Below are 115,343 nucleotides of genomic sequence, written 5' to 3' on the forward strand. Positions count from 1 at the left end.
GATTTGCAGGGCGTTCAGGCCAACAGCGATATCGGCGATGGTCGAATCTTCGGTTTCGCCCGAACGGTGCGAGATCACGGCGGTGTAGCCGGCGCGCTTGGCCATTTCGATCGCAGCGAAGGTTTCGGTCAGGGTGCCGATCTGGTTGATCTTGATCAGGATCGAGTTGGCGATGCCTTTCTGGATGCCTTCTTTCAGGATCTTGGTGTTGGTGACGTACAGGTCGTCGCCGACCAGCTGCACTTTCTTGCCCAGTTCCTTGGTCAGGATCGCCCAGCCGTCCCAGTCGCCTTCGTGCATCGCGTCTTCGATCGAGATGATCGGGTACTTGTCGCACCAGGTTGCCAGCAGGTTGGTGAATTCGGTCGCAGTCAGCGACAGGCCTTCGCCTTCCAGCTCGTACTTGCCGTCCTTGTAGAATTCCGAGGCAGCGCAGTCCAGGCCGATAGCGATCTGGGTGCCAGGCTCGTAGCCGGCTTCTTCGATTGCCTGGATGATCAGCTTGATCGCTTCTTCGTGGTTGGCCAGCGAAGGAGCAAAGCCGCCTTCATCGCCAACCGCGGTGTTCAGACCCTTCTTGTGCAGGATCTTTTTCAGGGTGTGGAACACTTCCGCGCCGTAGCGTACGGCTTCCTTGAACGACGGTGCGCCCACTGGAATGATCATGAATTCCTGGATGTCCAGGTTGTTGTCGGCGTGTGCGCCACCGTTGATCACGTTCATCATCGGCACTGGCAGCTGCATCGCGCCCGAACCGCCGAAGTAGCGGTACAGCGGCAGGCCGGCTTCTTCAGCAGCGGCCTTGGCGACCGCCATCGACACCGCCAGCATGGCGTTGGCGCCCAGGCGAGCCTTGTTTTCGGTGCCGTCCAGGTCGATCAGAGTGCGATCCAGGAAAGCTTGCTCATTGGCGTCCAGGCCCATGATGGCTTCCGAGATTTCGGTGTTGATGTTTTCGCAGGCTTTCAGTACGCCCTTGCCGAAGTAACGCTTCGGATCGCCGTCACGCAGTTCAATCGCTTCGCGCGAACCGGTCGAGGCGCCCGACGGTACGGCGGCGCGGCCCATCACGCCCGATTCCAGCAGCACGTCGCATTCGACGGTTGGATTGCCGCGCGAGTCGATTACTTCACGGCCGATAATATCAACGATAGCACTCATGTCATTCTCCAAAGTTAGGCGATACGGAGTCGCGCCGCGTCTTTACGCGCGTTGCGAACAAGGATAACGGGAATTGTAACCGGTGTAGGCAAGATTGCTAAACTTTCCACACCGGCTAGTTGGCTTTAGTTGAAGCTGTTCTCCAGGAAACCAGCTTTTTTAGTGACGCGATCCAGTTCGATCAGAACGGACAGCAAGTCCTTCATTTTGCCCAGCGGTACGGCGTTCGGGCCGTCCGACAGAGCCTCTGCAGGATTAGGGTGGGTTTCCATGAACAGGCCGTCGACGCCAACCGCTACCGCTGCGCGCGACAGCACCGGCACCATCTCGCGCATGCCGCCCGAGGAAGTACCGTTACCGCCCGGCAGCTGCACCGAGTGGGTCGCATCAAACACCACCGGCGCACCGGTTTCGCGCATGATGGACAGCGAGCGCATGTCGGATACCAAGTTGTTGTAGCCGAACGAAGCGCCGCGCTCGCACGCCATGAAGTTGTCCTCTGGCAGACCGGCTTCCTTGGCGGCAGCGCGGGCCTTGTCGATGACGTTCTTCATGTCGTGCGGGGCCAGGAACTGGCCCTTCTTGATATTGACCGGCAGGCCGGACTGCGCGCAGGCGACGATGAAGTCGGTCTGGCGGCACAGGAAGGCCGGGGTTTGCAGCACGTCCACCACTTTCGACGCCACTTCGATGTCTTCGATGGTGTGCACGTCGGTCAGCACCGGCACTTGCAGCTCGCGCTTGACGGCGGCCAGGATCTCCAGGCCCTGCTCGCGGCCCGGGCCACGGTAGGACTTGCCCGAGGAACGGTTGGCCTTGTCGAACGAAGCCTTGAAGATGAAAGGAATGCCCAGCTCGGTGGTCATCTCTTTCAGCGCGCCTGCCGTGTCGAAGGCCATCTGGCGCGATTCGACGACGCAGTTACCGGAAATCAGAAAGAACGGTTTGTCTAAGCCGACGTCGAATCCGCACAGTTTCATGCCGCTTCTCCTTGCAGTGCATTGGCGCCTGCTGCCTTGTGGGCCAGCGCCGCCTTGATGTAAGACGTGAACAGCGGGTGGCCGTCACGCGGGGTCGATTTGAATTCAGGGTGGTACTGCACGCCCATATACCATGGGTGCGAGTTGTCGCCGGTACGCGGCAGTTCCATGATTTCGCACAGGTCTTCGGTCGGCGTACGGGCCGCCACCACCAGGCCGGCCGCTTCCACGCGCGGCAGGTAGTGGTTGTTGGCTTCGTAGCGGTGGCGGTGACGCTCGGTCACCACCGCGCCGTAGATTTCCGATGCCAGCGTGCCCGGCTTGATGGCGCAGGTTTGCGCGCCCAGGCGCATGGTGCCGCCCAGGTCGGAGTTCTCGTCGCGCTTTTCAACCTTGCCGTCCTGGCCTTGCCATTCGTCGATCAGGGCGACCACTGGCTGCGGGGTGCCCAGGTCGAACTCGGTCGAGTTGGCTTCCGACAGGCCGGCCTTGTGGCGCGCGTATTCGATCAGCGCCACTTGCATGCCGAGGCAGATGCCGAGGTAAGGGATCTTGTTCTCGCGGGCGAATTGCGCCGCCAGGATCTTGCCTTCCACGCCGCGCTTGCCGAAGCCGCCCGGCACCAGGATGGCATCGTACTTGGCCAGCGAGGCGCAGCCGGTGGTTTCGATTTCTTCCGAATCGATGTACTCGATGTTCACTTTCGACTCGGTGTGGATGCCGGCGTGGCGCAGCGCTTCGGTCAGCGATTTGTACGACTCGGTCAGTTCCACGTACTTGCCGACCATGCCGATCGACACTTCGGTCTTCGGATGCTCTTGCGCGTAGATCAGCTTGGTCCAGACCGACAGATCGGCTGGCGCCGGGTTCAGATCCAGCGCCTCGCAGATGATGGTGTCCAGGCCTTGGTCGTGCAGCATTTGCGGCACTTTGTAGATGGTGTCCACGTCCCACACCGAGATCACGGCTTGCTCTTCGATGTTGGAGAACAGCGAGATTTTGGCGCGCTCGTCGTCCGGGATCGGACGGTCGGCACGGCACAGCAGCGCGTTCGGCGAGATGCCGATTTCGCGCAGTTTCTGCACCGAGTGCTGGGTCGGCTTGGTTTTCAGTTCGCCGGCGGAGGCGATGTACGGCACCAGGGTCAGATGCACGAAGGCCGAGTTCTTGCGGCCGGCGCGCAGGCTCAGCTGGCGAGCCGCTTCGAGGAACGGCAGCGATTCGATATCGCCCACGGTGCCGCCGATTTCGCACAGGGCCACGTCGTAACCTTCCGCGCCGCGACGGATGTAGTCTTGAATTTCGTTGGTGATGTGCGGGATCACCTGCACGGTCTTGCCCAGGTACTCGCCGCGGCGTTCCTTGCGGATCACGGAATCGTAAATCTGGCCGGTGGTGAAGTTGTTCACCTTCTTCATGCGGGTGGTGATGAAGCGCTCGTAGTGGCCCAGGTCGAGGTCGGTTTCAGCGCCGTCATCGGTGACGAACACTTCACCGTGTTGCATAGGAGACATGGTGCCCGGATCGACGTTGATGTACGGATCCAGCTTGAGCATGGTGACTTTGAGGCCGCGCGATTCGAGGATCGCAGCGAGAGAGGCAGCGGCGATCCCTTTACCAAGGGAAGACACGACGCCGCCAGTGACGAAGACAAATTTGGTCATTGCGGAAGGTGCCGAACGGCACATGCGGGAAATTGAAATTATACCCTAAAACGGCCAATTCTTCACCTTCCGTGTGCATCAGCGTACAGATCCGGCTTGCCGAAAAAGACAAAATGACAACTCAATAAACAAAGGAGATTCGTCATGAGCTACGAAGATCGTGATCAATATGGCATGTACGTGGACAACGGCCACAAAGGCCCGGGGCCGGAGCTAATGGGTGCCGACACCATCATCGGCGACCACGTCCACAACTTGAAAAATGAACACCTGGGCGAGATCAAGGAGATCATGCTGGACATGCGCACCGGCAAAATCGCCTACGCCGTGATGGCCTCGGGCGGCGTGCTGACCATCGGCGAAAAATTGTTCGCGGTGCCGTGGGAGGCATTGACGCTGGACACCGTCAACAAGCGCTTCACGCTGAATCTCGACAAGGAACGCATCGCGAACGCCCCCGGCTTCGACAAGGATCACTGGCCGGACATGGCCAACCAGACCTGGGCCAGCCAGGTGCATGATTATTACGGCGCCGGCGCCAATCTGCGCAGCGACCTCGGAGCACGCTAATGTTGGCCGCCATCCTCGTGCTGCTCGGCATTGCCGGTCTGGCTGCGGACTGGCTCTACCGTAATTTCCTGGCCCGTCCCAAGCGCCTCAGCAAGGACGCGCCGGTCATGCTCAGCGGCTGGACTGACGGGCAGGAATCGCCGGTGGCGGTGCATTTGCGCCACCGGTCGCGCTAACCGCTCAGGCCAGCGGCACCCTGGTGGCAAAAGGCGTGTAAGCGAAACCGGCGTCGGCCACGCCCACCAGCGCGGCGACGTTTTCGGCACTCTCGGAAAACTGCGCCAGCACGCTGGCCACCGAGTCGAGCTTGTTGTCAAGGATGTTGGTCCAGTAGGCCAGGCCGGCTGCCTCGCCGGCCCGGTGCAGCACGTTCTGGTAGAGCCGCGCGACAATCTCGCTGTTGGTCGGCGCCGCGCCGTAAAGCGCCTTGAACTCCGCCGAATCGACAAAGCCAGCCGCTACGTCAAGCAGGCTGACGCCGCGATCCATGTGGTACAACCAATAGCCGAGGCCGGCCAAGTCCGGCGTGCGGTTGAAGGCGGCCTGGTAGATGCGGTAGGCCTGCCCGCCGACGCCATTGAAATCCATCCCGACGCTGACGTCATCAAAGGCGAAACGCTCGATATTGCTCAGCGTATCGCTTCCTGCGCTGCCGGACAGCGCGGCGACCGTGTAGCCAGCGCCGCTCTTGGCCACGCTGAAGTTGGCGCGGTTACCGGCAAAAACCGCAGTGTCGATGCCGAGGCCGCCGTCGAGCATGTCGTTGTTTGCGCCGCCGGCCAGCGTGTCGTTGCCGCCGTTGCCGCGCAAGGTGTCGGTGCCGGCACCGCCCGCCAGCGTATCGTCGCCTGCCCCGCCATCGATGGTAAGCCCGAAGTAAGTGCTCAGGTCGATCTTGTCGGCAAGGCTGTCAAAGGCCAGCGTTTCGATGTTGTACAGCGTGGCGTGCAGCGCGGCGCTGGCGCCGGAGACGGTGTCAATCTGCACCGCCCCATCGTCCTTGCGGGTGATGACGTAGTTGCTGCGCAGCGAGGTGCCAAGGTCGAGCGTATCGACGCCGCCCAAGCCATCGAGCGTGAAAGACAGGGCGGCAACCACGCGCCAAGTGTCGTTGCCTGCCGTGCCTAAGATGGTTGCCATGCTGCTGATCCTCCAGTCACTGGTTCAATCGGGCTTGCCGAGATGGATCTCGCCACTGTAATCCATTGCCAGATAGCTTACGCCTGCTGCCTCCAGGAAGTCCAGCCCGTCCTGTTCCTTCAGCATGGCGATGGTGCTGCAATTGCCGGCCATCACCGCCAGCGGCGCGACCACGCTGACCGTGCGCCAGTAGGTGACCGGCTGGCCGCTATGCGGATTCAGCAGGTGGCAGTAGCGCCGGCCGTCCAATTCGAAAAACCGCGCGTAGTCGCCGCTGGTGGCTAAACCGCCGCGCTCGATGGGAATACTCGCGATAATGTCGCCGGCGCGGCGCGGATCCTGGATGCCGATCATCCATGGGCCGCCGTCCGGCTTGGGGCCGATGGCGCGCAGGTCGCCGCCGAGGCTGACGTAGCCGTGGCGGATGCCGGCCGCAGCCAGCACGGCGGCGGCGCGGTCGGCGGCGTACTCCTTGCCGAAGCCGCCGAAGTCGAGCTCCATTCCCACCTGCGGCAGGCGCACGCTGTTGGCATTGCGCTCTACCCTGCCCCAGCCGATCAGGGCGCATACGCGCGCCAGCGTCTCGTCGGAGGGCAGTTGCGGGCGCTTGAAATCCCATGCTTGCCGCAGCACGCCGGCGGTGATGTCGAACAGGCCGCCGCTGGCCTGGAACAGGGTGTCGGCGTAGGCCAGCAAGGAGGCGGTCTCTTCGTCGCAAACAAGCGCCGCACCGCCCGCTGCGGCGTTGATCCGCGAGATGACGCTGTCCGGCCGGTAGCGCGAGAACTTGGCTTCGATGCGCCGGACTTCGGCCACGGCCGCCGCTATCGGCGCGCGCGCCGCTGGCAGGTCGCCGGCCGCGATCACGATCTCGCAAGTGCAAGCCATGGCGCTGAACGGCTGCTTCAATAGTTGCATGGACACCTTCAGAATTGCCGCGACAAGCCGGCGAACCAGCTGCGCGCCTCAAAGCGCGGCAGGCCGGGACTGCCTGCGCCGAAACGCCGCCAGCCGGAACGCTGGTCGTAGCGTTCGTACTTGAAGTCGATCTGCCAGTCGGCGTTGATCTGCTTGGCTATTTTGAGGCCAAGCGTGACGGCGCCGAAGGCCGACAGGCGCTGGTCTTCCGAATAGTGTACCGCACCGGCAGGCGGCATCGGCACGAACGGCGACTCAGGGTCGGCGTCGACGTAGAAGCGCGCGGCGCTTTGGGTGTACAGGCGCACGGCCGGCGTCAGCGTCCAGCCGCCGGGCAATGGCTGCACGTATTCCGTTTCCAGCGTATGGGCGCGCACGTCCCATGAATCGCGGTAGTAGCGGTAACCCAGGCGCACCGTGCCTTTCACGCTGGGCAGGTGGTGATTCCAGCGCGCCATCAGCGTGGTGTTGCGGCGGCTGTCCGGGCGCTGGTCGAACACTTTGTACGGGTCGGAGAAGTAGCCAGTGCCAAGCGAGCGGCCGAGGTTGAGCTGCACGATGTCGTTGATGCCAAGCACGCGCGTCACGCTCAGCAAGGCGGCGCTGACGTGCTTGCTCTTGTTCCTGGCGACCTTGTTGTTGGAATTGATGTCGTCGTTGGTGACGGAAAGGCCGGCTGTCCATGTGGTGTTCTGGTCGTCGCTGGACAGGCTGCCTTGCAGCATGCCGCTGCGCGACAGGTAGTCCGACTCGCTGGAAACGCTGGCGCCGGCGGTGATGCTGGCGCGTTCGAAGTAGCGCGTGGCTTCGAGGTCGGCGGCGCGGCGGCTGTCGCGCATCCTGGTCAGCGCTGCCGTGTGATAGGCCGGCGAGGCACCGGAGATGGCGTCGTGCACCAGCGTTGCGCCCAGCGACCACTCGCCGGCTACCGGCGCGACGACGTTGAGCGCGGTGGCTTTGACGCGGATGCGGTCGGCATCTGGCTGGCTGTCCAGGTAATCGAGATGTTTGAGGCTGATGGTGGCGCGCTCGGGCGGCGTTTCGGCTTGCACGGTGAGCGGCAGGGCGAGTGCGGCAGCCAGCAAGCTTGAGCCGAGCTTGGTCTGTTCGCTCATCAATTGCACCCGCATCCGCCGCCGCCGACGCCGGCGCCGCCGGCCGCCGCTTCCTTGCTGCTGTAAATGTGCTCGGCGAATTTGCGATCGAGCCCGTCGCCATTGAAGGTCATTTCGGGGCGGGCCAGCGTGCCGCGCTCCCAGGGCTGCACGGTCGCGCAGCCGGACAGCATGACAGCAGCGGCCAGGAAAATTAGTCGCTTCATGGTTGCGCCTCCAGCGCGGATTGAATGTCGGCTTCCAGCTGCTGCTGGATCTTCGGATTGAAGCCTGCATGCTGCTTGCGCACGCGGCCGTCGCGGCCGATCAGGATGCTGCTCGGCATGCCCTTGATGGCGTACTGGCGCGGCAGCTTGCCCTCGGGATCGAAGGCCACCGGAAAGGCTGCGGGCGTGGCAAGCAGGAAGCGCTTGCCATCCTCGCTGTCGGTATCGAGGTTGACGGCAATGATCTGCAGGCCTTGCGCGGCATAGCGCGCCTGCATCGCCGCCATCCATGGGAACGATTGCTTGCACGGCCCGCACCACGAGGCCCAGAAATCCAGATACACCACCTTGCCGCGCAAGTCCGCCAGCCGCGCCGCGCCCGCTACCGCGCCGGCCGGGATGGCGAAGTCCGGCGCCGCCTGCCCCGGCTCGACCGCCTGAGCCGGCGCCAGCGCGGCCAGCGCCAGCATTGCCGCGCACATCCGCTTAACCAAACGGCACATAGGAAAAACCATTCCCGATCACACCAATCAAGGCACTTTGATTTTCCGCCGCCTCGCTAAACCCCATCAGCACGCCGGCTATATTGTCCGCCTTCTGGTCAAGAATGTTGACCCAGTAAGCGACACCGGCCGCCTCGCCGGCGCGGTGCAGCACATTCTGGTAGTACTGCTGCACCACCTGGTTATTGGTCGGGTTGCTGCCATACAGCGTTTTGAATTCAGCCGAGGCGACAAAGCTTTCCGCCACCTGCTTCAGCGTCGCGCCCTGATCCATCATGCCGATCCAGTAACCGAGACCGGCCACATCCGGCGAGCGGTTAAACGCCGCCTGATAAATGCGATACGCCATGCCCGCCACGCCATCCGTATCGAGCGCCACGCTGACATCGCTGAACTTGATGCGCTCCACGTTCACCAAGGTATCCGTGCCCTGCGCGCCGGTGTTGTCGGTCAGCGTAAAGCCCTTGGAGGTCTTGAGCACGGTAAAGTCGGCGCGCTTGCCGGCCACCACGAAAGTATCGAGACCGCCGCCGCCATCGACCTGGTCGTTGGCCGCAGAACCGTTGAGCACATCCTTCGCCTCGCTGCCGACTATGGGCGCGGAACCGGCAGCCGGCAGCACGTTGATGAAAGCGGTGTAGACATTGCTGCCGCCCGCCGAGTCGCTGAGAATGTAGCGGAAGCTGTCTTCGCCGCTGTAGCTGCTGCTGGGTGCGTAGGTGTAAGAACCGTCGGCATTCAAGGTCAGCGTGCCGTGCAAGGGCTTGACGTCGAGCTTGTAGCTGACCTTGCTGCGATCCTCGTCGCTAGGGTCGGGTAGCTTGCCTGCCACCTGCCCCGCCTGTTCCACATCAATGGTCGCATCCGCGCCCAAGGCCGACTTGCCCAGCGTGATGGTCTGATCCGAGAACTTGAGGATCTCCGTATTCAGCAGCGTATCGAAACCGCTGCTGCCGTCGCGCGCCGCCACAAAGATTTTGCCGAAGCCGGAACTCAGCAAGTAATCAGCGCGCGCGCCCTCGAACACCGCCGTGTCGCTGCCCTTGCCGCCGTCTATCCAGTCGTTGCCCTTGCCGCCCTTGAGCGCGTTGGCGGCGTCGTTGCCGACCAGGACGTCATCAAACGCCGAACCGATCACGTTCTCGATCAGGGTGCCGGTGCCGATCGACAGATTGTTGACCGAACTGACGCCGCCCGCCGTCACGCCCACGCTGCTCACCTGCCCCGGCGTCAAGTTGATCGACGCGCCGGTGACGGCCAGCGAGGCATCGATGGTGTCGGCGCCGCCATCGTCAATGATGCTGGTCTCGGCGCTGAATTGCAGGCCCTTGAGCTGGTAGACGGTATCGCCGCCGTTGAACGCCACCGTGCCGTACAGCATGCGCAGCGCCGTGATGTCGAGCGCGCCCCACGTTGCCGGGAACAAGCCATCCGGCGAGGCCTTGCCGGACATGACGGTCAAGCTGGTCATGTCGTAGGCGGCGTTGAACTGCTGCGTGTACTGATCGCCGGGATCGACATTGGTCGGATGGCGCAAGCCCAGCGCATGGCCGATTTCGTGCAGCAGCGCGGCATAGCCTTCGGCGCCGGGCGCCAGTTGCAGCATCGACTCCACGTCCATCCACACGTCGCCGGCGGCAGCGGTGGCGCCCGGCAAGGCGGTAACGCCCTTGGTCGCCCCCTGCTCGCTGACGCCGAAGCGCAGGTCGCCCACCGTGGCGCCGCTCTCGCTGACTTCCTTGAAGGTCAGCCCGGTCAGCTGGCTCAGCGACGACAGGATGGCGCGCACCGTTTCCTGCTCGGCCGCCGTGAAAGCGCGGAAGCCGGTGGCGCCGGCGCCGCTGGCTGGCGCCTGCGTGACAAAGCTGTACGACACCGTGACCGCCGTGCCCAGCGCAGCGGAGGCATTCCAGCGCGCGCTGCCGCCGGCCACCAGGCCCTGGGTGGCCACGTCCTCCGGCTTGATGAAGCCCGAGAGCGCAAATTTCTCATCCCAGTGGCCGGCAAGGCCCAGCGCCTCGACATTGCTGATGGTGATGGAGAACTCGCTGCGCAGCGATGCGGTAATCACCGCGCTCACGCCATCGATGCTGACCTTGATGGTAAAGTCGGCCCACGTGCCCTTGCCGTCGCGCAGATCGGGCAGCCACACCGTGTCGAAGCCGCCCCGGCCGTCGACCACGTTGCGCGCGCCGCCGAGGTAGAACTCGTTGTCGGCCACGCTGCCCTTGAAGTTGTTGTCGGTCCAGCCGCCGCTGATGCTGGTGACGCCGACCAGCGTGTCGCGCGTGCCCCAGCCGTCGTCGGCGTAGCCGGCCTCAAGGTCGGCGGTGACTGCGCCGGGGCTGTCCCAGTAGGCCGCGGTCAGGCCGCGCCACACCTCGGCCCCGGCCACCTTCTCGATGCGGTCATTGCCCGCACCGCCGATCACCTGGCCGTTGAACAATTGGATCAGGTCATTGCCGTCGCCACCGAAAATATCGTTCCACTCGTCCTTGTTGGCGGCCGATTGGGTGTAGGTGTCATTGCCTGCTGTTAAGCGAATATCCATGGGCGGCCCTTAGCTACGCAAGAAACCCAGTGTTTGCTGGGAGAAGTTGGCCAGGTGCGGGAAGGCGCTGGTGAGATCGCCGGACGGCAAGCCCAGCCACTGCATCACGCTTGCGCCAACCTGATCGGTGGAGGTGGTTGGCACCCAGCGGCCGGCCTTGTCCTTGTCCATATCGTCGACGCCGCCCGGCACCAGCGTCGGGAAGGTGCCCAGCACCTGCCCGCCCGCCACCGGCCCGCCCAGGGCGAACCAGTGATTGCCCCAAGCGTGGTCGGTGCCGCCGCCCGAGGCCTGGCGCAGCGTGCGGCCGAAATCGCTCATCATCAGCGTGACCACATTCTGATCCATGCCGGATGCCAGATTGGCTTGATCGAACGCTGCCATGGCCTTGGCCAGCACAGCAAGCTGCGCATCCTGCGTGGTGCCGCCGCTGCCGCGCTGCGAAGTGTGGGTATCGAATTCGCCCCACTGCACCATGAACACCTGGCGCTTGTAGCCGAGGCTCTTGAACACCGGCAGCAGCGAGGCCAGCTTCCTGAGATTGTCGGCGAGCTGGTTGCTGCCGAAGTCGGCGACAGGGGTTTTGGCCATCAGGGCGGCCTGCGTGAACAAGGTGGAGTCGGCCACACTGCGGCCAAAGGTGGCCGCGTACTCGGCCTCGTACTGATTGGCGAACTGCCACTTGGCCATGCGGTTCATGGCCTGCGTGGCGGCGATCTGCGGCTGCGCCAGGTCGGCCGCGCCCCAGTAGCGCGAGTCGCCGCCGCTCAGGAACGAGACTGGCGACTTGCGGCCCAGCACCAGCGTGCGGTCGTTGCTCATGGTGACGGCGTTGATGTTGTTGCGCAGCGAAGTCGGGAACGCCTCCAGCGCGCGTCCGGCCCAGCCGCTGCCGTCGGCGTCGCCGAGCCAGCCTTGCTGCCACATCACCTGGTCGCTGTGCGACAGCAGGAACGACGGCACTTGCACCGACTGCTCCAGCACTTGCCGCGCCGTGGCCGGCTTGACCAGCGGGCCGGCGTTGGCGATCCACGCCAGCCGGCCTTTGTTGTACAGCTCGGCCAATGGCGACAAGGCCGGGTGCAGGCCGAAGCTGTGGCCGGCGCTGTTGCCGTTCAATTTGACGAGGCTGTCCTTGGCCAGCGCCAGCTCCGGCCGCGCGGTGGCGTAGTCGCTGTAGGCGCCGTCCAGCGGCACCAGCGTGTTGTTGCCATCGTTGCCGCCGTTGAGGAACAGGCAGATCAGCGCGCGGTAGTCGCTGGTGGCGGCAAGGCCGCTGTTAATCGAGCCCAGCAGGCTGGCGCTGCCCAGCATGCCCAGGCGCAGAAAATGACGTCGATCCATCATCGCATGACTCCGTAGTAGGGACTGGACAGCGCATAGGCCAGCAGGTTCATGGCCTTCATATTGTTGTTCTCGCCCCAGATGGTGGGCGCGAGATCCATCAGGTTTTGCCGCAAAGTCGGCGCCATCGCGCCGCGGAAGAAGCGCTCGTTGACCATGTTCACGTACAGCAGCGGCGAGGCGGCCAGGGCTTCGCCAAACGGCTCGACCTTGCAGCCGGCCGCCGCCGCTGCGCTGGTACTGCCAAAATTGAAGCCGCCCATGCGCGCCGACAGCGTGTCGGCGTTGATCAGCTTTTGTTCCGGCGCCAGCAAGTTGCTGCCCGGCGCGCGGTCGGTCGGCGCGTAGAAGCTGAACACGCTGGTCGGGTTGTACGGCGTCTGCTGGTAGGGATGAACAAGGTCGTTGTTGTTGTCCCACCTTGGTGCTTGCTTGCAGCCGAGGCCGCGCAACACGCCGGTGAACCACAGTACCGGCTCGCGCAGCTTGCCGAACGAATTCGAATCGGCGCCGATCTGATCACCCTTGCGTGCTTCCGCATCGAGCAAGATGGCTTTGACCACCGCTTTCATATCGCCGGCCACGCCCTTGCCGTTGTTGCGGAACACGGCGGCCACACGGCCGATGTAGGCCGGCGACGGGTTGCTGGTGACCAGGTGCTGGATCATGCGCAGGCTGACAAACGGCGCGATGTTCTGGTGCGCCATCAGCAGGCTGACGATGGTTTCCAGTTCAGCGGCCGCGCCCTTGTTGGCCGGGAAGGTGGTGCCCAGCACTTTCTTTTCGCCGTAGTCGTGCGCCAGCTCCCACGGGTCGGGCGTCAGCACGCCGTCGCGGTTCGACCAGTCCCAGCGCGACGGCGGCTCGGCCATGCGCCAGCCGGTCAGCGCGCGCGCCAGCTGCGAGACGTCTTCCTGGCTATAGGTTTCGACCGGCACGCCCTTGGCGTCGCGCACCGTGCTGCCGTCCATATTGAGCTTGACCACGCCCAGCGTGAATAGCTGCATTAACTCGCGCGCGTAGTTTTCGTTGGGCGCGCAGCCGATGCATTGCGGCGAGAGCGGACGGTTCTGGATGTTGTCGAGGTAAAGCCCCATCGGCGGATTGGTGGTCAGCGCGCGGATGAAATCGCCGTAGTTGCCGAACGCTTGGTCTTGCAGGAAGTTGGCGTAGACCAGGGCCGGGTACGGCGTCAGCTTGTTCGAGGAGGTCGGCACGAATTGCGAGATCGACCAGCTGACCCGCCGCCGCAACTGATCCGGGCTGCTGATCAGCGCAGGGTAGATTTGGCTGATGAAGTACTCGTAAGCGCGTTGCCCCTCAGCCGGAATTTCACTGTTGTAGACGCGGATCGGCGAGGTATCAATCTTGGAGGCTGGCAAGGCGAACTGCTCATCGATCCATTGCGAGAAGCCCTTCTTCTCAAGCTCGGCAATCAGTTCCGGCGTGGGGCCGAAGGTGGCTTGCTCGGCAAAGCGCGCTGCGGCGTAGCGCGAGACCAGCGCCCCGCTTTTGGTGACCACCTGCCCGCTCGACGCCAGCAAGTCCGGCTCGCCGCTGCCGGACTGCTGGCCGCAAGCGCCCAGCGCCGCCAGGGTCAGCGCGGCCAATATTCGTGAAGGGATGTTCATTGCTCGAACCTTAAAGAAATGAAGACTGACCAGCGGACAATTATAATGTTGATAATTGTTGCGCCTGTCACCCAAATGGATGATGCTGTGCGTTTCTTGCAACAATAATCGCGCGCGCCTCAGCAGAAATCGCGGCTGAAGGTGGGCAGGCGGCCCAGCAGGTGCGACATGTCGACCAGCCGCTTGGCAACCAGGTGGCGCACCATGCCCTCCTGCTGCCACACGCCGTACACGCCCAGCAGCGGCGCGCTGAGCACCTCGCGCCGCTGCTGTTCCAGCAAGGCCGGCCAGATGATGACGTTGACGTTGCCGGTTTCATCCTCCAGGGTCATGAAGATGACACCATTGGCGGTGCCGGGCCGCTGGCGCACCGTCACCATGCCGCAGGCGCGCGCGACCATGCCGGAGGTGTAGGTGTTCAGCGTTTCGGCCGGCATGAAGCGGTGTTGCAGCAAGGTGGCGCGCAGCAGCGCCAGCGGATGGCGGCCCAAGGTCAGACCGTGCGAACGGTAGTCGCCGAGGATGTCTTCGCCTTCGCTGGGCGCGCGCAGGGCCGGCGCGGCTTCGTCCGGCATGGTCGGGCGCAGCAAATCCTTGTCGGGCACGGCGCCGACCGCTTGCCACAGGGCCTGGCGGCGGTGGCCGGCCAGCCGGTGCAAGGCATTGCCGCCGGCCAGCACGTGCAAGGCGCGACGATCGAGGTCGGCGCGGCGCGCGAGATCGGCCACGCTGGCGAACGGGCCTTGCGCGCGCGCCTGCTCGATGCGGGCGGCGGCCTCGGCGCCCATGCCCTTCAGCATGTGCAGCCCCAGCCGCACTGCCGGCTGGCCGTGCGGCCCGGCCGGCTCTTCCAGCGTGGTTTCCCAGCCGCTGATGGCAACATCGATCTCGCGCACCACCACGCCGTGGCGCTTGGCATCCTGCACCAGCTGCGAGGGGGCGTAGAAGCCCATCGGCTGGCTGTTCAGCAGCGCGCACAGGAAGGCGGCCGGCTCGTGGCACTTGATCCACGAGCTGGCGTAGCTCAGCAGCGCGAAGCTGGCGGAGTGCGACTCGGGGAAGCCGTACTCGCCGAAGCCCTGGATCTGCTTGCAAATCGCATCGGCAAACGCATCGTCGTAGCCGCGTTCACGCATGCCGTCCTTGATCTGCTGTTCGTACTTGTCGACGCCGCCCTTGCGCTTCCACGCGGCCATCGCGCGGCGTAGCTGGTCGGCCTGCCCCTCGGTGAAGCCGGCGGCGATCTGGGCGATCTGCATCACCTGCTCCTGGAAAATCGGCACGCCCAAGGTGCGGCCCAGCGCCTCCTCCAGGCGCGGCGGGAAGTCGACCTTTTCGATGCCCATGCGCCGCTTCAGGTAAGGATGCACCATGCCGCCCTCGATCGGCCCTGGCCGCACGATGGCGACTTCGATCACCAAGTCGTAAAAGGTTTTTGGACGCAGGCGCGGCAACATGCTCATCTGCGCGCGCGATTCGATCTGGAACACGCCGATGGTATCGGCTTCGCAAATCATGTCGAAAGTGGGACTGTCTTTGCGCGGGATGTCTTGCATGCGGAACGGCTGGCCGCGCTGCGCGCTCAGCAGATCGAAACAACGGCGCAGGGCCGACAACATGCCCAGCGCCAGCACGTCTACCTTCATCAAGCCCAGTTCTTCCAAGTCGTCCTTGTCCCACTGGATGACGTAGCGGTCTTCCATGGTGGCTTTTTCAACCGGCACCAGCCGCGTCAACTTTTCGTGCGAGATGACGAAGCCGCCCGGATGTTGCGACAAGTGGCGCGGGAAGCCCAGCAGCGCCACCGCCAGCGCCGCCCATTGTTGCGCCAGTTGCGAGTTGGGATCGAGGCCGCACTCGGCCAAGCGCTCGACCAGGTCATGCTTGCTGTCAAACCAGCGCTGCGACTTGCACACCTTTTCCACGATCGCCAAGTCGACACCTAGCGCCTTGCCGCTATCGCGCAGCGCGCTCTTGGGGCGATAGCTGATCACCACGGCGGCCAGCGCGGCGCGGTCGTGGCCATATTTTTGGTAGATGTACTGGATGACTTCTTCGCGCCGCTGGTGTTCGAAATCGACGTCGATATCGGGCGGCTCGTTGCGCTCCCTGGAAATGAAGCGGCCAGTCAGCATCTGGCTTTCTTCAGGATTGACCTCGGTCACGCCGAGGCAATAGCACACCACCGAGTTAGCGGCCGAGCCTCGGCCTTGGCACAGAATCTCTTGCGAACGCGCGAAACGGACGATGTCGTACACGGTGAGGAAGTATGGCTCGTACTTCAGGTCGGCGATGAGCAGCAGTTCCTTTTCAATCAGCGCGCGCACCTTGTCGGACACGCCTTGCGGCCAGCGTTTCAGCGTGCCTGCATACACTTCCTGCCGCAGATAACTGGCTGGCGTGTGACCTTGCGGGATCAGTTCGTGCGGATATTCGTAGCGCAGTTGTTCCAGGTTGAAGGTACACATCTCGGCGATGCGCAGCGTTTCGGCCAGCGCTGTCGGCGGATACAGGTTCGCCAAGCGCATGCGCGGACGCAGGTGCTGTTCGGCGTTTTGCGGCAAGGAGTAGCCGCACTCGCTGACGGGCTTGCCGAGGCGTACCGCCGTCAGCGTATCGTGCAGCGGCTTGCGCGAGCGCACGTGCATGCAGACGTGGCCCAGCGCCACCACCGCCATCTGGTGCTGCGCGGCCACCTCGGCAATGCTGAGCCGATGCGCATCATCGAACGCGCGCTGCAACAGGTTGAGGCCCATCCACGCGCGGCCGGGGAACGTGGCCTCCATCCATGCTGCCTGCGCGTGCAAGCGGTCTACGTCCTTGGGCAGGTGGGCCGGGTAATGCGGCAGCAGAATCAGCAAGCAGTCCGGCAAGCCTTTCAAGTGCTCAAAGGCCGGTGGCGGCGAAGCCAGATCGGCGGGCGTTAGCAAGTAACTGCCCTTGGCGACGCGGTTGCGCGCAATGGTGATGAGCTCACATAAATTGCCGTAGCCGTTCTTATTCTGCGCCAGCGCGACGAAGGACAAAGCCGGCGTGCCATCAGCGTTGGTCAGCCGGAAGTAGCTGCCGATGATCAGCGGCAGCTTGCCCTTGGCCTCGGCGTGCGCCCGCACCACCCCGGCCACCGAGCATTCATCCGTGATGGCCAGCGCCGAATAATCGAGCTGCACCGCGCGCGCAACCAACTCCTCCGCATGCGAAGCGCCATGCAGAAAAGAGAAGTTAGACAAGCAGAACAACTCGGCATAAGCCGGCAGTCCAAAAGCGGGCAGTGGCGTACTCATATCAAATACTGTGTTTTTATACAGTATTTTACACCTACCCAGCGGTTATACTCAAAAAATGGATATTCAAGAACTTCTTTGTTTTGGTGTTGCGCCGGGTGGTGGGAATGCGGCGTTGGTGGTACAGCGCGATCGGTCTGGCGTGGAGCAGCGGCAGGTGTTTGCGCGGGAGCAGAATCGGCCGGCTTGTGTGTTTGTCGATGTGGTGGACGATGGCGGCATTGTGCTTGATTATTTTTATCCGCATACTCGTAGCCCGCTTTGCTTGCACGCGACCTTGGCGGCGGCGCGGGTGTTGCTGTCGCCGCAGCGGCCGGAACTCGTCGTGCACACGGCCATGCGTGGTCAGCCGTTGACGCTGATTCTGCAAGACGGCGAGGTGTTCGTTCAATTGACCAGGCAAGCGGCGCCGGATGTCGTCATAACGCCTGAGTTGCCGGGCCTGCTGCTGGCTGCACCGGGCATCCAGCTGGCCTCGCCGCCGGTGATCGCCTCGGTCGGCAGCCCCAAGCTGCTGCTGGAGGTGGCTAATACCACCATCCTGCAAGCCCTCACACCGGACTTGCCGCTTATCAACGAATGGAGCACGCAGCACGGCGTCAGCGGCTGCTACGCCTGGAGCCGCCGCGACGACGGCGCACTCGAAGGCCGCAATCTGAATCACCTCGATCCAGCCGCCGAAGACGGCGCCACCGGCGTGGCGGCGGGCGCCCTCACCGTCCACCTGCAAACCGGCATCACCCTCTACCAGGGCGCCAATGTCGGCACCCCCTGCCTGCTGCGCACCGAGCGGCGCGGCGAAAGTATTTTAATTGGCGGAAAAACCGAGTTTGCGTAGCACTACGTAGAACGATCACCTAGGTGAAGCATGCATACAACACAAAATAATGTTTGATTGTCTTAATGCTACAAAATCACCTGTCTATATGACTAATTTGCATAAAATCAAATTTTTCATGGGAGACGACACGTGTTCGCTAATACCACCTTACGTAAAGCCGTCTTGCTCAGTCTGTACGGCGCCAGCACCCTGGCGCTGACCACTGAAACCTACGCACAATCGACCGATGCTTCGATGCAATCGGTCAGCATCGTCGGCTCGCGCCGCGCCACCAGTTCCGCCACCGACACCACGGTGCCGGTGGACGTGATTCCACTGAGCAAGACCGCCGAGAGCGGTGGCCAGTTCGACCTGGCGCAAACCCTGACCTACATCTCGCCATCGTTCAACTCGACCCGCCAGACCGGCTCCGACGGCGCCGACCTGGTCGACTCCGCCGCCCTGCGCGGCCTCGGCTCCGACCAGACCCTGGTGCTGGTGAACGGCAAGCGCCGCCACACCACCGCGCTGGTCAACCTGTTCGGCGCGCGCAACCGCGGCAACACCGGCACCGACATGAACGCCATCCCGATGCTGGCCATCAAGGACGTGCAAGTGCTGCGTGACGGCGCCGCCGCCCAGTACGGTTCGGACGCGATTGCCGGCGTGATGGACATCGGCCTGAAAAAATCCAAGGGCTGCGAAGCCGTGACCGGCTACAGCCAGTACAGCAAGCGCGACGGCAAGAACTGGCTGGCCTCGGCCTACTGCGGTTTTGAGATCGGCAATGGCGGCGTGCTCGGCATCACCGGCGAATACCTCGACCGTGGCCGCTCGAACCGCGCCGAAGCCGACAATCCACGCACCATCGGCGACAGCAAGACCAAGAACCAGACCGTCTACCTGAACGGCGAACTGCCTACCGTCGGCACCGGCCGCCTGTACTTCACCGCTGGCGCGCAAAGCCGCGACGCTTCGTCGGGCGCATGGGCGCGCGGCGGCATCGGCAGCGACGACATCCCATCGCGCAACTCGGCCGCCATGTACCCGAACGGCTTCGTGCCGTTCATCAACGCGCAGATCGACGACCAGTACGCCATCCTCGGCCACCGCAACCAGCTGGGCGAGTGGAATATGGACTTGTCGCAGACTTACGGCAAGAACAAGATGATCTACGACATCAGCAACACGCTGAATGCGTCGATCGCCAACAAGGACTTGCTGGCCGGCGGCAAAGGCATCAGTCCGACCAGCTTCAACGCCGGCGGCTTCCAGTTTGAACAGCTGACCACCAACCTCGACTTCAACCGCTACTTCGAAGGCCTGATCGGCCGCGGCCTGAACGTGGCGTTCGGCGGCGAGTACCGCCACGAGAACTACAAGATCTACGCCGGTGAAGCCGGTTCCTACATCGACGCCGACGGCGTGGGCATCGGCGGCAACGCCGGCAGCCAAGGTTTCCCAGGCTTCCAGCCAGCCGACCAAGTGGACGCCAACCGTCACAGCACGGCCGCCTACCTCGACCTGGAAGCGGACTTGACCGACACCGTCAAAGCCCAAGGCGCCGTGCGCTACGAGCGCTACAGCGACTTCGGCTCGACCACCACCGGCAAACTGGCCGGCAGCTGGCGCGTGGCCCCGGCGGTGCTGCTGCGCGGTTCGGCTTCGACCGGCTTCCGCGCACCGTCGCTGCAGCAGATGTACTTCTCGTCGACCTTCACCGACTTCATCGGCGGCGTGCCGACCGACGTGGTGCTGGCGCCGAACAACAGCGCGGTCACCAACCTGGCCGGCATTCCCAAGCTGAACAAGGAAAAATCGACCAGCTTCACGCTGGGCTCGACCTGGACGCCAACCCAGGCGGTCTCCGTCACCGCCGACCTGTACCAGATCAAGATCAAGGATCGCATCGTGCTGTCCGGCCGCTTTGACGACAGCAACTACCCTGCACTGGCCACCAAGCTGGCAACGCTGGGCGTAGGCCAGGCGCAGTTCTTCGTCAACTCGGTCGACACCAAGACCAAGGGCCTGGATCTGACCGCGTCGCACAAAGCCAGCTTTGGCGCCGACAAGCTGACCACCTTCCTGGCCATGAACGTCAGCAAGACCGAAGTGACCGGCATCCACGCCCCAGCTTCGCTGAAAGGCTATGAAGACGTGCTGCTGTCGGAGAAGGAACGCCTGTACATCGAGCAAGGCGCACCGCGTTCGAAGGCCACCCTCGGTTTCGACTACGTGACCGGCGCATGGGAAAGCGATCTGAAGATCATCCACTTCGGCCCGCAAACCCTCGGCACCTACAGCGGCACCGCCGGCGGCGTGGAGAACCAGCACTACAAGGCTAAGACCTCGGCTGACCTGGCCTTCACCTACACCATCAACAAGAACATGAAGTTCTCGTTTGGCGGCAACAACATCTTCAACGTGCACCCAAGCACCCAGAACCCGGACGAAACCGACAACGGCTTCAAGTACGAGTCGGTGCAGTTTGGCCTGAACGGCGCGTCCTACTTCGGCCGCCTGTACGTGAAGTTCTGATGTAACGATTGCTTACATTTGGCTAACGTAATCTAGCGCGCGGCCGTTCTACACTCCATTGTCTTAATTTTCGGCAATGGAGTGTTCTATGCGCCGCGCGTTCACCCTCATGTTGTTTCTGTCCCTGCTGCAAGGCGCACTTGCGTGGGCGGCACTCGGCAGTTCCCCTTCCAATTTCGGCACGCCGACCACGCAGACCAAGCTGGCTGCGCGCAGTCTTGCTGCCACAACGCAGGCCAGCGACGCCGTCTACACGGTCACCCAATCCACGCTCGACAGCGGCACCATCGTGCGCGAATACACCGACGCCAGCGGCGTGGTGTTTGCCGTCAGCTGGAAAGGCCCGACGCTGCCCGACCTGCGCACGCTGCTCGGCGATAAATTCACCGTCATGACCAGCAATGCGGCCAAGCGGCCCAAGGCCGGCCACTCGCAGCTGGCGGTGGATCAGTCCGACGTGGTGATCGTCTCCAACGGCCACATGCGCGCCTTTGCCGGCCAAGCATGGATCCCGGCTTCGCTGCCTGCGGGCTTCGACACCAGCACCATCGAATAAGGACGCGGCGCATGAAATATCCATCCTTGGCAGGCGTCCTGCTGTGCCTGATGCTGGCTGCGTGTGGTGGCGGCGGTTCGTCTTCCAGCACCAGCAGCAGCACCTCGAAAGAAGCGATGACGGTCGCCACACCCGTGATCAGCATCAGCGCCACACCGACCGCCACCACCACCGGCCAAGTCATCACGCTGACGTGGAGCGTGAGCGATGCGCCGGCCAGCGGCTGCACGGCCTCCGGCGCGTGGAGCGGCACGGTCGCCAGCAGCGGCACGCAGAGCGTGACGGCGGGCGCGGCCGGCACGTCCAACTACACGCTCACCTGCGGCACTGTCAGCAACACCGCCGTGGTAACGGTCAGCACGCCGCCGCCCTCGCCCACCGTCAGCCTGACGCTGGCCCCGGCCAACATCACCACCGCGCAGACCAGCACCTTGAGCTGGTCGTCGGCCAACGCCACCAATTGCAATGCCAGCGGTGCGTGGAGCGGCAGCAAAGCCACCTCCGGCTCGGTCACCATCACGCCAAGCGCAGCGGGCGCTTTCACCTACAGCCTCACGTGCAGCGGCGACGGCGGCAGCGCCACCGGCAGTACCGCGCTCAGCGTGACGGCTGCGCTCAGCAACAGCACCGCCATCATCGTCGATAGCGGCCCGAGCGGCGTCAGCGGCGTGATCAACGTGCCTTATGTCAGCGTGACGGTGTGCCGTCCCGGCACCAGCACTTGCCAGACCATCGACCATGTGCTGCTCGATACCGGCTCCTACGGCCTGCGCCTGCTGGCCAGCCAGCTGAGTTCGGCGCTGGCGCTGCCAGCCGTCACCACTGCCTCCGGCGACGATGCCGGCGAATGCGGCAAGTTCATCAGCGGCTACACTTGGGGCGCGGTGCGGCAGGCCGACGTCAAGATCGCCGACGAAGTGGCCTCCGGCATTTCGATCCAGGTGATCGGCGATACCGGCGCCAGCTACACCAGCACGCCGTCCACCTGCAGCAGCGCCGGCGCCAACCTCGGCACGCTGTCGGCGATTGGCGCGAAAGGCATCCTCGGCGTCGGCATGTTCAAGCAGGATTGCGGCACCGCGTGCGCCAACGCGGCCATCAGCGGCGTGTACTACGCTTGCGCCAGCGGCAGCTGCGCTGCCAGCGCCATGCCGCTGGCCAAGCAGATCAGCAACCCGGTAGCCTCGTTCGCCGTCAACAACAATGGCTTGCTGATTACCATGCCGAGCGTGGGCACCTCCGGCCTGACCTCGGTCAGCGGCACGCTGGTGTTCGGCGTCAACACGCAGAGCAACAACACCATCGCCAGCGAAACCATCTACAAGGCCAACAGCAGCGGCGACTTCAGCACCACCTACAAGGGCAAGACCTACAGCGCCAGCTTCATCGACAGCGGCTCCAACGGCTACTTCTTCACCGACAGCACGATACGCCAATGCTCGGGCGGCGACTTCTACTGCCCGGCCTCGACCTTGTCGCTAACCGCCACCAACGCCGCCTCGGACGGCAGCGCCTCCGGCACAGTCAGCTTCAACGTGGTGAACCTGGTCAGCCTGTCGTCCAGCATCACGGCGGCGCAGGTCGGCGGCACGGTGGGCAGCAGCACGTCGTCCGGTAACTACTTCGACTGGGGCATGCCCTTCTTCTACGGCCGCCGCGTGTTCGTGGTGATGGAAAACACCACCGTGGCCGGCAAGGCCGGGCCGTACTGGGCATATTGATTGCGCCATGTCATGGCGCTGTCACGATAAATAGCTAAAGTCGCAACCTTGAATTTTCCCCTTATTCGAGGTTGTGATGAAATTAAATCTGGTGATGCTGGCCGCCATGAGCGCTGCCGGTCTCGTAGCATGCGGCGGCGACAACGCTCCGTCCGCCCCAGCCGTTCCGGCGATCCCGGAAGGCACCACGGTCACCCTGGCCCTGTTGGAAACCACCGACATCCACGCCAACGTGATGAGCTACAACTACTACTCGCTGGCCGAGGACACCAGTCTCGGCCTGGAGCGCACCGCCGCGCTGGTCAAGGCCGCGCGTGCCGAGAACCCGAACAACCTGCTGCTGGACGACGGCGACACCATCCAGGGCACCTTGCTGGGCGACCTGCAAGCCGTCACCAAGCCGATTCCTTGCACCGACACGCTGGCCGTGCACAAGGTCATGAACGCCATGAAGTACGATGGCGGCGGCTTCGGCAACCACGAATTCAACTACGGCCTGCCGTACCTGAGCCAGATTACCAATACCGACTTCGGCATCCCGGGCGTAACCAAACCGAGCGGCACCTGCGGCGCGCCGGCCTTCCCGCTGGTGCTGACCAACGTGACCGGCGTCAGCAGCGGCAAGCCGATTGTGCAGCCGTACACCCTGCTGCCGCGCACCTTCTCGGCCACGCAGCCGGATGGCGCCAAGCTGGACGTCAAACTCAACGTCGGCATCATGAGCTTTGTGCCGCCGCAGATCCTGGAATGGGATCAGAAAAACCTGGCCGGCAAGGTTGCCGTGACCGGCGTGCAGGAAGCGGCCAAGCAGTACGTGCCTGAGATGCGCAGCAAGGGCGCGGACTTGGTAGTGGCGCTGTCGCACGGCGGCCTCGATCCAAGCACCTACAGCCCGAAGATGGAAAATGGCTCCTACCACCTGACCACCACCGGCATCGACGCGCTGCTGATCGGCCACTCGCACCTGATCTTCCCGAAAGGCAAAGAGACTGGCGCAGCGGCACTGGATCCATCGTTCGCGGCCTTCCCGGCCAGCGCCAAGATCGACGCCATCAACGGCTTCGTCAACGGCGTGCCGACGGTGATGGCGCAGAGCTGGGGCCGCCGCCTCGGCATCATTAAGCTGACCTTGGCCTACACCGGCGGCAAGTGGGTGGTGCAGCCTGCTAAAACCACCGTGGAATCGCGCGGCTTCAAATACACCGATGGCGCCACCAACATCGCCGCCGACAGCAGCGTCGCGCCGCTGATCGCCACCGAGCACGCAGCCACCATCGCTTACGCCAAGCAACCGCTGGGCGTGAGCACCGACTTTGAGATGTCGTCTTACTTCTCGCTGGCAGGCGACGTCAGCGCGATCCAGCTGGTGAATCAGGCCCAGCTGGCGTACGTGAAGAACTTCATCGCCACCAGCACCGATGCGACCATCGCCAGCTACAAGAACATCCCGGTGATCTCGTGCAGCGCGCCGTTCAAAGCCGGCCGCAACGGGCCTTCCGACTTTACCGACGTGGCGCCGGGTGCGAGCGCGGCAGCGCCAGTCGGCCTGCAAGTGCGCAACCCGGGCGACTTGTACCTGTACTCGAACAACAACCTGCAAGCGGTGAAAATCAAGGGTTCCGACCTAAAGGCGTGGCTGGAAACGGCGGCCAAGCAGTTCGGCCAGATCGATCCGGCCAAGACCACCGAGCAGGACTTGGTGCCATCGTACGGCACCATCTACAACTACGACGTGTTCTACGCCGAGAACAACGCCCTGACCTACCAGATCGACGTGACCAAGCCAGCCGGCAGCCGCATCGTCAACCTGACCTACCTGGGCAAGGCCGTGGCCGATGGCGATGATTTCATCGTCGCCACCAATGACTACCGCGCGGGCGGCGGTGGCGCGGTGCCGGGCATCGATGGCAGCAAGACCATCATCAAGTCGCCGGACGCCAACCAGACCGTGGTCAGCAACTACCTGTCGGCGCAAGGCACGGCGACCGGCAAGGTCACGCTGGCCGGCAACGGCAGCGCGCGCAGCTGGAGCTTTGTGAAAGTGGCGACGGCCGGCCCGGTGATTCTGCGTTCGGCGCCGGGCCACCTGGCGCTGGCCAAGAGCAGCGGCATCACCGCTGTCACGGCCGAGGGCGGCCTGGACGCCAGCGGCTTTGCCAAGTACACCATCGACCTGAGCAAATAACATGCGCATCCTGCTCCCGCTGCTGGCCTCGGCCGTTCTGTTTGGCTGCCAGATCCAACATGAGAAGCCGACCTCGGCGCAGATCGAAGTCATCGGCATGAAGGCCAAACAAGAGGCCGACGCCCACGCCGAGCGCAAGCTCATGGCGTGGGCCGAGCAAAACATGCCGGTGGCGCAGCGGGAGCTGGCTATCTTGTACCAGTCGCGTCCGAAGCAGCGTGCCGATGCGCTCAAGCTGTTTGAGCAAGCAGCGCGCGGCGGCGATACGGAAGCGGCGTTCCAACTGGGCGAGATGCTGCGCATCGGCGTGCTGGGTGTGCCTGCCGAGCCGGCTGCCGCGTCGGCGTGGTACACGGTGGCTGCGCAGCACCAGCACGCGAAAGCATCGCTGGTGCTGGGGCTGCTCTACAAGAACGGCGAAGGCGTGAAACAAGATGCGGTGCAAGCGGCGCACTGGCTATCGCAAGCGGCCGAACTTGGCAATGCGCACGCCATGTTCCTGCTCTCTAACATCTACAACGAAGGCGCGGGTGTGGCGCAAGACCGTGCCAAGGCCCGCCATTTCCTTGAAGAAGCGGCCGAGCACGAGTACCCGCCCGCCATCCAGGAACTCGCCATGACCGTCCAGCTAGGCGACGCGATCACTCCGCGCGACGAACTGCGCGCCAGCCACCTGATGAAGGAAGCGAGCGAACACCGCCGCAACAACTGGAATCGCTTCTAATACGGCACTCCTACGTGGGACGGCGCACAGACCCGGCCTGGAGCGGCTCCTAGACTGAATTGGTAGTCCCCGCCTGTTCATTAGCCATGCAAGGAGCCAACATGAGAACCACGTCAACATCGTCAGATAAAATTCCGAAACCTATTCCTACCGAAACCCAACCGCAAGACGCCATCGCCCTGCTGATCGAAGATCACGAAGAGGTGAAGGCGATGTTCGAGCAGTTTGAAGGGCTGAGCGATCGGGCAAATGTCAGCAAGCGTAAGCTGGCCCTGCAAATCTGCGAGGCGCTCACCAAGCACGCCATGATCGAGGAAGAGATTTTCTATCCCGCCGTGCGCGAAGTCATCAAGGATGAAGATCTGATGGACGAAGCCGTTGTTGAACACGCCTCGGCCAAGGATTTGATCGCCCAGATCCAAACCATGGAGCCAACGGACGATCTGTTCGACGCGAAAGTCAAGGTGCTGTCGGAAATGATCGAGCACCACGTTGAGGAAGAGGAAGGCGAGATGTTCCCGAAAGTGCGCAAGACCAAGCTCGACCTGGAAGAACTAGGCGAGGCCATGGCCGTCCGCAAGGAAAGCATCGAGCTGCCGCCTATTTAACGGCCAGGCGCTCCATCTCGCGCTGCATATTGTCGATGGCGCGTTCGTTGTACTGGTCGGCAAAATAAGCATCGCGGAATAGTTGTCCCGCCTGCGCTTTACGGCACAGGTGGGCCAGCGCCCCGCCGCGCTGCTCCCGATACCTGGCATCCGGCAGGTGGATGTATTCCTGCCGGATCGCGCGCGCATAGTTTTGGTAGACCTCGTCGTCCTGACCGAGGATCGCCAAGTCCACACACAGCAAAATGTCCTTGAGCCGGTGCGTGATCGATGCTTCCTGGAAGTGATCGGTAGCCCGGATCAACTCGGCCGCATCGGCCATTTCTTGTCCGAGATGGCTGCCCAGCCACAGTTGCGCGCTGGCTTCCTCGTTGCTGAGCGTGCCGGGCTCGCCGCTATGCCCGTACTCGGCGTCATGGAACCAGAAGGCTTGCTTGATGATGTCCACGTCGGCCTGGTCCGGCCGCGTATTGGCCGCCCACACGCGGATCTCGCACAGGCCGTGCACCAGGTGGTCGAGGTTGTGATAGTGGCGCGCCGTGCCGCCGTACGCAGTCGGGCCGGTCAGCTGCACGAACCACTGGTCGGCGTGGGCAATGGCAGTGGCGTCGCGGTGCGCGTAATCCCACAGCGTTTCCCACTCGCGGCGCAGCCAGCTCAGCACCCAGGCATGGTAGGCCGGGCCGGGCACGAATTTCTTCATGATCCAGTTCCAGCCGATCGGCCCTTCCAGCGCTTTGACGAAGGACGAGCTCACCGAGCCCAGGTCGCGCGGCGGCATGACGAACACCGTCTTGGCGCCTTGCAGCACGTCGACGTTGGTTTGCTGGATCAGGTTTTCGTAATCGAAATCGGCGGTGGTGCGGATGCCGCGGATCAGGCACTCGACGCCCTGCTTCTTGGCCGCGCGCGCCGTGTAGTCGCCGCGCACGATCACCACCGACACATTGTCCCAGCCCTGCTCGGCGCAGCTGAGCGCAATGATGCTCTTGCGCTCCTCGGCCGAGAACTTGGGCTTCTTGGCAGGATTCTCGGACAGGAACACCACCACCTCGTCCGCCAGCGAACGGGCTTCGTTGATCACCCACATATGACCGTTGGTGATCGGATCCAGGGTTCCCGAAAAGCCGATTTTCTTCATGCGCCACTCCAGCACCGTGTTAAAACGGCATTTTAAGCTGGAGTGGGCTTGCTAGTCTCGGGAAAATCGACGTTGACCTTCAGGCCGCCCAGCCGCTCGGACTGGTCGAGCGACAGCACGCCGCCGTGGCGCTCGGCAATCGACTGCACGATCGCCATGCCCAAGCCGCTGCCGCCAGCAGGGCTGCCCGGCACGCGGTAGAAGCGGCTGAACACGCGCTCGCGCTCTTCCGGCGGGATGCCGGGGCCGGAATCTTCCACGCTCAGCAGGATGCGCGGCTTGGCATTTTTTGTGGCGGGCACGCTACGGCGGATGTCGATATCGACCGTGCCGCCGGCCGGCGTGTACTTGATGGCGTTGTCGACCAGGTTGCGCAGCAGGATAAGCAGTGCGTCTTGCTGGCCCGCCACCATCACCTCGTCGGCATGATGCAGGCCGAGGTCGATCTGGCGCGCCTGCGCGAGGCCGTTCATGTCGCCGAGCACGCGCTTGACCAGTTCGCTCAAATTCACCGGCTCCAGCTTGATCTCCTCGATGCCCCCCTCCTGCCGTGCCAGCACCAGCAATTGCTCGACCAGCCGGGTGGCGCGCTCGATGCCGGCCGACACGCGCGACACCGCCACCTTGCGCGCCGCCTCGTCCGGCGCGCGCTCAAGGCTGAGCACCTGCAACTTCAGCGCCGCCAGCGGCGTGCGCAGCTCGTGCGCGGCATCGGCCACAAAGTGCTGCTGCGCCTCGAACGCCGTGCGCACCCGCACGAACAGCAGGTTCAACTCCTGCACCAGCGGCAGCACCTCATCCGGCAAATCGTTTTCCGACACCGGCGACAAGTCATCGGCCTGGCGCGCCGCCACCTGCCGCTTGACGCGCGACACCGGCGCCAGCGAGCCGGACACGACCCACCACACCACCAGCATCAGCACCGGCGCCATCACGGCAATCGGGCCGACCGTACGTAAGGCCAGCGTACCGGCCATGCGCTGGCGCACCGCCATATCCTGCGCCACTTGCACGGTCTGGTTGGAGGTCTGGACGGAGAAGATGCGGTAGGTGGTGTTCTTCACCTTGACGTTGGAAAAGCCCAGCACCGCCCGCTGCGGCAAGGCCGCGCGCGACAGCGAACGGAACACTTGCGCGCCGTCTGGCGTCCAGACTTGCACTACGAGGTCGTCGTTTTCGGGATCGGCTGCCGTGTCGGCCGCCTTGTTGGTCAGCGTGGCGCTGGAACGCAGCGACATCGCCATTTGCTGCATGTGATAGTCGAAGATCTGGTCGGCGTCGTTGAGCGCGCTGCGGTAGGCAATCATCGCCTGTGCGATGGCCGCCATGGTGATGGCGGCCAACAGGAACCACAGCAAGCGACCGCGCAGCGAGTGCGTTACCACTGGCACCCGTGGCAACGACGGCATCTTCACCTTCATAGTTTGGGAACCATGTAGCCCAAGCCGCGCACGTTCTGAATCAGCTCCGCGCCCAGTTTTTTACGCAGGCCGTGGATGTAGACTTCCACCGCGTTGCTGTTGACTTCATCCTTCCAGCTGTACAGTTTTTCTTCGAGCTGGTGCCGCGACAGCACGATGCCGGGCCGCGCAATCAGCGCTTCCAGCACCGCCCACTCGCGCGCCGACAGGCTGACCGGCTTGCCGTCGGCCATGACTTCGCGGGTTTGCGGATTGACCGTGACGTTGCCATGCTCGAACACCGGCTCGGCACGGCCGGCCGAACGGCGCAGCAAGGCGCGGATGCGGGCCAGCAGTTCGTCGAGGTCGTAGGGCTTGAGCACGTAATCATCGGCGCCGGCGTCGAGGCCGGCGATGCGCTGTTCCTTGGCATCGCGCGCGGTGGCGATCAGCACCGGGGTCAGCTCTTTGCGCAGGCGCATCGAGCGCAGCACTTCAAGGCCGTCCTTGCGCGGCAGGCCCAGATCCAGCAACACCAGGTCGTAGGTCTGGGTTTGTAGCGCGGTGTCGGCCATGTCGCCGTCCTTGACCCAATCGACGGCGTAGTGCTCGGCCCGCAGGAGGTCTAGCACTACTTCGCCGATCATGGTGTCGTCTTCTACCAGCAGAAGTCGCATATTTTTCCTTGTTATTTGCTTAGCCCAGTCGGACAGGTATGAAGATTTTATCGTCGCCGCGCTGGATCAGCAATGCCACCGACTTGCCGGCCTTGCCCACCACTTCGCGCACTTGATCAACGCTGTTGACCGGGCGGCCGTTCACGGACAGTAGCACGTCGCCCGGCTGCACCCCGGCACTGGCAGCCGCGCCGCCGGCATCCTGGATCAGCAAGCCGCTGGCGATGCCCGATTCACGGCGCTCCGATGGATCGAGCTGGCGCAGCGACAGGCCGAGGCGCAGCTTGGCAGTGGCCTGGTCGGCCGGGCCGTCGTCATCCTGCGCGGCCACCTTGTCCTTGGCGTTGCCCAGGGTGGCGGTCAGCTGCACCGGTTTGCCCTGGCGCCAGACGTCCAGCGTGACCTTCTCGCCAGGGCTCGACAGTCCAACCATCGACGGCAGATCCGCCGAGCTGATGATCTTCTGACCGTTCATGGCACGGATCACGTCGCCAGCTTTCAGGCCAGCCTTGTCGGCCGGGCCGCCGCGCTCGACATTCGAAATCAGCGCGCCTTCCGGCGTTGCCAAGTTGAAGGAATCGGCAAAGCCCTGGTTCACTTCCTGTACCGTCACGCCCAGCTTGCCGTGCACCACCTTGCCGGTAGCGACGATCTGGTTCTTGATCTTGTTAGCCACATCGATCGGGATGGCGAACGACAAGCCCTGATAGCCGCCGGTCTGGCTATAGATCTGCGAATTGATGCCGACCACCTCGCCGCGCGTGTTGAACAGCGGCCCGCCCGAGTTACCGGGGTTCACCGCCACGTCGGTCTGGATGAACGGCACGCTGGCGTCGCCGATCGCGCGGCCCTTGGCACTGACCACGCCGGCAGTCACGGTGTTGTCGAGGCCGTATGGCGAGCCGATCGCCAGCACCCACTCGCCCACTTTCAAATCGTTGGCTTTCGCCAGCGGCACCACCGGCAAATTCTTGGCGTCGATCTTCAGCACGGCGACGTCGCTTTGCGGATCGGAGCCCAGCACCTTGGCGCGGAATTCGCGGCGGTCGGTCAGCTTGACCACCACCTCGCTGGCGTCGCGCACCACGTGGGCATTGGTCAGGATGGTGCCGTCGGAACTAATAATGAAGCCGGAGCCGAGGCCATGCGTGGGCTGGGCGCGCTGGCCGCGCTGCGGGCCTTGCTGGAAGCGGCGGAAGAATTCATAGAAAGGATCGTCGGCAAACGGGTCGTCCCGCCCTTGCGGGCCGTTGTAAGCGGTCTTGGTGCTGCCGGTCACGCTGATGTTGACCACAGCCGGGCCATTGTGGGCCACGATCACGCTGAAGTCTGGCAAGGAGATGGATGGTGCCGCCACCGGAGCCGGGGTGGCGGCCGGCGCGACAGCGGCTACCGGCACGGTAGCGGCGGCAACCGCAGCATTTTGTTTGACGACGACGGCACCGCCCACGCCGACCACGCCCAGTATGGCGACGGCTGCAGCGGCACGCTTGAGAGTAGTGTTGGACATAACGGTTCTCCTATGACAATGAAGACTTTAGATGTATCCAATATGAGGGTAAAAACTTAGGCCCTACTTAACCTAAACAGCTGCTTACAACGCAAAACTGGCCGGATAACCGGCCAGTTGTAACTACGATATTAAAGCTGGATTAAGCAGCTGCGCGCTGCTCCAGCGCGGTCACGTTTTCGCCACCGTTGATGACGATTTTACGTGGCTTCAGCGCTTCGGGAATCTCGCGCACCAGTTCGATGGTGAGCATGCCGTTATCAAAGCTGGCGCCGGTCACTTTGACATGGTTGGCCAGTTGGAAGCGCTGCTCGAAATCGCGTGCGGCGATGCCACGGTGCAGGTAGGTACGCTCGGTGGCGTCTTTCTGCTTGCGGCCCACCACGGTCAGCGAGTCACGCTCGAAGGTGATGTCGATTTCTTCGCGGCTGAAGCCGGCCAGTGCCATGACGATGCGGTACTGGTCATCCGAGACCAGCTCGATGTTGTATGGGGGATAGCTAGGGGTGTCATTGCGCTGGGCGTCGTTCAGCAGTTGTGCCAGGCGATCGAAGCCGATGGCGGAACGGTACAGTGGGGCGAGGTCAAAAGTACGCATGGTAAATATCCTTTTCAAGTTAAGCGATATGGTGGGGAGGTTTCCCCTCTCGCGGCCCCTACAATCAGGCAACCGCTGATCCCCATATAAGTCGGCCCAAAATGCTTTCAAGAGGTTTTTTAAAAAAATTTTTCGTTTCCTGCGTGCTACACTCTTCCTCTTGTTAACCGTTTTATCAAAAAATTATGTCCTTCACCCGCGCCGTACTTGCCGCCGTGCTGGCTACCGCCTTCAGCGCCCAGGCCGCTTCCGACCAGCCTTATCCGGGCACCATCGTCCTGAAAGTGGATGCATCCAACACCGCCCAGAATATTTTCCGCGTGCGCGAAAGCATCCCGGCCAAGCCGGGCAAACTGACGCTGCTGTATCCGCAATGGATCCCCGGTAACCACGGCCCGAGCGGCGCGCTCAACCAGTTCGCCGGTTTGAAAGTCAGCGCCAACGGCCAGCCGCTGGAATGGAAGCGCGATCCGGTGAATGTGTACGCCTTCAGCTTCACCGTGCCGAAGGGCGCCAGCAGCGTGGACGTGGAGTTCCAGTACCTGTCGCCGGTCGAGCCGAATCAAGGCCGCACCACCATGACCAACGATATCCTCGGCGTGCAATGGCAATCGGTCACGCTGTACCCGGCCGGCTACAACAGCCGCAAGATCACCGTGCAGCCGAACCTGACCGTGCCGGCCGGCTGGCAGTTCGGCAGCGCGCTGGAGCAGCAGGAACGCAAAGGTGATGAAGTCGCCTTCAAGCCGCTGGATCTGGAAACCCTGATCGACTCGCCGCTGTTTGCCGGCCGCTACTTCCGCCAGATCGACCTCGATCCGGGCGCGAAAATCCCGGTGCGCCTGAACGTGGTGGCCGACTCGCCGGAACAGCTGGAAGCAACGCCTGAACAAATCGCGCCGCACCGCGAGATGGTGCAGCAGGCTTACAAGCTGTTCAACTCGCAGCACTACAAGCACTACGATTTCCTGTTCGCGATCAGCGATGAATTCGGCGGCATCGGCCGCGAGCACCACCAGTCGAGCGAGAACGGCGTCAAGCTCGGCTACTTCACCGAGTGGAACAAGTACGAAGCACGCCGCGAATTGCTGTCGCACGAATTCACCCACTCGTGGAACGGCAAGTTCCGCCGCCCTGCCGGCCAGAACGTCCCGGACTTCAACACCCCGCTGCAAAACGAACTGCTGTGGGTGTACGAAGGCCAGACCCAGTACTGGGGCGCGGTGCTGGCCGCGCGCTCGGGCCTGATCAAGGCCGAACACACGCGCGACCTGATCGCCGCCACCGCCGCCCGCTACGACAACGTCAAGGGCCGCGAATGGCGCGCCGTGCAAGACACCGTCAACGATCCTATCGTCAACGCGCGCCGTCCACAGGGCTGGAACAACTGGCAGCGTGCCGAGGATTACTACTCGGAAGGCGAACTGATCTGGCTGGATGCCGACACCAAGATCCGCGAACTGTCGGGCGAGAAAAAATCGCTCAACGATTTCGCGCGCAGCTTCTTCGGTGTCGATGACGGCGTCAATGTCGCCAAGCACTACACCTTTGAAGACGTGGTGAAAGCCCTCAATGCGGTGCAGCCTTACGACTGGGCACAATTCCTGCGCAGCCGCCTCGACGGCCACGGCCCGGGCGCACCGCTGGACGGCCTGGCGCGCGCCGGCTGGAAGCTGGTCTACACCGAAAAACCAACCGACTTCCTCAAGGCGCAGGAAGACCTGAGCAAGTCGGCCAACTTCCAATACTCGCTGGGCTTCTCGGTGGCAGCCGATGGCAAGCTGGAAGCCTTCCAGTGGGAGGGCGTGGGCTTCAAGGCCGGCCTGGCCGGCGGCAACGTGGTGGTGGCGGTGAACGGCCGCGCCTACAAGCCGGAACTGCTGCGCGCAGCGGTAACGGCGGCCAAGGGTTCGAAAGAACCCATCAACCTGCTGATCAAAAAAGGCGCGCTGTATCAAACCGTGGCGCTGGACTACCACGATGGCCTGAAGTATCCGCGCCTTGAGCGCATCGACGGTACGACCGACCGTCTTGAAGCGATTCTGCAACCGTTGCAGTAACTTTCGGCAACACCAGGGGGCCTTGCTGATCGTGGCGTTTGGTGTATGCTGCGTCCATGAACAATGACACCGACATCCAACTAAGCGGCCCCTTCAAGGCCACCGACGGCTCCGGCCGTGCCCACGACGCCAAGGCGATCCGCATCTTCGACGAAGGTTACGGCGCCATCGACGTCTACGTCGACTTCAAGGCGCCGATTAGCGGCTTGCACAAAGACAAGGCGCTGATCAGCGCGGTGGTGGCACAGCTGCGCACCGTCGGCTACAAGGGCCCGGAGCTGACCGCCGGCGATCCGGTGCTGCAGGAAGGCCGTTTGCTGGTGCTGGAAGCGCCGGACGAGTTCACCGCTTTTGCTGTCAGCAAGGGCTGGAAAGACTTGTCGGAAGACTTCTAAAACAGGTAGCGGTCGGCCCAGGCCGCAATCAGGTTGGCGACATAGGCAGCATCTTCACGCTGCGTCAGCAAATGGTCGGCGCTGTCGAGCGAAATAAAACTTTTCGGATGCTTGGCCGCCGTGAAAATTTCCATGGCGTTGGCCAGGCCGACCGTGTCGTCGCCCGGCGCGTGCATCACCAGCAGCGCGCGCCGCAGACCGGCGATCATCCCCTTCAAATTGTGCTCGCCCGCATCTTCCACGAACTGCTGCTTGATGCGGAACGGCCGTCCCGCCAGTTGCACTTCCGCTTCGCCTTCTCGCGCGATTTCATCCAGGTGCTGGCTGAACATGCCGGTGATGGAGATGGTGGTGCTGGGCGCGGCAATGGTGACCACGGCCTTCACTTCCGGCATCTGCGCGGCCGACGCCAGCGCGGCGGCACCGCCGAGGCTGTGGCCGATGAGCAGGCGCGGCGCCTGGTAGTTGGCGCGTAGAAAATCGGCGGCGGCGACCAAGTCGGCCACGTTGGAGGAAAAGTTAGTGTTGGCAAACTCCCCCTCACTATCGCCGAGGCCGGTAAAATCGAAGCGCAGCACGGCGATGCCGTGTTCGGTGAGCGCCTGCGCCACGCGGCGCGCGGCAAACACGTCCTTGCCGCAAGTGAAGCAGTGGGCGAACAGCGCGTAGGCCTTGACCTCGCCGTCCGGCGCGTCGAGGCGCGCTGCCAGCTTGTGGCCGTGCGCGCCAATAAATTCTTGTCGTTGTGATTTCATAGAGGAATAGTCAATGCGTTACCAACACTACAAAGGCGGAATCTACGAGCTGGTGTGCGAAGCCACGCTCGAATCCGACCTCTCGACCATGATTGTATATCGCGCCGCCAACGGCAGCATCTGGTGCCGCCCGCGCGAGGTGTTCTTCGAGATGATCGAGGTTGATGGCAAGCAGGTGCAGCGCTTCAAGCCGATCGATTAAGCGTTAAATTATCCGAAGAATCCTTGCAGATACCAGCGCGGCTCGGGTTCCTTGGCGCTGGTGTCGCGTTCCTTGAATAGCCAGTAGTGGGCGTGGTCTTCGCCTTGGGCCATGAAGTAGTCGCGGGTTTGCATATCGCTCCACCAGCCCGCTTCGATGCGCTCGCCGGTGGAGCGGATGCGTAGCGGCGAGCCGTAGTAGGGTCGGTGGTCGCGCATCAGCAGCGGGATGGGTTTCGCCAGTAGCCATGTTGGGCGCGGCAGACTGCTCATGTCCGGCGGCAGTTGCGCGCGCGCTTCGGCAGGACGCACTTTTTGCTGGATGCTGAGCCATGTGTTGGCTTGCTCGGGGCGGTAGTCGGCGCTGGGCACGGCTTGCAGTACGTTCTCCGGGCCTAGCCGCGCGGCCAGTAATTCCAGTAATCGCTGCCAGTCTTCCTTGCTGCCGCCCGGCTCGGGGAACAGTGAATCGCTGAGCGGCGCCATCGGCTGCACTTGCGGCGCTTCTAGCTGCAGGCCGATAACCGGCGCATCCAGTTCTTGCTTGGCAAGGCGTTCTTTCAGCAGGCGCACGAGGTGCGTGTCTTTCCACGTGGGCTCGGCCAATACGATATCGATGGCGGTGGGCGGGCCGGCAGTGCGGCCGCGCTCGTGGTCGAGCAGCAGGCGGATGCGTTCGACGGCCAACTGGTGCACGCTCAGCCATCCGGTCAGTTGCAGTAGCAGGCGATGCGCGCCGAACAGCAGGGCTTCGGCGTTTTCAACGCGATCGAATAATTCCAGCCTGGCGTGGAAGCTGGCTGGGGCCGCCATCCATTCGTGCAACTCGGGACGCGCGCCGTGGGCGTCGTCCAGCATGTCCAGCAAGGCACGGCCGCAGCGGCGCTGCAAGCCGGGACGCGGCAAGCGGGATAGCTCGCCTAGCGTCATGCAGCCTATGCCCTCCAGCCAGCTTAGGTAGGGGCGTGCCGGTGGCAGCAAGTCGACCGGCAGTGCATCAAGGCGGCGCTCCAGCGAGGCCATCTTCAAAGTGCGACCGCCATTGCTGCGCGCCAGCAACCATGCGCCGCGCGCAGTGGGAGCGCAACTGAGCGAGCCGGTAAAGCCCAGCGCGCGCACGCTGTGCGCCACCTTGCGGCACAAGGCGCCGATGCCGCCAAACAGGCGCAGGCTGGCGCCGACATCAAGCAGCAGCGTGGCCTCTTCCGCCTCTGCCAGTTGCGGCGTGAATTGCAGCAGCGCCAGCGCAACCGCTTGCAGTGCCTCCCTCTCCTTCTCCGGCGCGCGCTGCTGGAACTGCGCTTGCGGCGCCAGCATGATGGCGCCGCCGCGCCGCAAGCCCGGCCGCACGCCCGCTGCATACGCGGCATCGGACAGCGCCATCACCCGCTCCTGCTCCAGCACGACGGTGCAGTTATCCGCCGACCAGCGCGGGCAAAATACCTCGAGCGGGAGCCGGGGCAGGTGTAGAGCGATCCAGAGGCGCATGGCGTTGAAGCAAAGAAGGCGTTAAGGGTAAGAACAAGGGCGTGTCGCGCTGCGGCCCTCGTCGCTTCACAAAGCCGATGTCGAGGCCGCCCGCCGCCGGTTTCAGTGACAGCCGCAGCGGCGCGGGTGAAGCTTCCTGCGCCGCCGCCAACGGCCGCAGCATGTAGAACAAGGTCTCGCCGCTTTGCGCCGCCAGGTGCAGGCGGCGCAGCGTTTCACCGCGCGCATGCTGCTGCCACAGCAGCAGCGCACCACAACAGCCGCTGCGCAGGATTTGCTCGGCGGCCCACAGCGCATCGCTGGCCTTGGCGCCGCTGCGCACCCACAGCAGTTGCGACGGCTCGATGCCCAAGGCCGCCAGCGCCAGCGCTTGCGGTGCGTGCGGCGGTTGCAGCAGCACGATGGGCCGTTTTTCCAGCGCGGCCAAGGCCGGCTGCAACAGGCGCAACTCGCCGATGCCGTGCTGCTGCACCAGCAGGTCGATCAAGGTGCCCACCGGCCAGCCGCCACCGGGCAGCTGCGCGGACAAGGCGGCAAAGCCAGTGTCCATGCAACGCGTGGTGCTACGGGCGAGTTGATCTGCCCGCCACAGGGACGGGTGCACGGCTTCCGGGAGTGTCATGGCATTGTATCGCAAATACTGTATAAATACACAGTACTCTTTGAACTCTGATTTGGCAAGGTTTATTCACGTTTGCTGTACCATGCGGTCAAGCTCATTATCAAAGGAAGCACTTTGCAAACCATACAATTGGTCGGCGCCGTCCTGTTCGGCTTGGCGCTGCTGCACACTTTTGCCGCCAAATCGTTCGAGATGCTGTCGCATCGCTATCCGCGCCATGCCGGGCTGTTCCACTTGCTGGGCGAGGTGGAGGTGGTGTTCGGCTTCTGGGCCTTCATGCTGATGCTGGCCATGGCCTTGCTCAACGGCGGCCAGACCGCGATTGCTTACGCAGAATCGCGCCACTACACCGAGCCGCTATTCGTGTTCGTGGTGATGGTGGTGGCGGCCTCGCGGCCGGTGCTGGAGATTGTGCAGCGGGTGTTGCTGGGGATTGCCAAGCAGATGCCAGTGGCGACGGAACTGGCGCTGGTGTGGCTGGGTCTGGCGCTGGTGCCGCTGACCGGATCGCTGATCACCGAGCCAGCCGCGATGACCTTGGCCGCGCTGATGCTGGCGCCGCTGATCTTCCGCGACGGCATGCCGGAGTGGTTGAAGTACGCGGCGCTGGGCGTGCTGTTCGTGAACATCTCGATCGGCGGCTTGCTCACGGCGTATGCCGCGCCGCCGGTGCTGATGGTGGCCGGCACGTGGAATTGGGATAGCGCCTACATGGCGGCGCACTTCGGCTGGAAGGCGGCGGTGGCGGTCATCATCAACGCCACGGCGATGAGCTTTTTACTGCGCAAGCATTTGCACGGAGCAGCCGGCACCGGCGTTGGCGAGGCGGGAGATGCTAAGCTACCAGTGCCGCTGGCCGTGGCACTCATTCACCTCGGATTCTTGGCGGCGCTGGTGGTGCTGGGCCATCACCCAGTGCTATTCCTCGGCATCTTCATGCTATTCCTCGGCTTCACCAGCGCTTACCAGCGCTATCAAAATCCATTGATTATCAAAGAAGGGCTGCTGGTCGGCTTCTTCCTCGCCGGGCTGGTGGTGCTGGGCGGGATGCAGCAATGGTGGCTGCAACCGATCGTCGAAAGCCTGTCGCCGCTGGCCCTGTTCTTCGGCGCGATGAGCCTGACTGCGATTACCGACAACGCCGCCCTCACCTACCTCGGCTCGCTGATCAACGGCATTTCGGCGGACGCGCAATACATGCTGGTGGCCGGCGCAGTCACGGGCGGCGGCCTGACCGTCATCGCCAACGCCCCCAATCCAGCCGGCGCCTCGCTGCTACGCCGCGGTTTCCGCGACGAATCGATCGGCACCTTGGGCCTCCTGGCCGGTGCCCTCCTGCCAACCGCCGTCGCCGCGCTGGCTTTCCTGCTGCTTTAAGCTACTTGATATCGGGCGGGGCCAGATAAACAGCGTTGGCGGCGCTGAGGCTCGCCTTCACGGCCTTGGAGACATCATCGATGATAATCTCTTCAAGGCCGCCCTCGATACCGTCCAGCGCGGTATTCACCACCGACTCCGCGGTCAGCTTGGCCACTTGCAGATCCTTGGTGAGATCCGTGTCGATGAAGCCGACATGCATGCCGCTAACCAGGATATCGGTCTCCTTCAGCTCAACACGCAAGGCGTTGGTGAAGCTCCACTCGGCCGACTTCGAAGCGGCGTACGCTGCCAGCAGCGGCTTGGCGATCCACGACGCCACCGACAAGACGTTGAGAATCGCGCCTGCGCCGTTGCGCAGCAGCGCCGGCGCAAACGCTTGCGTCACGCGCACGGTGCCGAAGTAATTGGTATCGAACATGGCATGGGCGTCGTCCAAGCCCGCCGGATCAAGTACCGACTTTTCGTAGCGGGCAATGCCGGCATTGTTAAGCAAGAAGTTCACGTCGCCGCATTGTTCCGCCGCCGCTTTAATGCTTGCCGGATCATGCAGATCCACTTTGACCGCGATCATTCCCGGCTCGCTAAAACCGGCGGTGTCGCGCATGCCGGCATATACTTTTTTAGCGCCACGCGCGACCAAGGCGCGGGCAAACGCCAATCCCAGGCCGCGATTCGCTCCCGTTACCAGCACGATCGATTGTTCGATTTTCATGTTGAATACTCCTTGTGGTTTCAAAATTATTTCAAAGCGTGCAGCAGGGCTGACGTCGAGAGAATTGCGCTGGCATAGGTCGGGCCGTTGATGTGGTGCGCCGCATGCATCGCTTCCTTGCTGAAGGCCGCCGTGGCGTCAGTGATCAGCGTGACCTGGTAGCCCAGCTCCATGGCAAACTTCGCGGTGGTCTCAATGCAGGTATTGGCAAGCAGGCCGATGATGATCACCTTGCGGATGCCGTGCTGACGCAGCAGGATGTCGAGATCGGTATTTGCGAAGCCGCTGGACGCCCAGTGCTCCTTGGCGATGATGTCGCCGTCTTGCGGGACAAAATCCGGGTGCCACTCGCCGCCCCAGGTGTCCTTGCCGAACACTTGGATCTTGGCCGCGCTTTGCTGGTAGGGCGTGGCGCACTGCCAGTGATCCATGTCTCCCGGCTCGGCGCGATGATGGGGAACATAAAAAACCCGGATGCCCGCCGCGCGCACGGCGGCCACCACGGATTTCATATTCGGCACCAGGTTCTGTGCCTCCGCACTCTCCTTCACCGGCGGCCACAGCTTGCCGCCCTCGCTCAGAAAGTCGTTGTAGGGATCGACCAGCAGCAAGGCGGTGTCGGATGCTGCGTACTTGGCGCTGCTCATTGCATTCTCCTTTTGTTGCATGAGTGGTTCACAAGGTGCCCGGTGTGGTTCAAAGTTTAGTGAGGCAAAGGCCTACGGCGCGAGTAAATCTTTGCTAAGCCTTGCTAAGGAGAAGATTGGGCATGCCGCACGGCAAGACCATTTATAAGGATTTATTTCGTTTTACTAACACCTGGCGACGCGTCTCCCTATCATGGGATCTGTGCAGGATTCCCATGTAACCCACTACCATTATCAGGAGGCGCATCATGCTGGGATTAACGTCTTTAGGTGTCATCCATACCGCGATTAGCCTGGTCGCAGTCGGCGCAGGAGTGATCGGCCTGGCGCGCGACAAGCGCATCGACCTGAGCAACGGGGCCGGTAAAACCTACCTGGTCATGACGGTGCTGACCTGCCTGACCGGCTTCGGCATCTTCCAGCATGGCGGTTTCGGCAAGCCGCATGCGCTGGGGGTGCTTACGCTCATCGTGCTGGCCGCCGCGTGGGTGATCCGCGAGCGCGTCGCGCTGCAAGCCGTGCTGCTGTCGGTGACGTTCTTCTTCCACATGATCCCGGCGGTGACCGAGACGCTGACCCGCTTGCCGGCAGGCGCCCCGCTACTCGCAGACGCGGAAGCGCCCGAGCTGAAAGCCATTACCGGCGTGATGCTGATCCTGCTGGTGATCGGCGCAACGCTGCAAGTGCGCCGCCTCAATCATGGCCGCAAGTCGGCCAGCAAGGCTGCCGCCGCCTGAAGGTCGCGCGTGCCGTGGCCCTCATCAAACTGCTCATAAACCGGCTTGAGCAAGGCAAAGGCGGATTCGTCCCGCCCTTGCCCGTACCACAGGGCCGCGAGCGACATTGCCACCCGCAGCTCGAATCCCCTTGCGCCTTGGGCGCGGGCGATCTGCAACGCTGATTGCAGTTGCGATTCGGCGGCCGCCGCATCGCTGGTGGACAGCGCCTGGTGGCGGACGATCTCCGCGAGGCACCAGCCGGCGCGGCCATCCGCAGCGCGCTGGACTGCATGCTGCGTCAGCAACGCAGGATGCAAGCTGGCCATCACCTCCGCTTGCAGCGGCCCGAAGAACGGACTTTGCTCAAGCACGCTCAAGGGCTCGCGCGCGCCGTCATGCGGCGCGTATTCAAGCAGCCAGGCCGCCTGGAATAGCCGGCCCCAGTAATGCCAGTTCGGCAGCATGGCGCGGCTGGACAGGTCGAGCAGCATGGCCGTCCACCGCAGAAGCACGTCCTTGGCTCCGCTCCAAGAGGCGACAGAACAGCCGACCGTCAGCGCAAAGCACAGCGAGATGCTGTGCCCCACTTCCTGCCCTTCCTGGACGGCAGCGCTGGTCACCTTCATGGCCTGCTCCGGGAAGCCCTGCATCCACAGCACCAGTGACTGGATGGCCAGCGATGAGACGCGCTGATCGAACTGGAAGCCATTGTTTTGCGCCCGCGCCGCGTGCGTCAACGGGTGGGCCGCCACCAGGTCAGCATAGGTGCGGGCCTCGTCCTGCCTGCCGAGGTAGTGCAGCGCCAGCGACTTCAGGCGCGCGTGAATGACTTTTTCGGCTTCCCCGGCGTACTGGTTGGCGTAACTGCCGAATTGCTCCGCGAAGCCGAGGGCGTGCGCGTAGTCCCCGCGGAAGATGGCATCCGTAAAGGCGCCCCACAGGCCGCGCATGTAGCTGCCGATGTCGGCCAGTTGCTCGGCCAGCCGCAGCGTGGTGGCGAACGCCGTGGTGCACTCGGCGTCGCCGCCGTGCGTGTGCAGCAGCGTGTGCCCCAGTGCCAGGTTCAGCTGCATTTCCCAGCGGGTTTCGCCGGGATGGTCGCGCGCAACGGCCGCCAGCGCCGTTCCCAGCCGCTGGCGATATTCGCTCATCAGGGAGAGCTGGTACCAGAGCGGCGCCGACAGCATGGTCAGCGTGACGCCCACCACCGCATCACCGCCGGGGCCGAAGGCCCAGTCCAGGCCGGCGCGCACGTGATCAATGCTGCGGCCATACTGGGCCAGCCAGTCTTTGGTGGAGCGCGATTCCCAGTCCGGCTGGGCGTTGCCGAGCAGCCGGCAGCAGTAGTCGGCATAGCGGCGCGCCATCATATTCGTGCTGCCCGCATCGGCAAGTTTTTCGCCGGCATAGGCGCGCGTCGTGTCCAGCAAGCGGTACTGCATGGTGTCCTGGTCAGCCTCCGTGCTGAGCAATGACTTGGCGTGCAAGTTGGCCAATCCCTCCAGCGCCTTGGCCTTGGTGATGCCGTCGCAGGTGGCGATGTCGACGGCCGCCTCCAGCGTAAAACTTCCCCTGAAGATGGCGAAGCGCTGTAGCAGCAGCTGCTCATCGGCAGGCAGCCGGTCAAAGCTCCAATCCAGTGTCGCGCGCAAGGTTTGATGGCGCGGCAACGCCGTGCGGCGGCCGCGAACCAGCGTGTTGAAACAGTCCGCCAACTGCGCCGACAGCCCGGCAATGCCGAAGAAATCGGCCCGCCCGGCCGCCAGCTCGATTGCGAGGGGAATGCCATCGAGGCGCCGGCATATGTCGACGATGTGCCGTAGATTTTCAGCGGAAAGCTCAAGGCCATTCATGCTGGCCATGGCGCGCTCGGCGAACAGTTGTACCGAGGGATATAACAGCGCGTCGTCGCGCGAGACAGCCGCCGGCGGCACGGCCAGCGCCTCCAGCCGCAGCAGCCTCTCGCCGGCAGCGCGCAAGGGCTCGCGGCTGGTGGCCAGAATATGCAGCGGCGGGCTATCCGCCAGTAGTTGCTCGACCAGCCCGGCGACCGAGTCGAGGACGTGCTCGCAACTGTCAAAAATCAGGATGGCTTGCTTGTCCCGCAGGAAGGCCCGCAGCGACGGCAGCGGGTCGTCGCCCAGCACCGGCAGGCCCAGCGCCACCGCCACCGTACTGACCACCAGCCGGCCATCGGTCACCGGCGCCAGGTCGAGGAAATAGACGTGTTCAGCGAATATCGGCGCCAGCGTCTCCGCCACCGCCAGCGCCACCGTTGTCTTGCCGATGCCGCCGGGGCCTACGATGGTGACGCAGCGATGCTCCCCCACCAGGCCCGCCAGTTGCTCACAGACCTGGTCGCGGCCGATCAGGCGGGTTTGCAGCATGGGCAAACGCACGATGTCCTTGTGCAGGACGGTGGTACGGATATCATGAGAAATCCGGGTGACCGGCGCAACAAAGCTATAGCCGCGCCCGACAACGTTCTCCACGTAGCGCATGCCGTTGTCGTCTGGACACAGTACTTTCCTGAGCGTCCCTATGTGAACGCGCAGGTTGTTTTCTTCGACCACGGTACTCGGCCAGACGCGCGCAATGAGCTCTTCCTTGCTCACGACTTCGCCGGCCCGCTCGATCAGGGCCAGCAGCAAATCGAAGGCGCGCCCGCTCAGCTGTACCGGCCGCCCATCATTGAGCAACAGCCTGTGCGACGGGGCAAGGCGATACGGCCCAAAGGCTAGCTCAGGCTCAACGTGGGCGGCGCCAGCGTTTTCCATGATGTTTCCTGTGTCGTCAGTTTCCACCATTGTTACCTTCTGAGGGAAATACCGCAATTCCCTGTTATGGGTACGCCGGGGCAGTTAACACGAATTTATATCGCTTTAGTCACGCCTGCGATCAATTCTTTCTACAATAGTTTCCATGGACGCCCTACCCGCCACTCAGCCCAAGTTCTGCCCGGTCTTCATTTTGCCCGAGGCCTTGAACTCATGCGCCGAAGACGCTGCGCGCGCGATCGTGGATTTACTGCTGAATCCACCGATACCCGGCCTCGTGATTGGCCCTGTGTTCGTGCTCGACGGCACAGGCATCGTCGACCTGCGCGAGAGCTACACCGAGTGCATGCACGGCCGTTCTTTCGCCGGCGCATTTGCTGCCAGCAGTGCCTGCCAGGAAAGCGCCGTCCTCGCTGGCGGCGCGGTCATTGGCGAGGGGCTGCCGCTTGCCGACGGCATGGCAACGCCACTGATGATCGAAGTGGATGGCGATACCGCCTTGGATCCTGGACTGCCCACGACGGCAAGCACCGGCTTCATGGTCGCGTGCAGCGACGCCAGGATGATGCTTAGCCTGGCGGCCCGCCATGCCGGTGCGCCAGCTTGCTACGTGCAGGCACGCGAAGAGGACATGCCCCTCGCCCGCCTGCTCGGCGCCGTCTTGAGGGACAACGGCAGCCATCTCAAAATTTCTTCCACTGCGCCCGATTGCGCATGGCTGCTAGGCGCCGAGTTGGCCGATTCCTTGCCGTAGGTTTCAAGGACGCTGGTGACGCGCGAAAAACTCCAGCATCATCTTGCTGGCGTCGGGGGCTGCCTTGGCGGTGAAGGGTTGCGTTGCGTCGCCGCCGCTCCATGCGTGTTCCAGTTGTTCGATGCGGGCCACGCGCAGCATGAGCTTTCGGCCGGCGTAGAAGTCGTGCATGGTGCTGCGTGGCTTGCTGGTGATTTTCGCTGGGCCGGTGAGGCGGTTTAGCAGCAGGCTTTGGCGCGCTAATTGCGCTTGGTTGACGGGACGAACGACGGTGTCGCTTTCGCCTTGGAGCAGGATGGCGGGCATGCCGGGGAAGTCCGGTTGCCGGAGCAGGATTTCGTGGGCGGCGACGTCGGCGCGCGGGCCGGCGCCATGGTGCATGATGCCGATGCCGGTGAGTGCGTTGCGTCCTGCGCCAAACACGGGGCCGGAGTGAAGGCCGACGGCGGCGAATAGTCTTGGGTGGTTCAGTGCGAGGATGTTGGCCATGCCGGCGCCGGCCGAGATGCCTGCGACGTAGATGCGGCGGCGGTTGACGGCGTATTGCGTTGTCACCTTGTGGATCATGCTGATGATAGTGGGGGCGTCACCGCCACCGGCTTGCGTGGCGGGGTCATACCATTTCCAGCAGCGTTGGGCGTGGTGGCTGGTGAGTTGTTGCGGATAGAGGACTGCGTAGCCGTGTTTTTCGGCGCGCAGGTTCATGCGCGTGCCTTGGGCGAATTGAGTGGCGGTTTGCTGGCAGCCGTGCAGCATGACGATCAGACCTTCGGGCGGGGAAAGGCTGTTTGGCAGATAGAGCCAGTAGCGCATTTGCTGCCCGGCTGCGGTGAGGACGTGGGAGGAGAGCCATTTGCCCGGAGCGTGCGTGGTGACGCCGCCGCGCACTGTGGCCACAACGCGGGGCTTGGCGGCGGCGCGTTTGCGCTTTGGCTTAGGCGGCGTGGTTGCGGCGGCGGTGACGGTGGTGATTAGTTTGGCCGTGCGGGCGCCGGCGCGGAGTAGGCTTCGCAGCAGCTTGCCGGTGTTGACTTTCATCGCAACGTCCTCCTGTTGCAAATCAGTCTACCGGAAAGCTGCCGCGCGCAGCGTACGGCAGCGCGCTTAGCGCTGCATGGACTCCCACACTTTCTGCAAGCGCTTGGCCGATACCGGCATCGGCGTGCGCAGTTCTTGCGCGAATAGCGACACGCGCAATTCTTCCAGCATCCAGCGGAATTCCACCATTTTCGGATCGGTGTTTTTGCCGGCCGATTTGTCGCGGTTGGCGCGCTGCCAGGCGGCTGCGGCTTGCTGCCACTCGGCCATCAACTTGGTGTCGCGCGATGGATCGCCGCGCAGTTTTTCGATGCGGACGTTCATCGCTTTCAGGTAGCGTGGGAAGTGCGACAGTTGGCTGTACTCATTCTCTTGCAGGAAGCGCTTGTGCACGAGGCCTTGCAGTTGCTGTTGCATGTCTTGCGCCGCCTGCTGCGGCAAGCCTTGCAGGCGCTTCGGCAGGCCGTGGAACTCGGTCAGCACTTGCGACAGCAGGCGCGCGATCTCGTTCACCAGCAGCACCAGGCGCGATTTGCCTTCATCTTTGCGCTTGGCGAAGCTGGCGGCGTCGATCGGCAGCGGGTCTTGCAGGCACGCGATGTCCAGCGCCTTGTTGATGATTTGTTCGCGCAGTTCCTCCTGCGTGCCCATGCTCATGAATTGCATGCCCATTTGTTGCAGGTTCGGGATGCTTTTTTCAATGAACTTGATCTGGTCTTTCATTTGCAGCGCGAACAGGCGGCGCAGGCCGATGCGGTGGGTACGTGCCGCTACCGTTGGATCGTCGAAGACTTCGAGGTCGCAGTGCGTGCCCTTGTCTACCAGTGCTGGGAAACCGATCAGCGTGAGTTTGCCTTGGGCGATTTCCAGCAGTTCTGGAAGTTCGCCAAATGTCCACGAGGTCAGGTTCGTTAGCGTGATGTTGTTGGTCGTCGGCGCGGCGGCAGCGGCAGGAGCAGCTTTCGCAGGCACCACGGCGCGGGCGGCGACTGTCGATTGCGGGCCGGAGGCTTCGGCCATTTTTTGGAAGCTCTCGCGCGCCTGCGTGCCGTATTCCGCTTGCAGCGTGGCGAGGTTGCGGCCCATGTCCAACTGACGGCCATGCTCGTCGATCACTTTGAAATTCATGAAGTGGTGAGCAGGCAGCGTCTCCGGCTTGAAGTCGGTGGTCAGCGGCGTGATCGTGATCTGTTTGCGGATGTCGGCGATGATGGCGTCAATCAGCTCGCCACGGCCGAAGGCATGCGCCTCTTCCACGCGCTCGCAGAACTTGGCCGCGTAATCCGGCAGCGGTACGCAATGACGGCGCAGTTTCTGCGGCAGGGATTTCAGCAGCAGGTGCACCTTCTCCTTCAACATGCCCGGCACCAGCCATTCGCAACGCTCGCGCGACAGCTGGTTCAAGGCATACAGCGGCACGGCCAGCGTCACACCATCACGCACGCTGCCCGGCTCGAAGTGATACGTCAGCGCCAGCTCAAGGCCGGCTGCGTTCATCTTTTTCGGGAACAGGTCTGTAGTGACGCCTGCGGCCTCGTGGCGCATCAGTTCATCGCGGTTCAGGAACAGCAGTTTCGGTTCCTTGGCGGTTACGTCCTTGTGCCACTTCTCGAAGCCCGCGCCATTGACCACCTCCGCCGGAATCAGCTTGTCGTAGAAGGCAGCGATCAGTTCATCGTCCACCAGCACGTCCTGGCGACGCGACTTGTGTTCGAGGTTCTCGATCTCTTTTACCAGCTTGTGGTTGTGCGCGAAGAACGGCGCACGGGTGTCGTAGTCGCCGCCAACCAGCGCATCGCGAATGAAAATCTCGCGCGCTTCGGTTGGATTGAACAAACCGTAGTTGATGCGGCGCTGGCTGTAGACCACCAAACCGTAAAGCGTCGCGCGCTCCGATGCAGTCACCTGCGCCGAACGCTTTTCCCAGCGCGGCTCGCCCCATGATTTTTTCAGCAGGTGGCCGCCGACCTTCTCCAGCCATTCCGGCTGAATCTGCGCGATGCAGCGAGCGTACAGGCGAGTGGTGTCCACCAGTTCCGCCGCCATGATCCACTTACCCGGCTTTTTGCTCAGCGAAGAACCCGGCCAGATATTGAACTTGATGCCGCGCGCGCCGAGGAAGCCCGGATCGTCTTCCTGCTTGAAGCCGATATTACCCAGCAAACCAGTCAGCAGCGCGAGGTGCAGGTTCTCGTACGTGGCAGGCGTTTCGTTCAAGCGCCAGCCCTGCTCTTTGACGATGGTGAGCACTTGCGAGTGCACGTCGCGCCATTCGCGCAGGCGCAGTTGCGACAGGAAGTTGGTGCGGCAGTTGTCCTGCAATTGGCGATTGGTCTTCTTGTGCTCAATCGCGTTTTCGAACCAGTTCCAAATCTTGATGTAGCTGAGGAACTCGGACTTCTCGTCGGCGAACTTCTTATGCGCTTCGTCAGCGGCCTGCTGGTGCTCCAGCGGACGATCGCGCGGATCCTGCACCGACAAGGCGGAAGCAATGATCAGCACTTCCTTCAGACAGACGTTATCCAGCGCGGCCAGAATCATGCGGCCTACGCGCGGATCGAGCGGTAGCTTGGCCAGCTTCTTGCCGAGTGGCGTGATCTGGTTGTATTCATCGACAGCGCCCAGTTCTTGCAGCAGCTGGTAGCCGTCCGCAATCGCGCGCGCCAGCGGCGGTTCAATGAACGGGAAGGTCTCCACATCAGCCAGATGCAGGGTCTTCATGCGCAGAATGACAGAAGCCAGCGACGAACGCAGAATCTCCGGCTCGGTAAATTTAGGACGCTGCAGGAAGTCCTGCTCGTCGTACAGGCGGATACACACGCCATCGGCCACGCGGCCGCATCGGCCGGCGCGCTGGTTGGCGGCCGACTGCGCAATCGGCTCGATCTGCAGCTGCTCGACCTTGTTGCGATAGCTGTAGCGCTTCACGCGCGCCAGGCCCGCGTCCACCACGTAGCGGATGCCCGGCACGGTCAGCGAAGTCTCGGCCACGTTGGTGGAGAGGACGATACGGCGCGCGTTGGTCAGCTTGAACACGCGCTCCTGCTCCTCGGCCGACAAGCGGGCGAACAGCGGCAGGATTTCCACGTGCGGAGGATGGTGCTTGCGTAGCGCTTCGGCGGCGTCGCGGATTTCGCGTTCGCCCGGCAGGAACACGAGAATGTCGCCGGAGCCGATGCGGGCCAGTTCGTCGACGCCATCCACCACTGCATCCATCAGGTCGCGCTTCTCGCGGGCGGCGGCGGTGCGGGCGCCCTTGCCTTCGGCGTTGGCGATGGCGGCGGCATTGGCGCCAGCCGGCACGTCGCTCTCGATCGGACGATAGCGCACTTCCACCTTGTACAGGCGGCCCGACACCTCGATCACCGGCGCCGGCTTCTCCGGCGTGCCGAAATGGCGCGCGAAGCGGTCGGCATCGATGGTCGCCGAGGTGATGATGATCTTCAGGTCAGGACGGCGCGGCAGCAGCTGTTTCAGGTAGCCGAGCAGGAAGTCGATGTTCAGGCTACGTTCGTGCGCCTCGTCGATGATGATGGTGTCGTAGGCCTTGAGCAGCGGATCGCTTTGCGTCTCGGTCAGCAGGATACCGTCGGTCATCAGCTTGACCGAAGCGCCCTTTTGCAGCGTGTCGGCGAAGCGCACCTTGAAGCCCACGTGTTCGCCCAGCGGCGAGCCCAGTTCCACGGCGATGCGCTTGGCGGTCGACGAGGCGGCGATACGGCGCGGCTGGGTGTGGCCGATCAAGCCTTTTTGTCCGCGTCCCAGTTCCAGGCAAATCTTCGGCAGCTGGGTGGTTTTACCGGAGCCAGTTTCACCCGAAACGATGATGACTTGATTATTTTGCAGCGCTTCCGCAATCTCGTGGCGACGGCCGGACACCGGCAGGTCTTCCGGGAAGGTGATAGGCGGCAGCGGGTTGCGGAAGTTCCGTTCAGCCTCGCGCGCTGCCAGCTCCTCCGGCGTCAGACGTGGTCGCGGAGGACGAGAAGTAGCGTTTTGCGGACGGCTAGACGGATTTTTTGGCTTGTTACTGGCTTCTGACATTGTTTTTTACAAAGGTATTTGGCGCGGACGTCGCGCCCCGAATTATAATGCGGCTAATGGAAAACCCTACCCAATTCGTCCAATGGCTGCGCTCCGTCGCGCCCTACATCCACGCCTTCCGCGGCAAGACCTTCGTGGTCGCCTTCCCCGGTGAACTGGTGGCCGCCGGCGCCCTGCCGGTGCTGGCCCACGACCTGTCGCTGCTGCACGCGCTCGATATCAACGTCACCGTGATCTACGGCTCGCGCCCGCAGGTGGCGGAACAACTGGCTTTGCGTAACGTCGAAGGCCGCTTCCACAACGGCCTGCGCATCACCGACACCGCCGCCATGGAATGCGCCAAAGAAGCCGCCGGCGAGCTGCGCCTCGATATCGAGGCCGCGTTCAGTCAGGGCCTGCCGAACACGCCGATGTCCAACGCGGCGATCCGTATCATTTCCGGCAACTTCATCACCGCCAAGCCGATGGGCGTGATCGACGGCGTCGATCTGGAACTGACCGGCGTCACCCGCAAGGTGGACGCCGAGACCATCCACTCCATCCTCGGCTCCGACGGCCTGGTGCTGCTGTCGCCGCTGGGCTTCTCGCCGACCGGCGAGGCGTTCAACCTGACCATGGAAGACGTGGCCTGCTCCACCGCCATCGCGCTGCACGCCGATAAGCTGATCTTCATCACCGAAACGCCGCTGATGACCGACGCCGGCGGCGCCGAGATCCGCGAACTGTCCTCGCACCAGGCGGAAGCCGTGCTGCAGGCGGGCTTCCTGCCCGACGCCACCGCGTTCTACCTCAAGCACTGCATCAAGGCTTGCGACAACGGCGTGGAGCGCTCGCACATCGTCTCGTTCGACATGGATGGCTCGGCGCTGCTGGAATTGTTCACCCACGACGGCGTGGGCACCATGATCTCGCACGAGAACCTGGAATCGCTGCGCCCGGCCACCATTGAGGATGTCGGCGGCATCATCAAGCTGATCGAACCGCTGGAAGCGGACGGCACCCTGGTCAAGCGCGGCCGCGAGCTGATCGAGCGCGAAATCGAGATGTTCTCGGTCATCGAGCACGATGGCGTGATCTTCGGCTGCGCCGCGCTGTACCCGTTCCCGGAACAGAAAATGGCCGAAATGGCATGCCTGACCGTCAACCCGGAAGTGCAAGGCCAGGGTGACGGCGACCGCATCCTCAAGCACATGGAGAACCGGGCGCGCGCCATGGGCGTGCAAAAGCTGTTCGTGCTGACCACCCGCACCGCGCACTGGTTCATCAAGCGCGGCTTCGCGCCGGCCACCGTGGACGCCCTGCCGAAGGACCGCCAGCGCATGTATAACTGGCAGCGCAAATCCCAGGTTTTGATTAAAACCTTATAATCTCGTTTTTAGATTCGCTTTAGGAGCAACCCACATGGCCCGCACCGTTCAATGCATTAAACTCAACAAGGAAGCCGAGGGCTTGGACTTCCCGCCGTATCCGGGTGAACTGGGTAAGAAGATTTACGAGCAGGTTTCGAAAGAAGCGTGGGCGGCATGGCTCAAGCATCAGACCATGCTGGTCAACGAAAACCGCCTGAACCTGGCCGACCAGCGCGCCCGCAAATACCTGGCGACGCAGATGGAAAAACACTTCTTCGGCGACGGCGCCGATGCGGCACAGGGTTATGTGCCGCCAGCGGAGTAAGCTTCTACCCCACATCCTTAAGTGACAGATCAAGCTCCGTCGCTTAGGGGTCTGACCCCGCAGGGGTCAGACCCCGTGTGGCAGTGCGGGTTTAGAACTTCAGCGTCTTCACACCTTCCGCAGTACCCAGCAGGCACACATTAGCGCCGCGCGCAGCAAACAAGCCCACCGCAATCACACCCACGATCTGGTTGATCTTCTCTTCCAGCGCCTTCGGCTCGGTAATCGACAGACCCGCCACATCCAGCAAATAACCGCCGTTATCGGTCACAAACGCCTCATCCGTGCCCGGCTTCAAGCGCAGCTTAGGCGTGCCGCCCAGTTTCACCAGCTCACGCGCCACCGACGCACGCGCCATCGGAATCACTTCCACCGGCAGCGGGAACTTGCCCATCACGTCCACCAGCTTCGAACCATCGGCGATGCAGACAAACTGCTTGGCCACCGAAGCCACAATCTTCTCGCGGGTCAGCGCCGCACCGCCGCCCTTGATCATGGCGCCGCTGTTGTCGATTTCATCCGCGCCGTCGATGTACACCGCCATTTCCGTCACATCGTTCAGATCAAACACCTCGATGCCATGACCGCGCAGGCGCGCCGCAGTCGCTTCCGACGACGCCACGGTGCCCTTGATCTTGTCCTTGATCTTGGCCAGTTCGTCGATGAAGAAGTTGGCGGTCGAGCCGGTGCCGACGCCGATGATCTCGTTTTCCACCACGTAGGCAATGGCGGCGCGGGCTACGGCTTGTTTCAGTTCGTCTTGAGTCATGATTAAAAAGATAAGAGAGGGGAAATCGAATGGCGCTATTTTACCATCCCGGTTTTTGGCAAAAAGTTGCGCCAAGACAATGCCGTTAGATAAGCGTACAAAGCGTGCAACACCTGTGGTCAGCAAGGCCACCGGATATGCGAGAATGGTTCCACGGAAGCGTCCAAAGAGCCGGGGAAGAGACATGACAACCACTAAAACAGTCTTGATTGTCGATGACAGCCGCGTGTCGCGCATGATGGCGCGGCAGTACATCGCCGGCCTGCACGCCGACTGGATCGTCGAAGAGGCCGGCACCGGCGAGGAATCGCTGGTCAAGGCGCGCCACACGACGCCGGATCTGATCCTGATGGACGTCAACATGCCCGGCATGGGCGGCATCGCCGCCGCCGAACAGCTGCGCCAGGAATTCCCCACCATGCCGATCTCGCTGCTGACCGCCAACGTGCAGACCGCCACCCGCGAGCGCGCTACCGCCATGGGTATCGGCTTTGTCGAGAAACCGATTACCGAGGCGCGCATCGCCCAGTTGCTCGCCACGCTGGAAGCGGCGTAACCATGTTCAACCTCAGCGAACTGGAAAACGATGCGCTGATCGAGATTTTCAACATCGGCGTTGGGCAGGCGGCGGCCTCGATGAGCGCCATCGTCAACGAAGCGGTGCGGATGTCGGTGCCGTCGATTAGCTTCATTCCGCGCACCGAGGCGGCGCGGCTGCTCGGTAAATCGGACGGCGTGCCGGAGCGGATTTGCGGCGTGAGCCAGCACTACGCGGGCGCGTTCGAGACTGAGGCCATCCTCATGTTCCCGGAAGATAAAAGCCTGGAGATCGTGCGCCTGATGGTGGGCGAATCGGTGCCGCTCAAGGAGCTGACCGACATGGAACAGGAAGCCATGTGCGAGATCGGCAACATCATGCTCAACTCCTGCGTCGGCACGCTGGCGAATATCTTCCAGCGCGAGCTGCAAGGATCGCTGCCGCAGTACCATGTCGGTACCAGCGATGAAATCCTCACCGCCACCGGCAGCGCGGCCAATAGCGTGGTGCTGATGCTGCATATCGACTTCCTGCTGGAGAAGCACCAGATCCACGGCTACGTCGCCTTCGTGCTCGATATCTCGGCGCTGCACGACTTGAAAGAGCAGATCAATCTCTACATCGCGCGCGCGATGGGTCAGGCTTGAGGCGAACATGAATCCACAGCGCCTTCCCCTGCTGGAGAGTGTGTTCTGCGCGGTGAGCCTCGGCGCCATCGTGCTCGATGGCGAGCGCCGCGTCGTGCTGTGGAATTCGTGGATGGTCAAGCATTCCCGGCTGGCGCATGAGCAGGTGCTGGGGCGCGATTTCTTTGAAGTGTGTCCCGGCTTGCGCGGCGGCCGCGTCGACGCGGCGATTCAGCATGCGCTGTACAACAACTTCCCTTCCCTGCTGTCGCAGAGCTTGAACAAGGCGCCGTTTGAATTGTTCGCGCGCGGTGAGCGCATGCAGCAAGCCGTGGAGGTAACGCCGATTGCGGTCGAAAACGCGCCGCGCCATTGCCTGATCCAGGTGAGTGACGTCAGCTTCGCGGTGGCGCGCGAAAAGCTGCTGCGCGAGCAGGCCATGGTGCTGCGTTCGCAGACCTTCTCGGACGGCCTGACCGGCATTGCCAACCGCCGTCACTTCGACGTGGCGATGGAGAAGGAACACCGGCGCGCCAAGCGCAGCGGCACGCCCTTGTCGCTGCTGATGATCGACATCGATCACTTCAAGGCGTACAACGATCATTACGGCCACCAGAAAGGCGACCAGTGCCTGATTCAAGTAGCTGCGGCGCTGGCGGGCATGCTGAAGCGGCCGTGCGATTTGATGGCGCGCTATGGCGGCGAAGAGTTTGCGATGATTTTGCCGGAGACCGATCCCGAACAAGCGCGCTTGATGGCGGAGTCGATCCGCGCGCGGGCGCAGGAATTGGCGATACCGCACGAGCGCAACGCCGACGCTTCGCAGCTGGTCACGGTCAGCATCGGCATCGCCACGCAGCAGGCCCAAGCGCCGGTGGCGATCGATGCGCTCATCGGCGCGGCCGACCGTGCGCTATACCAGGCCAAGCGCAATGGCCGCAATCGCGTCGCAGCGATTTAATTCCAGATACGGTAAATCCAATAACGCTCGTCGGTGGAGGCCAGCACGCGCGCCAGTTCCAGCGGCGTGTGGCCAGTGATTTCGCGCGCCTCGCGGCAGAAGTGCGCTTGGTCGGAGTAGCCGCCGCGCGCGGCGATGTCCGACCACACGGCCTTGCCGGCCAGGTATTCATCGCGCGCGTCAAAGAAGGACAGTTCGGCGCGCTGCAAGCGCAGCAGCTTGCGCAGGGGCTGGCCGGCCCGCGCCTTGATGCGGCGCTCGATATTGCGCACACCGCGTCCCAGCGCGGTATCGGCGGCCTGCGCGGCCATGTGGCGTACCCAGTCGCCCGCCATCGCGCTTGCACCGCCGGGCCGCATGGCATGCCAGCGCGGTTCGAGGAAAGCTTCCACCTGCGCGATGCCATCACCCTGCGCAGCCAGCACCGCGTCGGATAGCGCCTGCCACTCCGGCCCGAGAACCTGCTCCACCGGCGCCCAGCGGTTCACCCACGCCGACACGTCAACGCCGCATAGCGCATGCAGCACCTGCGGGTAAAACATCACCACCAGTATCCGCACCGGGCCGGGATTGTAGGTGGTCATGGGCCGCGTTTGCGGGCCGCCGAAAATGGCGCGGGCCGTATGCTTGTCTGTATCTGGTGGATCAACCACCTCGCCCTCGCCTTCGAGGAAGTACGTAATCGAACAATGGGGCGTGGCGGGAAAACAGTTGTAGCGATCCTGCGCATCGGCCAGCGGCGCTTCGACCGTGCTGCGCACAATGTAGGCGCGCACGCAGGACGCCAGCGACTTGCGCGGGAAGGCCAAACGGGTGGGCGGCTGGGCAGGATTCATATCAAATAGTTTATACCATGTCGCAAACGTTCAATACTCGCATCGCTAGCGGGCGCACACTGGGCCATCATTCAATGAGGATGCCGATATGCAGAACGCCATTGCCGCCGAACTCCGTCACATGCACGCCCTGCCCGGCCCGCGTCCATGGCCGCTGGCCGGTAACCTGCCGCAGATGACCACTTTGCGCATCCATCAGGACGTGGAAGCGTGGAGCAAGCAGTATGGGCCGCTGTTCAAAATCAGCTTTGGCCGCACGCCGATACTGGTGGTGTCCAGCCATGAACTGGTGACGGCCGTGCTGCGCGACCGGCCCGATGGCTTCCGCCGCCCCGCTATCACCGCCATCATCTCGAACGAAATGGGCGGCCGCCCCGGCGTGTTTCTGGCCGAAGGTGCGGCATGGCGCGATCAGCGGCGCATGGTGATGGCGGCGCTGGCGCCGCATGCAGTGAAGGCTTACTTTCCATCGCTGGTGTCGGTAGTGCAGCGCTTGCAGAAACGCTGGCAGCAGGCCGCGCGCAATGGCAGCGTGATCGATCTGGCGGAGGACTTGAAGCGCTACAGCGTCGACATCATCGCTGGGCTGGCGTTCGGCACCGAGGTCAATACCATCGATGGCGGCGAGGATGTGATCCAGCGCCACATGGACGTGGTGCTGCCGGCCGTGGCGCGCCGCTCGATTGCGCTGTTCCCCTACTGGCGCTATTTCAAGCTGCCGCAAGATAAGCAGCCGGACGCCAGCCTCGCGGCACTGAACCGCTCTGTCGATGAATTGATCGCTGCCGCCCGCGCGCGGCTGGCGGCGGAGCCGGAGCGCCGGGCGCGTCCTGCCAATCTGCTGGAAGCGATGATCTGCGCGGCTGATGAAGGCGGCAGCGGCGTCGATGATGTGGCGGTGGCAGGGAATGTCACCACCATGCTGCTAGCCGGGGAAGACACCACCAGCAACACGCTGGCGTGGATGCTCTACCTGCTCCAGCAAAATCCCGCCGCCATGCGGCAAGCGCGCGAAGAAGTGCTGCGCGTGGCCCCCGATCCGCAGGCCTTCAGCATCGAACAAATGGATACGCTGGACTATCTCGACGCCTGCGCCCAGGAAGCCATGCGTCTCAAGCCGGTCGCGCCGTTCATTCCACTGGAAGCCTTGCGTGACAGCGTGGTCGGCGACGTGCAAGTGCCGAAGGGAGGCTTGCTGTGGTGCGTGATGCGCAACGACAGCGTCTCCGAATCGCACGTGCCGAATGCGGCGGACTTCAAGCCGGAGCGCTGGCTGCAACGCGGCGAACAGGCCATCGACAAGCACGTCTCCATGCCATTCGGCGCGGGCGTGCGCACTTGCCCCGGCAGATATCTCGCCCTGCTTGAAATCAAATTGGCCGCCGCGATGCTGCTCTCTCGTTGCCAGATCACTGCCATCGACACCGCAACCGGCGCACCGCCCGAAGAACTGATGGGCTTCACCATGTCGCCAATCGGCCTGCGGATGCAGTTGCAACACTCCTGAATTGCAAGCATATTTCGCGTGCGCGGCGGGCGTGCTACGCTCATCTTGTGTTCAGATGGAGGCGCGCGATGCGGTTTAAATTCGAGACCAAGCGGCATGGCCGCTGCTTTGCGGAGAGCGATCACGATGACGATGATGCGATCCGCGTCGAGATCTGGTACGACCGGAATACCGATCCGAAAAAGGTCGAATACCTGCTGCACATCAGGGACGAGCCACTGCCCAAGCAGATCACCGAGGCCGGCGCCTTGCAGGACGCCACCCGCATCGCCATCAATCACTTCCACGCCACCAAGACCAAGGACGGCGATGAATTTGAAATGCATTGCAGCCGCATCACCGCGCGCTGGGCCGGGATCTTGTATAACAAATTGGGAGGCTGACGGGGCACAGCATCTATAATGCCGCCTATCTTTTGCTATCAAGAAGGCAAGCGCCCGTTATGGTGTTCAGCTCCGTCACGTTTTTGTTTTACTTTTTACCCGCATTCCTGCTGCTCTACTACCTCCTGCCGTGGAAGAATGGCGTCCTGCTGATCGCCAGTCTGGTGTTCTATGCGTGGGGGGAACCGCGCTTCCTGCCCCTGCTGATGGCGTCCGCGCTGCTGAACTATGGTTTCGGCCTGGTGATCGCGCGCGCGGGGCAGCATCGCAAGCTGGCCCTCGGCGTGGGCGTGACCGCCAATCTGGCCATGCTGGGCTACTTCAAATACGCAGGCTTCTTCACCACGCTGGTCAATCAAGCGCTGGATCAGCATTTGGCGGTGCCGGCCATCGTGCTGCCTCTGGGGATTTCCTTCTTCGTGTTCCAGGGCCTGTCCTATCTCGTGGACGTGTATCGCGGCGACGTCGATCCGCAGAAAAGCTTCTGGACCTTCGCCACGTACAAGGCCATGTTCCCACAGCTGATTGCCGGCCCTATCGTGCGCTATCGCCAAGTGGCGGCCGATATGGTTGAACGCCATGTGACGGCCGACCGCATCTGGATCGGCTTCCGCTACTTCGTTATCGGCCTCGCGCAGAAGGTGCTGATTGCGAACACCGTCGGAGAAGCGGCCGACCACCTGTTCAACGCCGGTCCGGCGCAACTGAACACGGCTTCCGCGTGGCTGGCCGTGGCCTGCTACAGCATCCAGATTCTGTATGACTTTGCCGGCTACTCCAACATGGCCATCGGCATCGGCCATATGATCGGCTTTACCTATCCGCCTAACTTCAACCATCCCTACAGCGCGGTGTCGGTGACGGAGTTCTGGCGCCGCTGGCATATCAGCTTATCGAGCTGGTTCCGCGACTACCTCTACATCCCGCTGGGCGGCAATCGCCTCGGTGCCTTCCGCACCTACTTGAATCTGACCTTTGTGTTCCTGCTGTGCGGCTTGTGGCACGGTGCTGCACCGACCTTCATCGTGTGGGGCATGTGGCACGGCGTGCTGCTGGTGCTGGAGCGCGCGGGATTAGGCAACGTACTGGCGCGCCTGCCGCGCAGCGTCGCACAGTGCTACACGCTGCTGATGGTGATGCTGGGCTGGGTGTGGTTCCGTGCCGCCGACCTGCAGACTGCCTTGCAAATGCTGGAGACCATGTTCACGCCGTCCACCGGCGGCGCTGCGCCGCACGTGTGGCGAATCGATATCGGCCCGGCGCAATGGACCGCGCTGCTGATCGGCGCTGCACTGGCCTTGTGGCGCCGGCCAGCATCGCCGGCAGGCGTTGAACGCCGCGCGCTACCACTGCAAATGGCGCTTGCGCTGGCCGCCTTCGTGCTGTGCGGCGCCAGCCTCGCTGCCGGCACTTACAACCCATTCATCTATTTCCGCTTCTGATGACCAAGCCAACGTCCTCCCGCCGCACGATTGCGGCCAAGCTGCTGCTGGTCGCGCTGTTCGGCATCCCGGCCGTACTTTATCTGCCGCGCGCCTCCGACAAGGGGCCGAACGAGAACCGCCACCTGGCGCCGTGGCCCAAGCTGCCCGACAGCGTGGCCGCCCTGCCAGTGTTCAACGCGCAGATCGACGCATGGGTCAACGATCACTTCGGCCTGCGCGATCAACTGGTAGTGCTCAACACGCGCCTGCGCTACGCGCTGTTCCGCCAATTCCCTACGCACCAAATCATCGAAGGCAAGGAGGGTCGGCTGTTCCTGTCGACCTATCAGCCGCAGGAACCGCCGTACAGCGGCATCTTGTCGATCTGCGGCTATGGCAATTCCTATGCGCCGCTGCTGGAGCGCGACATTAACCGCCTGGTGGAAGTCACGCAGCGCGAAGGCATCAACGCGCGCCTGCTGGTGGTGCCTTCGTCGCCGGTGGTGAATACGCGTCAGCTGCCAAGCTGGGTGGCGCGGCTGTGCAACACCACCTCGCCGCTGATGCAGCAAGTGCTGGCGTCACCGACACTGTCGCCGCAAGCGCGCGACAAAATCTACTACCCGCTCAACGAAATGCGGCAAGCCGCCGCTGAAGAGGAACTGTTCCCGCGTACCTTCTTCCACTGGGCGGGACGCGGCCCGCGGCTGGTGTCGGATTGGACCGAGCAGCGTTTCTGGGGCATGCAGCCGCAGCAAGCCACGCCTTACGTGAGCGAGCGCCAAGTCAAGCCATCCGACGTGGGCCAGGTATTCCGCGGCCTTGAAAAGCCAAGCCAAGTGGAAGTCATGAACACCGGCGCTTCCGGCATCGAAATGTGCGAGAGCCCGGCCTGCTTCGGCGAAGCGCTGCAGCCGGCACTGTCCAAGGTCGGAGAAGTGAGCCGCTATCGCAACCCGAAAGCGCCGCGCGGCCGATTGGTGCTGATCTCCGACTCCTTCGGCCTGCCGGCAGCGATCTGGTTTGCGCGCTACTACAAGGAAGTCGCTCACATCGGCACCAACAGCATCGAACAACTGAATCCGGCAGAGCTGGAACAGCTGCGCCACCTGGTCTTCGACGGCCGCGCCACCGACGACGTGCTAGTGCTCTACCACGACGGCACCGCCCAGGCCCGCCGCATCAGCAAGGACTTCAAGGCCCTGCTACCGGGATTTTGAGATAAAAAAAACGACGCCCAGTGAACTGAAGTTCACCAGGCGTCGTTTTTTTGTTGGCGACGATTAAACCCGCAGGCTGGCTGCAGCGCGGGCGATCTCGGTGATCTTGTCCCATTCGCCGGCGGCCATCAGGTCTTTTGGCGTCAGCCACGAGCCGCCGACGCAGGCCACGTTCTTCAGCTTCAGGAACTGCGGCGCGGTCTCTTGCGAGATGCCGCCGGTTGGGCAGAAGGTGACGTCCGGCAGCGGGCCGCCGATGCCGTTCAACATGCCGACGCCGCCCGCAGGCACCGCCGGGAACAGTTTCAGCTGCTTGAAGCCGTGCTCGCGCGCGGCCATCACTTCCGACGGCGTCATCACGCCCGGCAGCAGCGGCAAGCCGCTGCTCTTGGCGGCGGCGATCAGCGCCGGGGTCAGGCCCGGCGACACGCCAAACACTGCGCCCGCATCGCGTGCAGCGGCAAATTCTTCCGGCTGCGTCAGCGTGCCGACGCCGACGATGGCGCCTTCCACTTCCGACATGGCCTTGATCGCGCCCAAGCCGTGCTGGGTGCGCAGGGTGACTTCCAGCACGCGAATGCCGCCGGCCACCAGCGCTTTCGCCAGCGGGACTGCATGTTCAGGGTCGTCAATCGCGATCACAGGGATCACGGCCGAAGTACGCATAATGTCGAGCAGAGACAGGGTCATATCAGGCTTCTTTCTTGGTCGAGAAATCTTCGTCGGAACCCGGCACGGTATTACCGACCGGATCTTTGTCATGCAGGCCTACCGTGGTGGCGATCGGCGACGGCAGCGGGAAGGTGGTGGCGCCCTTCTCTGCTTCGCATACGCTGTTGCGGAACATGGAGAACAGTTCGCGGCCCATGCCCACCTGGTTCACCGACATGTCGGCGCTGGCCATCGAGCGCGCGTGCCAGACAGCGGAATCGACCAGCGCCTCCAGCGTGCCGGTTTCGGCGCAGACTTTGATGATGTCGCCATCGCGCACCAGGCCCAGTGGGCCGCCGGCCAGAATCTCCGGCGATACGTGGATCGCCGCCGGCACTTTGCCCGATGCGCCCGACATACGGCCATCGGTCACCAGTGCCACTTTGCGGCCGGCGTCTTGCAGGTTGGCCAGCGCTGGGGTCAGCGCGTGCAGTTCCGGCATGCCGTTGGCGCGTGGGCCCTGGAAGCGGATCACGGCCACGAAGTCGCGATCCAGCTGGCCGGCTTTGTACGCATCCATGAAATCTTCCTGCGAATTGAATACCAGCGCCGGTGCTTCCACCGTGCGGTGCTGCGGCTTCACGGCCGACACCTTCATCACGGCGCGGCCCAGGTTACCCTGCACCAGCACCATGCCGCCGTCCGGCGAGAATGGATTGTCGTGCTTGCGCAGCACTTTCTCGTCGCCCGATTCAGCTGGCGATGGCTTGAACACCACGCCTTTGCCGTCTTCACCGAGGAACGGTTCGGCGCAGTGCTTGCTCAGGCCTTTGCCCAGGATGGTGGTGACGTCTTCGTGCAGCAGGCCAGCAGCCAGCAGTTCGCGGATCACGAAACCGGTGCTGCCGGCAGCGTGGAAGTGATTCACGTCCGCTTCGCCGTTTGGATAGATGCGGCACAGCAGCGGCACGACTTTCGACAGCTCGTCGAAGTCGTTCCAGTCGATGACGATACCGGCCGCCTTGGCGATGGCCGGCAGGTGCAGCGTGTGGTTGGTCGAACCGCCGGTCGCCAGCAGCGCGACGATGGCGTTGACGATGGCTTTCTCGTCGACGATATGGCCGACCGGGATGTATTCGCTGCCTTGATCGCTGATCACGGCGGCGCGCTGCGCCGAAGCCTTGGTCAGTTCATCGCGCAGCGGCGTATTCGGGGTGATGAAAGCGGCGCCTGGCAGGTGCAGGCCCATGACTTCCATCAGCATTTGATTCGAGTTGGCGGTGCCGTAGAAAGTACAGGTGCCGGCGCCGTGGTAGGACTGCGACTCGCCTTCCAGCAGTTCTGCGCGGCCGACTTTACCTTGCGCGTACAGCTGGCGGATCTTGGCTTTCTCGGAATTCGACAAACCGGTGGTCATCGGGCCGGCCGGCACGAACACCGCAGGCAAATGACCGAAGTGCAGCGCGCCGATCAGCAGGCCCGGAACGATCTTGTCGCAGACGCCGAGGTAGACGGCCGAGTCGAACATATTGTGCGACAGCGCCACCGCAGCCGACATCGCGATCGCGTCACGCGAGAACAGCGACAATTCCATGCCCGGCTGGCCCTGCGTGACGCCGTCACACATGGCCGGGGTGCCGCCGGCGAATTGCGCCACCGCGCCCACTTCGCGCACCGCTTGCTTGATCAGTTCAGGATAGCGCTCGAACGGCTGGTGAGCGGACAGCATGTCGTTGTAGGCCGAGACAATCGCCACCGACGGCTTTTTCACCTCTTTCAGCACCAGCTTATCGTTGGCCGGGAAAGCAGCAAAGCCGTGCGCCAGATTGGTACAGGCCAAGGTGCCGCGCTGCGGGCCGCCTTTAACGCGGGCCGCTTCGAGATGGGCCAAATACGCACCGCGCGATGGTTTGCTACGCTGAATAATGCGGTTGGTGACGGTTTCTAGGACAGGATGCAACGCCATGATCGTTCCTTATGAATGGATTCCGTGAAATTTTACTACAAAATCTCCAAACCGACTGGCTTTTCTTAGCTAAGGCTGGCTTGCGCTGGCACCAAGCAACACGGCTACACCCGCCATCGAAAGGCAGAATTTTTGCGGGAGAACCGGCCAGACCGTAGTGAATTTACCTGATTTTCCTGTATCATTCGGCCATCCCCTCCCTACCTACCAACATTATGCGCCAGCCTGCACTCACTACTACCGCGAGCTTCAAAGCCCTTGAATCCCACGCTGCCGAGGCCAAAAACTGGCAACTGCGCCAGCTGTTTGCCGCCGACGCCCAGCGCTTCCCGAAACTGACGGTCGATGCGGCCGGCCTGTTCCTCGATTACTCCAAGAACCGCCTGGACGCCACCACGGTCGGCCTGCTGCTGGATCTGGCCCGCGAACGCGGCGTGGAACGCCAGCGCGACGCCATGCTGAGCGGCGCGAAGATCAATCTTACCGAACAACGCGCCGTGTTGCACACCGCGCTGCGTATGCCGCGCGGCAAAGCGCTGGTGGTGGACGGCCAGGACGTCAACGCCGACGTGCACGCGGTGCTGGATCACGTGAAAGAATTCACCGACCGCGTACGCAGCGGCCAGTGGCTGGGCTACAGCGGCAAGCCGATTACCGACATCGTCAACGTCGGCATCGGCGGCTCGGATCTCGGCCCGAAAATGGCGGTGCTGGCACTGCGCTCGTACGCCCATCCACGCCTGAAGATGCACTTCGTGTCCAACGTGGACGGCCACGATATGGACGCCGCGCTGGCGCAGGTCGACCCTGAGACCACGCTGTTCATCATCGCCTCCAAGACCTTCACCACCGCCGAGACCATGCTGAATGCGGGCACCGCGCGCACCTGGTTCCTCGCAAACGGCGGCACTCAGGAAAATCTGGCCAAGCACTTCGTGGCCGTATCGACCAACACCAAGGCGGTGGCGGCATTCGGCATCGATACCGCCAATATGTTCCCGTTCTGGGACTGGGTCGGCGGCCGCTACTCGGTGTGGTCGGCGATTGGCTTGTCGGTGGCGCTGGCAGTGGGCTTCGGCTACTTCAGCGACTTCCTCGCCGGCGCGCACGCCATGGATGAACATTTCCGCGAAGCGCCGCTGGAGCAGAACATGCCGGTGCTGCTGGCCATGGTCGGCTTCTGGAATCGCCAATTCCTGAATGCTGGCTCGCTGTCGATCGCGCCGTATCACCAGGATTTGAACCGCTTCCCGGCCTACCTGCAACAGCTGGACATGGAGTCGAACGGCAAGCGCATCACCCGTAGCGGTGGCGAAGTCGATACCGTCACCTGCCCGGTGGTGTGGGGCGAATGCGGCACCAATGCGCAGCACGCGTACTTCCAGTTGCTGCACCAAGGTACGGACGTGACGCCAATTGATTTCATCGCCGCGCTGCGCGCGACCCACGATCTGGCAGGCCATCACGATGCACTGCTGGCGAACTGCTTCGCGCAATCGGAGGCTTTCATGACCGGCAAGACTGCCGATGAAGTGCGTGCTGATTTGGCAGGCTCGAATCTGAGCGCGGAGGAAATCGAAGCGCTGGTGCCGCACAAGACTTTCCCGGGCAACCGCCCTTCCAACACCATCCTGATGGATCAATTGACGCCGGGCGCGCTGGGCGCCTTGATCGCGCTGTACGAGCACAAGACCTTCGTGCAAGGCGTGATCTGGGACGTGAACAGCTTCGACCAGTGGGGCGTGGAGCTGGGCAAGGTGCTGGCCAAGAATATTCAATCGGAGCTGACCGGCGAAGTGAAGCCGGAGCGTCACGATAGCTCGACCAACGGCTTGATCTTCATGGCGAAAGCGGCGCAACACATATGAGCATCTACGAAACCAAAGTAGCTTACGACGCAGTGATGCAAACGGGCGAATGCCCGCTGTGGCACCCGCAGGAGCAGGTGCTGTACTGGGTGGATATTCCTGCCTTCACTGTGCATCGCCTGGATCCTGCAAGCGGCGCGCATCGTTCGTGGAAGCTGGCGAGCGAGCCGGCTACCTTGGCGATCAGCGACAAGGGCGGACTGGTGGTGGCGATGCGCAGCGGCTTTGCGCACTTGGACACCAGCAGCGATGAAGTGAAGCTGACCGAGATCGTGGCTGCGCCTTACGATCAATCGATCACGCGCTTTAACGATGGTCATGTTGATCCGGCGGGACGCTTCTGGGTAGGCACCATTTACGAGCCGCGCGATAAGCCGGCGGCGGAGATGTATGTGCTGGAACAGGGCAAGCTGCGCAAGGCCTGGTCGGGCGGCATGACCAATTCGAATGGTTCGGGTTTCAGCCCGGATCAGAAGTCGATGTATCACGCCGATACGGCGGCGCATCGCGTGACGAAGCTGGACTTTGATGCGGCGACTGGCGCGGTGGAGAATCAACGTTTGCTGCATCAGTTCTCGATGGACAAGGAGAACAACTACGGCGGCCGTCCAGACGGCGCTGCGGTGGACAGCGAGGGCAACTACTGGGTGGCGATGTTTGAAGGTGCGCGGATTGCGAAGCTGTCGCCGTCGGGGGAGCTGCTGGGCGAGATCAAGCTGCCGGTGCGCTGCCCGACCATGCCGGCGTTTGGCGGGCCGGATTTGAAGACCCTGTACGTCACCAGCGCCGGCGCGCGCCCGGCGCCGGAACTGGAGCAGTATCCGCTGAGCGGTAAGCTGCTGGCGATTCAGATGGATGTCGCCGGCCGCGAAGAGCCGGCGTACCGCAGCGCCTAACCCGCACTACGGTAAGAGGGGGCCACTCCGAAAGGAGTGGCGGGGCGCAGCCCCTCCCCTGCCCCTGGGTCAGACCCCGCGACTGATCGCCGTGCGGGTTATAGCGCTCCCGCCAGTCGGCGGCGCGACTGCTGCGGGGCGAGGCTTTGGGTTTCACCCCGCGCCACCCCCAGCTTGAACGCCGACACCAGCGTCGTCAAATGCTGCGCCTCCTGCGCCAGCGCATCGGCTGCCGCCGCATCTTCCTCCACCAGCGCCGCATTCTGCTGCGTGCTCTCGTCAAACTCCACGATGGCGCTGTTGATGCGCTCTATGCCCTCATTCTGCTCCTGATTGGCATTGCTCATCTCACCCATGATGGCCGTCACGCGCTGCACGCTGTCCACCACTTCCAGCATGGTGGCGCCGGCTTCGTCCACCAGCCTGCTGCCGCCTTCCACCGTCTGCACGGTATTGCTGATCAACTCCTTGATCTCCTTGGCCGCCGATGCCGAGCGATGCGCCAAACTCCGCACCTCCGACGCCACCACCGCAAAGCCCCGACCCTGCTCACCCGCGCGCGCCGCCTCCACCGCCGCATTCAGCGCCAGGATATTGGTCTGGAACGCAATCCCGTCAATCACGCTGATGATGTCCACGATCTGGCGCGAAGACGCATTAATCTCGCCCATGGTATCCACCACCTGCCGCACCGCTTCGCCGCCTTTCACCGCGATCTGCGATGCGCTCTGCGCCAGCTCATTAGCCTGGCGCGCACTCTCATTATTCTGCCGCACCGTCGCCGCAAGGCGCGACATCGACGATGCAGTCTGCTCAATGCTGCTGGCCTGGCGCTCGGTGCGGCGCGACAGCTCCGCATTGCCCTGGGCGATCTCGCCGGAAGCACCGGCAATCGTATGCGCGCCATCGCGCACCCCGGCGATGGTGTCGCGCATCGTCACCAACATCTCCACCAGCGAACGCGCCAGGCGGCTGCGCGGCTTGGCCTCGGTGGCCGACAAGTCGATGCGCCCCTCAATCGCCGCCAATGCAGAAACGATGCTTTCCAACTCGCTGGCCTGATTGGCAGCGCGGCGCAAAATGGTCGCAAGGAAGATCAGCACCGCCGACTCCACCACCACGTAGGCCGCGTGAATGAACACGGTCGACAGCTGCGGACGGGTAAAGCACATCACGCCATAATTCCACTCTTGCAGGTAGTGGAAGCTCAGGTGATGCACGGCGATCACCCCTGCTGCCACCACGATCGGCTTCCAATCGCGATACGCCAGCAAGAACGCCAGGTACACGAAAATCCCGAAGTGCAGTTCGGTCAGGCCCGCACCCTGGTGGATGTTCAGGGCCGCAAACACCATCACACTCACCGCCACAACACAGCGCGTCAGCACCGAGCCGGGCGCGCTGAAATGCAGCGCGGTCGGAATCCCGGCCGCCAGCAGGCCGACCACCAGCGCCAGCATCCACGTATCATTGAGGCCGGCCAGCGCCAGCGAGAACAGTTGCAGCGCCCACAGGACGCACAGCATCATCTTGTCCGCCTGGACGGCAATCGCCTGCAAGGGATCGTATTTATTTGTCATGAATAACTCCGAGGGCCGGACAGACAAACGCAATGCAACGCACGCGACGACGGGCCAGCTTATAATTTGTAACAGTGTGAGTGTCGGCGGGGAGAGGGCCGGTGCCTGGGAGTGCCGCAGAGTGGCGGCGCATGCGCTGCGTGATCCGGCGGAGACCGCGCAGTGTGGCGCGGAACGGCGAACAGGATCGCATGAGGAATGCCATCATTATAGCGTATTTTTCCAAGTGGAAACTCCCGTGCACCACAAAGCTCTCCCCATAGGAGAATGTAGTAAATTTTCTTGCCAACACCCCTAATAAGTAGTAAATTTACAGTGGCGGCCGCATGCTGCACGCGGCGATTCCTTCAGCACTTTTTTTGCGACGATTTTCATACTATGGCTCTTTCCGATTTTGACCTGGTTCTGTTTGGTGGCAGCGGCGATCTGGCGATGCGCAAATTGCTGCCCGCGATGTATGCGCGCGATGTCGCTAACGACTTGCCTCCAACCGCCCGCATCATTTGCGTCGGCCGCGCGGACGCCAGCCAGGAAGACTTCCTGCAAACCGTGGAGACCACCTCCAAGCCGCTGATCAAATCGCCGGCCGTGACGCCGGCCGCGTGGGCGCGCTTCACCGCGCGCATTGTCTACGTGTCGCTCAACGCGACCGACGCCGCCAGCTACAAATCGCTGGTGGAAGCGCTGCGCAAGGACGACGCCATCACCAAGGTCTACTACCTGGCCACGCCGCCGGCCATCTTCGCGCAGATTTGCGAGAACCTGAAATCGAATGGCCTGGTCACGCCGAATTCGCGCGTGGTGCTGGAAAAACCGCTGGGCCGCGACCTGGCCTCGGCCAAGCAAATCAACGCCGAAGTGGGCAAGGTCTTCGAAGAATCGCAGATCTACCGTATCGACCACTACCTCGGCAAAGAGACCGTGCAGAATCTGCTGGCCCTGCGCTTCGGTAACATCCTGTTCGAACCGCTGTGGCGCCGCGAGTGGATCTCCGACGTCCAGATCACCATCGCCGAAAAACTCGGCGTCGGCAACCGCCTCGGTTACTACGACACCTCGGGCGCGCTGCGCGACATGCTGCAAAACCACCTGCTGCAGTTGCTGTGTATCGTCGCCATGGAACCGCCGACTTCGATCGCGCCTGATGCGGTGCGCGACGCCAAGCTGCAAGTTCTGCGCTCGCTGAAAAAATTCACGCCAACCACGCTGGCGCAAAACATCGTGCGCGGCCAGTACCGCGCCGGCCACGTGGACGGCAAGGCCGTGCCAAGCTACCGCGACGAACCGGATGCACCGGCCCACTCGCGTACCGAAACTTTCGTCGCGATGAAAGCGGAAATCGATACCTGGCGCTGGGCCGGCGTGCCGTTCTACCTGCGCACCGGCAAGCGCATGGCCGACGGCCTGGCTGAAATCGTGGTGCGCTTCAAGCAGATCCCGCACTCGATCTTCGCGCAGCCGACCAACAGCTTCCAACCGAACTCGCTGGTGATCCGTCTGCAACCGGACGAAGGCCTGCGCATGAACCTGATGGCGAAAACGCCGGGCGACGGCATGCGCTTGAAACAAGCGGAGTTGGAACTGGACTTCCGCGAATCGTTCAAGGCGCCGCGCATGGAAGCGTACGAGCGCCTGCTGCTCGATGTGCTGCGCGGCCAACTGACCCTGTTCATGCGCGGCGACGAACTGGAAGCGGCGTGGGAATGGGTCGAGCCTATCCTCAACAGCTGGGAATCGGACGACAGCTTCCCGCTGCCATATGCGTCCGGCACCTGGGGCCCGGCTGCGGCATCGGCGCTGATCGGCCGCGATGGTCTGCAATGGCGCGAAGAAGTACTGCCAGAGGACTAAGTTTCGATGCTGTTAGATTCCATCCGTACCCAACTCGACTCGCTCTCCAAATCGGAGCGCAAGGTGGCGTTGGCCGTGCTCGAACACCCGACGCAGACGGTCAACCAAAACATCACTGCGCTGGCCAAAAGCGCGCAAGTGTCCGAACCGACCGTGGTACGTTTTTGCCGTACGCTGGGCTATGACGGCTGGCACGAGTTCAAACTCAAGCTGGCCCAGGGCCTGGCCTTGGCCCTGCCCGGCCTGAACGAACAGCCGACGCAGGACGATTTGGCGGCAGACCTGGTCAACAAGATTTGCAGCCGCTCGATCAACACCCTGCTCGACTTGCGCAACAACCTGGACCCGGAAGCGATACAGAAGGCGCTGGACATCCTGTCCAAGGCTAACAAGATCGAATTTTATGGTCAGGGCACGTCCGGCATAGTGGCGGCCGATGCGCAGCACAAATTCTTCCGCTCGGGCGTGCCGACCGTGGCGTATGCCGACCCGCACATCCACAGCATTGCAGCGGCCCTGCTGCGCACTGGCGATGCGCTGGTGGCGATTTCGCAGCGCGGCAATAGCCCGTCGCTGGTACGCTCGGTGAAGCTGGCGCGGCGCGGCGGTGCGGAAGTCATCGTGCTGGCGCCGTCGGGCACCCCGCTGGCGGACTTGGCGACCGTGCTGATTCCGATTGATCTGATCTTCAACATCGACCCCTACACGCCGATCTCGGCGCGTTTGGCCTATCTGGTCGTGATCGATGTACTGGCCGTCGGCCTGGCCCTGCAACGCGGCCCCGAATTCCGCAAAAAAATGCAGAACGCCCAAAAAGCCCTGCAAGAGTTTGACCTCCAATTCGATTCCTTCATCGGCTAAAGCGGGGTACGCAAGATGCGTCTGGTTAACGCTACCCTTCGCGCCTAAAAAAACACCCGAACGAAAGGGTCTGACCCCGTACGGGGTCAGACCCTGGCCGCAGCGGTGTGCGGGTTGGGTTAGTGCAGCGCGCTATTAGAGCGAGCTGCAACGTCAACCCCATCAAACGGTGTGTATGATGTCGAAATAGTTAACTATCATTCGACGACAAGACACGGCATGAGCGCTACATCGGGATATTCGGGCACACCATTGGCCAAGAAGCTGGGGATGGTGGCTGGCTGCGCGGTGTATGTGCGTAACGCGCCGGACGGCTACCACGGCTGGCTCGCGCCGTTGCCGGAGGGGGTGCAATTCCAGGGGCGGCTTTCCGCTAGCACCGATATCGTTCACTTGTTCTGCGACCTCAAGGCGGATCTGGCTAAGCAGTTGGAGACGGCGCGGGCGGTGCTTAAGCCAAACGGCGCGGTGTGGGTGTCCTGGCCCAAGAAAGCTTCCAAGGTGCCTACCGATATTACCGAAGACACGATCCGCGAACTGTGCCTCCCTATCGGCTTTGTCGATGTTAAGGTGTGCGCTGTCAGCGATGTTTGGTCTGGCCTCAAACTGGTAATCCGCAAGGAGCTGCGCTAATTGATGGATGGTTCTGTTGTCACCGTCGTGCTGTTCGCCGCGCTGCTGCACGCGACGTGGAATGCGCTGGTGAAAGCCGGCCCCGATAAATACCTGACTACCCTGCTGGTAGCCTGCGGCGCAGGCCTCGTGTCGCTGCCTTTCCTTCCCTTCACCGCCGCGCCGCACGCCGATAGCTGGCCGTGGCTGATCGCCTCCGCTTGCTGCCAAGTGATTTACTACCGCTTGCTGGCCGCCGCCTACCAGCACGGCGACATGAGCCAGGCCTACCCATTGATGCGCGGCGCCGCACCGCTGCTGGTCGCATTGGCCAGCGTGCCGCTGCTTGGCGAACGCCTGCACTGGCGGCAGGATATCGCGGTAATGCTGATCTGCGGCGGCGTCCTCACGCTCACCATCCTGCGCGGCGCCAGTGTTGGCGCAGATACCGCAGCCAACCGCGAAGCCCGCAAACGCGCCACTTTCTACGCCCTGCTCAACGCCGCCATCATCGCCGCCTACACCATGATCGACGGCGTCGGCGTGCGCAAATCCGGCGCGCCGGCCACTTACACCATGTGGCTATTCGTGCTCACCGCCGTAATGCTGCTGCTCTGCTCCACCAGCCGCTGGCGCGAACTGCCCGGCTACGCGCGCACGCACCTGCGCGTGATGCTGCTCGGCGGCTTCGGCACGCTGGCCTCTTACGGCCTCGCGCTATGGGCCATGACTTTGGCCCCGGTGGCCGCCGTCGCCGCGCTGCGCGAGACCTCGATCCTGTTCGCCGCCGCCATCGCCGCCCTGTTCCTGCGCGAGCGATTAGCCCCCGGCCGCATCCTCGCCGTCAGCCTGATCGCGTTGGGCGCAATTCTCATGCGCCTCGGCTAAGTCGGAGTAAAATAAGCGCGAATACAATTTTTCTTATCAAATTGGCAGCGCTCATGAACCAACTCGAACAACTCAAACAGTACACCACCGTCGTAGCGGATACCGGCGACTTCCAGGCCATCCAGCAGTACACCCCGCGCGACGCGACCACCAACCCATCGCTGATCCTGAAAGCGGTGCAAAAGGACGAGTACAAGCCGCTGCTGGAAAAGGCCGTGCGCGACAACATGGACGCCAGCACCGGCGAAGTGATCGACCACCTGCTGGTAGCCTTCGGCAAGCAAATCCTGCGCGTGATCCCCGGCCGCGTATCGACCGAAATCGACGCCGCCCTGTCGTTCAACACCGCCGCTTCCGTCGCCAAGGGCCGCGAGCTGATTAAGCTGTACGAAAAGAACGGCATCGACCGCGAGCGCGTGCTGATCAAGATGGCATCGACCTGGGAAGGCATCCGCGCTTCCGAGATCCTCGAAAAAGAAGGCATCCACACCAACATGACGCTACTGTTCTCGCTGCCACAAGCTATCGCTTGCGCCGAAGCGGGCGCCAAGCTGATTTCGCCATTCGTCGGCCGCATCTACGACTGGTACAAAAAATCCACCGGCATCGACTATCAGGGCGCCGAAGATCCGGGCGTGCAGTCGGTCAAGCGCATCTACAACTACTACCGCAAGTTCGGCTACAACACCGAAGTGATGGGCGCCAGCTTCCGCAACACCAGCCAGATTCTCGAACTGGCCGGCTGCGACCTGCTGACCATCAGCCCAGACCTGCTGCAAAAACTGGCCGACACCACCGGCCCGGTCGAGCGCAAACTGAGCCCGGACGGCAGCAGCAGCGCGCCGATCGGCAAAATCGCCATCGACGAGCCAACCTTCCGCTTCATGTTCAATGAAGACCAGATGGCGACCGAGAAGACCGCCGAAGGCATCCGCGCCTTCGTGGCCGATACCGCCAAACTGAAACAAATCATCTCCGGCATGCGTTAATTTATTTAACAATCTCGCTGGTAAAAAGCAGGAGCGTGGCCCTCGCCACCCTCCTGCTTTTTTTGCATTACAATCTTGCATCACTTGTAAAATGACCGCGAGACCATCCATGAGATACGTCCCACGTTGTACCGTTGTTGCAGTTGCCATCGCCACCTTGATGAGCGCCTGCGGCGACAAAGCCGCCACGCAGAGCGCACCGCCTCCCGCCACCGTTTCCATCATCACCGTTACTCCCGCCGCCGTCACCGTGAACAGTGAGCTGCCCGGCCGCACCGAGGCTTCGCGCATCGCGCAAGTGCGCGCGCGGACTGCCGGCATTGTGCTGCAGCGTGTGTACAAGGAAGGCGGCGATGTTAAAGCGGGCGAGGTCTTGTTCCGCATCGATCCGGCGCAGTTCCAGGCGTCGTTCGACAGCGCACAAGCGGCGGTCGCCAAGGCCGAGGCCAACCTGGCGCAGGCCGATTTAAAGGTAAAACGGTATAAACCATTAATCACGGCGCAGGCGGTCAGCCAGCAAGAGTACGACGACGCGGTCACCGCGCAGAAGCAGGCAGCCGCCGACCTGGCTACCACCAAGGCGGCCCGCACCAACGCGGGCCTGACGCTGGGCTACGCCACCGTCACCTCGCCGATCTCCGGCCGCGTAAGCCGTGCGCTGGTGACCGAGGGTGCGCTGGTCGGCCAAGGCGAAGCGACGCCGATGGCGACCGTGCAGCAGCTCGATCCGATCTACGTCACCATTACGCAGTCCTCCAGCGAAGTGCTGAAGCTACAGCGCGCGCTGGCCGACGGCAAGCTGACGCGCGCCGGCAAGGACCAGGCACGCGTCACGCTGGTGACGGAAGACGGCCAGCCCTACCCGCAAGCGGGCAAGCTGCTGTTCTCCGACGTGTCGGTGGACGAGAGCACCGGCTCCGTCTCCATGCGCGCTGAATTCCCGAATCCGAATCGCGTCCTGCTGCCCGGCATGTACGTGCGCGCGCGTCTTGAACAAGGTGTGAGCGATGCCGCCATCACGGTGCCGCAGCAAGCCATCGTGCGCACCAACGAAGGCTCGACGGTGCTGATCGTCGGCGCCGACAACAAGGTGATCTCGCAGCCGGTGACGGCCAATGCCAATGACGGCAACAACTGGGTGGTGAGCTCAGGCCTGAAAGGCGGTGAGCGCATTGTGGTCGAAGGCTTCCAGAAGGCCAAGCCCGGCGCCACGGTGAATCCGCAGCCGTGGAAAGGCCCGGTTGGTACAGCACCGGCCACGCCGGCCGCTGCGCCTGCACCGGCTGCCGCCAAATAACCGGGAGCTTCAATGGCCAAGTTCTTCATCGACCGCCCGGTGTTTGCATGGGTGATCGCCCTCTTCATCCTGCTTGGCGGGATGCTGGCGATTACCGTGCTGCCGGTGTCGCAATACCCGACCATCGCCCCGCCATCCATCGTGGTGACGGCCAACTATCCCGGCGCCACCGCGCAAGTGCTGGACGACGCCGTCACCAGCGTCATCGAGCAGGAGATGAACGGCGCCGACGGCCTGCAGTACGTCGAATCGCAAAGCGAGGCCAGTGGTGCGGTGACCATCACCGTCACCTTCGTCCCCGGCACCAATCCCGACCTGGCGGCGGTGGATGTACAGAACCGCATCAAGCGCGTGGAATCGCGCTTGCCGGCAGCTGTGACGCAGCAAGGCGTGCAAGTCAACAAGGCACGCTCCAATATCCTGATGTTCGTCGGCCTGACCTCGACCGATGGCCGCCTCGATCCGACCGGCTTGGGCGACTACATGGCGCGCAACGTGGTCAACGAAATCAAGCGTATTCCCGGCGTGGGCCAGGCGCAGTTGTTCGGCACCGAGCGCGCCATGCGCGTCTGGGTCGATCCGCAAAAGCTGATCGGCCTGAAAATGAATATGGCGGACGTGACGGCGGCGATCCGCGCGCAAAATACGCAAGTCACCTCCGGCACGCTGGGCGACTTGCCTAGCCCTGCTCAGCAAACCTTCTCCGCGCCGATTGTGGTGACGGGCCAGCTGTCGTCCACCACGGAGTTCGGCCAGATCGTGCTGCGCGCGAATCCCAACGGTTCGCTGGTGCGCTTGAAAGACGTGGCGCGCGTAGAGATGGGCGGCGCCAACTTCAACATCAACGCGCGCTTGAACGGCGCGCCGTTCTCCGCGATTGCAGTACAGCTTTCGCTGACCGGCAATGCGCTGCAAACCGCGACTGCCGTCAAAGAGAAAATGGAGCAGCTGGCAAAGTACTTCCCGCCCGGCGTGAAGTACACCATCCCTTACGACACCTCGCTGTTCGTCAAAATCTCGATCGAGGAAGTGGTGAAGACGCTGCTGGAAGCGGTGGTGCTGGTGTTCCTCGTGATGTATCTGTTCCTGCAAAATATCCGCTACACGCTGATCCCGACCATCGTGGTGCCGGTGGCGCTGATGGGTACTTTCGCGGCGATGCAGCTGTTCGGTTTCTCCATCAACGTGCTGACCATGTTCGGCATGGTGCTGGCAATCGGTATCCTGGTCGATGACGCCATCGTGGTGGTGGAAAACGTCGAGCGCATCATGAGCGAAGAAGGCTTGTCGCCGCGCGACGCCACGCGCAAAGCCATGGGCCAGATCACCGGCGCGATTATCGGCATTACGCTGGTGCTGGTGGCTGTGTTTATCCCGATGGCCTTCTTCGGCGGTGCGGTCGGCGCGATCTACCGCCAGTTCTCGCTGGCGATGGTGTCGGCCATGCTGTTCTCCGCGCTAATGGCGCTGACCTTAACACCGGCCTTGTGCGCTACCATGCTCAAGCCGGTGCAGGCCGGCCATCACCACGAGAAGAAAGGCTTCTTCGGCTGGTTCAACCGCAAGTTCGCGGTGACGGCGACCGGCTACCAAGGCGTGATTGCCAATATCCTCAAGCGCACCGGCCGCTATCTCGTGATCTTCGCGCTGCTGTGCGGCGTGGTGGGCTGGCTGTACGTGAAGCTGCCGTCGTCCTTCCTGCCGAATGAAGACCAGGGCTACTTGATCGCCAACGTGCAGCTGCCGGCGGGCGCCTCGACCAGCCGCACGCAAGCCGTGCTGGCGCAGGCCGACGCCTACTTCCGCAAGCAGCCGGGCGTGGCGCGCACCATCGCGGTGGCGGGCTTCTCGTTCTCCGGTAACGGCCAGAATGCGGGCCTGGTGTTTATTCCGCTGAAGGACTGGAAGGAACGCGGCCCGGATCAATCGGCGCAAGCGATTGCGCAGCGCGCGTTTGGCGCCTTGTCCAGCATCCCGGATGCGGTAATCTTCCCGCTAAGCCCTCCGCCGATCCGCGAGCTGGGTAACGCCACCGGCATCACGGCGCGCCTGCAAGACCGCAGCGCGCAGGGCCACAATGCGCTGGTCGCGGCGCGCAACCAGTTGCTGGGTCTTGCGGCCAAGAGCGAGGTTCTGAAAGGCGTGCGGCCGGAAGGTTTGGAGGACGCGCCGCAGCTGCAAGTCGATATCGACCGCGAGAAAGCCAATGCGCTGGGCGTGTCCTTCGCCGACATCAACGCCATGATGTCGACCGCGCTGGGTTCCTCGTACGTGAACGACTTCGCCAGCAGCGGGCGCCAGCAGCGTGTGATCGTGCAGGCCGACGCGCCGCGCCGCTTGCAGCCGCAGGACATCATGCAGCTTAACGTGCGCAGTTCCAGCGGAACCATGGTGCCGTTCTCCTCGTTCGCTTCGTCGCACTGGATACAGGGTGCGGTGCAGCTGGTGCGCTACAACGGCTATCCGGCCATCAAGCTGACCGGCGATGCGGCGCCGGGCCGTTCGACCGGCGAAGCGATGGCCGAACTGGAACGCCTGGCGGAGCAACTGCCGCCGGGCTTCGGCATCGAATGGACTGGCCAGTCGCTGGAGGAAAAGACCTCAGGCTCGCAAGCGCCGATGCTGTTTGCGCTGTCGCTGCTGGCCGCCTTCCTGGTGCTGGCGGCGCTATATGAAAGCGAATCGATCCCGATAGCGGTGCTGCTGGTGGTGCCGCTGGGCGTACTCGGTGCGCTGCTCGGTGCGCACCTGCGCGGTCTGCCGAATGACGTCTACTTCAAGGTCGGCCTGATTGCCATCATCGGCTTGTCGGCCAAGAACGCGATTCTGATTATCGAGTTCGCGAAGGACTTGCAGGCGCAGGGCAAGGGACTGATTGAGGCGACGCTGGAAGCGGTGCATTTGCGCTTCCGTCCTATCATCATGACGTCGCTGGCGTTTATCCTGGGCGTGCTGCCGCTGGTGATTGCGACCGGTGCGGGATCGGCCAGCCAGCGCGCCATCGGCACCGGCGTGATGGGCGGGATGATTACGGCGACCGTGCTGGCGGTGTTCCTCGTGCCGGTGTTCTTCGTGGTGGTGCGCCGCATCTTCAAGGGCAGCGAGCGTCAACGCAAACTGGCCGCACATGAACTGAATGATAAAAACCATGAAACCTATGACTAAGCCCGTTCCGCGCTCGGCAGCGCTGCTGGCCGTACCGCTGGCAGCAGCGCTGCTCTCCGCCTGCTCGATGGCGCCGACCTACGAGCGCCCTGCCGCGCCGGTGGCGAATGCTTACGCCTTCAACCCATCCGGCACCGCCGCCAAGACCGGCTTTGCCACCAACCTCGCCGGCCCCGGCCAGAAAGCCGCGGTGGATACCGGCTGGCGCGAGTTCTTCATCGACCCGCGCTTGCAGCAGTTGATCGCCGCCGCGCTGGAAAACAACCGCGACCTGCGCACCGCGGTGCTGCGCATCGAAGAGGCGCGCGCCCTGTACAACATCCAGTCCGCCGACCGCCTGCCGAACGTGAACCTCAGCGCGGCGGAGACGCGCGCCAAGACGCCGGCCTTCCTGTCCTCCAGCGGCCAGTCCACCATCGGCAAGCGTTACGACGTGGGCGCTTCGGTCTCCTCGTTTGAACTGGACTTCTTTGGCCGCGTTAAAAGCCTGAACGATGCAGCACTGGCGACCTATCTCGCCACCGAAGAAGCACGCCTCGCCGCGCAGATTGCGCTGGTGTCGCAAGTCGCGCAGGCCTACTACACCGAGCGCGCCTACGCCGAGCAATATGCACTGGCGCAGCAAACCTACGAAGCGCGCGCACGCACCTACAAGCTCACGCAACAGCGCGCCGAGGTGGGAGCATCATCGCGCCTCGACCTGCGCTCCAACGAAACGCTGATGGAAACCGCGCGTGCTTCCGCACTGGCGCTTGCCCGCCAGCGCGCACAGGCCGAGAACGCACTCACGCTGCTGGTCGGCCAAGCCCCAGCGGCGGCGGCATCCGGCGCCATGCCGAGCGACCTGCAACTCACCGCCATGCACGCGATCCCGGAAGGCCTGCCGTCCGACCTGCTAACCCGCCGTCCCGACATCCGCGCCGCCGAGCAGCGCCTGAAAGCCGCCAACGCCAACATCGGCGCGGCGCGCGCCGCCTTCTTCCCGCGTATCAGCCTGACGGCGGCGCTAGGCAGCAGTAGCCCGTCGCTGCACGGCCTATTCGACAGCGGCTCCGGTAGCTGGTCGTTCGCGCCGCAACTGACGCTGCCGATCTTTGACGCCGGCCGCAACAGCGCCAACCTGACGCTGGCCGAAGTCCGCAAAAACATCGCCATTGCCGACTACGAAAAAACCATCCAGACCGCCTTCCGCGAAGTCGCCGACGCCTTGGCTGCGCGCGACTACGTCGGCGAGCAGGAAGCCGCCCAGCGCGCCGTGCAAGAAGCCCAGGCCGACCGCCTCAAGCTGCTGCAACTGCGCTTCGACAACGGCGTCGCCAGTTCCCTGGACGTGCTGGACGCCCAGCGCGAACTATTCAGCGCCCAGCAAGCGCTGGTTCAAGCCCGCCTGCTGCGCACCACCAGCGCGATAGACCTGTACCGCACCCTCGGCGGCGGTGTAAAGTAAAATCGGGGTCAGTTCTGCCAATCGCACACGAGCTCAACTATGCGCGGTTGAGCTCGTGTGCGATTGGCAGAACTGACCCCAAATTTTTGGATGTTTTATGACTTCTCCTATTACCATCCGCCTCGGTCAGCGGGCGCGCCAGCGAATTGCCGCCGAGGGCGTGCAGGCTGCCGACATGGCGATTGTTCCTGCGGCCGCCGGCGGCCCGAAAGGCCTGATCCTGCATGGCCTGGATTGCTGGATGTTTGGCGAATTTTTCAAGGCCGCGCCGCGCCAGCGCAAGCTGATCGGCGCGTCGATCGGCGCGTGGCGCATGGCCGCTTCGGCGTTTCAGGATCCGGTGGCGGCCCACAAGCGCCTGGCGCGCCTGTACGCCGGCCAGCGCTATCCGAACAAGGTGACCGCCGCCTACGTGTCGCAAACCTGCCGCGCCCTGCTCGATGAGCTGCTGGACGGCCGCGCGCACGAGGCAATCAGCCACCCGGACCATCACGTCTCCATCATCACCATACGCGGCATCGGCGCGCTGGCCGGCACCAACGGCGCGCGCTGGCGCGAGATGGCCGGCTTCCTGCTGGCCGCAGCCGGTAACGCGGTTTCGCGCAAGCGCCTCGCCGCCTCGATGGAACGCGTGATCTTCCACGACCAGCGCGACGACGCCCGCTGGCTGCGCGACGACTTCGACGCTTTCGCCGGCCACTTCGTCGGCCTTAAAACCGAGAACCTGCGCGATGCGCTGCTTGCCTCCGGCTCCATCCCGCTGGTGCTGGAAGCGGTGACCAACATCGCCGGCGCTCCCGGCGGTGCTTATTGGGACGGGGGGCTGATCGACTACCACCTGCACCTGCCCTATCAGCGCGATCCCGGCCTGGTGCTCTACCCGCACTTCAACGACTACATCGTGCCGGGCTGGCTCGATAAGTCGATGCCGTGGCGGCGCGCGCGCGATCACGCGCTGGATAACATGATCCTGATTTCGCCGTCCGCCGATTTTGTGCGCAAGCTCCCCAACGCCAAGCTCCCGGATCGCAAGGACTTCAAGGTCTACGGCCAAAACCACGACCACCGCAACCGCGACTGGCTGCAAGCCATCGGCGAGAGCGAGCGCATGGCCGAAGCTTTCGCCCGCTGGTGCGAAAAGCCCGACCTGAAACAGGCCGCCAGCTTCTAACTGTTCCCAAAATGCGACAGAAGCGATGCAAGTAGCCGCTCTGTCACAGGACAGGCGCATACTTAACTCCCGCATGCTCGTTGGGAGTGAAGATCATGAACGTTCTGTCGCAGATGCGCATAGGTACTCGTCTCGCTTTCGGTTTCGCCGTGGTGCTGCTGCTAGCGATCCTTGCCACATCGGTCGCGCTGGTCAACGCCCGCGCCAACGCGCAAGCCACGCGCGCCATGATGGAGCAGCCGCTCGCCAAGGAGCGCCTGGTCTCCGACTGGTACGTGCTGATTTACTCGGCCATCGCCCGCACCGCGCTGATCGCCCGCAGCAGCGACGAAAAACTCTCCGACACCTTTGCCGATGTCATTGCCGGCAGCACCAAGCGCGGTGGCGAGTTACTCGGCCAGATCAAGGAACTGCTCTCCACTGATGAAGAGCGCAAGATTTACGAAGAGATAACGGAGCTGCGCAACAAGTACCAAAAGGGCAAGACCGAGGTAATGAACGCCCGCAAGGCCGGCGACGGCGCCAAGGCCGAGCAGCTATTCAAGGACGTGTTCACGCCCGCTGCCGATGCCTATCAAAACCGCGTCAAGAGCTTCCTCGGCATGCAGCGCAAGGCAATTGACGATACTGCGCACGCCATCGATGCCGCCAATGACCGCGCCAACGGTTTGCTGATGCTGCTGGCAGTGCTGATGGTCAGCATCGGCTCCGTCGCTGCCTGGATTATTTCGCGCTCGATCACGGTGCCGCTGAAGTCTGCCGTCGATATCGCCGCCACGGTGGCCAACGGCGACCTCACAACGCAATTCACCTCGCAGACCAACAAGGACGAAATCGGCGACTTGATGAAAGCCCTGCGCGGCATGAACGATTCGCTGCGCGAGGTGGTGAGCCAAGTGCAGATCGGCACCAACACCATCGCCACGGCATCCAACGAAATCGCGTCCGGGAATATGGATCTGTCGCAGCGCACCGAGGAGCAGGCTAGCTCGCTGGAAGAAACCGCATCGTCAATGGAGCAGCTTACCTCCACCGTGCGCCAGAACGCGGAGAACGCCAAGCAGGCCAACCAGCTGGCGCAAGCTGCGTCCGAGGTAGCAGAGAAAGGCGGCGCAATCGTCGGTCAAGTGGTGAGCACCATGGGATCGATCAACGATTCGTCGCGCAAGATTTTCGACATTATCAGCGTGATTGACGGTATCGCGTTCCAGACCAATATCCTCGCGCTGAATGCAGCGGTGGAAGCAGCGCGCGCGGGCGAGCAAGGGCGCGGCTTTGCGGTGGTGGCGTCCGAGGTGCGCAATCTGGCGCAGCGTTCGGCCGGTGCGGCCAAGGAGATCAAGGAGTTGATCGGTAACTCGGTCGAGCAAGTGGATATCGGCCAGAAGCTGGTGCAGCAAGCCGGCAGCACCATGGACGATGTAGTGACCAGCGTGCGCCGCGTTACCGACATCATGGGCGAGATTACGTCGGCCAGCAGCGAGCAGAGTATCGGCATCGATCAGGTCAACACCGCGATCGGCCAAATGGATAGCGTGACGCAGCAGAACGCCGCGCTGGTGGAGCAAGCCGCAGCAGCGGCGGCCAGCATGCAGGAACAAGCCACCAAGCTGGCCGACGTGGCGTCGTCGTTCAAGCTAGGGCACGATGGCCTGCGCGCCACCTTGGCCGCTCCGGCAAAACGCCTCAGCCCTTCAAGAATAGCTCTTGCAAGTCATTGAGGAAGCGCTGGCCTAACTCGGTCGGCTTGATGATCTTGTAATCGCGGTAGAGCAGTCCCTTGGCCTCTGCCGCGTTGAGCTGCTTCTCAATCGCGTTGATGCTCAAGCCAGTACGCTCGCTGAACAGATTCGGATCAAAGCCGCCATGCAGGCGCAAGGTGTTGAGCATGAACTCAAAGCCCATATCCTCGCGCTGGATTTCGTACTCTTCCTGCACCGGGGCACCAAGTTTGGTCTGCTCCATGTAAGCCTTGGGCTGCTTGTAGCGCGCCTGGCGCAGGATGCGATGCGGGAACGACAGCTTGGAATGCGCACCCGCGCCGATGCCGAGGTAATCGCCAAACTCCCAGTAGTTCAAGTTGTGGCGCGCGCGACGGCCTTCTTTTGCGTAGGCCGAAATCTCGTACTGGTTGTAGCCATTGGCCTTGGTCAGTTCCGCGATCATGTCCTGCATGTCGGCGCTGGTGTCGTCGTCCGGCAGCGATGGGGGATACTTGGCGAACAGCGTGTTCGGCTCCATCGTCAGGTGATACAGCGACAGGTGCGGCGGGTTGAATGCCATCGCCGTCTCCACGTCGTGACGCGCTTCTTCCAGCGTTTGCGACGGCAGTGCGTACATCAGATCCAGATTGAAGTTATCGAAGTTGGCCAGTGCGATTTCCACCGCGCGCTTGGCTTCGTTGTCATCATGGATGCGGCCGAGCGCTTTCAGGTGACGCTCGTTGAAACTCTGGATACCGATCGACAGGCGATTCACGCCGCTGGCGCGATACGACTTGAACTTCTCCGCCTCGAAGGTGCCGGGATTGGCCTCCATCGTGATCTCGCAGTCGCTATCGAGCGGCAGCAAGGTGCGCACGTCGGACAGCAAACGATCCAGCCCTGCGGCCGACATCAAACTAGGCGTGCCGCCGCCGATGAAGATGGTGTAAATCTTGCGGCCCCAGATCAGCGGCAGCGCCATTTCCAGGTCGGTGCGCACCGCGTCCAGGTATTCCTGCTCGGGGAACGCGCCGCCATCCTTGGCCTCGTGCGAATTGAAATCGCAATACGGGCACTTGCGCACGCACCAAGGGAAGTGGATGTACAGCGACAACGGTGGCAAAGCCGTCAGGTTCAGCGCACCGCCTTGCAGGTATTTCGCAGCGACGCCGGCAGCCTCGCTGATGTCGGCCGCTGGCTTGGTGGCTGGCGTATTAAGGCCGACGATTTTAATCGGGATCATTTCAGTTTCTCTACCAGTGCGCGCAGGGCCTGGCCGCGATGCGACAAAGCGTTCTTTTCATCGGCACTCAGCTCGGCAGCGCACTTGCCCAGCGAAGGAATGTAGAAATAAGGATCGTAGCCGAAGCCGCCATCGCCGCGAGGCGTATCGATCATCACGCCGTTCCAGCGGCCGTCGGCAATCACCGGCTGCGGATCGTCGGCGTGGCGCACGAACACCAGCACGCAGTAGTAATACGCGGACTTGTCTTCATGCCTGGCCAGTTCCGCGATCATCTTCTCGTTGTTGCGGGCGTCCGATTTCGGCTCGCCGGCAAAGCGCGCCGAATACACGCCGGGCGCACCGCCCAGCGCATTCACGCACACGCCGGAATCGTCGGCCAGCGCCGGCAGCCCGGTCAGGCGCGAAGCGTGGCGGGCTTTTTGCAGTGCATTTTCGACAAACGTGTGAAAAGGTTCATCCGCTTCGGGCACGTTGTATTCGCCCTGCGCGTGGACGGAAAAGCCCACGGTGGACAGGAGTTCGTTGAACTCCTTGAGTTTGCCCTTGTTGTTGGAGGCGAGGATAAGGCGTTGAGTCATGGCGCTATTTTACCCTGCGATGCCCAAGGCTTGCTTTTGCAGCTTGACCAGATCAGCGATGCCGGCTTGCGCGAGATCGAGCAGACGGTTCATGCCGGCGCGGTCAAACGCTGCGCCTTCGGCCGTACCTTGGACTTCGATGAAGTGGCCGGCGTCGGTCATCACCACGTTCATATCGGTGTCGCAGCCCGAGTCTTCGATGTAGTCGAGATCCAGCACCGGCACGCCTTGGTAGACACCGACCGAGATCGCGGCCACGAAGTGCTTGAGCGGGATCGCTGGAATCGCGCCGCGCGCGGCCAGCTTGGAGAAGGCGTCGTACGCCGCCACCATGGCGCCAGTGATCGATGCGGTGCGGGTGCCGCCGTCGGCCTGGATCACGTCGCAATCGAGGTGCAGCGTGCGCTCGCCGAAGGCTTCCAGGTCGAATGCGGCGCGCAGCGAGCGGCCGATCAGGCGCTGGATCTCTTGCGTGCGGCCCGACTGCTTGCCCTTGGCCGCCTCGCGGTCCATGCGGCTGTGCGTGGAGCGCGGCAGCATGCCATATTCGGCGGTCAGCCAGCCCTGCCCTTTGCCCTTCAAGAAGCCCGGCACTTTTTCTTCAATGCTGGCGGTGCAAATCACCTTGGTGTCGCCGCACTCGATCAGCACCGAGCCCTCGGCGTGCTTGGTGTAGTCGCGGGTCAGACGCAGCGTGCGCAGCGCATCAACGGCGCGGCCGCTTGGACGGGTTACATCGGTCATTGCATTTTCCTTATTTGAGAATTTGGGAGGATTTTTCGATTGCACCGCGGATCTCCGCGATGGCTTTTTCAATTTCGTCGTCATCGAAGGCATCGGCTTCCAGCGGCGCATCTGAGGCCAGCGGTGGCGCCGTGTCGCGGATGGTGGTGCTGTGCAGGTCTTCCGGCAGCGCCTCGGTCGAGATGATGGTAGACGCCAGCGGATCCATGCTGTCCACCACCGAGCTGCCCTGCCACATGATGGCCAGCGCGGTGACGTTGTCGCTGGCGTCGCCCGCTGCGCGCAGCGCGGCTTGCAGCATGTCCGGCACGGCGCGCACCACGGTTTGCGCGTGCAGCCGGCGCAGAATTTCATCGTCCGGCAGCATAGACCACAAACCGTCGGAACACAACAGCACCAGGTCTCCCGGCAGCATGCCCGCGCCGCCGGCGACTTCCACGCGCGGCGGCGTGTCGGCGCCGAGGCAGTTCCATAGCTTGTTGCGGTCTGGGTGGGTGGCGCGTTCGGACGGCAGTGCCAGTCCTTTGGCGATCAGGTTCTCAACGTGCGAATGGTCGCGCGTGCGGCCGAGAATTTGACCGCCGCGCATCCAGTACAGGCGCGAATCGCCGCAATGCGCCCACGTCGCCGTGTTGTGCTGAATGAGACAAGCGACGATGGTGGTACGCGGCGTTTCGGACAGCTGATGCGCGTGGCGGTAGGCGTGAATATCAAGGTGGGCGGCCTGCAAGGCATCTTCCAGAAAGCGCTGCGGCTTTTTCACGTAGGGCTGCGCCTGTTGCTGGAACATGGTGGAGATGGTTTGCAGCGCCACGCTGGCCGCAATCTCGCCGCGCAGGTGGCCGCCCATGCCGTCGGCCAGCACCAGTAGCAGCGCGTCGCGCGTGAAGCTGTAGCCCATGCGGTCTTGATTGACCTTGCGGCCGCCGATATGACTTTCCTGATACACGGAGAATTGCATGATTCAGTCCTTATCAAGTCAGACCTGTGTATCCGGCCCGGGCTTCGCGCGCGCTGTACCGCCGCCGCCCAAGCGGCCCACCAGTCCGCGCAGCTTGTCCAAGATAGATTGCGACTGCGGCGCCGACGGCGCGGCGGGCTTCGCGGCGCGGGCTTGCAGCACCTTCTGCAAGGCGAACAGGCTCTGCGGGCGATCGAGTGGATCGATCTGCAAGCACCAGCGCACCAGCTGCACCAGCTCCGGCGAATACTGGCCTTCCAGCTTTTCAAAGTGGCCGGCCATCTTGTCTTCAATCTTGCGCTGGTCGGCCGGTTGCGGCGGCGAGCCGACCATGCAGGCAAACATCGACGCGCCGATGCTGTAGATATCGGTCCACGGCCCCATGCCGGTTTTGGCGTACAGCTCCGGCGGCGCAAAGCCGGGCGTGTACATCGGCGTCAGCGTCGGCATATCGGTGTTGATGGTTTGACGCGCGGCGCCAAAGTCCAGCAGCATCGGCGTGCCGTCGGTGCGCAGGTAGATATTGGCCGGCTTCAGGTCGAGGTGCAGCAGCTTGTTGGCGTGGACTTCGCGCAGGCCTTTCACCGCTTGCGTAAAAATCGTGCGGATAAAAAGCTCGCCGACTTTCACGCCCTTGCCGCGCTGGCGCTGGATATGTTCTTGCAGCGAGTGGCCCGATTCATAGGCCATCACCATGTAGACGGTTTCGTGCGCGCGGAAGAAATTGAGCACGCTTACAACATTCGGGTGGGAGATGCGGGCCAGCGCCCGGCCCTCTTCGAAAAAGCACTTGAGACCGATGCGAAACACCGGCAGATTGGCCTTGGAGACGGCCGGCACCAGCTCGCCTTCCTGCCGCAGTGCCAAAGAACTAGGCAAATATTCCTTGATTGCGACAGCCACACCCTCGCTATCGTATGCAAGGTAAACAATACTGAACCCACCGGACGCAATTTTCTTTACAATGCGATATCCAGCAATTTCCAGACCATCTGGTAGGGGGGCGTTGTTTTGTGCAGCCATAAGGTTCCTCGCCTCGACAAACCGGATTGTGTGGATAAATCACTGTTTTGTAAAGATTAAATCGGGGATATCCATTGAGCATTTCCAGCATGACGGGCTACGCGGTCGCCACCAGTGAAAGTGCGGCGGGAACACTGACCATTGAAATCAAGAGTGTGAACTCACGGTTTTTGGACTTGCAGTTCCGAATAAACGACGATTTGCGTGCGCTTGAACCCGATTTACGCTCCGCCATCATGGCCGCCATCACGCGCGGCAAGGTGGAGCTGCGCCTGAGCTTTGGCCGCAAGGCCGCCACCGCCGGCACGCAGGCGCTGAACCTGCCTTTATTAACCGAATTGCAACGCCTGCAAAGCGAAGTCGGCGGCTTGTTCCCCGGCGTGCAAACGATGTCAGTAGCAGAACTACTGCGCTGGCCGGGCGTGATCGAGGAAGCGCAGATCGGCCAGGAGTCGCTGCAAGCCGACGTGGCCGCCCTGACCGCGCGCACGGTGGAAGCGTTTGTCCAGAGCCGCCAGCGCGAGGGCGCGGCGCTGGAAGCCATGCTGATTTCGCGGATTGAGGCCATGGAAGGCATCGTCAAGCGCATCACGCCGCTGATTCCGCAAGTGGTGGCGGCGTTCCAGCAAAAGGCTGTGGAGCGCATGCAGGATGCACTGGGCCTGGCTTGCCAGGGTTCGAATTCGGCCCTGTCGAAGCAAGATGCGCTGGAACGGATTCGCCAGGAAGTGATCTTGTACGGCATCCGTATCGACGTGGCGGAAGAACTGGGCCGCCTGTCCGCGCACCTGGCCGAGACCCGTCACATCCTGAAAAAAGGCGGCCAAGTCGGCAAGCGCCTGGACTTCATGATGCAAGAGCTGAACCGCGAAGCCAACACGCTGGGCGCGAAAGCCTCGGTCAAGGAACTGGCCGACGCCTCGATGGAGCTCAAGCTGCTGATCGAGCAGATGCGGGAACAGGTTCAAAACCTCGAATAAATCAAAGGAGCTTCGGCTCCTTTTTTTTTCGCCCCGATTATTCACGTACGTGCATAAAGCTTTCGCCATTAGCTGATTTATCCAACAATGATGTGGCGCTACAGTGGAGTCATTCCAACTTTTACTGAAAGCGAAACATCATGAAAAACGCTAGCCAATTACTGCATGCCTACCTGGACAATATTCAGGATCCAGCCGCCGCAGCAGCTTTGTTTGCCGAAGATGGCGTGCTGGAACTGCCTACGCTGGGCCCGGATGTTCGTGCGGTCGGCCCTGTCGCGATCGAAGCCTTCATCGGTGGACTGCTGAAGAAAGTGCCGGACTTCCGTTTCAAAGACGTCCAGCTGTTCATTGAAACCGGCGACCAGGCCTTCGGCGAATACAGCGTCGAAGTCGAAGTCCCCTCCACCGGCAAAATCTACAAGCAAACCTACGCCGGCCGTCTGGTCGCCAAGGACGGCAAAATCCAGCTCCTGCGCGAAGCCCTCGACACCCTGGCCGCCGCCAAGGCCTTCACGCCGGATTGATTAAACGAGCTGGTTTAGCTTGAGGATTTGGACGTCGGCTTTGCCGCCGACGGATTTGAGCAGTTCCTGGAAGTGCGGCGTGGCTTCGTGTTCGGCCAGTGCAGCTTCGTCGCGCCATGCTTCCAGCATGATGAAGCTGGCGTGGTTGCCGAGGTCGATGTGCAGGTCGTAGCGGATGCAGCCGGCTTCGGCCCGGCTGAGCGGTACGATGCGTTCCAGTGCTTCGCGCACCAGTACTTCGTGGCCTTCTTTGGCGGTGATGGTGGCGACGATGATCAGGTCTTTCATGCTATATCCTGTGTAGACTTAAACCTCGATACTATCAGGAGATGGAAGATGGCGCAGATCAGGGCCGGCATCGGCGGTTGGGACTTCGCACCTTGGCGCGACACGTTCTATCCCAAGGAGGTGCCGATCAAGAAGCAGCTCGAATACGCCAGCTCGCAAGTTACCAGCATCGAAATCAACGGCACCTTCTACCGTACCGCCAAGCCCGAACACTTCGCCAGTTGGGCCGCCAAGACGCCCGACGATTTCGTCTTCGCGGTGAAAGCCACGCGCTACGCCACCAACCGCAAGGTGCTGGCCGAAGCCGGCGAATCGATCGAGCGTTTCATGGACAGCGGTCTCACCGAGCTGGGCGACAAGCTCGGCCCGATCCTGTGGCAACTGGCCAACACCAAGCAGTTCGATCCCGACGACCTCGCGGCCTTCTTCAAGCTGCTACCGACAAAGCTTGGCGCGCGCAAGCTGCAGCACGTGCTGGACGCCCGCCATCCGAGCTTTTTATGCGAGGAATATCTGAAGCTGGCGCGCAAGCACAAGATCGCCACCGTCATCACCGATTCCCCCAAATATCCGAACTTTGAAGAGTCCACCGGCGAGTTCGTCTACGCCCGCCTGATGAACGCGCAAAGCGAGATCGAAACCGGCTACACCAAGCCGGCCCTGAAGAAATGGGCGGCGCAAGCACAGCAATGGCAGCAGCACAGCAAGTCGGGCAAGGTCTACGTCTACTTCATCAACGGCGCCAAGGAGCGCGCGCCCGCCGCAGCGCAGCATTTCCTCTCCTTGTTGTAAATTGAACTCCCGCCGTTGCTCTTGGTAAAATACGTCTTTGGGCGATGGAAAACGCCGCCCGCTGACGATTTTGAAAGATCAACCATGAGCTCAACCAACGCATTTTCGGGCAGCCTGTTCGTCGTGGCCGCGCCGTCGGGCGCCGGCAAGTCGACGCTGGTCAACGCGCTGCTGGCGCAGGAACCGACCATCAAGCTGTCGATTTCCACCACCACCCGCGCGCCGCGTCCGGGCGAAACCCACGGCAAGGAGTACTACTTCACCAGCGCCGAAGATTTCGTCGCCCGCACCAAGAACGGTGAGTTCCTCGAATGGGCCGAAGTGCACGGCAATTACTACGGCACCTCGCGCCTGATGGTGGAAGAACAGATGAAATCCGGCACCGACGTGCTGCTGGAAATCGACTGGCAAGGCGCGCGCCAGGTGAAGAAATTGTTCCCGCAAGCGGCCGGCATTTTCATCTTGCCGCCGTCGATTGCAGCGCTGGAAGAACGCCTGAATAAACGCGCCACCGACGAGCCGCACGTGATCACCAAGCGCCTGCTGGCGGCAGGCGGCGAAATCGCCCACGCCCCTGAGTTCGAGTATGCTATTATCAACGAAGAATTCGACGTAGCGCTGTCGGAATTGACGGCGATAGTCCGAGCGGCCCGTTGCCGGTTTGCGCAACAAGCGGCACGCAACGCCTCGCTCTTTGCCCAACTGGGCATCCACGCTGAATAAATAAATACACAAGATTTTAGGAGTTATAGATGGCCCGCATTACGATTGAAGATTGTCTGAAAAACGTACCTAACCGTTTCCAGCTGACCTTGGCCGCGACCTACCGCGCCCGCCAACTGCTGCAAGGCCACACCCCAAAGGTCGAAGCCAAGGACAAACCTACCGTCGTCGCCCTGCGTGAAATCGCTGCCGGCAAAGTCGGTCTGGAAATGTTGAAAAAAGTCCCAATGTAAGTTGGGACCGCGTTCCCGAACAATGTGAATGATGCGGTATAGTAGTACTAGACATTCTCATCGAGACGGAACGCGAACGTATGAATCTGATTCCTGCAGATCCTACTCTAAGTGACAAGCCCGCACGGGCAAAAAAGCCGGCCCAAAAGCCGGCCGTTGTCATGCCTGGAGCTGCAGCCAGCGATAGCACTGCCAACCTGTCCGCACCACCTGTTCCTCCCCCTGCCCCACCCGTGATTTCCTCGTCGCCCCTGGCCACGCCTCCTGCCTTGACGGCCGGTGTAGCGTCGGTGTCCCATTTGACCGAAAAACTTGCTGAATACATGAACGCCGCCGACCTGAAAAAGGTCAAGGAAGCGTATCGCTTTTCGGACGAAATGCACCTTGGGCAGTTGCGCAAGTCGGGCGAGCCTTACATCTCGCACCCGATCGCCGTAGCGGAAATTTGCGCCGACTGGAAGCTGGACGCGCAAGCCATCATGGCCGCGCTGCTGCACGACGTGATGGAAGACCAGGACGTCAAGAAGGAAGAGCTGATCGAGCGCTTCGGCGCGCCGGTGGCGAATCTGGTGGATGGCTTGTCCAAGCTGGAAAAAATCGAGTTCCAAAGCCAGATCGAGGCGCAGGCGGAAAACTTCCGCAAGATGCTGCTGGCCATGGCCTCGGACGTGCGCGTGATCCTGATCAAGCTGGCCGACCGCCTGCACAATATGCGCACCATGGATGTGATGAAGCCGGCCGCCAAGGCCCGCATCTCCAAGGAGACCATGGAAGTGTACGTGCCGATTGCGCACCGTCTCGGCCTGAACAATATCTACCGCGAATTGCAGGATCTGTCGTTTGCGCACCTGTTCCCGCTGCGTTATCGCACGCTGGGCAAGGCCGTGAAAGCGGCGCGCGGCAATCGCCGCGAAGTGGTCAAGAAGATCCTGGAATCGGTAAAGAATACGCTGGCCATGGCCAATATCGAGGCCGAGGTGTATGGCCGCGAGAAAACCCTGTACGGCATCTACAAGAAAATGCGCATCAAGCACCTGTCGTTCTCGCAGGTGCTGGACGTGTACGGCTTCCGCGTGGTGGTCGACAGCTTCCCGAATTGCTACGTGGCGCTGGGCACCCTGCACTCGCTGTACAAGCCGATGCCGGGCAAGTTCAAGGATTACATTGCGATCCGCAAGCTGAACGGCTACCAGTCGCTGCACACCACGCTGATTGGCCCGTACGGCACGCCGGTCGAATTCCAGATCCGCACGCAGGAAATGCATCGCACCGCCGAATCGGGCGTGGCGGCGCACTGGCTGTACAAAAACGGCGAAGCGAATATGTCGGACTTGCAGCAGCGTACCCACGCGTGGCTGCAATCGCTACTCGACATCCAGCAGCAGACCGGCGACTCGGCCGAGTTCCTCGAACACGTCAAGGTCGACTTGTTCCCGGATTCGGTCTACGTGTTCACGCCGAAATCGAAAATCATTGCGCTGCCGCGCGGCGCGACGCCGATCGACTTTGCGTACGCGATCCACACCGGCATTGGCGATCACACGGTGTCGGTCACCATCAATAATGAACCGGCCTCGCTGCGCACTGAGCTGCGCAATGGCGATATCGTGGAGATTGTGACGGATTCGACCTCGCGGCCTAGCCCAAGCTGGCTGTCGTTCGTGCGTACCGGCAAGGCGCGCTCGGCGATTCGCCATCACCTGCGCACGATCAATTTGCCGGAGTCGATTGCGCTGGGCCAGCAGCTGTTGTCACATGCGCTGACCTCGCTGGGCGTGAGCCCGGAACTGGAAGAGCACCTGGTCGAGCGGCTGTTGAAAGAGTCGAGCGCCAAGTCGCTGGATGAGCTGTATGCCGATATCGGCGTCGGCAAGCGCATGGCGGCGCTGGTGGCACGCCATATCTTTGGTCTGCGCGGTGGCGAGTCGGCCAGTGCGCCGATTGATCACAACAGCGCGGCTGAGCTGGATCCGGTTACCATCTGCGGTAGTGAAGGCGTGTCGGTGCAGTTGGCGCCGTGCTGCCTGCCGATTCCGGGCGATTCGATTATCGGGCAGTTGCGCCGCGATCAGGGCTTGCTGGTGCACACGGCGGACTGCATGCAGGCAAAGCGCCAGAAGGCCAAGGAGCCGGATCGCTGGATCGCGGTCAAGTGGGGCACCGAGTTGAATCGACGTTTCGACAGCCGCATCAAGCTGCTGATCAACAACGAGAAAGGCATTCTGGCGCGTGTGGCGGCGGAGATCGGCGAATCGGATGCCAACATCACTTACGTCGGCATGGACGAGGATAAAGAACACGTGCTGCACCAGTTGCGCTTCACCGTGCAGGTGAAGGATCGCGTGCACCTTGCGGGATTGCTGCGCAACGTGCGCCGCGTGGCCGGCGTCAACCGCATCCTGCGCGAGCGTAGCTGACCCCGCACTGCCACGCCAACCCGCACTGCCACGCGGGGTCTGACCCCGTACGGGGTCAGACCCCTAAGTGGTACGGCATGCGTATCGCTTAAGTTCGCGGGGTGGACGCGATGAAACCCTTATCCCCAAGAACCCCATTCCCATTCGCGGCAGCGCGAATTTCTGCAATCTGCATTGGGGTAAGGGTTTCCTGAAACAGCCTCATATACGCCTGCCGTCGCTCAGAGTCATTCATTCCCAAGCGCATATACACCGAATGCGGCGTCACTACCCCATCCCGCCTCCCCTCCGCATTCGAACGATAACTCGACCACTTGTAATTCCCCGGAAACCGCACCATCCCCGCCCTCACCGGGTTCATCTCGATATACCGCTGACACGTCAGCAAATACCCTTCCGTCTGTACCAGACAACTCTTATACCGCCCATCCCAAGGCGATCCCGTCGCCTGATGACGATGATTGAAATACTGCGCATACTTCTGCGTCACGCCCTTCATCATCCCAGCCAGCCGCTCAGCATCATCCACACTCACCAACAAATGCAGATGATTACTCATCAACACATACGCATGCACATCGCAGCCCGCGATCACCGCCTCCTCATGCAGCCACTGCCGAAACACGACAAAATCATCATCAATAAAAAAGCACTGCTGCCGGTCATATCCGCGCTGAATCACATGCAGCGGAACCGCCGGCAATACCAACCGTGAATGTCGAGGCATGATATCTCTCCCAAAGTGTCTCGCCAAACTAGCAAGCCTGGGAAGGCCACGCTCTGATACCGCTCAATAAGGCGTGTACCAGTACGCCTTGTTCGACAGCGGGGTTTGCGGGGAAAGCAGAGGGTTGTCGACACGGAAGATGCGGCGCTTGCGCAGGCCGGCTTTCTCGATCAAGCCGTCGTAGAATTCGTGGAAGAGGTGGTCGAAGCGGCCGTCCGCAATCAGCATCTGCATGCCGTACTCCAGCCGCTGCGCCAAGCGTTTCTGCCCGCCTCCCAGGAAGAAGTAGCGCGGCGATGGCACGTACAGCGCAAAGCTGCGCTCCACGATCAAGGTGGGGAAGTTGGGCTGATAGGCTTCCTGCTCGTAGATAGCCTCATCAATCGCGCGCGGAAAATATTGGAAGCGCCCCGCCGCCAGCATGCTGTGCAGCCCAGCCGAGGTGCTGCCCTCCACCACGTTGAAGCCCGCTTGCTTGTAGGTCGTGGTCAAGCTCCATTGCCGCCCGGCGCCCAGCGTGAGCGCTTTCAATTGATCCAGCGAGCGTACGGCGTTAAATAAATCCTGGTTGCGGCTGTCGATCAGCGAAATCCGATAGCACGAGATCCCTTTGTCGATGGGAATGCGGATCGGAAGCAGCTTTTGCTCCCACTCCTGCGACGTCACTTGCCCGCTCAGGTTGACCAGCTCACCCTTGATCATTTCTTGCAGTAGCCGGTCGCGCTCCATGCGCATCGGCGCGACGCGGAATGCGTACGGGCCGTATTTGGCGCTGGACGCATCCAGGGCCGCCGTCACCAGCCGCAGCACGTGGCTGTCGCTGAAGCTGGATTTGCTGGAGTTCATGTCGAGCGTGTAGATATCAACCGCCCACGCCACACCCTGCCAGCCCAGCAGCGCCAGCATACGCAACAGCTTAATCGGCAACCGGCGCAGGATAGCGCACCTCCAGAATATCCAGCTCTTCGACGCCGTGCGGCGCCTGGAAGGTGATGGTGTCGCCCTCGCGCGCCTTGGTCAGCGCGCGCGCCACCGGCGCAACCCAACTGATCTTGCCGTTCAGCGGATCCAGCTCATCAATGCCGACGATGGTGATGGTGCGCTCCTCGCCGTCCTGATTGCTGTAAGTGACGGTCGCGCCGAAGAACACCTGGTCGCTGCCATAATGGGCGCTCGGGTCAACAATGAAGGCCGAGTCCAAGCGCTTGGTGAGAAAACGGATGCGGCGGTCGATCTCGCGCAGGCGGCGCTTGCCGTAGATGTAGTCGCCGTTTTCCGAGCGGTCGCCGTTGGACGCGGCCCAGTGCACGATCTTTACAACCTCGGGACGCTCGACGTCGATCAGTTGCAACAGCTCGTCCTTGATGCGCTGATAGCCCTCGGGGCGGATGTAATTCTTGGAGCCAGCCGGAATCGCCAAGGCCAGCGCCGCGGCCTCGTCATCCTCGTCTCCGTCAGATTCTTTGACAAATGCTTTATTCATACGGATTATTGTAACGGCTTTCACGTATGATACATGCCGCAGCAATAACAGCAGGACATCACGCGTGCGATGCCCTGCCGGTGGCCGTCACAATTAATTTGTCGGCAGCGTTACCGTTACTGTCTTGACAGCACTCTTGATGCCATCTGCTTGTGCATCCAGGTCAAACACGCCACTGGTCAGTCCTGTCAGCGTGTAGCTCCAATTTCCCTGGGAATCAGCAACGATACTGGCGGAAGTCAGCCAGCCGGTATCGCGATTGACTGCGGTCAGCAGGACCGTAGCGCCCGGCGACGCAACGCCCGTCAATGGCAACTCGGGTTTATCCCAAGTAGCCTCTTGTGGCAACACTATCGTCGGCACGACCGCATCCGAGATTGCTGCACTCACGCTCATGGATGGAATCACCGAGTAGTAGACGTCAGCGCTGGTGACGGTATGCGTCAGATTCGCAGTGTGCAATCCTTCCGCTACGCCATCTTGTACAGCTTGAACGCTGATGACCTGCGGAGTACTCCAGTTCAGCGGCGTAAAGGTGAGTTCAGTACGCGCGAGAGCCAATTGGCTGCTCGTTGCCACTTTCACTTTCACATCGGAGGTAGGTGCCTGCGTCAGCACCGCTGTGTACGTGCCGGCGATCCCGCCTTCCGTGAGTGCCAACTGCTTGGTCGAAAGTTTCACATCTGGCGCAACGCCCATATCGACATACCCCATGCATTGGCCACCGCCAGCGGCAGCGGTGCGTGCACAGTTAAACACCACGTAGCGCCCGTCGGAACTCATGCGAGGATAAGTAGATGAGCTCACTCCTGGAGCTGGAATACTGCGAGTCATCTTAGTCCAACGGTCATAGACCTTCACTGTGATGTTTGCATAGGCCACATATCGCCCATTGCCACTGAGCGCATTCATGTAGAGATTCGTAGTCAAGTTACGGTCCATCAATTCAGTCACGCCGCTACGACGATTACGCACATAGATAGCTAATGCATTCGGACCAGCGGGGGTAACCAGTTGATTATCGTTCGATACAAAGGCAACTGTCATCCCATCATCACTAGCCGAAACGTCGCGTATGCCATATAAGCCGCGCCCTCCATTAGGCCGCAAACTCTGGATCTCTGTGATGCCAGTGGTTCTATCAAACACTAAAAGTTCTACAGGTGTCTGATTTACATCGAACCGGCCAGTGTAGGTAATCAAGCGCCCATCGTCACTGATATACATCCGCGACTCACCTGGAACGCCTGCATATTGAGCCGTCGTTGTCGTTGTCGTCTTATTGACTAAATCGCGTACGTGGATCTTCCAAGCGCGAGTCGTTGTATTCGCTGTCCTAAAAACAAGGTAGCGTCCATCTTTACTTAGCCCTGTAAAAGCAAGCACTAGTGGTATATCACTCCCGAGATCCGGAACAAGCTCAGTCCGATTAGCGATACGGTCATAGACGAAATACCCTACATTGGCGGTCGTCACAGCGCCCATCTCGGTGGCACGGCAACCAAATGCGACGTAGCGGCCATCGCCGCTCATGACAGGCGAATCACAGGCAGCATTTACCGGGCTACCGTCAGTGACACGTAGATTTGCCTGCACATCTTGACCAGTGACGGTATCGCGAACATAAATGTTAATGAAACCACCCACGCCAACGCGATAAGCGATATATCGGCCGTCGTTACTAACCGATGGATTCGCGGGGGTATTGCTATTCGGCAAAGGAATAATGTTGACGATAGGGTCGGGTACTGCTAACGCCGCCGAGCACGCGCCGAGCAGGGAGGCCACGAGAACGCCACGAGCTACCTTTTGAGTTTGCATGAATCTTCCTTATAAAAGTTCCAAAAAAAGAAATTTCCACAGAGAAATATAGCTGAAATTACATAAAAAGTAACTACTGCTCAGTGAAAAAAAATCACCGGGAGATCTAACGGCTTTGCCGTATCATTCATGCCATGAGTGCAACACCCCTCCCCCAAGGCGACTTACAGTCGCTACGCGCCGAACTGGAGCAAGTGCGCGCGCGCTTTGACGCCATCGTTTCCAATACGCCCGGACTGGTCTACCAGTTCGTGCTGCATGCCGACGGCACGGTCAATTTCCCCTATCTCAGCGACGGTTGCCAAGCCCTGCTCGGCTTGACCGCCGCCGAATTGCATGCCGCGCCGCAGCGCTTCGTAGAGCTGATTCTTGAAGACGACCGCCAGTCTTACCGCGAGGCCATGCACACCTCGGCCACTGCGCTGTGGAGCTGGAACTGGGAGGGCCGGATCTGGGTCGATGCGTGGAAGGACGTGAAGTGGATTAATCTGCGCTGCACCCCGCATACGCTGCCGGACGGCGCGGTGCGCTGGGACGGCATCATGACGAATATCACCGATAGCAAGCTGGAGCAGCTGGAAGTGCGCCACTCGCGCGCCCGCCTCGCCGAGCTGAGCGCCCACACCGACCGCGTCAAGGAACAGGAACGCACCCGCATCGCGCGCGAGATTCACGACGAACTGGGCGGCAATCTCACCGCCATCAAGATGGCCGTCGCCATGCTGGCGGCGCGGCTCGATGGCGCCGACCCAGCCCTGCAAGAGAAAACCGATTACGTTGATTCGCTGGTTGACCGCACCATCGAAGCCATCCACCGCATTTCGCTCGACCTGCGCCCGGCCCTGCTCGACCTCGGTCTGGTGGCGGCGCTGGAGTGGCAAGTGGGCGAGTTCGGCAAGCAAACCGGCATCCACAGCAGTTTCAGCACCAACCACCGCGACATCGGCCTCGACAACGACCAAGCCACTGCCCTGTTCCGCATCGCGCAGGAAGCGCTGACCAATATCGCCAAGCACGCCCACGCCAGCAAGGTCACGGTCAAGCTGGCGCGGCTGCGCCATCACGTCAGCCTGAAAATCGCCGACAACGGCAGCGGCATTCGCCAGGCCGACCGCGCCAAGCCTGACTCATTCGGCCTGCGCGGCATGGCCGAGCGCGCCCGCGCTTTGGGCGGGACGTTGACGCTAAGCCACGCCAATGGCGGCGGCACGGTGGTCGCCATCAAAATAAAGCGCGATACGGTACGCGATAGCCTCATCGCAGCCGCTGCTGGCGCTACAATAGCGGAAGAAAACATTTCCACGACGAAATAATGTGTAGGGATTCATGACAGAAAAAGCCATCATCAAGGTCTTCATCGCGGATGACCACGCCATTGTGCGAGAGGGCTTGAAGCAAATTCTGGCGGAGACGCGCGACATCGTGGTCGCGGGCGAAGCTGAAAACGGACTGGACGCCATCAAGCTGTTCCGCAAGTCCGAGTGCCAAGTGATGCTGCTCGACATCTCGCTGCCTGACCGCAACGGTATCGAGGTGCTGAAACAAATCAAGAAGGAAAAGCCGGAGCTGGCAGTGCTGATGCTGTCCATGCACCGCGAGGATCAGTACGCCATTCGCGCGCTGAAAGCCGGTGCGGCCGGCTATTTGACCAAGCAAAGCGCGCCGAAGGAGCTGGTGACGGCGATCCGCCAGGTGGCAAGCGGCCTCAAGTACATCAGCGCGGCGCTGGCGCAGGAGCTGGCCAACCACGTCAACGACGACCACGAAGCGCCGCTGCACGAGACCCTGTCCGACCGCGAGTATCAAACCCTGACCATGATCGCCTCCGGCAAGACGGTAGGCACCATCGCCAAGGAATTATCGCTGTCGGTCAAGACAGTGAGCGAGTACCGGGCCCGGCTTTTGGTTAAAATGAAGCTAAAAAACAGCGCTGAATTAACCCACTACGCAATCAAAAATCAGCTCATTGAATGAGCAAGGGTTAAGATAGGCATACGGAGATGAAAGCCACCTTCCCGCCCCTTATTGAAGTATTGCCGGCCGGACATCAAGCTTATCATTGGCGTAATTGGTAATCCCTGAAGAGGCCCGTGCGTCACCATGTCCAGCAAACCCAACACTCCCGAGCAAAATCCGGCCGAGATCGCGCGTGAAGCGTTCCGCCGCCTCGCCGTGCGCCGCATTGCGCCGACGCCGGAAGCTTACCGCGACATTTACAACGAAATTGCCGGTATAACGCCCGAGCCGGCGGCGACGCCCGCTCCGCTGGGCAGCAGCGACCCGGGGCCGGAATCGGTACTGAGCCAGTTTGCCACCCGCATGACCGAGAACACCGGCGACCTGGCCGAGTTTGGCCGCCGCTTCAACCGCGCCGTCAAAACCCGCGACTGGGACGGCTATGCGCGCGCGCTATCGCAGCTGGTCGAAAAGCACATGGTCGCGCCGAAAAAAGGCATCGAAGTGGCCGGCCTGCCGGGTGAAGAAAACGAGCAGACCCGCAGCCTGCGCGACCTGCTGAGCCGTACCCTGACTTTTGCCGTGGCCTCGCTGCTGGCCGGCGCGCCAGTACTGGCCGCCGAAGCCGAATCGCTGGGCGCGGCCACCAAGGTCGCCCACAGCGAGGAAGCGCTGGCCGAAATCGCCCTGCGCCTGAAACAGCTGTGCTACCAGATCGAACTGCGCGGCGGCGACAGCGGCGAGCAGCAAGAACTGCTGCTGCGCCTGTTCAAGCTGCTGCTGGAAAACGTCAGCGAGCTGCTCGACGACGATAGCTGGCTGCGCGGCCAGATCGAAGCGGTGCAGAACCTGATCGCCGGCCCGCTCGACGTGCGCGCGCTGGAAGAAGCCACGCGCAGCCTGAAGGAAGTGATATACAAGCAGGGCCAGCTCAAGCACAGCCTGTCGGACGTCAAGCTCACCGTCAAGAACATGATGATGACCTTTATCGACCGGCTCGGCCAAGTGGCGGCCTCGACCGGCGACTTCCACGAGAAGATCGGCGGCTACTCGGACAAGATCAGCAAGGCCGACAATATCTCCGAACTGAACAGCATCCTGGATGAAGTGCTGAAAGAAACCCGCATCGTCCAGAACGAGGCGCTCAAGGCGCGCGACAAGATGATGTTGGCCAAGCAGGAAGTGCAGGACGCCGAAGCCCGCATCCACACGCTGGAAGCCAAGCTCCAGCATTTGAGCGAGCTGGTGCGCGAAGACCAGCTGACCGGCAGCCTGAACCGCCGCGGCCTCGACGACGTGTTCGAGCGCGAAACCGCGCGCTCCGACCGCCGCGGCACGCCGCTGTGCATCGCCGTGCTGGATCTGGACGACTTTAAAAAGCTCAACGATACCTACGGCCACATTGCCGGCGACGCCGCACTGAAGCACCTGGTGAAAATCGTCAAAGACACGCTGCGCTCGATGGACGTGATCGCCCGCTTCGGCGGCGAAGAGTTCCTGATCCTGATGCCGGAAACCACGGTCGAAGCGGCCGCTTCCACCATGACCCGCCTGCAGCGCGAGCTGACCAAGCACTTCTTCCTGCACGACAACGAGAAAGTGCTGATCACCTTCTCGGCCGGTGTCGCTCTGCGCCGCCCAAACGAGGAGCAAACCGAGCTGGTCAAGCGCGCCGACAAGGCCATGTACACCGCCAAGCAAACCGGCAAAAACCGCGTGGTGGTGGCCGACTGAAGCGGCTTCCCTCTGCGAAATCCCCCGCCCGGCCCCGCGCCGGGCTTTTTTTGCCCAAAAACATTAGCGAAATAAATTTTTTTTCGCCCTAAAGTTTCTTTTTTTGGCGTCGTTTAGACGCTCATGTGTAGCGAACTTTAGCCCTGCAGGCAAAAATTTTCCGCCGTTTTCTCCCTAAACTTTCCACATGGGAACCCGTTACCAGCTTCAACAGCGGTTTGATTGTCTCGGAACGCGGAGGCAGACCAAAGTGAAATGAGCACCCAGCCCAACACGTAGTATCTTGGAGAATCATCATGGCACAAGTCATCAATACCAACATTGCATCGCTGAACTCGCAACGTAACCTGACCACCTCGCAAGCTAGTCTGTCGACCTCGCTGCAACGCCTGTCGTCCGGTCTGCGCATCAACAGCGCAAAAGACGACGCTGCAGGTCTGGCTATTTCCGAGCGTTTCACGTCGCAGATTCGCGGCAATACCACGGCTGCGCGTAACGCCAACGACGGTATCTCGCTGGCACAAACGGCCGAGGGTGGCTTGAGCACCGCCGGCGACCTGCTGCAGCGTATCCGCGAACTGGCCGTTCAGTCGGCCAACGGCACCAACTCCGATTCCGACCGCAAGTCGATCCAGAACGAGGTGTCGGCCCTGTCGAACGAACTGAACCGCGTGGCCAACACCACCCAGTTCAACGGCCAGAACGTGCTGGACGGCTCGCTGACCTCGTCGCAATTCCAGGTGGGCGCCAACTCCGGCCAGACCATCAACATCGGCGTGCAATCGGCCAAGGCGACCGATCTGGGTAACAACACCCTGAAATCGGCAACCGGCAACGTGCTGGCAACCACTCTGTCGCAAGCAGCGTCGAATGCCACCGGCAGCAACAACATTGCCGCCGACGAAACCCTGACCATCAAGTCCGGCAATGGCATCAGCACCACCCTGACCGTTAAAGGCCTCACCGGCACCACCCCGGGCGACAGTGCCGCGAAAATTGCTGCGAACGTCAATGGTCTGAGCGGCACCACCGGCGTCACCGCGCAAGCATCGACCACCGCCACCATCACCGGCATCGCCGATGGTGCAGTACAGTTCGACCTGCGCGGCGCCAACTCTGTGGCCAACGATGCAACCTCGAAAGCAGTCACCATCTCGGCCAAAGTAGTTGGCGGCGACTTGTCAGCTCTCGCGCAAGCAATCAATGCGCAAAGCGGCACCACCGCCGTGACCGCGTCGATCAAGAAAGACGGCGCTGGCGTGTCCTCGCTGGTTCTGAACAACAGCAACGGCGACGACATCAATATCAGCAACGACCTGACGGACGCGCTGACTGGCCTCGGCCCAGCATCCATCGCTGGCGCGGAAACCCCGGCCAACGGCAGCACCGCCTCGGTTCCGGCCGCTACCGTTCCTATCCCAGTATCGGGTGGCGGTAACTCGGTCACTGTGGGTGGCAAGCTGACCTTCTCTTCGGACTCCGGTTTCTCGATCAGCTCGACTGGCAACGCCGTGTTGGGCGGCACCGCTGGCGACTCCTTCGGTTCCGACCTGCAATCGGTTGCCAAGCTGGATGTGAGCACCGTGGACGGTTCGAACGCTGCGCTGAAAACCATCGACTCGGCACTGAACCAGATCAACAGCAACCGCGCTGCACTGGGTGCGATCCAGAACCGTTTCGCGTCGACGATTTCGAACCTGAACACCGCCACCGAGAACTTGTCTGCCTCGCGTAGCCGTATTCAAGATACCGACTTCGCTGCAGAAACCGCGAGCCTGACCCGCGGCCAGATCCTGCAACAAGCTGGTACTGCGATCTTGGCGCAAGCTAACTCGCTGCCGAACGGCGTGCTGTCGCTGCTGCGTGGCTAAAATCCGGGGATGAGACGGCGCCGCAAGCGCCGCCGTAACCAGGTTCCCCGGCTGATTTTGTCAGTCGGGGATTTTTCGTAAAGGAAGCATCATGACTATCGATACCATAGGCTCGGCCACCACGGCCCGCACCGCCACCGAGCGCGCGCCGGTCAGTTCAGACGCCGCCGCCGCGCAGGGTGCTGCACGGGCACCGGCCACTGCCGTCGAGACCGCCGCTGCCGTGAAGGCGCCGTCGGCTGCCCCGACGCTGGACCAAGTCAACGAAGCCGTGTCGCAACTGAACAAGTCGGCCCAGGCCAAGTCGCAAGGGCTGGAGTTTTCCGTGGATAGCGACACCAAGCGCACCGTGGTGAAAGTGATCGACCAAAGCACCAAGGAAGTGCTGCGCCAGATCCCGTCGCCGGAAGCGCTGGAAATTGCCAAATCGCTGGAGTCGAAATCCGGCACCGGTCTGCTGATCTCGCAAACCGCCTGAAGCGGCTGCGCCTTGCGCGCGCCGCTTTTTTCTCTTCTGTGGCATCCTGACTCCGGGAGCGCCGCCCCGCCCAGCTTTACCATAGACACTGCCTATTTTTTCAGCTTTGCCTGAAGTGGCGGGTTTTCTCCCCTCTCAAGTCCGGTTTGATTCTGCCGATATTGTCTTATATTATTGTTTTACACAGGAGTACAACGTGGGCATCTCTTCTCCCGGCATCGGCTCAGGCATCGACGTCAACACCATCGTCAGTAAGCTGATGGCGGTGGAGTCTGCGCCACTGGCAGATTTCGACAAGAAGTCGGCCAGCTACCTGGCGCAGGTCTCGGCTTTCGGCAACCTGTCGGGCGCGCTCGGCTCGTTCCAGTCCTCGCTGTCCAGCCTGACCTCACTGTCCGGCTTCCAGACCATGTCGGCCACGCCCGGCGATAACTCGATCCTTACTGCCACGGCCACCGGCACCGCGATTCCCGGCAGCTACCGCATCAACGTCACCCAGGTGGCGCAGGCGCAAACGCTGGCCTCGGGCGGCTACAAGACCACCACGGCCGCCATCGGCACCGGTGCCAAGACCACGATCAACTTCTCGCTGGGCACCGTCAGCGGCGGCACCTTCGGCATTACCGGCACCGCGCTGGGCGCCAGCCTCAGCACCGGCGGCCTGACGCCGGGCGCGCTGACCATCAATAACACCGCGATTGCCACCGACGGCACCACCCGCAGCGCCCGCTTGCTGGCCGACGCCATCAATGCCAAGAGCACCACCACCGGCGTCTCGGCCAAGGCCGCCGCCACCGTCACCAGCGCCACCCTGTTCGGCAGCGGCGGCGCCTCGACCTTTGGCGACATTGACACCAGCGGCGGCGGCACCTATTCGCTGTCGGTGGGCGGTGTGGAAATTGCCGTGCAAGCGGCTGGCGTGGCTGGCGGCAGCGGCATCACCGCCGCCTCGCTCGACGCCGCGCTGACCGGCAACACGGCTGTCGCCCGCGCACTGGCCGACGCCAACATCACCGTCACCGGCACTGCGGCCGATGGCACTTTGCAATTCACCAATGCCGACGGCTCCAACATCGCCATTGCCGAGGCGGTCTCGTCGACGGGCACCGTCACCGGCGGCATCGGCAACGCCGCCGGCGTCGCCAATATCGGCTCCAGCACCACCGCCGTCAGCTCGATCTCGCTGATCTCGGCCGACGGCAGCCCGATCTCGGTGGGCGGCACCAACCCGGCCGGCGCTGGTTTCACCGCCGGCGTGGGCGGCGCCTACCTCGGCGCCAGCTTCGCGGCCGACTCGACCCGCACCAGCGGCAACATCGTCATCGACAGCAGCAACAACACGCTGGCGGGCATTGTTGCGGCCATTAACAAGGGCAACTTCGGCGTTACCGCCAGCATCGTCTCGGACGGTTCGACCGGCACCAATGCCACGCCGAACCGCCTGATCCTGACCTCGAGCGCCACCGGCGCCAGCTCGACCATGAAGATCTCGCTCAGTGGCTCCGGCGGCAATCCGGCTGATCCGGCGCTGGAGGCGCTGCTGGGCTACGACCCGGCCGGCACGCAAAACCTGAGCCAGAAGGCGGCGGCGGCCGACACCAAGGCCACCGTCAACGGCATCGACGTCACCAGTTCCAGCGCCGGTATCTCGGGCGCGATTAGCGGCGTCACCCTGAGCACGCTGAAAACCGGCAGCACCACGCTGACCATCGCCAAGGATTCGTCCGCGCTGAACAGTTCGGTGAGCGGTTTCGTGAAGGCCTACAACGACCTCAATTCGCAGATCAACCAGCTGAGTGGCTACAACGCCGATACCAAGACCGGCGGCCCGCTGCTGGGCGACTCGACCATCCGCAACCTGAGCGCGTCGATCCGCCGCGAGATGTCGAGCTCGATTACCGGCCTGGAAGGCAGCAAGCTGACCAACTTGTCGCAGATCGGCATCTCGTTCCAGAAGGACGGCACGCTGACGCTCGACAACAGCAAGCTCGGCAAGGCGATCAACGACAACTACGGCGACATCGCCGGCTTGTTCGCGGCGGTCGGCCGCGGTACCGACCCCGACATCAAATTCGTCAGTTCGACCGGCAAGACGCAGGCTGGCGACTACCGCGTCGACATTACCCAGCTGGCTACCCAAGGCACGCTGCAAGGCACCGCCGTGCTGCCGGCCGAGACTACCATCGACGCCGACACCACCTGGACGGTCACGCTGAACGATACCGTTCCATCCAACGTCAACAACACCGCCACCATTACCCTGCCGGCCGGCACCTACAATCCGAGCCAGCTGGCAACCATGCTGCAGTCGAGCATCAACGGCGTGAGCGCCTTCTCGTCGGCCGGCGCCACCGTGACCGCCACCGTCGGCGACGACGGCACGCTCAAGCTCAATTCGACACGCTATGGTTCCAAGTCCAACATCCACATCAACACCGCCACCGGCACCTCGGTGGCCACCGTGTTCGGCACTGGCACCTCGGTCGATGGCAAGGACGTGGCCGGCACCATTGGCGGCTACACCGCCACCGGCGACGGCCAGACCCTGACCGGCGCGGCCGGCGCACCGATCGAGGGCTTGAAGCTGACCATTGCCGGCGACACCACCGGCTCGCGCGGCAGCTTCGGCTTCTCGCAGGGCTACGCTTACCAGCTCAACACACTGGCCTCCGGCTACCTCGGCAGCGACGGCGCCATCACCAGCCGCACTACCGGCTTGAACAAGACCGTCAAGGATATCGAAAAGCAGAAGACCGCGTTCAGCGATCGCCTGACCGATATCGAAAAGCGCTACCGCGATCAATACTCGACGCTTGACACGACGATCGCCAGCATGAACACCACCGCGTCATTCTTGACGCAGCAGTTTGCGGCCATGGCGAAAGCCTGACCGCCAACGATTAAACAGGAGATAAAGAATGTTCGGATCTCGACAAACTGGCGTGAGCGCCTATGCCAAGGTTGGCATGGAAACCGGCGTGGTCGCCGCCAGTCCGCACAAGCTGATCGTGATGCTGTTCGACGGCGCGCTGGTCGCGCTGAGCACGGCATTGAACGGCATGCGCAGTGGCAATATCGGCGAGAAGGGCAAATCCATCTCCAAGGCCATCATGATCATCGACAGCGGCTTGCGCGCCGCGCTCGACAAGAAGGCCGGCGGCGAGATTGCCGAGGGGCTGGACGCACTGTACGAGTACATGAGCGCGCGCTTGCTGACGGCCAATCTCAACAACGATCCCAGCATCATCGAAGAAGTGCAGCGCTTGCTGACCGAGTTGCGCGACGCCTGGAACGCGATCGCCGACACCCCTGCCGCCACCGGCATCCAACCGACCAATAACCTCGCGAGCGCCTGATTTATGATGACGATTCAAGATGTTTTATCCGTGTACGCCGCGATGGCCGACCTGACCGAGCAGATGGTGCAAGCCGCCACCCGCAGCGACTGGGACGCGCTGGTGTTGCTTGAACAGCGCTGCGCGGCCCACGTGCAAACGCTGCGCGACCAGGAAGCGCCGCTGCCCATGACGGGCGCCGAACGCGAACGGAAAATTGAACTGATCCGCCAGATGCTCAACGCCGACCGCCAAATCCGCGACCTGACCATGCCGTGGATGGCCCAGCTGTCCAAACTGATTAATGCCACCGGCACTGAACGGCGCGTCGTGACCGCCTACGGTAGCGTCTAAAGCAGGCGCGCGCCATGTTGCCGCGCCTGGACGCCGCCATCGTCACGCCGGTCAAGCCGGCGGACGGGGCCGGTGCCGGCGTCGCCATTGGCGATGGCCGCCAGGCGGCCTTCCAGCGCGCCATCCAAAGCCTGGTCGGCCAGACCGTGCCGGCCGAGGTACTCTCCAAGCTCAAGGATGGCAGCTACCTGGTCAAGGTAGCCGAGAATTCCGTGCGCCTGATGTTGCCGGGCGATACGCAGGTCGGCACCAGCGTGCCGCTGACCGTACTCAGCGCCCAGCCGCGCCCGACCTTCCAGCTTGGCAATAGCGCGCCGGGCAGCGCCCCTACCCTGCTGTACACCGATGCTGGAACCGCCGAGGGCGGCGAAGCGGCAAGCAGCTTGCCGTCGCAAGGCGCGGCAGTCTACGTGCCGGGCAGCGGCAAACCGGCCAGCGGCGCGGCCCAAGGCGCGCCCGGCCAACCCGGCGCCCCTGCAACAGGCGATGGCGCCGAGGCCGCCGCCGATGGCGATGGCATTCCCGGCCAGCTCAAACCTGGCGCACCCAATACACCTGCTACTGGCAACGCAGCTGGTACGCCCGGTGCTGCCGGCAATGCCGCCGCTGGCCGCCCCGGATTGCCGGCCGGCGCAGGTGCCGGAGCTGGCGCCGCCGCTGACGCCCCCGACACGCCGGCCAATGCCGCCGCCCAAGGCCGTCCAGCGGTCGCTGCGGGCAATGCCGCCATCCCGAATCCGGCCGCCGCCTTGGCTACGCCTGCAGGCGCAGCAGCAGCGCAGGCCGCCGCCACACTGGCCGCCGGGACTGCCGGCTCCGCAGTTCCTGCCGACGCCGTCAAACCGCAAAGCCTGGCCGCCACCCTGCTCGGCAAAGCGCCGCTGACGCCGGCCAGCGAACTGCCCGAGCTCAGTGCCAACACGCCGCAGCCGACGCTGAGCAGCGCCGCGCGCGTGCTGACCACCATCCTCAGCACCGCGCAAGCCGGACAAGCGGCGCAAGCAGCCCTGATCGGCAAAACTGCGCTATTCGGCAACGCCGCGCCCGACACCGACGCGCTGGCGCAAAAGCTGCACGACACCATTTCCAAAAGCGGCCTGTTCTACGAATCCCACGTGGCCGAATGGGCCAAGGGCGAGCGCCCAATCGCCGACCTGATGCGCGAGCCGCAAATGCAGCGCCTGCTGCAACAAGGCGGCGAAGCTGCGCGCGCCGCCAACAACGGCCCCGACCTCAGCGCCGCGCAAATGATCAACCAGCAATTGCACACGCAGGAACAGCACCGCGTGCTGTGGCACGGCCAGGCGTGGCCGGGGCAGGAAATGCAGTGGGACGTGCGGCGCGACCAGCGCGAAGGCGGCAAGGAAGGCGGCGAGACCGACGGCGAGCCGGAACAAATCTGGCGCAGCGGTGTGCGCTTCCGCCTGCCGATGCTGGGCGCGGTCTCGGCCGCAGTCACGCTGGTGGGCGACCAAGTCCACATCCAGGTGCAAACCGACAGCGACGGCAGCGCCGTCACCCTGCGCGCCTACGCAGGCGAGCTGGAAAGCGCGATGGCGGCAGCCGGTGCGCCGCTGTCCTCGCTGACCATCAGCCAGGAGGACGATCATGGCGGATGAAGCCCCGCGCAAGCCGCTGCAGCAAGCCGTGGCGCTGGCCTACGACACCGGCAAGCCTGCGCCGAAAGTGGTCGCGAAAGGCCGCGGGCTGGTGGCCGAGCAAATCATCCACGTGGCGCAGGAGGCCGGCGTGGCCATCCACGAGTCGAAAGAGCTTGTGTCCCTGCTCATGGAAGTTGATCTAGACCAACAGATCCCACCCATCCTTTATCGTACAATTGCGGAACTGTTGGCCTGGCTATATCATATTGAAGCAGCGCAAAAGTCTGGCTTGCCCCTGCCGCCCGCACCGGACACCAGCATCCCCTTGACCGAAATTTGACCGAAACGGCTTTAGATGTACCCTCACTTTCAGGATGCGGAATTGGAAAACTGGCACGATTTTGAAGTCGAATCACGACGGGAGATTTTCTCCCTGCTGCGCGGTATCGGCGAAAAAAACCAGTTAATTCGCATGCTGATCCATGGCGAATCGGATGTCTGCGTGACCTCCATCCTCGACGTCGACGACGCCAACAACACCGTCTACCTTGATTGCTCGATCGACCAGGAGCAGAACAAGCGCATCCTGGCCTCGCGCCGGCTGTCGTTTGAAACCACGCTGGACAAGGTGCGCATCCTGTTTGCGGCCGACCAGATCGAATCGACCACGTTTGAAGGCAACCCGGCGTTCAAAATCCCGTTCCCGGCAACGCTGATCCGCTTGCAGCGGCGCGAGTACTACCGCATCGCCACGCCGGTGACCAACCCGGTGCGAGTGCAGATCGTCTTACCGGCCGAGCTGGGCGGCCCGACCACCTTCCCGCTGGCCGACATCAGCTGCGGCGGAATTGCCATTCTCGACAACAAAATGATTCTGGGCGACGCCATCGGCAAAAACTACGCCGATTGCAAAATCGACCTGCCCGAGATCGGCCAAATCACCACCGCGCTACAGGTGCGCAATTCGCTCGATCTGACCCTGCTGAACAACAAAACCAACCGCCGCCTGGGCTGCGAGTTCGTCAACATCTCGCGCGGCGCGCTGTCCAGCGTCCAGCGCTACATCACCAAGCTGGAACGCGAACGCAACGCCCGCATCGCCGGCTTAAGTTAAAACTCCGGGGTCAGGTCCTCCATTTCTACACGAGCCCAGCCATAGTCTTTGCTACGGCTGGGCTCGTGTAGAAATGGAGGACCTGACCCCGGAGCTTATTTTTTTCGTCACACCTGCATATTCATGATGTCGTGGTAGGCTGACACCAGCTTGTTGCGCACCTGGATCGTGCCCTGGAAGTTGATGCTGGCTTTTTGTTGCGCGATCATCACGTCCGACAGGCTGACGGTGTCGTCGCCCATGGCGAATTTCTTGTTCAAGCCGTCCGCTTCCACCTGGCTGGCGTTGACCGCGTCCAGCGACTTTTTCAAGGCATCCTGAAAATCCGCCTTCGGCACCGCCGGCGGCTCGGTCGCAATCACCGGCGGCTTGAGGTCGGGCTTGGTCGCGTGCGCGTGTAGCTGCGCAATCATGGCTTGGATTCGACTACTGTCAATTCCACCTGTAATCATTGCTGACTCCTTTTTTATACGTGCTGACAGAATAACAAGGAGTCCGCAAGCCCCCACCTCCGAGCAGGACGGTAAACGGCCCCTTATTCCCCCTATTGAATTTCCCAAATACAAGCAATAATGGCGATATTCCTTATAGAACCCTCCACCGGGACTCAACGATCATGGCCGTAGCGGAAGAAATCGACAACGACACAGCAGCCGGCGCGCAAGACGACGGCGCCGAGAAGCTGCCCTTCATCCAGACGCCGATGGGCCGCAATTTCCTGCGCGCCGCCGGGGCTGCCGCCATCGTCGCCATCCTGTTCGGCCTGTACCTGTGGAACAAGCCGCCCGAATACGCGGTGCTGTTCTCCAACTTCACCGACCGTGACGGCGGCGCCATCACGGCCGAGCTGGACAAGCTGCAAATCAAGCACAAGTTCGCCGACAACGGCACCGCCATCCTGGTGCCGGTCGACCAGGTGCACGACATCCGCCTCAAGCTGGCGGCACAGGGCTTGCCGAAAGGCGGCACGGTCGGCTTCGAGCTGATGGAAAACCAGAAACTGGGCGTGTCCCAGTTCGCCGAACAAGTCAATTACCAGCGCGCACTCGAAGGCGAACTGGCCCGCTCCGTGATGTCGCTGGCGCCGGTGGAAAACGCCCGCGTCCACCTGGCGCTGCCGAAGCCGTCCGTGTTCGTGCGCGACCAGCAAAAACCAACCGCCTCGGTGATCGTGACCCTGCGCACCAACCGCATGCTGGACGCGCAGCAAACCGGCGCCATCATCCACCTGGTGGCGTCCAGCGTGGCCGAGCTGACGCCGGCCAACGTCACCGTAGTCGACCAGGCCGGCAACCTGATTTCTGAGCAGAATAAACCTGGCGCAGCCGCCAACGCCAAGCTCGACGAGCAGCAGCTTAAATACGTCAAGGACTTGCAGACGCAGGTGATCCGCCAGGTCGAGTCCATCGTCACCCCTATCGTTGGCGAAGGCAATGTGCGCGCCGAGGCAGTGGCCGACGTCGACTTCGCCAAGATCGAGCAAGCGTCCGAGAACTACAAGCCGAACTCGCCACCGGCCGCCTCGGCCATCCGCAGCCAGCAGACCAGCGAAACCAACGGCAACAACAATGCCCAGAATCCGGGCGGCATCCCGGGCGCGCTGTCGAACCAGCCGCCGGGCACGGCCACCGCCCCGCTCAACCAGACCGCCCAGGCCAACGGCCCCAACGCGCCGCCGCCGGGCACCGTGCCGGGCACCGTCAACCCCAACGCCGCCGCCGGCCCGAGCCACAAGGAATCGACTACCAATTACGAAGTCGACAAGACCGTGCGCTACGAGCAGCGCGGCATGGGCGGCCTGCGCCGCCTGACCGTGGCGGTGGCCGTCAATTACAAGCGCATCGTCGATAAGGACGGCAAAGTTACGGTAAAGGCCTATACTCCTGAGGAGATGGCCAAGATCAATGACCTGGTGCGCCAGGCCATGGGCTATAACCAGGACCGCGGCGACGCCGTCAGCGTGGCCAACTCGCCGTTCGATGGCGTCGACAAGCCGTACGAGCCGCCGCCGGAATGGTGGAAAGACCCGGCCAACTTGCCGATGGCCAAGGATTTCGCCAAGTTCCTGATCACCGCCCTGATCTTGCTGTACATCGTGCTGCGTATCGTCCGCCCGATGATGCGCCCGGTGTTCAAGAAAATCGACGAGATCAACGCGCCCGAGCCGGAACCGGAAGTACCGGAAGAAGTGGTCGAAGAAGGCCCGGACGAAGCGCTCATCGCCGAAGAAGAGCTGCGCAAAATGGAAGAAAACACTGCCCGCGGCTACCGCGAAAACCTGGCCATGGCCAAGAAACTGGCAGTGGAAGACCCACGTATTGTTGCCAACGTGATTAAAGAATGGATAGGCGCAAATGACTGAGAATACCGGACTGCAAAAAGCCGCCATCCTGATGCTGGCGATGGGCGAGACCGAGGCCGCCGAGGTGATGAAATTCCTCGGCCCGCGCGAAGTGCTGAAGCTGGGCGCGGCCATGGCCACCATGAAAAACGTGCCGCACGAGGAAGTGGTCGGCACGCTCGACAATTTCCGCGATATGGTGGCGGCCGCCTCCACCGTGGGCCTGGACTCGGACGAGTACATCCGCCAGGTGCTGACCAAGGCGCTGGGCGACGACAAGGCCTCGGTGCTGCTGTCGCGCATTCTGGGCGGCAAGGACGCGTCCGGTATTGAATCGCTGAAGTGGATGGATTCGCAATCCGTGGCCGAGCTGATCCGCAACGAACACCCGCAGATTATCGCCACCATCCTGGTTCACCTCGAACGCGACCAGGCTTGCGAGATCCTCGGCAACTTCACCGACCGCCTGCGCAACGACGTGGTGCTGCGGATCGCCACACTGGACGGCGTGCAGCCGGCCGCGCTGCGCGAGCTGAATGACGTGCTGACCAAGCTGCTGTCCGGTAACGAGAACATCAAGAAATCGACGCTGGGCGGTGTGCGCGCGGCGGCCGAGATTCTCAACTTTATGTCCGGCGAGCAGGAAAGCTCGGTCATGGACAACATCAAGAACTACGACAACGACATGGCGCAGAAGATCATGGACGAGATGTTCGTGTTCGACAACCTGATCGATATCGACGATCGCGGCATCCAGCTGCTGCTGCGCGAGGTGCAGTCCGAGATGCTGATCATCGCCTTGAAAGGCGCGTCGCAGGAACTGCGCGACAAGATCTTCAAGAATATGTCGGCCCGTGCATCGGAAATGATGCGCGAAGACCTGGAATCGAAAGGCCCGGTGCGCCTGTCGGAAGTGGAAACGCAACAAAAGCAAATCCTGCAAATCGTGCGCCGCCTGGCCGACGAAGGGCAGATCGTGCTGGGTGGTAAAGGCGAGGATTCCTTCGTTTAAACATGGTAATTCATTCCAAAGAACAGCAGACGGCGTTTCAGCGCTGGGAGATGACCTCGTTTGGCGACGAGCGTCCCAGCTCGATCGCCCTGCGCGAGGCCGAACAGCGCGAGCGCGATGCAGAAAACGCCCGCCTCGAGGCCGAGCAGCGCGTGCAGGAAGCCTTGCAGGCGCAGCAAGAACAAATGGAAATGGGCCCGCCGCTGCCGCCGCCCACCGCTTACCCGACCGTGGAAGAACTGGAGCAAATCCGCGAGGATGCGCGCAAGGAAGGCTATGAGGAAGGCCACGCCGCCGGTCACGCGGACGGCCATGCCGAAGCCATGGAGGCCGGCCAGGCAGCCACCAAGGAAGAGTTGCAGCACATGCGCGCGCTGGCCGACAGCTTCAGCACCGCGCTGCATGACGCCGATCAGCTGATCGCCAACGACGTGCTCGACCTCGCCCTGCAACTGGCCAAGGGCATGCTGAAAAACGCGCTGCAAGTGAAGCCGGAGCTGATCCTGCCTATCGTGCGCGACGCCATCGAATACCTGCCGGTGCTGCAGCAACCTGCCCTGCTGGTGCTGCACCCGGACGACGCCGCCACCGTGCGCGCCGGCATCGGCGAGGAGCTGGACAAGGGCGGCTGGCGCGTGGTGGAAGATCCATCGGTCGGCCGTGGCGGCTGCAAGGTCGATACCGCCTCCAACCAAATCGACGCCACCGCCGCCGCGCGCTGGCAACGCCTGAGCCACGCGCTGGGCAAAGAAGTAGACTGGCTGGCCTAAGATCATGGACGCCGTTGCCAATCCCCACGCCGGACGCTGGAAATCCTACCTCAACGATTGCGCCGAGCTAGTCGGCTTTGTTGAGCCGATGCAGATTTCCGGCCGCGTTACGCGCGTGGCCGGGCTGGTGATGGAAGCGGTCGGCCTGCGCCTGGCCGTCGGCGCGGCCTGCACCGTGCCGCTGCCGGCCGGCGGCAAAATTGAAGCCGAAGTGGTTGGCTTTGAGGGCGACAAACTGTTCCTGATGCCGCAATCGGACGTGGAAGGCGTGGTGCCCGGCACCCGCGTGTTCCCGGTTGAGCCATCGATCCCGAAACCGGGCACCGTGACCCACCCGCGCCGCCGCCCAAGCGACCGCGCGCGCCATCTGCCGGTCGGCCCCGAACTGCTGGGCCGCGTGCTGGACGGCGCCGGCCGCCCGCTGGACGGCCTCGGCCCGCTTAACACCTCCGACAGCGCGCCGATCAATACCCGCCCCGCCAATCCGCTGGGCCGCGCGCCGATCGCCGAAACGCTGGACGTCGGCGTGCGCTCCATCAACGCCATGCTGACCGTCGGACGCGGCCAGCGCATGGGCTTGTTCGCCGGTTCCGGCGTCGGTAAATCCGTGCTGCTGGGCATGATGGCGCGCTACACCGAGGCTGATATCATCGTGGTCGGCCTGATCGGCGAACGCGGACGAGAAGTAAAAGAATTCATCGAACAAATTCTCGGCGAGGAAGGCTTGGCGCGCTCCGTCGTGGTCGCTGCCCCAGCCGACACGCCGCCGCTGATGCGCCTGCAAGGCGCCGCCTACGCCACCGCCATTGCCGAGCATTTCCGCGACAAAGGCCAGAACGTGCTGCTGATCATGGACTCGCTGACCCGCTACGCCATGGCGCAACGCGAGATCGCGCTGGCCATCGGCGAGCCACCCGCTACCAAGGGCTATCCGCCATCGGTGTTTGCCAAGCTGCCTATCCTGGTCGAGCGCGCCGGCAACGGCGAAATGGGCGGCGGCTCCATCACTGCCTTCTACACCGTGCTGACCGAGGGCGATGACCAGCAAGACCCGATTGCCGACTCGGCGCGCGCGATCCTGGACGGCCACATCGTGCTGAACCGCCGCCTGGCCGAGGCTGGCCACTACCCTGCTATCGACATCGAGCAGTCGATCAGCCGCGCCATGCACTCAATCACCTCGCACGAGCACCAGACCAAGGCGCGCCAACTGAAGCAACTGTTCTCGCGCTTCGAGCGCAGCCGCGACCTGATCAGCGTGGGCGCCTACGCCGCCGGCACCGACCCGGTGCTCGATCAGGCCATCCAATTACATGACCGCATCGAGAATTTCTTGCAACAACAGATCACCGAACGGGTGACCATGGGCGAGAGCTTAGGCCAACTTACCTCTCTATTCGACTGATTGACGCTGTATTCCGCCACCTATAATTGACTCACCATGGCTTCCAAAGCGCAATTAGAAACACTGATGGACCTCGCGCGGCGTGAGACGGACGACGCTGCCAAACGGCTGGGCGTCGCCCTGAAAGCCGTCGAAGACGCCAGGCAAAAGCACGAAATGCTGGTCGGCTACCGCGAGGAATACCTGAAACGTTTCGAAGCAGCGCAGGCGGCCGGCATCACGCCGATGGCTTACCGCAACTTTGTAGCCTTCATCGAGAAGCTGGACACCGCCGTCAAGGGGCAGCTGGACATGATCAAGCACGCCGAGTACCGCAGCGACCAGGAAAAAGCCGCGTGGCAGGCCAGCGAGCGCAAGCGCATGTCCTACTCCACCCTCAACGATCGGGCGGACGCCGCCGCGCTCAAGCTGGAAAACAAGCGCGACCAGAAGCAAATGGACGAACACGCAGCAAGGCAGGCGTACTACAAACGATGACATTGAGAGAGCGCGAAACATGCAAACCCCGAACCTCCAGACTCCTACCCTGAACGCCAATGCAGTGGCCGCGCCAAAATCGAATGTCAGCTTCGGCGCAGGCGGCGACAACAACGCTTTCAAACAAGCGCTGTCGCGCGAAATGGATCAGCGCAGCAATGCCAGCAACGCCAGCAGCAACCAGCCAACTCGCGCCGCCGAGCGCCCTGCCGCCTCGCGCGCATCCGCACCGAAACAGCAGCAAGCCGCACCGGCCAAGCAGGCCGACGCCCAAAGCAACGACACTGAATCCGCCGCACCGGCAGCCACTGCCAGCGCCGACGCCGCCGCACCAGCACCGGCCAAGACCGCCTCCAGCGACAGCGAAAGCAGCACCGCCAACGTCGATGCCGACAGCGCCGCCAGCGATGCGCAAGCCGCACAGACGGCCGATCCGGTAGCCGACATGCTGGCTCTGGTAGCCGCCTTCAATCAGGCAGCCGCACCGTCGGCCACGCCAACCGCCACCGCCGATGCCAGCGCGACCGCCATTGGCAGCGCAGCAAGCGGCGCAGCCGCCTTGGCCGCATCGGCCGCCGCAGCAACGGCCGCCGACGCCGCTGCCGCGCAGGCAGCCGCCGCTGCACAAGCCGCTCTTGCCGCAGCCGCTGGCGACGCCGCCGCAACTGCCGATGCCGCCAACGCCGCAGGCACGGTGGATGCCGACGCAGCCGCCGCACTGGCCGCAGCAGCCGACACCGCCGGCGCAGATGCAGCCGCCCTGCAAGCCGCACAAGACAAAGCCGCCGCTGCCGCAAACGACTTCAAGACCGCACTGGGCAAAGCCGGTACGGCCGCGCAATCGGCCGCCGACGCAGCTGCGGCGGCCGGCGCTGCCGCCGCACAAGCGGCAGCCGAAGGCAAAACCGACGCCAGCTTGAAAACCACCGTCACCACGGCAGCTAACGCCAGCGCTGACGCAGCCAAGGCCGACGCCAAGCCGGCCACCGACATTGCCGACACCGCGACCGTAGCCGATGCCGCACCGAAAACCGGCGCCGACGCCATCAACCGCATCGAGACCAAGGCTGCGCCAGCCACCGACGCCCAGCCGCAAGTGTCGCAAACCCAGCAACAGCAGCAAGCGGCCGATCCTGCCCAGCTGGCTGCCGCACAGAAAACCGGCACGACCGCCAATGCCGAGGCCACCGCCGCACTGAAAGAAGCCAGCATCACCGTCGCCCCTACCGCCAGCCACGCCACGCAAGAACTGGCCAAGGCCGCCACCGCCGTCCCGACCGACAAACTGAGCAGCCGCGTCGGCACTCAGCAATGGGATCAGCAACTGGGCCAGAAAATCGTCTTCATGGCGGCCGGCGGCGAACAAAGCGCCACCATGGAACTGAATCCGCCAGACCTCGGCCCGCTGCAAGTGGTGCTGAGCGTGAACAAGGACCAAGCCACCGCCGCCTTCAGCTCGGCCGCGCCGGAAGTGCGCCAGGCGCTGGAATCGGCGCTGCCGAAGCTGAAAGAGATGATGAGCGAAGCCGGCATCCAGCTGGGCAGCGCCACCGTCTCGGCCGGCATGTCGGATCAGAACAACAACGCTTACGGCCAGCAAGCGAACTCTGCGCAAAGCGGTAGCGGTAATGGCGGCAGCCGTGGCAACGGCGGCTACGGCCGCAACAGCGGCAGCGAAGCCGAGGCCGCGCGCGCTGCACCACCGGTACGCCGTTTGCCCGCTGGCGCGGTCGATACGTTCGCGTAAGCAGGCCTTATCACCGATGAAAACCGGGACTGGCCCCTGCCCTCCCGGTTTTGTTGTCTGTTACACTACGGAAACGCCAAGCAGCAGGGGGAACGCCCCTCTTTTCAGCGTATCCAACTGCGCAGGCACAACCGATAATGACATAATGACGGCGTGATCCACTTGCGCCGTGTGAAGGGCTATTTTGAAAGCGAACCCAAAAATGAAAGCTGATCAGAAAGTTGAAGCACCCTCGGGCGGCGGCAGCAAAAAACTGATCATCATTATTCTGGCTCTCGTGCTGGTGCTCGGCGCGGGTGGCGGCGGCGCCGCGTGGTTCTTCCTGCACGGCAAAGCCGATGCCGAAGAACATGAGGAAGCGCCGGCCAAGAAGAGCAAGAAGCCGAAGAAACCGGTCGGCCCGCCGGAGTACGTGCCGGTCGAACCGTTCACGGTGAACCTGCAACCGGGCGAGGCCGGCACCGACCAGTATTTGCAAGTGGCGTTCACGCTGGAAGTGAGCGGTCTCGAAGAGAAAGAGAACGTCAAGAACAATATGGCCAAGGTGCGCAGCCGCATGCTGTTGCTGTTGTCGAGCAAGCGCGC

At 62.6% G+C, this 115,343-nt stretch carries 101 protein-coding genes (2 of these 101 cut by a window edge); 60 read left to right on the plus strand and 41 right to left on the minus strand.

Going from position 1 to position 115,343, the window contains the following annotated elements; translation table 11 throughout:
- The 3 genes from eno to pyrG form a co-directional block, all read right to left on the minus strand.
- A protein-coding gene (gene eno, locus GTP45_RS16415; RefSeq protein WP_161014963.1) for a phosphopyruvate hydratase crosses the window boundary here: on the minus strand, positions 1–1,161 show its 5' portion. The gene continues 123 nt to the left of window position 1, outside the view; 1,161 of the gene's 1,284 nt are visible here — the first part of the coding sequence; it begins with the start codon at positions 1,159–1,161; the stop codon falls past the left edge of the window.
- Positions 1,162–1,286: 125 nt separating this feature from the next.
- Complete coding sequence (gene kdsA, locus GTP45_RS16420) at positions 1,287–2,141, minus strand: 3-deoxy-8-phosphooctulonate synthase (RefSeq protein ID WP_161014964.1); 855 nt, start codon at positions 2,139–2,141, stop codon at positions 1,287–1,289.
- A complete protein-coding gene (gene pyrG, locus GTP45_RS16425) occupies positions 2,138–3,805 on the minus strand; it encodes a CTP synthase (protein ID WP_161014965.1) in 1,668 nt (555 codons plus the stop codon). Before pyrG ends, kdsA begins: the two co-directional genes overlap by 4 nt.
- 144 nt (positions 3,806–3,949) lie before the next feature.
- On the opposite strand from pyrG, the gene GTP45_RS16430 reads away from it, so the two are divergent.
- The gene (locus tag GTP45_RS16430) at positions 3,950–4,375 is read left to right on the plus strand and encodes a PRC-barrel domain-containing protein (protein WP_161014966.1); all 426 of its coding nucleotides are present in this window, start codon (positions 3,950–3,952) and stop codon (positions 4,373–4,375) included.
- Complete coding sequence (locus tag GTP45_RS16435; protein WP_161014967.1) at positions 4,375–4,551, plus strand: hypothetical protein; 177 nt, start codon at positions 4,375–4,377, stop codon at positions 4,549–4,551. Before GTP45_RS16430 ends, GTP45_RS16435 begins: the two co-directional genes overlap by 1 nt.
- A 4-nt stretch (positions 4,552–4,555) precedes the next feature.
- On the opposite strand, the gene GTP45_RS16440 is transcribed toward GTP45_RS16435, so the two are convergent.
- From GTP45_RS16440 to GTP45_RS16480, 9 genes are all read right to left on the minus strand, one after another.
- Positions 4,556–5,515 carry a DUF4214 domain-containing protein gene (locus tag GTP45_RS16440; protein ID WP_161014968.1) on the minus strand — a complete coding sequence of 320 codons (960 nt, stop codon included), beginning with the start codon at positions 5,513–5,515 and terminating at the stop codon, positions 4,556–4,558.
- 24 nt (positions 5,516–5,539) lie between these two features.
- A complete protein-coding gene (locus GTP45_RS16445; protein WP_161014969.1) occupies positions 5,540–6,433 on the minus strand; it encodes an FAD:protein FMN transferase in 894 nt (297 codons plus the stop codon).
- A gap of 8 nt (positions 6,434–6,441) precedes the next feature.
- Complete coding sequence (locus tag GTP45_RS16450) at positions 6,442–7,548, minus strand: DUF3570 domain-containing protein (protein WP_229258508.1); 1,107 nt, start codon at positions 7,546–7,548, stop codon at positions 6,442–6,444.
- Positions 7,548–7,754: a DUF4266 domain-containing protein gene (locus tag GTP45_RS16455; protein WP_161014971.1), complete on the minus strand. Its 207-nt coding sequence runs from the start codon at positions 7,752–7,754 to the stop codon at positions 7,548–7,550. Before GTP45_RS16455 ends, GTP45_RS16450 begins: the two co-directional genes overlap by 1 nt.
- Positions 7,751–8,257 carry a TlpA family protein disulfide reductase gene (locus tag GTP45_RS16460; protein WP_229258509.1) on the minus strand — a complete coding sequence of 169 codons (507 nt, stop codon included), beginning with the start codon at positions 8,255–8,257 and terminating at the stop codon, positions 7,751–7,753. Before GTP45_RS16460 ends, GTP45_RS16455 begins: the two co-directional genes overlap by 4 nt.
- On the minus strand, positions 8,241–10,808 hold the full coding sequence (locus GTP45_RS16465; RefSeq protein ID WP_161014972.1) for a DUF4214 domain-containing protein: 2,568 nt from the start codon (positions 10,806–10,808) through the stop codon (positions 8,241–8,243). The genes GTP45_RS16460 and GTP45_RS16465 overlap by 17 nt, the downstream gene beginning before the upstream one ends.
- Positions 10,809–10,817: 9 nt before the next feature.
- Positions 10,818–12,155, minus strand: a complete 1,338-nt coding sequence (locus GTP45_RS16470; RefSeq protein WP_161014973.1) for a DUF1501 domain-containing protein — start codon at positions 12,153–12,155, stop codon at positions 10,818–10,820.
- The gene (locus GTP45_RS16475) at positions 12,152–13,783 is read right to left on the minus strand and encodes a DUF1800 domain-containing protein (RefSeq protein WP_161014974.1); all 1,632 of its coding nucleotides are present in this window, start codon (positions 13,781–13,783) and stop codon (positions 12,152–12,154) included. Before GTP45_RS16475 ends, GTP45_RS16470 begins: the two co-directional genes overlap by 4 nt.
- A gap of 119 nt (positions 13,784–13,902) precedes the next feature.
- Positions 13,903–17,067, minus strand: coding sequence for an error-prone DNA polymerase (locus GTP45_RS16480; RefSeq protein WP_161014975.1), 3,165 nt, complete (start codon positions 17,065–17,067; stop codon positions 13,903–13,905).
- A gap of 58 nt (positions 17,068–17,125) precedes the next feature.
- Between GTP45_RS16480 and GTP45_RS16485 the strand changes: the two genes are divergently transcribed.
- The 7 genes from GTP45_RS16485 to GTP45_RS16515 all read left to right on the plus strand — a co-directional run bounded on the left by GTP45_RS16485 (position 17,126) and on the right by GTP45_RS16515 (position 26,219).
- A complete protein-coding gene (locus GTP45_RS16485) occupies positions 17,126–17,905 on the plus strand; it encodes a PhzF family phenazine biosynthesis protein (protein ID WP_161014976.1) in 780 nt (259 codons plus the stop codon).
- Between the two features lie 132 nt (positions 17,906–18,037).
- On the plus strand, positions 18,038–20,425 hold the full coding sequence (locus GTP45_RS16490; protein ID WP_161014977.1) for a TonB-dependent receptor plug domain-containing protein: 2,388 nt from the start codon (positions 18,038–18,040) through the stop codon (positions 20,423–20,425).
- A gap of 88 nt (positions 20,426–20,513) precedes the next feature.
- The gene (locus GTP45_RS16495; RefSeq protein WP_161014978.1) at positions 20,514–20,981 is read left to right on the plus strand and encodes a DUF2844 domain-containing protein; all 468 of its coding nucleotides are present in this window, start codon (positions 20,514–20,516) and stop codon (positions 20,979–20,981) included.
- A gap of 11 nt (positions 20,982–20,992) precedes the next feature.
- Positions 20,993–22,702: a DUF3443 domain-containing protein gene (locus GTP45_RS16500; RefSeq protein WP_161014979.1), complete on the plus strand. Its 1,710-nt coding sequence runs from the start codon at positions 20,993–20,995 to the stop codon at positions 22,700–22,702.
- A gap of 76 nt (positions 22,703–22,778) precedes the next feature.
- Positions 22,779–24,887, plus strand: a complete 2,109-nt coding sequence (locus GTP45_RS16505) for a bifunctional 2',3'-cyclic-nucleotide 2'-phosphodiesterase/3'-nucleotidase (RefSeq protein ID WP_161014980.1) — start codon at positions 22,779–22,781, stop codon at positions 24,885–24,887.
- A gap of 1 nt (position 24,888) precedes the next feature.
- Positions 24,889–25,611, plus strand: coding sequence for a tetratricopeptide repeat protein (locus tag GTP45_RS16510; protein WP_161014981.1), 723 nt, complete (start codon positions 24,889–24,891; stop codon positions 25,609–25,611).
- A gap of 101 nt (positions 25,612–25,712) precedes the next feature.
- Positions 25,713–26,219 carry a hemerythrin domain-containing protein gene (locus GTP45_RS16515; protein WP_161014982.1) on the plus strand — a complete coding sequence of 169 codons (507 nt, stop codon included), beginning with the start codon at positions 25,713–25,715 and terminating at the stop codon, positions 26,217–26,219.
- Here the strand turns inward: GTP45_RS16515 and coaD are convergent.
- The 5 genes from coaD to GTP45_RS16540 form a co-directional block, all read right to left on the minus strand.
- Complete coding sequence (gene coaD, locus GTP45_RS16520; RefSeq protein WP_161014983.1) at positions 26,212–27,360, minus strand: pantetheine-phosphate adenylyltransferase; 1,149 nt, start codon at positions 27,358–27,360, stop codon at positions 26,212–26,214. The genes GTP45_RS16515 and coaD overlap by 8 nt on opposite strands.
- A 32-nt stretch (positions 27,361–27,392) precedes the next feature.
- The gene (locus GTP45_RS16525; protein WP_229258510.1) at positions 27,393–28,769 is read right to left on the minus strand and encodes an ATP-binding protein; all 1,377 of its coding nucleotides are present in this window, start codon (positions 28,767–28,769) and stop codon (positions 27,393–27,395) included.
- A gap of 8 nt (positions 28,770–28,777) precedes the next feature.
- The gene (locus GTP45_RS16530) at positions 28,778–29,437 is read right to left on the minus strand and encodes a response regulator (RefSeq protein ID WP_161014985.1); all 660 of its coding nucleotides are present in this window, start codon (positions 29,435–29,437) and stop codon (positions 28,778–28,780) included.
- Between the two features lie 19 nt (positions 29,438–29,456).
- Complete coding sequence (locus GTP45_RS16535; protein WP_161014986.1) at positions 29,457–30,947, minus strand: DegQ family serine endoprotease; 1,491 nt, start codon at positions 30,945–30,947, stop codon at positions 29,457–29,459.
- Between the two features lie 142 nt (positions 30,948–31,089).
- A complete protein-coding gene (locus GTP45_RS16540; protein WP_161014987.1) occupies positions 31,090–31,545 on the minus strand; it encodes an Hsp20 family protein in 456 nt (151 codons plus the stop codon).
- Between the two features lie 185 nt (positions 31,546–31,730).
- Here GTP45_RS16540 and GTP45_RS16545 point away from each other — a divergent pair, with 185 nt between their 5' ends.
- Both GTP45_RS16545 and GTP45_RS16550 read left to right on the plus strand, forming a co-directional pair.
- Positions 31,731–33,605 (plus strand): M61 family metallopeptidase, encoded by a 1,875-nt coding sequence (locus GTP45_RS16545; protein ID WP_161014988.1) that lies wholly within the window; start codon positions 31,731–31,733, stop codon positions 33,603–33,605.
- A gap of 56 nt (positions 33,606–33,661) precedes the next feature.
- Positions 33,662–34,000, plus strand: a complete 339-nt coding sequence (locus GTP45_RS16550; protein WP_161014989.1) for a hypothetical protein — start codon at positions 33,662–33,664, stop codon at positions 33,998–34,000.
- Here the strand turns inward: GTP45_RS16550 and GTP45_RS16555 are convergent.
- A complete protein-coding gene (locus tag GTP45_RS16555) occupies positions 33,997–34,755 on the minus strand; it encodes an alpha/beta hydrolase family protein (protein ID WP_161014990.1) in 759 nt (252 codons plus the stop codon). The two genes, GTP45_RS16550 and GTP45_RS16555, sit on opposite strands and share 4 nt — an antisense overlap.
- Before the next feature lie 13 nt (positions 34,756–34,768).
- Here GTP45_RS16555 and GTP45_RS16560 point away from each other — a divergent pair, with 13 nt between their 5' ends.
- Positions 34,769–34,957, plus strand: a complete 189-nt coding sequence (locus tag GTP45_RS16560) for a DUF1653 domain-containing protein (protein WP_161014991.1) — start codon at positions 34,769–34,771, stop codon at positions 34,955–34,957.
- Positions 34,958–34,965: 8 nt separating this feature from the next.
- Here GTP45_RS16560 and GTP45_RS16565 read toward each other — a convergent pair whose 3' ends face one another.
- Together GTP45_RS16565 and imuA are read right to left on the minus strand one after the other, a co-directional pair.
- Complete coding sequence (locus GTP45_RS16565) at positions 34,966–36,444, minus strand: Y-family DNA polymerase (RefSeq protein WP_161014992.1); 1,479 nt, start codon at positions 36,442–36,444, stop codon at positions 34,966–34,968.
- Positions 36,371–37,066, minus strand: coding sequence for a translesion DNA synthesis-associated protein ImuA (gene imuA / locus GTP45_RS16570; protein WP_161014993.1), 696 nt, complete (start codon positions 37,064–37,066; stop codon positions 36,371–36,373). Before imuA ends, GTP45_RS16565 begins: the two co-directional genes overlap by 74 nt.
- Before the next feature lie 114 nt (positions 37,067–37,180).
- On the opposite strand from imuA, the gene GTP45_RS16575 reads away from it, so the two are divergent.
- A complete protein-coding gene (locus GTP45_RS16575) occupies positions 37,181–38,443 on the plus strand; it encodes a putative Na+/H+ antiporter (protein ID WP_161014994.1) in 1,263 nt (420 codons plus the stop codon).
- 1 nt (position 38,444) lies between these two features.
- Here GTP45_RS16575 and GTP45_RS16580 read toward each other — a convergent pair whose 3' ends face one another.
- Entirely contained in the window at positions 38,445–39,158 is a 714-nt protein-coding gene (locus tag GTP45_RS16580; protein ID WP_161014995.1) for an SDR family oxidoreductase, read from the minus strand.
- A 26-nt stretch (positions 39,159–39,184) separates the two neighbouring features.
- Positions 39,185–39,805, minus strand: coding sequence for a cysteine hydrolase family protein (locus GTP45_RS16585; RefSeq protein WP_161014996.1), 621 nt, complete (start codon positions 39,803–39,805; stop codon positions 39,185–39,187).
- A gap of 248 nt (positions 39,806–40,053) precedes the next feature.
- On the opposite strand from GTP45_RS16585, the gene GTP45_RS16590 reads away from it, so the two are divergent.
- Complete coding sequence (locus GTP45_RS16590; RefSeq protein ID WP_161014997.1) at positions 40,054–40,542, plus strand: DUF2306 domain-containing protein; 489 nt, start codon at positions 40,054–40,056, stop codon at positions 40,540–40,542.
- Here GTP45_RS16590 and GTP45_RS16595 read toward each other — a convergent pair.
- On the minus strand, positions 40,503–43,301 hold the full coding sequence (locus GTP45_RS16595) for an ATP-binding protein (RefSeq protein WP_161014998.1): 2,799 nt from the start codon (positions 43,299–43,301) through the stop codon (positions 40,503–40,505). The genes GTP45_RS16590 and GTP45_RS16595 overlap by 40 nt on opposite strands.
- A 145-nt stretch (positions 43,302–43,446) precedes the next feature.
- Between GTP45_RS16595 and GTP45_RS16600 the strand changes: the two genes are divergently transcribed.
- Entirely contained in the window at positions 43,447–44,055 is a 609-nt protein-coding gene (locus tag GTP45_RS16600) for a hypothetical protein (protein WP_161014999.1), read from the plus strand.
- Between the two features lie 3 nt (positions 44,056–44,058).
- On the opposite strand, the gene GTP45_RS16605 is transcribed toward GTP45_RS16600, so the two are convergent.
- Both GTP45_RS16605 and hrpA read right to left on the minus strand, forming a co-directional pair.
- Complete coding sequence (locus tag GTP45_RS16605; RefSeq protein ID WP_229258512.1) at positions 44,059–45,093, minus strand: extracellular catalytic domain type 1 short-chain-length polyhydroxyalkanoate depolymerase; 1,035 nt, start codon at positions 45,091–45,093, stop codon at positions 44,059–44,061.
- 66 nt (positions 45,094–45,159) lie between these two features.
- Positions 45,160–49,137, minus strand: a complete 3,978-nt coding sequence (gene hrpA / locus GTP45_RS16610; RefSeq protein WP_161015000.1) for an ATP-dependent RNA helicase HrpA — start codon at positions 49,135–49,137, stop codon at positions 45,160–45,162.
- Between the two features lie 56 nt (positions 49,138–49,193).
- Between hrpA and argA the strand changes: the two genes are divergently transcribed.
- Positions 49,194–50,504: an amino-acid N-acetyltransferase gene (gene argA / locus GTP45_RS16615; protein WP_161015001.1), complete on the plus strand. Its 1,311-nt coding sequence runs from the start codon at positions 49,194–49,196 to the stop codon at positions 50,502–50,504.
- Between the two features lie 34 nt (positions 50,505–50,538).
- Entirely contained in the window at positions 50,539–50,811 is a 273-nt protein-coding gene (locus tag GTP45_RS16620) for an oxidative damage protection protein (RefSeq protein ID WP_092274412.1), read from the plus strand.
- A 91-nt stretch (positions 50,812–50,902) separates the two neighbouring features.
- On the opposite strand, the gene rpiA is transcribed toward GTP45_RS16620, so the two are convergent.
- Positions 50,903–51,580 (minus strand): ribose-5-phosphate isomerase RpiA, encoded by a 678-nt coding sequence (gene rpiA, locus GTP45_RS16625; protein WP_161015002.1) that lies wholly within the window; start codon positions 51,578–51,580, stop codon positions 50,903–50,905.
- A 184-nt stretch (positions 51,581–51,764) separates the two neighbouring features.
- On the opposite strand from rpiA, the gene GTP45_RS16630 reads away from it, so the two are divergent.
- The 3 genes from GTP45_RS16630 to GTP45_RS16640 are packed head-to-tail and all read left to right on the plus strand — an operon-like array spanning position 51,765 to position 53,705.
- Positions 51,765–52,136 carry a response regulator gene (locus GTP45_RS16630; protein ID WP_161015003.1) on the plus strand — a complete coding sequence of 124 codons (372 nt, stop codon included), beginning with the start codon at positions 51,765–51,767 and terminating at the stop codon, positions 52,134–52,136.
- A gap of 2 nt (positions 52,137–52,138) precedes the next feature.
- On the plus strand, positions 52,139–52,765 hold the full coding sequence (locus tag GTP45_RS16635) for a chemotaxis protein CheC (RefSeq protein WP_161015004.1): 627 nt from the start codon (positions 52,139–52,141) through the stop codon (positions 52,763–52,765).
- 7 nt (positions 52,766–52,772) lie between these two features.
- A complete protein-coding gene (locus tag GTP45_RS16640) occupies positions 52,773–53,705 on the plus strand; it encodes a sensor domain-containing diguanylate cyclase (protein WP_161015005.1) in 933 nt (310 codons plus the stop codon).
- Here the strand turns inward: GTP45_RS16640 and GTP45_RS16645 are convergent.
- The gene (locus GTP45_RS16645) at positions 53,702–54,541 is read right to left on the minus strand and encodes a helix-turn-helix domain-containing protein (protein ID WP_161015006.1); all 840 of its coding nucleotides are present in this window, start codon (positions 54,539–54,541) and stop codon (positions 53,702–53,704) included. The two genes, GTP45_RS16640 and GTP45_RS16645, sit on opposite strands and share 4 nt — an antisense overlap.
- Positions 54,542–54,629: 88 nt before the next feature.
- Here GTP45_RS16645 and GTP45_RS16650 point away from each other — a divergent pair, with 88 nt between their 5' ends.
- The 4 genes from GTP45_RS16650 to GTP45_RS16665 all read left to right on the plus strand — a co-directional run bounded on the left by GTP45_RS16650 (position 54,630) and on the right by GTP45_RS16665 (position 59,075).
- The gene (locus GTP45_RS16650; RefSeq protein WP_161015007.1) at positions 54,630–56,048 is read left to right on the plus strand and encodes a cytochrome P450; all 1,419 of its coding nucleotides are present in this window, start codon (positions 54,630–54,632) and stop codon (positions 56,046–56,048) included.
- A gap of 68 nt (positions 56,049–56,116) precedes the next feature.
- Entirely contained in the window at positions 56,117–56,431 is a 315-nt protein-coding gene (locus tag GTP45_RS16655; protein ID WP_161015008.1) for a hypothetical protein, read from the plus strand.
- A gap of 59 nt (positions 56,432–56,490) precedes the next feature.
- Complete coding sequence (locus tag GTP45_RS16660) at positions 56,491–57,873, plus strand: MBOAT family O-acyltransferase (protein ID WP_161015009.1); 1,383 nt, start codon at positions 56,491–56,493, stop codon at positions 57,871–57,873.
- On the plus strand, positions 57,873–59,075 hold the full coding sequence (locus GTP45_RS16665) for an alginate O-acetyltransferase AlgX-related protein (RefSeq protein ID WP_161015010.1): 1,203 nt from the start codon (positions 57,873–57,875) through the stop codon (positions 59,073–59,075). The genes GTP45_RS16660 and GTP45_RS16665 overlap by 1 nt, the downstream gene beginning before the upstream one ends.
- 63 nt (positions 59,076–59,138) lie before the next feature.
- On the opposite strand, the gene eda is transcribed toward GTP45_RS16665, so the two are convergent.
- Positions 59,139–59,765 (minus strand): bifunctional 4-hydroxy-2-oxoglutarate aldolase/2-dehydro-3-deoxy-phosphogluconate aldolase, encoded by a 627-nt coding sequence (gene eda / locus GTP45_RS16670; RefSeq protein ID WP_161015011.1) that lies wholly within the window; start codon positions 59,763–59,765, stop codon positions 59,139–59,141.
- Between the two features lies 1 nt (position 59,766).
- Complete coding sequence (gene edd / locus GTP45_RS16675; protein WP_161015012.1) at positions 59,767–61,692, minus strand: phosphogluconate dehydratase; 1,926 nt, start codon at positions 61,690–61,692, stop codon at positions 59,767–59,769.
- 215 nt (positions 61,693–61,907) lie between these two features.
- Between edd and pgi the strand changes: the two genes are divergently transcribed.
- On the plus strand, positions 61,908–63,560 hold the full coding sequence (gene pgi, locus GTP45_RS16680) for a glucose-6-phosphate isomerase (RefSeq protein WP_161015013.1): 1,653 nt from the start codon (positions 61,908–61,910) through the stop codon (positions 63,558–63,560).
- A complete protein-coding gene (locus GTP45_RS16685) occupies positions 63,557–64,456 on the plus strand; it encodes an SMP-30/gluconolactonase/LRE family protein (RefSeq protein WP_161015014.1) in 900 nt (299 codons plus the stop codon). Before pgi ends, GTP45_RS16685 begins: the two co-directional genes overlap by 4 nt.
- Positions 64,457–64,554: 98 nt before the next feature.
- Here the strand turns inward: GTP45_RS16685 and GTP45_RS29195 are convergent, their stop codons facing one another.
- Positions 64,555–66,036 carry a methyl-accepting chemotaxis protein gene (locus GTP45_RS29195; RefSeq protein ID WP_161015015.1) on the minus strand — a complete coding sequence of 494 codons (1,482 nt, stop codon included), beginning with the start codon at positions 66,034–66,036 and terminating at the stop codon, positions 64,555–64,557.
- A gap of 378 nt (positions 66,037–66,414) precedes the next feature.
- Here GTP45_RS29195 and zwf point away from each other — a divergent pair, with 378 nt between their 5' ends.
- From zwf to GTP45_RS16740, 10 genes are all read left to right on the plus strand, one after another.
- Positions 66,415–67,887 carry a glucose-6-phosphate dehydrogenase gene (gene zwf, locus GTP45_RS16695; protein ID WP_161015016.1) on the plus strand — a complete coding sequence of 491 codons (1,473 nt, stop codon included), beginning with the start codon at positions 66,415–66,417 and terminating at the stop codon, positions 67,885–67,887.
- A gap of 6 nt (positions 67,888–67,893) precedes the next feature.
- Positions 67,894–68,748, plus strand: a complete 855-nt coding sequence (locus tag GTP45_RS16700; RefSeq protein ID WP_161015017.1) for an SIS domain-containing protein — start codon at positions 67,894–67,896, stop codon at positions 68,746–68,748.
- A gap of 219 nt (positions 68,749–68,967) precedes the next feature.
- Entirely contained in the window at positions 68,968–69,381 is a 414-nt protein-coding gene (locus tag GTP45_RS16705; protein WP_161015018.1) for a DUF3052 family protein, read from the plus strand.
- Positions 69,382–69,384: 3 nt separating this feature from the next.
- Positions 69,385–70,248: a DMT family transporter gene (locus GTP45_RS16710; RefSeq protein WP_161015019.1), complete on the plus strand. Its 864-nt coding sequence runs from the start codon at positions 69,385–69,387 to the stop codon at positions 70,246–70,248.
- A 53-nt stretch (positions 70,249–70,301) separates the two neighbouring features.
- Positions 70,302–71,237: a transaldolase gene (gene tal / locus GTP45_RS16715; protein ID WP_161015020.1), complete on the plus strand. Its 936-nt coding sequence runs from the start codon at positions 70,302–70,304 to the stop codon at positions 71,235–71,237.
- Between the two features lie 109 nt (positions 71,238–71,346).
- On the plus strand, positions 71,347–72,534 hold the full coding sequence (locus GTP45_RS16720) for an efflux RND transporter periplasmic adaptor subunit (RefSeq protein WP_161015021.1): 1,188 nt from the start codon (positions 71,347–71,349) through the stop codon (positions 72,532–72,534).
- 12 nt (positions 72,535–72,546) lie between these two features.
- A complete protein-coding gene (locus GTP45_RS16725) occupies positions 72,547–75,699 on the plus strand; it encodes an efflux RND transporter permease subunit (protein WP_161015022.1) in 3,153 nt (1,050 codons plus the stop codon).
- Positions 75,692–77,146: an efflux transporter outer membrane subunit gene (locus tag GTP45_RS16730; RefSeq protein WP_174821664.1), complete on the plus strand. Its 1,455-nt coding sequence runs from the start codon at positions 75,692–75,694 to the stop codon at positions 77,144–77,146. Before GTP45_RS16725 ends, GTP45_RS16730 begins: the two co-directional genes overlap by 8 nt.
- Before the next feature lie 97 nt (positions 77,147–77,243).
- On the plus strand, positions 77,244–78,317 hold the full coding sequence (locus GTP45_RS16735) for a patatin-like phospholipase family protein (protein ID WP_161015024.1): 1,074 nt from the start codon (positions 77,244–77,246) through the stop codon (positions 78,315–78,317).
- Between the two features lie 95 nt (positions 78,318–78,412).
- On the plus strand, positions 78,413–80,038 hold the full coding sequence (locus tag GTP45_RS16740; RefSeq protein ID WP_161015025.1) for a methyl-accepting chemotaxis protein: 1,626 nt from the start codon (positions 78,413–78,415) through the stop codon (positions 80,036–80,038).
- Here the strand turns inward: GTP45_RS16740 and hemW are convergent.
- From hemW to GTP45_RS16765, 5 genes are read right to left on the minus strand one after another with little or no spacing between them, the layout of a single operon-like run.
- Positions 80,004–81,263: a radical SAM family heme chaperone HemW gene (gene hemW, locus GTP45_RS16745; protein ID WP_161015026.1), complete on the minus strand. Its 1,260-nt coding sequence runs from the start codon at positions 81,261–81,263 to the stop codon at positions 80,004–80,006. The genes GTP45_RS16740 and hemW overlap by 35 nt on opposite strands.
- Positions 81,260–81,844: an RdgB/HAM1 family non-canonical purine NTP pyrophosphatase gene (gene rdgB / locus GTP45_RS16750; RefSeq protein ID WP_161015027.1), complete on the minus strand. Its 585-nt coding sequence runs from the start codon at positions 81,842–81,844 to the stop codon at positions 81,260–81,262. Before rdgB ends, hemW begins: the two co-directional genes overlap by 4 nt.
- Before the next feature lie 9 nt (positions 81,845–81,853).
- Entirely contained in the window at positions 81,854–82,588 is a 735-nt protein-coding gene (gene rph, locus GTP45_RS16755; protein ID WP_161015028.1) for a ribonuclease PH, read from the minus strand.
- A gap of 10 nt (positions 82,589–82,598) precedes the next feature.
- Positions 82,599–83,549, minus strand: a complete 951-nt coding sequence (locus tag GTP45_RS16760; RefSeq protein WP_161015029.1) for a PP2C family protein-serine/threonine phosphatase — start codon at positions 83,547–83,549, stop codon at positions 82,599–82,601.
- A gap of 18 nt (positions 83,550–83,567) precedes the next feature.
- Complete coding sequence (locus GTP45_RS16765; protein WP_161015030.1) at positions 83,568–84,572, minus strand: serine/threonine protein kinase; 1,005 nt, start codon at positions 84,570–84,572, stop codon at positions 83,568–83,570.
- An 89-nt stretch (positions 84,573–84,661) separates the two neighbouring features.
- Between GTP45_RS16765 and GTP45_RS16770 the strand changes: the two genes are divergently transcribed.
- Entirely contained in the window at positions 84,662–85,552 is an 891-nt protein-coding gene (locus tag GTP45_RS16770) for a YicC/YloC family endoribonuclease (protein WP_161015541.1), read from the plus strand.
- Between the two features lie 140 nt (positions 85,553–85,692).
- Positions 85,693–86,079 (plus strand): nuclear transport factor 2 family protein, encoded by a 387-nt coding sequence (locus tag GTP45_RS16775; RefSeq protein ID WP_161015031.1) that lies wholly within the window; start codon positions 85,693–85,695, stop codon positions 86,077–86,079.
- Here the strand turns inward: GTP45_RS16775 and GTP45_RS16780 are convergent, their stop codons facing one another.
- On the minus strand, positions 86,080–86,367 hold the full coding sequence (locus tag GTP45_RS16780; protein WP_161015032.1) for a putative quinol monooxygenase: 288 nt from the start codon (positions 86,365–86,367) through the stop codon (positions 86,080–86,082).
- Between the two features lie 48 nt (positions 86,368–86,415).
- On the opposite strand from GTP45_RS16780, the gene GTP45_RS16785 reads away from it, so the two are divergent.
- From GTP45_RS16785 to GTP45_RS16800, 4 genes are all read left to right on the plus strand, one after another.
- Positions 86,416–87,159 (plus strand): DUF72 domain-containing protein, encoded by a 744-nt coding sequence (locus GTP45_RS16785; protein ID WP_161015033.1) that lies wholly within the window; start codon positions 86,416–86,418, stop codon positions 87,157–87,159.
- 84 nt (positions 87,160–87,243) lie between these two features.
- On the plus strand, positions 87,244–87,882 hold the full coding sequence (gene gmk, locus GTP45_RS16790) for a guanylate kinase (RefSeq protein ID WP_161015034.1): 639 nt from the start codon (positions 87,244–87,246) through the stop codon (positions 87,880–87,882).
- Positions 87,883–87,911: 29 nt separating this feature from the next.
- The gene (gene rpoZ / locus GTP45_RS16795) at positions 87,912–88,115 is read left to right on the plus strand and encodes a DNA-directed RNA polymerase subunit omega (RefSeq protein WP_005665923.1); all 204 of its coding nucleotides are present in this window, start codon (positions 87,912–87,914) and stop codon (positions 88,113–88,115) included.
- 80 nt (positions 88,116–88,195) lie between these two features.
- Positions 88,196–90,532 (plus strand): RelA/SpoT family protein, encoded by a 2,337-nt coding sequence (locus GTP45_RS16800; protein WP_161015035.1) that lies wholly within the window; start codon positions 88,196–88,198, stop codon positions 90,530–90,532.
- Positions 90,533–90,620: 88 nt separating this feature from the next.
- On the opposite strand, the gene GTP45_RS16805 is transcribed toward GTP45_RS16800, so the two are convergent.
- From GTP45_RS16805 to GTP45_RS16820, 4 genes are all read right to left on the minus strand, one after another.
- Positions 90,621–91,259 (minus strand): transposase, encoded by a 639-nt coding sequence (locus GTP45_RS16805; protein WP_161015036.1) that lies wholly within the window; start codon positions 91,257–91,259, stop codon positions 90,621–90,623.
- 63 nt (positions 91,260–91,322) lie between these two features.
- Positions 91,323–92,165, minus strand: a complete 843-nt coding sequence (locus GTP45_RS16810) for a hypothetical protein (RefSeq protein WP_161015037.1) — start codon at positions 92,163–92,165, stop codon at positions 91,323–91,325.
- A 10-nt stretch (positions 92,166–92,175) separates the two neighbouring features.
- On the minus strand, positions 92,176–92,742 hold the full coding sequence (gene greB / locus GTP45_RS16815; RefSeq protein ID WP_161015038.1) for a transcription elongation factor GreB: 567 nt from the start codon (positions 92,740–92,742) through the stop codon (positions 92,176–92,178).
- A 93-nt stretch (positions 92,743–92,835) separates the two neighbouring features.
- On the minus strand, positions 92,836–94,563 hold the full coding sequence (locus GTP45_RS16820) for a TolB family protein (RefSeq protein ID WP_161015039.1): 1,728 nt from the start codon (positions 94,561–94,563) through the stop codon (positions 92,836–92,838).
- A gap of 134 nt (positions 94,564–94,697) precedes the next feature.
- Between GTP45_RS16820 and GTP45_RS16825 the strand changes: the two genes are divergently transcribed.
- The 11 genes from GTP45_RS16825 (at position 94,698) to GTP45_RS16875 (ending at position 107,006) form a co-directional block, all read left to right on the plus strand.
- Positions 94,698–95,876 (plus strand): sensor histidine kinase, encoded by a 1,179-nt coding sequence (locus GTP45_RS16825; protein ID WP_161015040.1) that lies wholly within the window; start codon positions 94,698–94,700, stop codon positions 95,874–95,876.
- A gap of 13 nt (positions 95,877–95,889) precedes the next feature.
- A complete protein-coding gene (locus tag GTP45_RS16830; protein ID WP_161015041.1) occupies positions 95,890–96,537 on the plus strand; it encodes a response regulator in 648 nt (215 codons plus the stop codon).
- A 126-nt stretch (positions 96,538–96,663) separates the two neighbouring features.
- The gene (locus tag GTP45_RS16835; protein WP_161015042.1) at positions 96,664–98,253 is read left to right on the plus strand and encodes a sensor domain-containing diguanylate cyclase; all 1,590 of its coding nucleotides are present in this window, start codon (positions 96,664–96,666) and stop codon (positions 98,251–98,253) included.
- A 296-nt stretch (positions 98,254–98,549) separates the two neighbouring features.
- Positions 98,550–100,124, plus strand: coding sequence for a flagellin N-terminal helical domain-containing protein (locus tag GTP45_RS16840; RefSeq protein WP_161015043.1), 1,575 nt, complete (start codon positions 98,550–98,552; stop codon positions 100,122–100,124).
- A gap of 91 nt (positions 100,125–100,215) precedes the next feature.
- Positions 100,216–100,602, plus strand: a complete 387-nt coding sequence (locus GTP45_RS16845; protein ID WP_161015044.1) for a flagellar protein FlaG — start codon at positions 100,216–100,218, stop codon at positions 100,600–100,602.
- 196 nt (positions 100,603–100,798) lie between these two features.
- Positions 100,799–103,492 carry a flagellar filament capping protein FliD gene (fliD, locus tag GTP45_RS16850; protein WP_161015045.1) on the plus strand — a complete coding sequence of 898 codons (2,694 nt, stop codon included), beginning with the start codon at positions 100,799–100,801 and terminating at the stop codon, positions 103,490–103,492.
- Positions 103,493–103,520: 28 nt separating this feature from the next.
- Complete coding sequence (fliS, locus tag GTP45_RS16855; RefSeq protein ID WP_161015046.1) at positions 103,521–103,958, plus strand: flagellar export chaperone FliS; 438 nt, start codon at positions 103,521–103,523, stop codon at positions 103,956–103,958.
- Positions 103,959–103,961: 3 nt separating this feature from the next.
- The gene (locus GTP45_RS16860) at positions 103,962–104,291 is read left to right on the plus strand and encodes a flagellar protein FliT (RefSeq protein WP_161015047.1); all 330 of its coding nucleotides are present in this window, start codon (positions 103,962–103,964) and stop codon (positions 104,289–104,291) included.
- A 14-nt stretch (positions 104,292–104,305) separates the two neighbouring features.
- Complete coding sequence (gene fliK / locus GTP45_RS16865) at positions 104,306–105,910, plus strand: flagellar hook-length control protein FliK (protein WP_161015048.1); 1,605 nt, start codon at positions 104,306–104,308, stop codon at positions 105,908–105,910.
- Positions 105,900–106,232 carry an EscU/YscU/HrcU family type III secretion system export apparatus switch protein gene (locus GTP45_RS16870; protein ID WP_161015049.1) on the plus strand — a complete coding sequence of 111 codons (333 nt, stop codon included), beginning with the start codon at positions 105,900–105,902 and terminating at the stop codon, positions 106,230–106,232. The genes fliK and GTP45_RS16870 overlap by 11 nt, the downstream gene beginning before the upstream one ends.
- A gap of 15 nt (positions 106,233–106,247) precedes the next feature.
- A complete protein-coding gene (locus tag GTP45_RS16875) occupies positions 106,248–107,006 on the plus strand; it encodes a flagellar brake protein (protein WP_161015050.1) in 759 nt (252 codons plus the stop codon).
- A 107-nt stretch (positions 107,007–107,113) separates the two neighbouring features.
- On the opposite strand, the gene fliE is transcribed toward GTP45_RS16875, so the two are convergent.
- Complete coding sequence (gene fliE, locus GTP45_RS16880; protein WP_161015051.1) at positions 107,114–107,458, minus strand: flagellar hook-basal body complex protein FliE; 345 nt, start codon at positions 107,456–107,458, stop codon at positions 107,114–107,116.
- 164 nt (positions 107,459–107,622) lie between these two features.
- Between fliE and fliF the strand changes: the two genes are divergently transcribed.
- The 7 genes from fliF to fliL form a co-directional block, all read left to right on the plus strand.
- Complete coding sequence (fliF, locus tag GTP45_RS16885; protein WP_161015052.1) at positions 107,623–109,368, plus strand: flagellar basal-body MS-ring/collar protein FliF; 1,746 nt, start codon at positions 107,623–107,625, stop codon at positions 109,366–109,368.
- Entirely contained in the window at positions 109,361–110,359 is a 999-nt protein-coding gene (fliG, locus tag GTP45_RS16890; protein WP_072781382.1) for a flagellar motor switch protein FliG, read from the plus strand. Before fliF ends, fliG begins: the two co-directional genes overlap by 8 nt.
- A gap of 2 nt (positions 110,360–110,361) precedes the next feature.
- Positions 110,362–111,129, plus strand: a complete 768-nt coding sequence (locus GTP45_RS16895; RefSeq protein ID WP_161015053.1) for a flagellar assembly protein FliH — start codon at positions 110,362–110,364, stop codon at positions 111,127–111,129.
- A gap of 4 nt (positions 111,130–111,133) precedes the next feature.
- Positions 111,134–112,534 carry a flagellar protein export ATPase FliI gene (fliI, locus tag GTP45_RS16900; protein WP_161015054.1) on the plus strand — a complete coding sequence of 467 codons (1,401 nt, stop codon included), beginning with the start codon at positions 111,134–111,136 and terminating at the stop codon, positions 112,532–112,534.
- A 36-nt stretch (positions 112,535–112,570) separates the two neighbouring features.
- Positions 112,571–113,011: a flagellar export protein FliJ gene (gene fliJ, locus GTP45_RS16905; RefSeq protein WP_161015055.1), complete on the plus strand. Its 441-nt coding sequence runs from the start codon at positions 112,571–112,573 to the stop codon at positions 113,009–113,011.
- 19 nt (positions 113,012–113,030) lie between these two features.
- Entirely contained in the window at positions 113,031–114,758 is a 1,728-nt protein-coding gene (locus GTP45_RS16910; protein ID WP_161015056.1) for a flagellar hook-length control protein FliK, read from the plus strand.
- A gap of 202 nt (positions 114,759–114,960) precedes the next feature.
- Positions 114,961–115,343 carry the 5' portion of a flagellar basal body-associated protein FliL gene (gene fliL / locus GTP45_RS16915; RefSeq protein WP_161015057.1) on the plus strand. The gene runs 136 nt beyond the window's last position, so the window shows 383 of its 519 coding nt (coding positions 1–383); it begins with the start codon at positions 114,961–114,963; its stop codon lies beyond the right edge, outside the window.

Origin of the sequence: Duganella rivi (assembly GCF_009857435.1) — a bacterium.
GTDB classification, from domain to species: Bacteria; Pseudomonadota; Gammaproteobacteria; order Burkholderiales; family Burkholderiaceae_D; genus Rugamonas; species Rugamonas rivi.

Coding starts and splice junctions, on each gene's coding strand:
- kdsA (WP_161014964.1), bottom strand. CDS start 2,141: ATGAAACTGTGCGGATTCGACGTCGGCTTAGACAAACCGTTCTTTCTG.
- pyrG (WP_161014965.1), bottom strand. CDS start 3,805: ATGACCAAATTTGTCTTCGTCACTGGCGGCGTCGTGTCTTCCCTTGGT.
- GTP45_RS16430 (WP_161014966.1), top strand. CDS start 3,950: ATGAGCTACGAAGATCGTGATCAATATGGCATGTACGTGGACAACGGC.
- GTP45_RS16435 (WP_161014967.1), top strand. CDS start 4,375: ATGTTGGCCGCCATCCTCGTGCTGCTCGGCATTGCCGGTCTGGCTGCG.
- GTP45_RS16440 (WP_161014968.1), bottom strand. CDS start 5,515: ATGGCAACCATCTTAGGCACGGCAGGCAACGACACTTGGCGCGTGGTT.
- GTP45_RS16445 (WP_161014969.1), bottom strand. CDS start 6,433: ATGCAACTATTGAAGCAGCCGTTCAGCGCCATGGCTTGCACTTGCGAG.
- GTP45_RS16450 (WP_229258508.1), bottom strand. CDS start 7,548: ATGAGCGAACAGACCAAGCTCGGCTCAAGCTTGCTGGCTGCCGCACTC.
- GTP45_RS16455 (WP_161014971.1), bottom strand. CDS start 7,754: ATGAAGCGACTAATTTTCCTGGCCGCTGCTGTCATGCTGTCCGGCTGC.
- GTP45_RS16460 (WP_229258509.1), bottom strand. CDS start 8,257: ATGTGCCGTTTGGTTAAGCGGATGTGCGCGGCAATGCTGGCGCTGGCC.
- GTP45_RS16465 (WP_161014972.1), bottom strand. CDS start 10,808: ATGGATATTCGCTTAACAGCAGGCAATGACACCTACACCCAATCGGCC.
- GTP45_RS16470 (WP_161014973.1), bottom strand. CDS start 12,155: ATGATGGATCGACGTCATTTTCTGCGCCTGGGCATGCTGGGCAGCGCC.
- GTP45_RS16475 (WP_161014974.1), bottom strand. CDS start 13,783: ATGAACATCCCTTCACGAATATTGGCCGCGCTGACCCTGGCGGCGCTG.
- GTP45_RS16480 (WP_161014975.1), bottom strand. CDS start 17,067: ATGAGTACGCCACTGCCCGCTTTTGGACTGCCGGCTTATGCCGAGTTG.
- GTP45_RS16485 (WP_161014976.1), top strand. CDS start 17,126: ATGGATATTCAAGAACTTCTTTGTTTTGGTGTTGCGCCGGGTGGTGGG.
- GTP45_RS16495 (WP_161014978.1), top strand. CDS start 20,514: ATGCGCCGCGCGTTCACCCTCATGTTGTTTCTGTCCCTGCTGCAAGGC.
- GTP45_RS16500 (WP_161014979.1), top strand. CDS start 20,993: ATGAAATATCCATCCTTGGCAGGCGTCCTGCTGTGCCTGATGCTGGCT.
- GTP45_RS16505 (WP_161014980.1), top strand. CDS start 22,779: ATGAAATTAAATCTGGTGATGCTGGCCGCCATGAGCGCTGCCGGTCTC.
- GTP45_RS16510 (WP_161014981.1), top strand. CDS start 24,889: ATGCGCATCCTGCTCCCGCTGCTGGCCTCGGCCGTTCTGTTTGGCTGC.
- GTP45_RS16515 (WP_161014982.1), top strand. CDS start 25,713: ATGAGAACCACGTCAACATCGTCAGATAAAATTCCGAAACCTATTCCT.
- coaD (WP_161014983.1), bottom strand. CDS start 27,360: ATGAAGAAAATCGGCTTTTCGGGAACCCTGGATCCGATCACCAACGGT.
- GTP45_RS16525 (WP_229258510.1), bottom strand. CDS start 28,769: ATGCCGTCGTTGCCACGGGTGCCAGTGGTAACGCACTCGCTGCGCGGT.
- GTP45_RS16530 (WP_161014985.1), bottom strand. CDS start 29,437: ATGCGACTTCTGCTGGTAGAAGACGACACCATGATCGGCGAAGTAGTG.
- GTP45_RS16535 (WP_161014986.1), bottom strand. CDS start 30,947: ATGTCCAACACTACTCTCAAGCGTGCCGCTGCAGCCGTCGCCATACTG.
- GTP45_RS16540 (WP_161014987.1), bottom strand. CDS start 31,545: ATGCGTACTTTTGACCTCGCCCCACTGTACCGTTCCGCCATCGGCTTC.
- GTP45_RS16545 (WP_161014988.1), top strand. CDS start 31,731: ATGTCCTTCACCCGCGCCGTACTTGCCGCCGTGCTGGCTACCGCCTTC.
- GTP45_RS16550 (WP_161014989.1), top strand. CDS start 33,662: ATGAACAATGACACCGACATCCAACTAAGCGGCCCCTTCAAGGCCACC.
- GTP45_RS16555 (WP_161014990.1), bottom strand. CDS start 34,755: ATGAAATCACAACGACAAGAATTTATTGGCGCGCACGGCCACAAGCTG.
- GTP45_RS16560 (WP_161014991.1), top strand. CDS start 34,769: ATGCGTTACCAACACTACAAAGGCGGAATCTACGAGCTGGTGTGCGAA.
- GTP45_RS16565 (WP_161014992.1), bottom strand. CDS start 36,444: ATGCGCCTCTGGATCGCTCTACACCTGCCCCGGCTCCCGCTCGAGGTA.
- imuA (WP_161014993.1), bottom strand. CDS start 37,066: ATGACACTCCCGGAAGCCGTGCACCCGTCCCTGTGGCGGGCAGATCAA.
- GTP45_RS16580 (WP_161014995.1), bottom strand. CDS start 39,158: ATGAAAATCGAACAATCGATCGTGCTGGTAACGGGAGCGAATCGCGGC.
- GTP45_RS16585 (WP_161014996.1), bottom strand. CDS start 39,805: ATGAGCAGCGCCAAGTACGCAGCATCCGACACCGCCTTGCTGCTGGTC.
- GTP45_RS16590 (WP_161014997.1), top strand. CDS start 40,054: ATGCTGGGATTAACGTCTTTAGGTGTCATCCATACCGCGATTAGCCTG.
- GTP45_RS16595 (WP_161014998.1), bottom strand. CDS start 43,301: ATGGAAAACGCTGGCGCCGCCCACGTTGAGCCTGAGCTAGCCTTTGGG.
- GTP45_RS16600 (WP_161014999.1), top strand. CDS start 43,447: ATGGACGCCCTACCCGCCACTCAGCCCAAGTTCTGCCCGGTCTTCATT.
- GTP45_RS16605 (WP_229258512.1), bottom strand. CDS start 45,093: ATGAAAGTCAACACCGGCAAGCTGCTGCGAAGCCTACTCCGCGCCGGC.
- hrpA (WP_161015000.1), bottom strand. CDS start 49,137: ATGTCAGAAGCCAGTAACAAGCCAAAAAATCCGTCTAGCCGTCCGCAA.
- argA (WP_161015001.1), top strand. CDS start 49,194: ATGGAAAACCCTACCCAATTCGTCCAATGGCTGCGCTCCGTCGCGCCC.
- GTP45_RS16620 (WP_092274412.1), top strand. CDS start 50,539: ATGGCCCGCACCGTTCAATGCATTAAACTCAACAAGGAAGCCGAGGGC.
- rpiA (WP_161015002.1), bottom strand. CDS start 51,580: ATGACTCAAGACGAACTGAAACAAGCCGTAGCCCGCGCCGCCATTGCC.
- GTP45_RS16630 (WP_161015003.1), top strand. CDS start 51,765: ATGACAACCACTAAAACAGTCTTGATTGTCGATGACAGCCGCGTGTCG.
- GTP45_RS16635 (WP_161015004.1), top strand. CDS start 52,139: ATGTTCAACCTCAGCGAACTGGAAAACGATGCGCTGATCGAGATTTTC.
- GTP45_RS16640 (WP_161015005.1), top strand. CDS start 52,773: ATGAATCCACAGCGCCTTCCCCTGCTGGAGAGTGTGTTCTGCGCGGTG.
- GTP45_RS16645 (WP_161015006.1), bottom strand. CDS start 54,541: ATGAATCCTGCCCAGCCGCCCACCCGTTTGGCCTTCCCGCGCAAGTCG.
- GTP45_RS16650 (WP_161015007.1), top strand. CDS start 54,630: ATGCAGAACGCCATTGCCGCCGAACTCCGTCACATGCACGCCCTGCCC.
- GTP45_RS16655 (WP_161015008.1), top strand. CDS start 56,117: ATGCGGTTTAAATTCGAGACCAAGCGGCATGGCCGCTGCTTTGCGGAG.
- GTP45_RS16660 (WP_161015009.1), top strand. CDS start 56,491: ATGGTGTTCAGCTCCGTCACGTTTTTGTTTTACTTTTTACCCGCATTC.
- GTP45_RS16665 (WP_161015010.1), top strand. CDS start 57,873: ATGACCAAGCCAACGTCCTCCCGCCGCACGATTGCGGCCAAGCTGCTG.
- eda (WP_161015011.1), bottom strand. CDS start 59,765: ATGACCCTGTCTCTGCTCGACATTATGCGTACTTCGGCCGTGATCCCT.
- edd (WP_161015012.1), bottom strand. CDS start 61,692: ATGGCGTTGCATCCTGTCCTAGAAACCGTCACCAACCGCATTATTCAG.
- pgi (WP_161015013.1), top strand. CDS start 61,908: ATGCGCCAGCCTGCACTCACTACTACCGCGAGCTTCAAAGCCCTTGAA.
- GTP45_RS16685 (WP_161015014.1), top strand. CDS start 63,557: ATGAGCATCTACGAAACCAAAGTAGCTTACGACGCAGTGATGCAAACG.
- GTP45_RS29195 (WP_161015015.1), bottom strand. CDS start 66,036: ATGACAAATAAATACGATCCCTTGCAGGCGATTGCCGTCCAGGCGGAC.
- zwf (WP_161015016.1), top strand. CDS start 66,415: ATGGCTCTTTCCGATTTTGACCTGGTTCTGTTTGGTGGCAGCGGCGAT.
- GTP45_RS16700 (WP_161015017.1), top strand. CDS start 67,894: ATGCTGTTAGATTCCATCCGTACCCAACTCGACTCGCTCTCCAAATCG.
- GTP45_RS16705 (WP_161015018.1), top strand. CDS start 68,968: ATGAGCGCTACATCGGGATATTCGGGCACACCATTGGCCAAGAAGCTG.
- GTP45_RS16710 (WP_161015019.1), top strand. CDS start 69,385: ATGGATGGTTCTGTTGTCACCGTCGTGCTGTTCGCCGCGCTGCTGCAC.
- tal (WP_161015020.1), top strand. CDS start 70,302: ATGAACCAACTCGAACAACTCAAACAGTACACCACCGTCGTAGCGGAT.
- GTP45_RS16720 (WP_161015021.1), top strand. CDS start 71,347: ATGAGATACGTCCCACGTTGTACCGTTGTTGCAGTTGCCATCGCCACC.
- GTP45_RS16725 (WP_161015022.1), top strand. CDS start 72,547: ATGGCCAAGTTCTTCATCGACCGCCCGGTGTTTGCATGGGTGATCGCC.
- GTP45_RS16730 (WP_174821664.1), top strand. CDS start 75,692: ATGACTAAGCCCGTTCCGCGCTCGGCAGCGCTGCTGGCCGTACCGCTG.
- GTP45_RS16735 (WP_161015024.1), top strand. CDS start 77,244: ATGACTTCTCCTATTACCATCCGCCTCGGTCAGCGGGCGCGCCAGCGA.
- GTP45_RS16740 (WP_161015025.1), top strand. CDS start 78,413: ATGAACGTTCTGTCGCAGATGCGCATAGGTACTCGTCTCGCTTTCGGT.
- hemW (WP_161015026.1), bottom strand. CDS start 81,263: ATGATCCCGATTAAAATCGTCGGCCTTAATACGCCAGCCACCAAGCCA.
- rdgB (WP_161015027.1), bottom strand. CDS start 81,844: ATGACTCAACGCCTTATCCTCGCCTCCAACAACAAGGGCAAACTCAAG.
- rph (WP_161015028.1), bottom strand. CDS start 82,588: ATGACCGATGTAACCCGTCCAAGCGGCCGCGCCGTTGATGCGCTGCGC.
- GTP45_RS16760 (WP_161015029.1), bottom strand. CDS start 83,549: ATGCAATTCTCCGTGTATCAGGAAAGTCATATCGGCGGCCGCAAGGTC.
- GTP45_RS16765 (WP_161015030.1), bottom strand. CDS start 84,572: ATGGCTGCACAAAACAACGCCCCCCTACCAGATGGTCTGGAAATTGCT.
- GTP45_RS16770 (WP_161015541.1), top strand. CDS start 84,662: ATGACGGGCTACGCGGTCGCCACCAGTGAAAGTGCGGCGGGAACACTG.
- GTP45_RS16775 (WP_161015031.1), top strand. CDS start 85,693: ATGAAAAACGCTAGCCAATTACTGCATGCCTACCTGGACAATATTCAG.
- GTP45_RS16780 (WP_161015032.1), bottom strand. CDS start 86,367: ATGAAAGACCTGATCATCGTCGCCACCATCACCGCCAAAGAAGGCCAC.
- GTP45_RS16785 (WP_161015033.1), top strand. CDS start 86,416: ATGGCGCAGATCAGGGCCGGCATCGGCGGTTGGGACTTCGCACCTTGG.
- gmk (WP_161015034.1), top strand. CDS start 87,244: ATGAGCTCAACCAACGCATTTTCGGGCAGCCTGTTCGTCGTGGCCGCG.
- rpoZ (WP_005665923.1), top strand. CDS start 87,912: ATGGCCCGCATTACGATTGAAGATTGTCTGAAAAACGTACCTAACCGT.
- GTP45_RS16800 (WP_161015035.1), top strand. CDS start 88,196: ATGAATCTGATTCCTGCAGATCCTACTCTAAGTGACAAGCCCGCACGG.
- GTP45_RS16805 (WP_161015036.1), bottom strand. CDS start 91,259: ATGCCTCGACATTCACGGTTGGTATTGCCGGCGGTTCCGCTGCATGTG.
- GTP45_RS16810 (WP_161015037.1), bottom strand. CDS start 92,165: ATGCTGGCGCTGCTGGGCTGGCAGGGTGTGGCGTGGGCGGTTGATATC.
- greB (WP_161015038.1), bottom strand. CDS start 92,742: ATGAATAAAGCATTTGTCAAAGAATCTGACGGAGACGAGGATGACGAG.
- GTP45_RS16820 (WP_161015039.1), bottom strand. CDS start 94,563: ATGCAAACTCAAAAGGTAGCTCGTGGCGTTCTCGTGGCCTCCCTGCTC.
- GTP45_RS16825 (WP_161015040.1), top strand. CDS start 94,698: ATGAGTGCAACACCCCTCCCCCAAGGCGACTTACAGTCGCTACGCGCC.
- GTP45_RS16830 (WP_161015041.1), top strand. CDS start 95,890: ATGACAGAAAAAGCCATCATCAAGGTCTTCATCGCGGATGACCACGCC.
- GTP45_RS16835 (WP_161015042.1), top strand. CDS start 96,664: ATGTCCAGCAAACCCAACACTCCCGAGCAAAATCCGGCCGAGATCGCG.
- GTP45_RS16840 (WP_161015043.1), top strand. CDS start 98,550: ATGGCACAAGTCATCAATACCAACATTGCATCGCTGAACTCGCAACGT.
- GTP45_RS16845 (WP_161015044.1), top strand. CDS start 100,216: ATGACTATCGATACCATAGGCTCGGCCACCACGGCCCGCACCGCCACC.
- fliS (WP_161015046.1), top strand. CDS start 103,521: ATGTTCGGATCTCGACAAACTGGCGTGAGCGCCTATGCCAAGGTTGGC.
- GTP45_RS16860 (WP_161015047.1), top strand. CDS start 103,962: ATGATGACGATTCAAGATGTTTTATCCGTGTACGCCGCGATGGCCGAC.
- fliK (WP_161015048.1), top strand. CDS start 104,306: ATGTTGCCGCGCCTGGACGCCGCCATCGTCACGCCGGTCAAGCCGGCG.
- GTP45_RS16870 (WP_161015049.1), top strand. CDS start 105,900: ATGGCGGATGAAGCCCCGCGCAAGCCGCTGCAGCAAGCCGTGGCGCTG.
- GTP45_RS16875 (WP_161015050.1), top strand. CDS start 106,248: ATGTACCCTCACTTTCAGGATGCGGAATTGGAAAACTGGCACGATTTT.
- fliE (WP_161015051.1), bottom strand. CDS start 107,458: ATGATTACAGGTGGAATTGACAGTAGTCGAATCCAAGCCATGATTGCG.
- fliF (WP_161015052.1), top strand. CDS start 107,623: ATGGCCGTAGCGGAAGAAATCGACAACGACACAGCAGCCGGCGCGCAA.
- fliG (WP_072781382.1), top strand. CDS start 109,361: ATGACTGAGAATACCGGACTGCAAAAAGCCGCCATCCTGATGCTGGCG.
- GTP45_RS16895 (WP_161015053.1), top strand. CDS start 110,362: ATGGTAATTCATTCCAAAGAACAGCAGACGGCGTTTCAGCGCTGGGAG.
- fliI (WP_161015054.1), top strand. CDS start 111,134: ATGGACGCCGTTGCCAATCCCCACGCCGGACGCTGGAAATCCTACCTC.
- fliJ (WP_161015055.1), top strand. CDS start 112,571: ATGGCTTCCAAAGCGCAATTAGAAACACTGATGGACCTCGCGCGGCGT.
- GTP45_RS16910 (WP_161015056.1), top strand. CDS start 113,031: ATGCAAACCCCGAACCTCCAGACTCCTACCCTGAACGCCAATGCAGTG.